At 74.8% G+C, this 112,773-nt stretch carries 111 protein-coding genes, 4 tRNA genes and 1 pseudogene (2 of these 116 only partly in view); 31 read left to right on the top strand and 85 right to left on the bottom strand.

Translation table 11 applies throughout. The features are described from left to right. Positions 1-764, top strand: partial view of a bifunctional diguanylate cyclase/phosphodiesterase gene (locus tag H7K62_RS09905; protein ID WP_186717760.1) — the 3' portion only. The gene continues 1,054 nt to the left of window position 1, outside the view; only the last 764 of its 1,818 coding nucleotides appear in the window; its start codon lies beyond the left edge, outside the window; its stop codon occupies positions 762-764. A gap of 29 nt (positions 765-793) precedes the next feature. On the opposite strand, the gene H7K62_RS09900 is transcribed toward H7K62_RS09905, so the two are convergent. From H7K62_RS09900 to H7K62_RS09890, 3 genes are read right to left on the bottom strand one after another with little or no spacing between them, the layout of a single operon-like run. Beyond that, a complete protein-coding gene (locus H7K62_RS09900; protein WP_186717759.1) occupies positions 794-1,306 on the bottom strand; it encodes a DinB family protein in 513 nt (170 codons plus the stop codon). A gap of 31 nt (positions 1,307-1,337) precedes the next feature. Continuing rightward, the gene (locus H7K62_RS09895) at positions 1,338-2,015 is read right to left on the bottom strand and encodes an MOSC domain-containing protein (protein WP_370591699.1); all 678 of its coding nucleotides are present in this window, start codon (positions 2,013-2,015) and stop codon (positions 1,338-1,340) included. Beyond that, entirely contained in the window at positions 2,012-2,662 is a 651-nt protein-coding gene (locus H7K62_RS09890) for a pyridoxamine 5'-phosphate oxidase family protein (RefSeq protein WP_222437337.1), read from the bottom strand. The genes H7K62_RS09895 and H7K62_RS09890 overlap by 4 nt, the downstream gene beginning before the upstream one ends. Positions 2,663-2,730: 68 nt before the next feature. Here H7K62_RS09890 and H7K62_RS09885 point away from each other — a divergent pair, with 68 nt between their 5' ends. Beyond that, entirely contained in the window at positions 2,731-3,312 is a 582-nt protein-coding gene (locus H7K62_RS09885) for a histidine phosphatase family protein (protein ID WP_186717758.1), read from the top strand. A gap of 88 nt (positions 3,313-3,400) precedes the next feature. Then, entirely contained in the window at positions 3,401-3,589 is a 189-nt protein-coding gene (locus tag H7K62_RS09880; RefSeq protein WP_186717757.1) for a hypothetical protein, read from the top strand. A gap of 19 nt (positions 3,590-3,608) precedes the next feature. Here H7K62_RS09880 and H7K62_RS09875 read toward each other — a convergent pair whose 3' ends face one another. Next, positions 3,609-3,998: a tautomerase family protein gene (locus H7K62_RS09875; protein WP_186717756.1), complete on the bottom strand. Its 390-nt coding sequence runs from the start codon at positions 3,996-3,998 to the stop codon at positions 3,609-3,611. 69 nt (positions 3,999-4,067) lie between these two features. Here H7K62_RS09875 and H7K62_RS09870 point away from each other — a divergent pair, with 69 nt between their 5' ends. The 3 genes from H7K62_RS09870 to H7K62_RS09860 all read left to right on the top strand — a co-directional run bounded on the left by H7K62_RS09870 (position 4,068) and on the right by H7K62_RS09860 (position 8,431). Then, positions 4,068-5,030, top strand: coding sequence for a D-2-hydroxyacid dehydrogenase family protein (locus H7K62_RS09870; protein WP_186717755.1), 963 nt, complete (start codon positions 4,068-4,070; stop codon positions 5,028-5,030). Positions 5,031-5,095: 65 nt separating this feature from the next. Beyond that, complete coding sequence (locus H7K62_RS09865) at positions 5,096-5,872, top strand: hypothetical protein (RefSeq protein ID WP_186717754.1); 777 nt, start codon at positions 5,096-5,098, stop codon at positions 5,870-5,872. Positions 5,873-5,923: 51 nt separating this feature from the next. Beyond that, positions 5,924-8,431 (top strand): hypothetical protein, encoded by a 2,508-nt coding sequence (locus tag H7K62_RS09860; protein ID WP_186717753.1) that lies wholly within the window; start codon positions 5,924-5,926, stop codon positions 8,429-8,431. Positions 8,432-8,456: 25 nt separating this feature from the next. Here H7K62_RS09860 and H7K62_RS09855 read toward each other — a convergent pair whose 3' ends face one another. Beyond that, the gene (locus H7K62_RS09855) at positions 8,457-9,032 is read right to left on the bottom strand and encodes a WapI family immunity protein (RefSeq protein ID WP_186717752.1); all 576 of its coding nucleotides are present in this window, start codon (positions 9,030-9,032) and stop codon (positions 8,457-8,459) included. 202 nt (positions 9,033-9,234) lie between these two features. Next, entirely contained in the window at positions 9,235-9,369 is a 135-nt protein-coding gene (locus H7K62_RS22365; RefSeq protein ID WP_255479954.1) for a hypothetical protein, read from the bottom strand. Positions 9,370-9,417: 48 nt separating this feature from the next. Between H7K62_RS22365 and H7K62_RS09850 the strand changes: the two genes are divergently transcribed. Continuing rightward, complete coding sequence (locus tag H7K62_RS09850; protein WP_186717751.1) at positions 9,418-9,816, top strand: hypothetical protein; 399 nt, start codon at positions 9,418-9,420, stop codon at positions 9,814-9,816. Between the two features lie 37 nt (positions 9,817-9,853). Here H7K62_RS09850 and metK read toward each other — a convergent pair whose 3' ends face one another. The 14 genes from metK to pyrR form a co-directional block, all read right to left on the bottom strand. Next, positions 9,854-11,062 (bottom strand): methionine adenosyltransferase, encoded by a 1,209-nt coding sequence (gene metK / locus H7K62_RS09845; RefSeq protein WP_186717750.1) that lies wholly within the window; start codon positions 11,060-11,062, stop codon positions 9,854-9,856. Continuing rightward, positions 11,062-12,384 carry a bifunctional phosphopantothenoylcysteine decarboxylase/phosphopantothenate synthase gene (locus H7K62_RS09840; RefSeq protein ID WP_186717749.1) on the bottom strand — a complete coding sequence of 441 codons (1,323 nt, stop codon included), beginning with the start codon at positions 12,382-12,384 and terminating at the stop codon, positions 11,062-11,064. The genes metK and H7K62_RS09840 overlap by 1 nt, the downstream gene beginning before the upstream one ends. Before the next feature lie 37 nt (positions 12,385-12,421). Then, positions 12,422-12,766, bottom strand: a complete 345-nt coding sequence (rpoZ, locus tag H7K62_RS09835) for a DNA-directed RNA polymerase subunit omega (RefSeq protein ID WP_370591698.1) — start codon at positions 12,764-12,766, stop codon at positions 12,422-12,424. A 53-nt stretch (positions 12,767-12,819) separates the two neighbouring features. Beyond that, complete coding sequence (gene gmk / locus H7K62_RS09830; protein ID WP_186717985.1) at positions 12,820-13,425, bottom strand: guanylate kinase; 606 nt, start codon at positions 13,423-13,425, stop codon at positions 12,820-12,822. Then, positions 13,422-13,736, bottom strand: coding sequence for an integration host factor, actinobacterial type (gene mihF / locus H7K62_RS09825; RefSeq protein WP_109776206.1), 315 nt, complete (start codon positions 13,734-13,736; stop codon positions 13,422-13,424). The genes gmk and mihF overlap by 4 nt, the downstream gene beginning before the upstream one ends. A gap of 152 nt (positions 13,737-13,888) precedes the next feature. Then, entirely contained in the window at positions 13,889-14,776 is an 888-nt protein-coding gene (pyrF, locus tag H7K62_RS09820) for an orotidine-5'-phosphate decarboxylase (protein WP_186717748.1), read from the bottom strand. Next, positions 14,776-15,822 carry a dihydroorotate dehydrogenase gene (locus H7K62_RS09815; RefSeq protein WP_186717747.1) on the bottom strand — a complete coding sequence of 349 codons (1,047 nt, stop codon included), beginning with the start codon at positions 15,820-15,822 and terminating at the stop codon, positions 14,776-14,778. Before H7K62_RS09815 ends, pyrF begins: the two co-directional genes overlap by 1 nt. A 1-nt stretch (position 15,823) precedes the next feature. Continuing rightward, positions 15,824-16,795, bottom strand: a complete 972-nt coding sequence (locus H7K62_RS23770) for a dihydroorotate dehydrogenase electron transfer subunit (RefSeq protein WP_222437336.1) — start codon at positions 16,793-16,795, stop codon at positions 15,824-15,826. Continuing rightward, positions 16,792-20,151, bottom strand: coding sequence for a carbamoyl-phosphate synthase large subunit (gene carB, locus H7K62_RS09805; RefSeq protein WP_186717746.1), 3,360 nt, complete (start codon positions 20,149-20,151; stop codon positions 16,792-16,794). Before carB ends, H7K62_RS23770 begins: the two co-directional genes overlap by 4 nt. Then, complete coding sequence (gene carA / locus H7K62_RS09800; RefSeq protein WP_186717745.1) at positions 20,151-21,359, bottom strand: glutamine-hydrolyzing carbamoyl-phosphate synthase small subunit; 1,209 nt, start codon at positions 21,357-21,359, stop codon at positions 20,151-20,153. Before carA ends, carB begins: the two co-directional genes overlap by 1 nt. Then, complete coding sequence (locus H7K62_RS09795) at positions 21,356-21,961, bottom strand: PH-like domain-containing protein (RefSeq protein WP_186717744.1); 606 nt, start codon at positions 21,959-21,961, stop codon at positions 21,356-21,358. Before H7K62_RS09795 ends, carA begins: the two co-directional genes overlap by 4 nt. Further along, positions 21,949-23,283, bottom strand: a complete 1,335-nt coding sequence (locus H7K62_RS09790) for a dihydroorotase (RefSeq protein WP_186717743.1) — start codon at positions 23,281-23,283, stop codon at positions 21,949-21,951. The genes H7K62_RS09795 and H7K62_RS09790 overlap by 13 nt, the downstream gene beginning before the upstream one ends. Continuing rightward, positions 23,283-24,239 (bottom strand): aspartate carbamoyltransferase catalytic subunit, encoded by a 957-nt coding sequence (locus H7K62_RS09785; protein ID WP_186717742.1) that lies wholly within the window; start codon positions 24,237-24,239, stop codon positions 23,283-23,285. The genes H7K62_RS09790 and H7K62_RS09785 overlap by 1 nt, the downstream gene beginning before the upstream one ends. Next, positions 24,236-24,808 carry a bifunctional pyr operon transcriptional regulator/uracil phosphoribosyltransferase PyrR gene (gene pyrR, locus H7K62_RS09780; RefSeq protein WP_186717741.1) on the bottom strand — a complete coding sequence of 191 codons (573 nt, stop codon included), beginning with the start codon at positions 24,806-24,808 and terminating at the stop codon, positions 24,236-24,238. Before pyrR ends, H7K62_RS09785 begins: the two co-directional genes overlap by 4 nt. A gap of 327 nt (positions 24,809-25,135) precedes the next feature. Between pyrR and bldD the strand changes: the two genes are divergently transcribed. Next, a complete protein-coding gene (gene bldD, locus H7K62_RS09775; RefSeq protein ID WP_186717740.1) occupies positions 25,136-25,642 on the top strand; it encodes a transcriptional regulator BldD in 507 nt (168 codons plus the stop codon). Positions 25,643-25,755: 113 nt separating this feature from the next. On the opposite strand, the gene nusB is transcribed toward bldD, so the two are convergent. The 25 genes from nusB to H7K62_RS09650 form a co-directional block, all read right to left on the bottom strand. Beyond that, positions 25,756-26,169: a transcription antitermination factor NusB gene (gene nusB / locus H7K62_RS09770; protein WP_186717739.1), complete on the bottom strand. Its 414-nt coding sequence runs from the start codon at positions 26,167-26,169 to the stop codon at positions 25,756-25,758. 38 nt (positions 26,170-26,207) lie between these two features. Further along, positions 26,208-26,768: an elongation factor P gene (gene efp / locus H7K62_RS09765; RefSeq protein ID WP_186717738.1), complete on the bottom strand. Its 561-nt coding sequence runs from the start codon at positions 26,766-26,768 to the stop codon at positions 26,208-26,210. Positions 26,769-26,815: 47 nt separating this feature from the next. Continuing rightward, on the bottom strand, positions 26,816-27,877 hold the full coding sequence (aroB, locus tag H7K62_RS09760) for a 3-dehydroquinate synthase (RefSeq protein WP_370591718.1): 1,062 nt from the start codon (positions 27,875-27,877) through the stop codon (positions 26,816-26,818). A gap of 260 nt (positions 27,878-28,137) precedes the next feature. Beyond that, positions 28,138-28,656, bottom strand: coding sequence for a shikimate kinase (locus H7K62_RS09755; RefSeq protein WP_370591717.1), 519 nt, complete (start codon positions 28,654-28,656; stop codon positions 28,138-28,140). Next, positions 28,653-29,909 (bottom strand): chorismate synthase, encoded by a 1,257-nt coding sequence (aroC, locus tag H7K62_RS09750; protein WP_186717736.1) that lies wholly within the window; start codon positions 29,907-29,909, stop codon positions 28,653-28,655. Before aroC ends, H7K62_RS09755 begins: the two co-directional genes overlap by 4 nt. A gap of 61 nt (positions 29,910-29,970) precedes the next feature. Next, a complete protein-coding gene (locus tag H7K62_RS09745; protein WP_186717735.1) occupies positions 29,971-31,191 on the bottom strand; it encodes a hypothetical protein in 1,221 nt (406 codons plus the stop codon). A 23-nt stretch (positions 31,192-31,214) separates the two neighbouring features. Beyond that, a complete protein-coding gene (pilO, locus tag H7K62_RS09740) occupies positions 31,215-32,093 on the bottom strand; it encodes a type 4a pilus biogenesis protein PilO (RefSeq protein ID WP_186717734.1) in 879 nt (292 codons plus the stop codon). Position 32,094: 1 nt separating this feature from the next. Then, complete coding sequence (locus H7K62_RS23765) at positions 32,095-32,853, bottom strand: PilN domain-containing protein (RefSeq protein ID WP_186717733.1); 759 nt, start codon at positions 32,851-32,853, stop codon at positions 32,095-32,097. Then, entirely contained in the window at positions 32,850-33,878 is a 1,029-nt protein-coding gene (gene pilM / locus H7K62_RS09730) for a type IV pilus assembly protein PilM (protein WP_186717732.1), read from the bottom strand. Before pilM ends, H7K62_RS23765 begins: the two co-directional genes overlap by 4 nt. A gap of 96 nt (positions 33,879-33,974) precedes the next feature. Next, entirely contained in the window at positions 33,975-34,799 is an 825-nt protein-coding gene (locus H7K62_RS09725; protein ID WP_370591697.1) for a prepilin peptidase, read from the bottom strand. 4 nt (positions 34,800-34,803) lie between these two features. Beyond that, positions 34,804-36,459 (bottom strand): ricin-type beta-trefoil lectin domain protein, encoded by a 1,656-nt coding sequence (locus tag H7K62_RS09720; RefSeq protein WP_186717731.1) that lies wholly within the window; start codon positions 36,457-36,459, stop codon positions 34,804-34,806. A 26-nt stretch (positions 36,460-36,485) separates the two neighbouring features. Further along, positions 36,486-37,142 carry a PulJ/GspJ family protein gene (locus H7K62_RS09715; RefSeq protein ID WP_186717730.1) on the bottom strand — a complete coding sequence of 219 codons (657 nt, stop codon included), beginning with the start codon at positions 37,140-37,142 and terminating at the stop codon, positions 36,486-36,488. Further along, the gene (locus H7K62_RS09710; protein ID WP_186717729.1) at positions 37,139-38,038 is read right to left on the bottom strand and encodes an Ig-like domain-containing protein; all 900 of its coding nucleotides are present in this window, start codon (positions 38,036-38,038) and stop codon (positions 37,139-37,141) included. Before H7K62_RS09710 ends, H7K62_RS09715 begins: the two co-directional genes overlap by 4 nt. A gap of 145 nt (positions 38,039-38,183) precedes the next feature. Next, on the bottom strand, positions 38,184-38,666 hold the full coding sequence (locus H7K62_RS21555) for a type II secretion system protein (RefSeq protein WP_222437334.1): 483 nt from the start codon (positions 38,664-38,666) through the stop codon (positions 38,184-38,186). Between the two features lie 171 nt (positions 38,667-38,837). Next, on the bottom strand, positions 38,838-40,058 hold the full coding sequence (locus tag H7K62_RS09700) for a type II secretion system F family protein (protein ID WP_186717728.1): 1,221 nt from the start codon (positions 40,056-40,058) through the stop codon (positions 38,838-38,840). After that, the gene (locus H7K62_RS09695) at positions 40,058-41,407 is read right to left on the bottom strand and encodes a type IV pilus twitching motility protein PilT (RefSeq protein WP_370591695.1); all 1,350 of its coding nucleotides are present in this window, start codon (positions 41,405-41,407) and stop codon (positions 40,058-40,060) included. Before H7K62_RS09695 ends, H7K62_RS09700 begins: the two co-directional genes overlap by 1 nt. Before the next feature lie 87 nt (positions 41,408-41,494). Then, a complete protein-coding gene (locus tag H7K62_RS09690) occupies positions 41,495-42,376 on the bottom strand; it encodes a shikimate dehydrogenase (protein WP_186717727.1) in 882 nt (293 codons plus the stop codon). 2 nt (positions 42,377-42,378) lie between these two features. After that, complete coding sequence (gene mltG, locus H7K62_RS09685; RefSeq protein WP_222437333.1) at positions 42,379-43,557, bottom strand: endolytic transglycosylase MltG; 1,179 nt, start codon at positions 43,555-43,557, stop codon at positions 42,379-42,381. 34 nt (positions 43,558-43,591) lie between these two features. Continuing rightward, positions 43,592-44,068 (bottom strand): Holliday junction resolvase RuvX, encoded by a 477-nt coding sequence (gene ruvX / locus H7K62_RS09680; protein WP_186717726.1) that lies wholly within the window; start codon positions 44,066-44,068, stop codon positions 43,592-43,594. Positions 44,069-44,102: 34 nt separating this feature from the next. After that, positions 44,103-46,826 (bottom strand): alanine--tRNA ligase, encoded by a 2,724-nt coding sequence (gene alaS / locus H7K62_RS09675; protein WP_186717725.1) that lies wholly within the window; start codon positions 46,824-46,826, stop codon positions 44,103-44,105. Between the two features lie 60 nt (positions 46,827-46,886). Beyond that, positions 46,887-47,159, bottom strand: a complete 273-nt coding sequence (locus H7K62_RS09670; RefSeq protein WP_186717724.1) for a hypothetical protein — start codon at positions 47,157-47,159, stop codon at positions 46,887-46,889. 3 nt (positions 47,160-47,162) lie between these two features. Then, positions 47,163-47,540 (bottom strand): DUF948 domain-containing protein, encoded by a 378-nt coding sequence (locus H7K62_RS09665; RefSeq protein ID WP_186717723.1) that lies wholly within the window; start codon positions 47,538-47,540, stop codon positions 47,163-47,165. A gap of 188 nt (positions 47,541-47,728) precedes the next feature. Next, positions 47,729-48,355, bottom strand: coding sequence for a 30S ribosomal protein S4 (rpsD, locus tag H7K62_RS09660; protein WP_186717974.1), 627 nt, complete (start codon positions 48,353-48,355; stop codon positions 47,729-47,731). Between the two features lie 178 nt (positions 48,356-48,533). After that, entirely contained in the window at positions 48,534-49,973 is a 1,440-nt protein-coding gene (locus H7K62_RS09655; RefSeq protein ID WP_186717722.1) for a replication-associated recombination protein A, read from the bottom strand. 1 nt (position 49,974) lies between these two features. Further along, the gene (locus H7K62_RS09650; protein WP_370591694.1) at positions 49,975-50,652 is read right to left on the bottom strand and encodes a dienelactone hydrolase family protein; all 678 of its coding nucleotides are present in this window, start codon (positions 50,650-50,652) and stop codon (positions 49,975-49,977) included. 182 nt (positions 50,653-50,834) lie between these two features. Between H7K62_RS09650 and H7K62_RS09645 the strand changes: the two genes are divergently transcribed. Both H7K62_RS09645 and H7K62_RS09640 read left to right on the top strand, forming a co-directional pair. Then, on the top strand, positions 50,835-52,289 hold the full coding sequence (locus H7K62_RS09645; protein ID WP_186717720.1) for a sigma 54-interacting transcriptional regulator: 1,455 nt from the start codon (positions 50,835-50,837) through the stop codon (positions 52,287-52,289). Between the two features lie 46 nt (positions 52,290-52,335). After that, the gene (locus tag H7K62_RS09640) at positions 52,336-54,414 is read left to right on the top strand and encodes a vWA domain-containing protein (RefSeq protein WP_186717719.1); all 2,079 of its coding nucleotides are present in this window, start codon (positions 52,336-52,338) and stop codon (positions 54,412-54,414) included. 71 nt (positions 54,415-54,485) lie between these two features. Here H7K62_RS09640 and H7K62_RS09635 read toward each other — a convergent pair whose 3' ends face one another. From H7K62_RS09635 to H7K62_RS22350, 5 genes are all read right to left on the bottom strand, one after another. After that, entirely contained in the window at positions 54,486-55,427 is a 942-nt protein-coding gene (locus tag H7K62_RS09635; RefSeq protein WP_186717718.1) for a hypothetical protein, read from the bottom strand. Positions 55,428-55,552: 125 nt separating this feature from the next. Next, entirely contained in the window at positions 55,553-57,397 is a 1,845-nt protein-coding gene (gene aspS / locus H7K62_RS09630) for an aspartate--tRNA ligase (RefSeq protein ID WP_186717972.1), read from the bottom strand. A gap of 65 nt (positions 57,398-57,462) precedes the next feature. Next, positions 57,463-58,191, bottom strand: a complete 729-nt coding sequence (locus H7K62_RS09625; RefSeq protein WP_186717717.1) for a rhomboid-like protein — start codon at positions 58,189-58,191, stop codon at positions 57,463-57,465. 7 nt (positions 58,192-58,198) lie between these two features. Continuing rightward, positions 58,199-59,206, bottom strand: coding sequence for an aldo/keto reductase (locus H7K62_RS09620; RefSeq protein WP_186717716.1), 1,008 nt, complete (start codon positions 59,204-59,206; stop codon positions 58,199-58,201). 36 nt (positions 59,207-59,242) lie between these two features. Continuing rightward, on the bottom strand, positions 59,243-59,371 hold the full coding sequence (locus tag H7K62_RS22350) for a hypothetical protein (protein ID WP_255479952.1): 129 nt from the start codon (positions 59,369-59,371) through the stop codon (positions 59,243-59,245). A gap of 75 nt (positions 59,372-59,446) precedes the next feature. Here H7K62_RS22350 and H7K62_RS09615 point away from each other — a divergent pair, with 75 nt between their 5' ends. Beyond that, positions 59,447-59,833, top strand: a complete 387-nt coding sequence (locus H7K62_RS09615; RefSeq protein WP_370591716.1) for a VOC family protein — start codon at positions 59,447-59,449, stop codon at positions 59,831-59,833. An 89-nt stretch (positions 59,834-59,922) separates the two neighbouring features. Here the strand turns inward: H7K62_RS09615 and H7K62_RS09610 are convergent, their stop codons facing one another. From H7K62_RS09610 to H7K62_RS09600, 3 genes are all read right to left on the bottom strand, one after another. Continuing rightward, positions 59,923-61,869: an ABC transporter ATP-binding protein gene (locus tag H7K62_RS09610; RefSeq protein WP_186717970.1), complete on the bottom strand. Its 1,947-nt coding sequence runs from the start codon at positions 61,867-61,869 to the stop codon at positions 59,923-59,925. A gap of 50 nt (positions 61,870-61,919) precedes the next feature. Further along, on the bottom strand, positions 61,920-63,689 hold the full coding sequence (locus H7K62_RS09605) for an ABC transporter ATP-binding protein (protein ID WP_186717714.1): 1,770 nt from the start codon (positions 63,687-63,689) through the stop codon (positions 61,920-61,922). 176 nt (positions 63,690-63,865) lie between these two features. Continuing rightward, positions 63,866-65,101, bottom strand: coding sequence for a chloride channel protein (locus H7K62_RS09600; RefSeq protein ID WP_186717713.1), 1,236 nt, complete (start codon positions 65,099-65,101; stop codon positions 63,866-63,868). A gap of 86 nt (positions 65,102-65,187) precedes the next feature. Between H7K62_RS09600 and H7K62_RS09595 the strand changes: the two genes are divergently transcribed. Continuing rightward, the gene (locus H7K62_RS09595; RefSeq protein ID WP_186717968.1) at positions 65,188-65,610 is read left to right on the top strand and encodes a YkvA family protein; all 423 of its coding nucleotides are present in this window, start codon (positions 65,188-65,190) and stop codon (positions 65,608-65,610) included. On the opposite strand, the gene H7K62_RS09590 is transcribed toward H7K62_RS09595, so the two are convergent. Next, positions 65,597-66,007, bottom strand: coding sequence for a hypothetical protein (locus tag H7K62_RS09590; RefSeq protein ID WP_186717712.1), 411 nt, complete (start codon positions 66,005-66,007; stop codon positions 65,597-65,599). The genes H7K62_RS09595 and H7K62_RS09590 overlap by 14 nt on opposite strands. Positions 66,008-66,096: 89 nt before the next feature. On the opposite strand from H7K62_RS09590, the gene H7K62_RS09585 reads away from it, so the two are divergent. Both H7K62_RS09585 and H7K62_RS09580 read left to right on the top strand, forming a co-directional pair. After that, positions 66,097-66,306 (top strand): antitoxin, encoded by a 210-nt coding sequence (locus H7K62_RS09585; protein ID WP_186717711.1) that lies wholly within the window; start codon positions 66,097-66,099, stop codon positions 66,304-66,306. After that, positions 66,303-66,956 carry an endonuclease gene (locus H7K62_RS09580; protein WP_186717710.1) on the top strand — a complete coding sequence of 218 codons (654 nt, stop codon included), beginning with the start codon at positions 66,303-66,305 and terminating at the stop codon, positions 66,954-66,956. The genes H7K62_RS09585 and H7K62_RS09580 overlap by 4 nt, the downstream gene beginning before the upstream one ends. On the opposite strand, the gene hisS is transcribed toward H7K62_RS09580, so the two are convergent. Beyond that, the gene (gene hisS, locus H7K62_RS09575; RefSeq protein WP_186717709.1) at positions 66,953-68,317 is read right to left on the bottom strand and encodes a histidine--tRNA ligase; all 1,365 of its coding nucleotides are present in this window, start codon (positions 68,315-68,317) and stop codon (positions 66,953-66,955) included. The genes H7K62_RS09580 and hisS overlap by 4 nt on opposite strands. A 32-nt stretch (positions 68,318-68,349) precedes the next feature. Beyond that, positions 68,350-69,084, bottom strand: coding sequence for an MBL fold metallo-hydrolase (locus tag H7K62_RS09570; protein WP_186717708.1), 735 nt, complete (start codon positions 69,082-69,084; stop codon positions 68,350-68,352). Between the two features lie 118 nt (positions 69,085-69,202). On the opposite strand from H7K62_RS09570, the gene H7K62_RS09565 reads away from it, so the two are divergent. The 3 genes from H7K62_RS09565 (at position 69,203) to H7K62_RS24445 (ending at position 72,612) form a co-directional block, all read left to right on the top strand. Next, positions 69,203-70,039, top strand: coding sequence for a peptidylprolyl isomerase (locus H7K62_RS09565; RefSeq protein ID WP_186717707.1), 837 nt, complete (start codon positions 69,203-69,205; stop codon positions 70,037-70,039). Then, on the top strand, positions 70,036-71,817 hold the full coding sequence (locus H7K62_RS23760; RefSeq protein WP_370591692.1) for a DUF349 domain-containing protein: 1,782 nt from the start codon (positions 70,036-70,038) through the stop codon (positions 71,815-71,817). Before H7K62_RS09565 ends, H7K62_RS23760 begins: the two co-directional genes overlap by 4 nt. 69 nt (positions 71,818-71,886) lie before the next feature. Further along, positions 71,887-72,612, top strand: coding sequence for a hypothetical protein (locus H7K62_RS24445; RefSeq protein ID WP_445499794.1), 726 nt, complete (start codon positions 71,887-71,889; stop codon positions 72,610-72,612). Here H7K62_RS24445 and H7K62_RS09555 read toward each other — a convergent pair. The 7 genes and pseudogenes from H7K62_RS09555 to ruvA form a co-directional block, all read right to left on the bottom strand. Next, positions 72,559-74,580, bottom strand: a pseudogene (locus H7K62_RS09555) (RelA/SpoT family protein); the annotation flags it as partial. The gene H7K62_RS24445 and the pseudogene H7K62_RS09555 overlap by 54 nt on opposite strands. Positions 74,581-74,966: 386 nt before the next feature. Beyond that, complete coding sequence (locus H7K62_RS09550; RefSeq protein WP_186717706.1) at positions 74,967-75,563, bottom strand: adenine phosphoribosyltransferase; 597 nt, start codon at positions 75,561-75,563, stop codon at positions 74,967-74,969. After that, positions 75,560-76,720: a protein translocase subunit SecF gene (gene secF, locus H7K62_RS09545; RefSeq protein WP_186717705.1), complete on the bottom strand. Its 1,161-nt coding sequence runs from the start codon at positions 76,718-76,720 to the stop codon at positions 75,560-75,562. The genes H7K62_RS09550 and secF overlap by 4 nt, the downstream gene beginning before the upstream one ends. Before the next feature lies 1 nt (position 76,721). Then, positions 76,722-78,755 carry a protein translocase subunit SecD gene (gene secD / locus H7K62_RS09540; RefSeq protein WP_222437331.1) on the bottom strand — a complete coding sequence of 678 codons (2,034 nt, stop codon included), beginning with the start codon at positions 78,753-78,755 and terminating at the stop codon, positions 76,722-76,724. Positions 78,756-78,821: 66 nt separating this feature from the next. Further along, positions 78,822-79,175 (bottom strand): preprotein translocase subunit YajC, encoded by a 354-nt coding sequence (gene yajC / locus H7K62_RS09535; protein WP_186717704.1) that lies wholly within the window; start codon positions 79,173-79,175, stop codon positions 78,822-78,824. Between the two features lie 11 nt (positions 79,176-79,186). Further along, positions 79,187-80,374: a Holliday junction branch migration DNA helicase RuvB gene (gene ruvB / locus H7K62_RS09530; RefSeq protein ID WP_370591714.1), complete on the bottom strand. Its 1,188-nt coding sequence runs from the start codon at positions 80,372-80,374 to the stop codon at positions 79,187-79,189. Next, the gene (gene ruvA / locus H7K62_RS09525; RefSeq protein WP_186717702.1) at positions 80,371-81,021 is read right to left on the bottom strand and encodes a Holliday junction branch migration protein RuvA; all 651 of its coding nucleotides are present in this window, start codon (positions 81,019-81,021) and stop codon (positions 80,371-80,373) included. Before ruvA ends, ruvB begins: the two co-directional genes overlap by 4 nt. Positions 81,022-81,140: 119 nt before the next feature. Here ruvA and ruvC point away from each other — a divergent pair, with 119 nt between their 5' ends. Beyond that, a complete protein-coding gene (gene ruvC / locus H7K62_RS09520; RefSeq protein WP_186717701.1) occupies positions 81,141-81,779 on the top strand; it encodes a crossover junction endodeoxyribonuclease RuvC in 639 nt (212 codons plus the stop codon). A gap of 3 nt (positions 81,780-81,782) precedes the next feature. Here ruvC and H7K62_RS09515 read toward each other — a convergent pair whose 3' ends face one another. Both H7K62_RS09515 and pdxT read right to left on the bottom strand, forming a co-directional pair. Beyond that, complete coding sequence (locus H7K62_RS09515) at positions 81,783-82,529, bottom strand: YebC/PmpR family DNA-binding transcriptional regulator (protein ID WP_186717700.1); 747 nt, start codon at positions 82,527-82,529, stop codon at positions 81,783-81,785. A gap of 71 nt (positions 82,530-82,600) precedes the next feature. Next, complete coding sequence (gene pdxT, locus H7K62_RS09510) at positions 82,601-83,260, bottom strand: pyridoxal 5'-phosphate synthase glutaminase subunit PdxT (protein WP_370591691.1); 660 nt, start codon at positions 83,258-83,260, stop codon at positions 82,601-82,603. A 33-nt stretch (positions 83,261-83,293) separates the two neighbouring features. On the opposite strand from pdxT, the gene kynU reads away from it, so the two are divergent. Both kynU and H7K62_RS09500 read left to right on the top strand, forming a co-directional pair. After that, complete coding sequence (gene kynU, locus H7K62_RS23755; RefSeq protein ID WP_222437330.1) at positions 83,294-84,577, top strand: kynureninase; 1,284 nt, start codon at positions 83,294-83,296, stop codon at positions 84,575-84,577. Beyond that, entirely contained in the window at positions 84,574-85,284 is a 711-nt protein-coding gene (locus tag H7K62_RS09500) for an aminoacyl-tRNA hydrolase (RefSeq protein ID WP_186717699.1), read from the top strand. The genes kynU and H7K62_RS09500 overlap by 4 nt, the downstream gene beginning before the upstream one ends. 21 nt (positions 85,285-85,305) lie before the next feature. On the opposite strand, the gene H7K62_RS09495 is transcribed toward H7K62_RS09500, so the two are convergent. Both H7K62_RS09495 and H7K62_RS09490 read right to left on the bottom strand, forming a co-directional pair. Then, positions 85,306-85,785, bottom strand: a complete 480-nt coding sequence (locus H7K62_RS09495) for a cupin domain-containing protein (RefSeq protein ID WP_186717698.1) — start codon at positions 85,783-85,785, stop codon at positions 85,306-85,308. Positions 85,786-85,795: 10 nt separating this feature from the next. Next, entirely contained in the window at positions 85,796-86,113 is a 318-nt protein-coding gene (locus H7K62_RS09490) for a putative quinol monooxygenase (protein ID WP_186717697.1), read from the bottom strand. Between the two features lie 190 nt (positions 86,114-86,303). Between H7K62_RS09490 and H7K62_RS21550 the strand changes: the two genes are divergently transcribed. Further along, positions 86,304-86,987, top strand: coding sequence for a helix-turn-helix domain-containing protein (locus tag H7K62_RS21550; protein WP_255479951.1), 684 nt, complete (start codon positions 86,304-86,306; stop codon positions 86,985-86,987). Next, entirely contained in the window at positions 86,987-87,355 is a 369-nt protein-coding gene (locus H7K62_RS09480) for a hypothetical protein (protein ID WP_186717696.1), read from the top strand. Before H7K62_RS21550 ends, H7K62_RS09480 begins: the two co-directional genes overlap by 1 nt. A gap of 508 nt (positions 87,356-87,863) precedes the next feature. Here H7K62_RS09480 and pdxS read toward each other — a convergent pair. The 11 genes from pdxS to H7K62_RS23750 all read right to left on the bottom strand — a co-directional run bounded on the left by pdxS (position 87,864) and on the right by H7K62_RS23750 (position 97,030). Then, positions 87,864-88,775 (bottom strand): pyridoxal 5'-phosphate synthase lyase subunit PdxS, encoded by a 912-nt coding sequence (gene pdxS / locus H7K62_RS09475; protein ID WP_186717695.1) that lies wholly within the window; start codon positions 88,773-88,775, stop codon positions 87,864-87,866. 103 nt (positions 88,776-88,878) lie between these two features. Next, a complete protein-coding gene (locus tag H7K62_RS09470; protein ID WP_186717694.1) occupies positions 88,879-89,478 on the bottom strand; it encodes an NUDIX hydrolase in 600 nt (199 codons plus the stop codon). Between the two features lie 12 nt (positions 89,479-89,490). Then, positions 89,491-90,093 (bottom strand): hypothetical protein, encoded by a 603-nt coding sequence (locus H7K62_RS09465; protein WP_222437329.1) that lies wholly within the window; start codon positions 90,091-90,093, stop codon positions 89,491-89,493. Next, on the bottom strand, positions 90,090-91,340 hold the full coding sequence (locus H7K62_RS09460; protein ID WP_186717693.1) for a glycosyltransferase family 4 protein: 1,251 nt from the start codon (positions 91,338-91,340) through the stop codon (positions 90,090-90,092). Before H7K62_RS09460 ends, H7K62_RS09465 begins: the two co-directional genes overlap by 4 nt. Next, on the bottom strand, positions 91,337-92,320 hold the full coding sequence (locus H7K62_RS09455) for a phosphatidylinositol mannoside acyltransferase (RefSeq protein WP_186717692.1): 984 nt from the start codon (positions 92,318-92,320) through the stop codon (positions 91,337-91,339). Before H7K62_RS09455 ends, H7K62_RS09460 begins: the two co-directional genes overlap by 4 nt. After that, entirely contained in the window at positions 92,307-92,951 is a 645-nt protein-coding gene (pgsA, locus tag H7K62_RS09450; protein ID WP_186717691.1) for a phosphatidylinositol phosphate synthase, read from the bottom strand. The genes H7K62_RS09455 and pgsA overlap by 14 nt, the downstream gene beginning before the upstream one ends. Before the next feature lie 42 nt (positions 92,952-92,993). Then, complete coding sequence (locus H7K62_RS09445; protein ID WP_370591690.1) at positions 92,994-93,611, bottom strand: HIT family protein; 618 nt, start codon at positions 93,609-93,611, stop codon at positions 92,994-92,996. Then, on the bottom strand, positions 93,608-95,602 hold the full coding sequence (thrS, locus tag H7K62_RS09440) for a threonine--tRNA ligase (protein WP_186717690.1): 1,995 nt from the start codon (positions 95,600-95,602) through the stop codon (positions 93,608-93,610). Before thrS ends, H7K62_RS09445 begins: the two co-directional genes overlap by 4 nt. Before the next feature lie 58 nt (positions 95,603-95,660). After that, on the bottom strand, positions 95,661-96,320 hold the full coding sequence (locus H7K62_RS09435) for an MOSC N-terminal beta barrel domain-containing protein (protein ID WP_186717689.1): 660 nt from the start codon (positions 96,318-96,320) through the stop codon (positions 95,661-95,663). 62 nt (positions 96,321-96,382) lie between these two features. After that, positions 96,383-96,454 (bottom strand) — tRNA-Val (locus tag H7K62_RS09430). Positions 96,455-96,496: 42 nt separating this feature from the next. Further along, entirely contained in the window at positions 96,497-97,030 is a 534-nt protein-coding gene (locus H7K62_RS23750; RefSeq protein WP_222437328.1) for a PGPGW domain-containing protein, read from the bottom strand. A gap of 135 nt (positions 97,031-97,165) precedes the next feature. On the opposite strand from H7K62_RS23750, the gene H7K62_RS09420 reads away from it, so the two are divergent. Further along, positions 97,166-97,588, top strand: a complete 423-nt coding sequence (locus H7K62_RS09420) for an SsgA family sporulation/cell division regulator (protein WP_186717688.1) — start codon at positions 97,166-97,168, stop codon at positions 97,586-97,588. A 545-nt stretch (positions 97,589-98,133) separates the two neighbouring features. Here the strand turns inward: H7K62_RS09420 and H7K62_RS09415 are convergent. The 3 genes from H7K62_RS09415 to H7K62_RS09405 form a co-directional block, all read right to left on the bottom strand. Beyond that, a tRNA-Val gene (locus tag H7K62_RS09415) sits at positions 98,134-98,208 on the bottom strand. 21 nt (positions 98,209-98,229) lie between these two features. Then, positions 98,230-98,300, bottom strand: a tRNA-Cys gene (locus H7K62_RS09410). 42 nt (positions 98,301-98,342) lie between these two features. Further along, a tRNA-Gly gene (locus tag H7K62_RS09405) sits at positions 98,343-98,415 on the bottom strand. A 229-nt stretch (positions 98,416-98,644) separates the two neighbouring features. On the opposite strand from H7K62_RS09405, the gene glgX (H7K62_RS09400) reads away from it, so the two are divergent. The 4 genes from glgX (H7K62_RS09400) to treZ all read left to right on the top strand — a co-directional run bounded on the left by glgX (H7K62_RS09400) (position 98,645) and on the right by treZ (position 106,083). After that, positions 98,645-100,813 carry a glycogen debranching protein GlgX gene (gene glgX, locus H7K62_RS09400; RefSeq protein ID WP_186717687.1) on the top strand — a complete coding sequence of 723 codons (2,169 nt, stop codon included), beginning with the start codon at positions 98,645-98,647 and terminating at the stop codon, positions 100,811-100,813. Further along, positions 100,810-103,431: a malto-oligosyltrehalose synthase gene (treY, locus tag H7K62_RS09395; RefSeq protein WP_186717686.1), complete on the top strand. Its 2,622-nt coding sequence runs from the start codon at positions 100,810-100,812 to the stop codon at positions 103,429-103,431. Before glgX (H7K62_RS09400) ends, treY begins: the two co-directional genes overlap by 4 nt. A gap of 2 nt (positions 103,432-103,433) precedes the next feature. Beyond that, positions 103,434-104,075 carry a peptide deformylase gene (locus tag H7K62_RS09390; RefSeq protein ID WP_255480023.1) on the top strand — a complete coding sequence of 214 codons (642 nt, stop codon included), beginning with the start codon at positions 103,434-103,436 and terminating at the stop codon, positions 104,073-104,075. A gap of 115 nt (positions 104,076-104,190) precedes the next feature. Beyond that, positions 104,191-106,083 carry a malto-oligosyltrehalose trehalohydrolase gene (gene treZ / locus H7K62_RS09385; protein ID WP_186717685.1) on the top strand — a complete coding sequence of 631 codons (1,893 nt, stop codon included), beginning with the start codon at positions 104,191-104,193 and terminating at the stop codon, positions 106,081-106,083. A gap of 69 nt (positions 106,084-106,152) precedes the next feature. Here the strand turns inward: treZ and zapE are convergent, their stop codons facing one another. Then, a complete protein-coding gene (gene zapE / locus H7K62_RS09380; RefSeq protein WP_370591689.1) occupies positions 106,153-107,247 on the bottom strand; it encodes a cell division protein ZapE in 1,095 nt (364 codons plus the stop codon). 137 nt (positions 107,248-107,384) lie between these two features. Here zapE and H7K62_RS09375 point away from each other — a divergent pair, with 137 nt between their 5' ends. Next, positions 107,385-108,296, top strand: a complete 912-nt coding sequence (locus tag H7K62_RS09375) for a sulfurtransferase (RefSeq protein WP_186717684.1) — start codon at positions 107,385-107,387, stop codon at positions 108,294-108,296. After that, complete coding sequence (locus H7K62_RS09370) at positions 108,293-108,757, top strand: SufE family protein (protein ID WP_186717683.1); 465 nt, start codon at positions 108,293-108,295, stop codon at positions 108,755-108,757. Before H7K62_RS09375 ends, H7K62_RS09370 begins: the two co-directional genes overlap by 4 nt. Positions 108,758-108,786: 29 nt before the next feature. Here H7K62_RS09370 and H7K62_RS09365 read toward each other — a convergent pair whose 3' ends face one another. Then, the gene (locus H7K62_RS09365) at positions 108,787-109,941 is read right to left on the bottom strand and encodes a phosphatase PAP2 family protein (RefSeq protein WP_186717682.1); all 1,155 of its coding nucleotides are present in this window, start codon (positions 109,939-109,941) and stop codon (positions 108,787-108,789) included. A 111-nt stretch (positions 109,942-110,052) separates the two neighbouring features. Here H7K62_RS09365 and H7K62_RS09360 point away from each other — a divergent pair, with 111 nt between their 5' ends. Next, on the top strand, positions 110,053-110,322 hold the full coding sequence (locus H7K62_RS09360; RefSeq protein WP_186717681.1) for a hypothetical protein: 270 nt from the start codon (positions 110,053-110,055) through the stop codon (positions 110,320-110,322). A 24-nt stretch (positions 110,323-110,346) separates the two neighbouring features. On the opposite strand, the gene H7K62_RS09355 is transcribed toward H7K62_RS09360, so the two are convergent. Further along, positions 110,347-111,609, bottom strand: a complete 1,263-nt coding sequence (locus H7K62_RS09355; RefSeq protein WP_370591688.1) for an alpha/beta hydrolase family protein — start codon at positions 111,607-111,609, stop codon at positions 110,347-110,349. Continuing rightward, positions 111,606-112,031, bottom strand: a complete 426-nt coding sequence (locus H7K62_RS09350) for a DoxX family protein (RefSeq protein ID WP_186717680.1) — start codon at positions 112,029-112,031, stop codon at positions 111,606-111,608. Before H7K62_RS09350 ends, H7K62_RS09355 begins: the two co-directional genes overlap by 4 nt. A 297-nt stretch (positions 112,032-112,328) precedes the next feature. Between H7K62_RS09350 and glgX (H7K62_RS09345) the strand changes: the two genes are divergently transcribed. Then, positions 112,329-112,773, top strand: partial view of a glycogen debranching protein GlgX gene (gene glgX / locus H7K62_RS09345; protein WP_186717954.1) — the beginning only. 1,625 nt of this gene lie beyond the right edge of the window; the window shows 445 of its 2,070 coding nt (coding positions 1-445); its start codon is at positions 112,329-112,331; its stop codon lies off the right edge, out of view.

The following is a 112,773-nucleotide window of genomic DNA, read 5'->3' as shown; positions in this document are numbered from 1 at the left end:
TCCAGCCCGTGGTGGACCCCGCCGACGGGCAGCTCATGGGTGTCGAGGCGCTGGCCCGGTGGCACCACCCCCGACGCGGCGCCGTCCCGCCGGACGTGTTCGTGCACCTGGCCGAGACCCACGGGCTGGTGGTGGAGATGGGCCGCGCTCTCCTGCGGCGCGCCATCGCGGAGGCCACCTCCCTGCGGGACGCCGTGGGACGGGACCTGCTGCTCACCGTCAACGCCTCCGGACTCGAGCTGGTCCACCCCGACTTCGTGCCCCAGGTGGTGGAGGTGCTCGCCGCCACCCACTGGTCACCGCGCCACCTCGTGGTCGAGGTGACCGAGAGCCTCGTGGAAGCGGACTCCCCCGAGGCGCGCGAGGCCCTGGAGGACCTGCGCTGGTGCGGCATCGGCGTGGCCATCGACGACTTCGGCACCGGCTACTCCTCCCTGAGCCGCATGGACGAGCTGCCCGCCGACTACCTCAAGCTCGACTCGGGGTTCATCGCCGAGATCTCCGAGAGCCCACGGCGCCGGGCCCTGCTGCGCGGTCTGGTGGCCATGAGCCGGGAGATCGGGCTCGTGGTGATCGCCGAAGGCATCGAGACCTCGGACCAGGCGCTGCTGGTCAGCGAGGTGGGCTGCCCTCTCGCCCAGGGCTTCCACTTCCACCGCCCGGCACCGGCCGCCGACCTGGTGCGCCGCTTCCAGGCGCCCACCCTCGCCCCCGCCGCCGCCCCCGACACCGCCCGGGCCGACGCCGGGACGGGCACCGCCTGACGCAGGAGGACGCCTCGCGGCGCCGGCGCTCACTCGCCGGTGGAGCCGTCGACCGCCTCGCGCAGCAGGTCGGCGTGGCCCGCGTGCCGGGCGTACTCCTCCACCAGGTGCACCAGCACGTAGCGCACCGACACCCGCTCACCGCGGCGCTCGAGCGCGCTGAGCCGCCCGAGGTCGTCCAGCGGCAGGTCGGTGCGAGACCGCTGCACGGCGGAGCGCCAGAGACCGCGCAGCGCGGCGGGGTCGTCGGTGGCGGCCGAGTGCCAGTCCCAGTCGGGGTCGTCGTCCCACGGGGCCTCGTCCCACGGTGGGGCCGGCGGGCTGCCGAGCAGCACGTGGCCGACCCACTGGTCCTCCACGTAGGCCAGGTGCTTGAGCATCCCTCCCAGCGTCATCGACGACGGCGGGTGCACCGCCGCGAGCTGCTCGGCGCTGAGGCCGTCGGTCTTCAGCGCGACGGTGTCGCGCAGGAAGTCGAGGAAGCCGACCAGGGTGGTCGCCTCGTCGGCGGCCACGGGCGGGTCGGTGCGGGGGTCGTCCACGCACGGGACCGTACCGAGCGCTCCCCAGGCGTCAGCCGTCCAGGCGCTGCAGCAGCCTGGCCCGTTCCGCGGCGGGCAGCTCGGTCACGTCGCGCAGCAGGGGCAGCAGCTCGGGGCTCGTCGTCGTCGCGGCGAACGCGGTCCGCACGTCCACGCCGTGGGCGGGCCGGGAGAGCACGCGCACCGCGTCCCCGGCGCAGACGTGCCCGTCGCGCAGCACGCGCAGGTAGGCGCCCGGCGTGCGCGCCTCGGTGAAGCGCGGCACCCACCGCTGCTGCCCCAGCCACACCGCGAACGTCACGCACGGGATGCGCGGGGCGCTGACCTGCAGCAGCGCCGTCCCCACCTCCCACACCTCGCCGACCACCGCGCCGTTGACGTCCACACCCACCGTGGTGAGGTTCTCCCCGAACGTCCCGCCGGGCAGGTCCCGCCCCAGCTCGCGGCCCCAGGCGTCGAGGTCCTCGCGGGCGTAGGCGTAGACGGCCTGGTCGTCACCGCCGTGGTGGGCGGTGTCGCTGATGTGGTCCCCGGCCAGGCCGCTGGCGCCGGTGCGCCCGGCCAGCTTCGGGCCGGGCGCGCGCACGGCCACCGGCCCCTCCACGGGGCGCTTGTCGATGCCGGTGGTCCCGCCCTTGGCGGCGATGGGCCGCTCCTGCCCGACGTTGACCGAGAGCACCCGGCCGCCGTCGTCGTCCTGGCCGCTCACCGGTAGAGCCCCTCGGCGTAGCTGGGGCCGTAGTGGGCCTGGAGGTCCTCCAGCGGGGTGTCCTTGCGCTCGAGGGCCCGGGCGATGTGGGCCCGGCTCGGCACGCCGCCGGCGACGGACGACGTGCCGCCGTCCCAGGTGGCGGTGTCCCACAGCGACGACCGCAGGAACGCCTTGGAGCAGTGGTGGAACACCTCCTCCACCTCGATGACCACCGCCAGCAGCGGCCGGTGCCCCTTGACCACCATCGCGTCGAAGAACGGCGCGTCGCGCACCAGGGTGGCGCGGCCGTTGACCCGCAGGGTGTCGCTGCGCCCGGGCAGCAGCGAGATGAGCCCGGCGTGGGGGTTGGCCAGCACGTTGAGGAACCCGTCCACGCGGCGGTTGCCAGGCCGCTCGGGGACGACGACGGTCCGGTCGTCCAGGACGTGCACGAAGCCGGGCGGGTCCCCCTTGGGCGAGACGTCGCAGCGCCCGTCGGCGCCCGCGGTGGCCAGCAGGCAGAAGGGGGACGCGGAGAGCCAGGCCCTGTCGAGGTCGTGGAGGTGGTCGCGCTGCTTGGCGACGGCGGCGGGCGCGGGCTCGCCGACCAGCTCCCGCAGCTCCGCCTCGCCGGTGATGACCTCGCCCCAGTCCCTCAGTCCCACCCGCGCAGTCTCGTCCGCCGCGGGGCACGGGGTCCAGCAGGTTCCCGGCGCCGTGGTGGGCTGGGCGCGTGACCGTCTACGTGGTGAGCCACCCCGAGGTGCAGGTGGACCCGAGCGTCCCGGTGCCGCGGTGGGGCCTGTCGGCCGCCGGCCGTGAGCGCCTGGTGCACCTGCTGGCGCTGCCGTGGGCCGGCGCGCTGACGCGCGTGGTGAGCTCCGCGGAGACGAAGGCCGTGCAGACGGCCCGGGCGCTCGCCGAGCCGCTGGGCCTGGACGTCGTCACCGACGAGGCGCTCGGGGAGAACGACAGGTCGGCCACCGGGTACGTGCCGCCGCAGGAGTTCGAGCAGCTGGCCGACGCGTTCTTCGCGCACCCGACCGCCAGCGTGCGCGGGTGGGAGACCGCAGAGCACGCCCAGTCACGCTTCGTCACCGCGGTGCGGCGGCAGCTGGACGGCGTGGACGGGGACGTCGCCGTCGTCGCCCACGGGGGTGTGGGGACCCTGATGCTCTGCCACCTGCTCGGCGTGCCCGTCTCGCGGGAGCTCGACCAGCCCGGGCAGGGCAGCTGGTACGCGTTCGAGCAGGTCAGCGGCGCAGTCCACCACGGCTGGCACCGCATCGAGCCAGCGGGGCCGCCCCAGCGGTAGATGACAGGAGGCCGACAGGTGGCTGCCAGTCGTCTGGAGAGCGTCCGGAACGCCAGCAGAACCGGCTGCGGAGCGTGATGCTAGACCCGTGGACAGACACGACGCCTTCTCCCTGGACCTGCACGCCGTCGAGCCCGGCCTCATTCCGCAGCCGCGCAGCCACAAGGACGGCCTGATCTGGCCGGCCTGCGAGTGCGCGGGCTGCTTCGACGAGGGCGGCTCGTCCTGGGCCACCATCACCCAGACCACCCGGGTCACGGCCACCGCTCAGCGCTGACCCCGGTGCCGGCGTCCCGTCAGAGGGCGCCGGTGAGGAACTGGGCCTGGCCGCCGCCGAACGACCAGTCGGCGGCCCCGTTCTCGGTGATGGTGACGACGAGGTCATCCGCCCGCACGCCGCACCGCTCCTCCAGCCGCTGCGCGAGCAGCTGGTAGAGCTCCACCTTCTTCTCCTCGGTGCGCTCGCGGCTGGTCACCCGCACCACGACGAGGCCGGCGGTGCGGGAGATGCCCAGGCCGGTGTCGAGCGCCACCAGCTCGAACGGCTCGTGCTGGGTGAGCACCTGGTACCTGTCGGTCTCGGGGACCTCGAAGGCGTCGACGACGGCGGACTGCACCACGTCGAGCAGCTCTCTGAGCTGCTGCTCGGAACGACCACGGACGACGTCGACGGCGAGCAGGGGCATGGTGGTGCGACCTCCGGTGGAGCGGGCGGTGGGCGCGCCGGGTGGGGCCGCCCCACGTAGCGTCGCACCGTGAGGATCACCGTGCTCGACGACTACCAGCGGGCGGCGCGCGCACGCGCCGACTGGACGGCGCTGCCGGACGGCGTCGAGGTGGAGTTCGTGCACCAGCACCTCACCGGTGCGGCGCTGCGCGGGGCGCTGGCCGGGTCGGAGGTGGTGGTGGCGATGCGGGAGCGCACCGCGTTCGACGCCGAGCTGCTCGCCGGCCTGCCCGACCTGCGCCTGCTCGTGACGACGGCGATGGCGAACGCCGCCATCGACCTGGACGCCGCCCGCGCCCGCGGCGTCGTCGTCTGCGGCACCCGCATGGTGGTGCCGGGGACCGCGGAGATGACGTGGGCGCTGCTGCTGGCGCTGGTCAAGCAGGTTCCCCGGCTCGACGCGGGCGTGCGCGCCGGGGCGTGGCAGCAGAGGCTGGAGCGGCCGTCGGGGATCGGGGGCGACCTGGCCGGGAAGGTGCTGGGCGTCATCGGGCTGGGCAAGCTCGGGCAGCGGGTGGCGCGGGTGGCTCAGGCCTTCGACATGGAGGTGCTCGCGTGGTCGCAGCACCTCGACCACGACCTCGCCCGGCAGCTGGGCGTGGAGCCGACCACCAAGGACGACCTGCTGGCGCGCGCCGACGCCGTGACGCTGCACCTGGTGCTGTCGCGGCGCTCCCGCGGCGTGGTCGGTGAGCGGGAGCTGGCGCTGATGAAGCCCGGGGCGCTGCTGGTGAACACCTCGCGCGGGCCCCTGGTCGACGAGGCCGCGCTGCTGGCAGCGCTGCGGTCCGGGCACCTCGGCGGCGCCGGGCTGGACGTCTACGACGTCGAGCCGCTGCCGGAGGACCACCCGCTGCGCACCGCACCGCGCACCGTGCTGACGCCGCACGTCGGGTACGTCACGGAGGACACGTACGCGGCGTTCTACGAGGACGCGGTGGAGGACGTCGCGGCGTGGCTGGCCGGGTCACCGGTGCGCGTGCTCACCTGACGCGAACAGGACCCGTCCGCCCGCAGGAGGATCCGCTGCGGTACCGGACGGTCCACGATGGACCGGTGAGCCCGACGACCGATGGTCCACGACCACGTCAGACCCGCTGGTGGTCGCCGCTGCTGGTCGTGCACGCGGCCCTCGTCGTCGTCGTGGTGGTCAGGGCCCTCCTGGTGGCGGCCGGCATCCCGGCTCCCGACCTGCCCAGCCCGGTGTGGAGCGGGCTGGACGCAGTGCTGCTGCTGCTCGGGGCCCCGTGGTGGGCGCTGGTCGTGCCCGTGGCGCTGGCGCTCCCGCTCCCCGAGGTGGCTGCGCAGGGACTGGCGACCGGAGCCCCCGTGCTGGTCAACCTGCTCCTGCACGCCGTGCTGCTGCGGGCCGTGCGCCGTCACGAGAGCCGGGTCGAGCGGATGCGGCCAGGCGCCGGGTCCCCCGCCACTGCGGTGCGTCCAGCCAGCCGGTCGACCCAGACCGGGCTGGCCGCACTGGCGGGAGGGCTCGTGTGGGCGGTGTGGCTGGGATGGGACCGGACCGCCTCCTACGACGTCGTGACCGGCGCCGTGCAGTCGCCCTACGTGACGCTCCAGGTCGTGGGGTGCGCCCTTTCCGTCGGGGTGCTGACCGGCGTGCTCGCGACTCGCTGGTCGCCGGTCGCGGTCGCCGCGGGGGTGTCAGCCGGGTTCCTCGTCTGCTGGACGGTGCTGGCCGCCGCTGTCGACGACTCGGGGCTCTACCTCGTCGGTGCCCTGCTGCTGGCGGTCGGGCTCGCCGCGGGGACGTCCCTGTCCGCCGCCGTCGGCCGCCTTGTCTGGAAGGTCAGGCAGCACCGGCCGGTGTCGTGACGAACGTGCAGGTCAGCACGGGTTGTCGGTGGTGGGTGATCAGGTGTGGGCATGGGTCAGGGGCCGGTCTCGCTGCTGGAGGAGCGCATCGCTGCGCACCTGTGGTGGCGCGCGGTGGCCCACCCCGACGGCTACGAGCTCGCCCCTGACACCCAGGTGCTGCACCTGGAAGAGGAGGACGGGGGCGACGACGAGCCAGCCCCGCCCGAGGCCGCAGCAGAGCCGGAGGCTGGCGCCTCGCAGGCCGGGGAGCATTCGCGGGTGCTGCTGCCAGAGGCGTGCCTGGTCGGGGTGCGCGACGAGGTGGCGCTGCTGTGGGCGGCGCGCGCTCCCGGGGTCGGGCTGGTGGCGGCGGTGGAGGAGCTCTGGGCCGACCTGACGGTCGACCTCGAGGCGGCGTGCCGCTCCACCGACAGCACCGACACCACCGACAGCACCGACACCACCGTCTGCGTCGGGGTCTCGGACGCTGAGCTGGTCGAGGCTGTCGCGGCGTGCGAACGCCAGATCGCGGCACTGGCCGCGCGCCGTGACCAGATAGCGGGGGTGTTCGCCTCCCGACGCCAGGCCGAGGCCGAGGCCGACGTCGCTGATGCTCGCGCTGCCACCGCCGCCGATGGCACGGGCCGCCCGTGGGCCACCCGGGTGCGCTCGACTGCTGCCTCGGAGCTGTGCGCCCGGCTCGGCATCGGGTCGACGGCGTCTGAGGTGTTGGTCGAGCGGGGTCTGGCAGCGGTGGGGGCTCACCGGGACGTGGCTTCGGCGATGGCTGCCGGGGCCCTACCCGCAGGGGCCGGGAGCTGGCTGTTGGAGCAGCTGTCAGCGGTGCGCACCACCTCCTACCTGAGCGCGCTGGAGCGTGAGAGCGCTACCCGCGAGCGGGCGCTGGAGGCGCAGCGTGCCACCGAGGACGCCGCCCGCGCCCAGGCCGGGCTGGTGCCGCCGACGCGGGAGGAGGTGCGGGCTCGGGCCGCTGCCGATCGGGCGCAGGTCGACGCCGAGGCGGAGGCAGCGGCGGCCGCCCACGCCGAGCAGGTCGCTGCGGCGGTGCGCCGGGAGCTGCTGGGCAAGGCCACCGGCACCGCGGCCTGGACCACTGACGGCACCGGTAGCGGCAGCTCGGTCTCGGACGGCTCCTGTTCGGACGGCTCCTGTTCGGACGGCTCCTGTTCGGACGGCTCTCCCTCTGAGGGGTCTGGATCTGAGGGGTCTGGATCTGAGGGGTCTGGATCTGAGGGGTCCGGATCTGAGGGGTCCGCGCAGACGGGTCCGACGTCGCGTCCCACCGCCGGGGCGGGGCTGGGCCCGAACCGGCGGGCGTGGACCAAGCGCCTGACCACCGCGGTGTCCCGCGCTGACGGCCCCGCCGCCCAGCGGCGCGCGGTCAAGGCCCGCGCGGCGTGCTCCACCTCCCGCTGGTCCGAACCGGACGGGCAGGCGGCGCTGCAGCTGCGCGGACCCGCCGAGGACATCGCGGTGATCACCGCGGCGATGGACGCCCGCGCCCGACGCCGCCAGCAGGAGGCCCGCGCCGCTGAACGTGCCGCCGCCCGCGAGCAGGGCCGTCCCTTCGACCGGGGCGCGGTGGGCTCCCTGGACGCTCACCGCATCGCGGCGCTGGTGGAGTGGGCGAGCGCAGCACTCGAGGTCGCCGGCACCTCCGGGGTGTGCGGGACGTGGTACCCGATCGCCCGCACCGCCGCCTCCAGGCCGGTGGTGCACCTGGTGCTGCCGTGGACGGTGGCCGCCGGGGTCTCCACGATCGGGGCGCAGCTGGCCGGGTACGGGCCCATCGGTGCGGTGGCGGCGTTGCGGATCGCCGCGGACGGGTTGTGGCGGCGGGTGCTGGCTGACCCGGTGTGCGGGGCGGCGGTGGCAGTGGAGGAGGGCGCGTGGCGCCCCTCGACGGCGTTGGCGCGGTTGGTGGGGCTGCGGTGGTGGTCTTCGACGATGCCGTCCTCGACCCGTCCGGTGGGGTTGGACCACGGTCCCGCCGGTGGTGGGGGCGGTGGTGGTGGTGCTGGGGGTGGGCAGATCGACCACGTCCAGGCCTATGACAGTGGCGGGGCGACGGAGGCGACGAACCTGCAGCTGCTGGCGCAGGTGGAGCACCTGCTCAAGCAGGCCGGGGAGCACGCCCGTCCCGGGCACGGCTGGAGCGTGGCGGTGGCGCGGACCGCTGCGCAGCCAGGGCCGGGGGACGCGGTGGTGTGGACCGCGCCGACCGGGCACACCTACCGCGTCAGCCCCCAGGTGCTGCTGGACCCCGACGACGGCCCCGACGACGGTCCTGGTGACGGGCCCAGCGATGGTCCTGAGGGTGGGGGTGAGCTGCCGGGGTGGGTGCACCGGTTGCTGGCTGATGTCCTGCCCGCGTGGGTGGGCTGGCCACCGGATGGTCGCCCAGATCCTCCCGGTGGGCCGGCGGGGGTGGCGTGGTCGACGGACTGGACCCGTGCGGCCTTCACCGACGCACCACCGCAGCCGCGCCCAGGTGCTGACGGTGACCCCGGCGACGGGGAGGAGCCGTGCCTGTTCGACGACCTCCCCGCCGCCTGATGCTGGCCGCCCCTGCTCCCCAGGGTCAGCGCTGGGGGTACCGCGCCAGCTCCCGGCGGAGCTCGGCAGCAGCACGGGCGAGCTCGCTGGGCGAGAGGTGCAGCTCCACGCACCGCCAGTCGTGAGCGCGTTCGGGGAACGGAGGTGGTGCCCACTCCGCTCCGAGCCCCACGAGCAGCCGCACCGCGGGGCCCTCGCCCTCGGCCACCCCGAGCGACAGGCACGGTTCGACGAAGACCTTCCAGCCGTGCTCGTCCAGCTCGTCCCACCAGAACGGGACGTCCTCGTCGGGCTCGTCGGGCTCGTCGGGCTCGTCGGGCTCGTCGGGCGCGCCGTCGTCCGCGAAGGTCCACGGGGGGACGAACGGCACCTCACCCCGCGCTGCGCCGTCCAGCCAGTCGGCCGCCTCGGCGACCTCCCACGTGGTCAGCCCGGGGTCGCGGAACGACCACGTCCGGCCGGCGCTGGTCCGGACCCGCCCAGCGATGACGAGCCAGTTGGCGTCCCAGTCATCGCCACCCGGGTCGGCGTCGCGCTCGGGGAACTGGTACCCCGCGACGCTCAGCTGGACCGACGTCCCGTCCCTTCCGACGAGCAGCACAGCACCAGCCTCCCAGCACGCCGTCTGCGTGGTGCGCGGACCACGTGAGCGACTCGTGCACGACCTTCACCGCCCGGTCCCGCGCCGATCGCCTGCCAGCAGGTCCTCGGCCCGGTCGCAGCGATGCTGTGACCGCCGGGCAGGGCGTCGTGCTCGGTGTGCGGCTCGTCCTGCTGTCGGTGGGGCTGCACCGGTCCACCCCTCACCTCCACGCCACGTCCACGCCCTTGCCGTCGCCGTCGCCGTCGCCGTCGCCGTCGCGGCGCAGCAGCGCTGAACGGGTGGGCGGCGCGCTCCCCCGGTGCTCCCCTCCCGCGCTCGTGCCGATGTCGATCACAGGACCGCACCCCGCGGCCCCCGAGGACGACGACGAGGAGCCCCTTCGATGCACCGCACCCTGCGCTGGGCCGCCGCGACGGCTGCCACCGGAGTGGTCCTCGTGGTCGCCGCGCACAGCGCCGGTGCCGCTGCCGGGACGTCGTCGCCCGAGCCGTCGTGCGAGCTGGTGCGCCAGCAGGCGCGCGCTCTCGCTGACCGCTACGAGCTGGCCTCCTCGCAGGCGTCCACCTACGCCCAGTCCGTCATGCGGTCGTCGGAGCTGACCGGACAGCGCGCGACACCGGAGCAGACCGCGGAGATCGTCCGCCTGCGACAGGTCGCGGAGGAACGCATCTTCCTGCTCGACGCACACGCCCTCGGCTCCCCGAGGTGCTTCGCCGCCGACGACGTCGAGATGGCACGCCGGTCCGTCCAGCAGCTGGCCCTCGAACTCGCCGGGGTGTGACGCCGGGCATGCAGAGCCCGACCGGCGGCACCGCGCGTCAGGCGCCGGCCGCGGCCTTGAGCGCCGCGGCGCGGTCGGTGGTCTCCCACGTGAAGCCCGGCAGCTCACGACCGAAGTGCCCGTAGGCGGCGGTCTTCGCGTAGACGGGGCGCAGCAGGTCGAGGTCGCGCACGATCGCGGCGGGGCGCAGGTCGAAGACCTCCTTGATGGCCGCGGTCAGCCGGCCCAGGTCCACGGTCTCGGTGCCGAAGCACTCCACGTACAGGCCCACCGGGTGCGACGCGCCGATGGCGTACGCCACCTGCACCTCGCAGCGCCGCGCCAGACCCGCCGCGACCACGTTCTTGGCCACCCAGCGCATGGCGTACGCCGCGGACCGGTCGACCTTGGACGGGTCCTTCCCAGAGAACGCACCACCGCCGTGGCGGGCCATGCCGCCGTAGGTGTCCACGATGATCTTGCGGCCGGTGAGGCCGGCGTCACCCATGGGCCCGCCGATCTCGAAGCGGCCCGTGGGGTTGACCAGCAGGCGGTGCCCGGAGGTGTCGAGGTCGACCCCCTCCAGCACCGGCGCCACCACCTCGGAGCGGATCTGCTCGGCCAGCTCGGCGAGGTCCACCTGCGGGGCGTGCTGCGTGGACAGGACCACGGTGTCGAGGGAGACCGCGCGGTCGCCGTCGTACCCGATGGTCACCTGGGTCTTGCCGTCGGGACGCAGGTGCGGCAGCACCCCGTCCTTGCGCACGGCGGTGAGCTGCTCGGACAGGCGGTGCGCCAGGTAGATCGGCAGCGGCATGAGCTCGGGGGTGTCGTCGCAGGCGTACCCGAACATCAGGCCCTGGTCGCCGGCGCCCTGCGCGTCGAGCGGGTCGTCCGAGACGAGCGTCCCGGAGCGCTGCTCCCAGGAGGAGTCGACGCCCTGCGCGATGTCCGTGGACTGCGCCCCGATGGAGACCGAGACGCCGCAGGAGCGGCCGTCGAAGCCCTTCTCAGAGGAGTCGTACCCGATGCCCAGGATCGTCTCGCGCACGATCTGCGGGATCTCGACGTACCCCTTGGTGCGCACCTCACCGGCGATGTGCACCTGCCCGGTGGTGACCATGGTCTCCACCGCGACGCGGCTGGTCGGGTCCTGGTCGAGCATCGCGTCGAGGATCCGGTCGCTGATCTGGTCGCAGATCTTGTCCGGGTGCCCCTCGGTCACCGACTCGGAGGTGAACAGGCGCAGGTCCGCAGCAGCGGCCATCAGGAGTCTCCCGGGTTCTCGACGTGCACGAGCTGCGCGACAGCGTCCCAGACGGCGTCGGCGATGCGCTCCTTGGGCGCGGGCCCCACGGCCCGCTCGGTGCCGTCGGCACCGATGATGACGACGGTGTTGTCGGCGGTGCCGAACGCGCGTCCCCCGCCGACCTCGTTGACCACGAGCAGGTCGGCGCCCTTGCGCCGGGCCTTCGCGCGGCCGTGCTCGAGCACCGACCCCGCGGCGTCTCCGGTCTCGGCGGCGAAGCCGACCAGCACGGTGGCGGCCGCGACCCGCCCCTCGCGGCGCGCGGCCACCAGTCCGGCCAGCACGTCGGGGTTGCGGACCAGCTCGACGACCGGGACGGACTCGCCGTCGTCGTCCTTCTTGATCTTCGACTCGGACGGCGCAGCGGGACGGAAGTCGGCCACCGCCGCCGCCATGACCACCGCGTCGGCGCCGGCTCGGGCAGCGGTGAGCACCGCGTCGCGCAGCTGCAGCGCCGTGCTCACCGGCACCACGTGCGCCCCCGCGGGGTCGGGCACCTCGGTGTGCGCTCGCACGTACGTCACGCGCGCGCCCCGGGCCAGCGCCCGCGCGGCGAGCGCCGCGCCCTGCCGCCCCGAGGAGGCGTTGCCGAGGAAGCGCACCGGGTCGAGCGGCTCGCGCGTCCCCCCCGCCGAGACCACCACGTGCCGTCCGGCGAGGTCGGCGCCGGCGCGCTCGGCGCCGTCGTCGTCCTGGTCGGCCGCGGAGGAGGACGACGACGACGCGGGGCCCGCGCCGGCAGCCGGGCCCTGCAGCAGCGCCATCGCGGCCGCGTGGATGCGCTCGGGCTCGGGCAGGCGGCCCGGCCCGGTGTCGGCGCCCGTGAGGCGCCCGCTGTCAGGGTCGAGCACGTGGATGCCGCGCTCGCGCAGCAGCGCGGTGTTCGCCACCACCGCCGGGTGCTGCCACATCTCGGTGTGCATGGCCGGGGCCAGCAGCACCGGGCAGCGCGCGGTGAGCAGGACGTTGGTGAGCAGGTCGTCGGCGAGGCCGTGCGCGGCGCGGCCGAGCAGGTCCGCGGTGGCCGGGGCCACCACCACGAGGTCGGCCTCGCGACCCAGCCGCACGTGCGGCACCTCGTGGACGTCGTCCCAGACGCCGGTGGCCACCGGCTGGCCCGACAGCGCCGCCCACGTCGGCTCCCCGACGAACCGCAGGGCGGCCTCGGTGGGGACCACGCGCACGGACGCGCCGCCCTCGGTGAACAGGCGCAGCAGCAGCGCCGCCTTGTAGGCGGCGATGCCACCGCCGACACCGAGGACGACGCGCGGCGCGGTCATCGCGAGGAGCTGGAGGGACGTGGGCCGGGAGGTCGGCTCAGAAGCCGCGCGCGTCGTCCGCGGGGGCCGCGAACGGGTCGGACGGCGCGACGGCGGCGGCCTCGGCGGCCGCCTCCTCCGGGCTGACGGGGCGGATGGTGAGCAGGCCGGCGTCGATCTCGCGCAGCGCCACGCTCAGCGGCTTCTCCTGCACGTGGGTCTCCACGAGCGGGCCGACGTACTCCAGCAGGCCCTCGCCGAGCTGGGAGTAGTAGGCGTTGATCTGGCGCGCGCGCTTGGCGGCGTAGATGACCAGCCCGTACTTGGAGCCGTCAGCGGCCTCGAGGAGGTCGTCGATGGGCGGGTTGGTGATGCCCTCGGGGGCAGCGGCGGTGCCGGACACGGGTGTCCTTCCAGATCGGTGGAGGCTGGTCGAGCGCGGTGCGGGTCAGACGGTCACCGACGGGTGAGCGGACCCAGACCCATCCATGATACGAGCTCGTCAGCAGCTCGGCTGACGTCGTCGTTGACGATGGTGGTGTCGAACTCCCCCTCGGCGGCGAGTTCCACCCGTGCGGTCGAGAGCCGGCGCTCCCGCTCCTCGGGTCCCTCGGTGCCGCGCCCGACGAGCCGGCGCTCGAGCTCCTCCCAGCTGGGAGGGGCCAGGAACACGAAGTGCGCGTCGGGCATGACGGCCTTCACCTGGCGGGCGCCCTGCAGGTCGATCTCCAGCAGCACCGGGGTGCCGGCGGCGAGGGCCTGCTCCACCGGCCCGCGGGGGGTGCCGTAGCGGTGGCGGCCGTGGACCACGGCCCACTCCAGCATCTGCCCCCGGTCCACGAGCGCGTCGAAGTCCGCCTCGGAGGTGAACAGGTAGTGCACGCCGTCGACCTCACCCGGGCGGGGTGCGCGGGTGGTCGCCGAGACCGACAGCCACACCTGCGGGTAGCGCGCGCGGACGTCGGCGGCCACGGTGCCCTTGCCGACAGCCGTCGGCCCGGCCAGGACGACCAGCCGCTGGGGCGTCGTCCGGGCCGGGCCGGTGGTCTGCTGCGAGCTCAGCGGCCGAAGCGGTCGATGAGGGCGCTGATCTGGTTGGCGCCCAGACCGCGCACACGACGGGTCTCGGAGATGCCGATCTCCTCCATGACCTTCTGGGCGCGGACCTTGCCGACGCCCGGAAGGGCCTCCAGGAGGGCGGAGACCTTCATCTTGCCCACGACGTCGTTCTCCTGGCCCTCGCGGATCACGTCGCCGAGGTCACCCTGGGAGTGCTTGAGGCGGTTCTTCACCTCCGCACGCTCACGGCGGGCGGCGGCGGCCTTCTCCAGGGCTGCAGCACGCTGCTCGGGGGTCAGGTTCGGGAGCGGCACGGACAGTCACCTCTGAACGTCGTCGGGAAAAGGGGCCTGGTCAGTCATGCACGTGGCGTTCACGTCGCGATCGGCGGTCTCACCCCGGGGGCTCGGCGCCGACCCTGGTGCGAAACCTAGCCACGTCACCTGGTCAGAGCAACGCCGGGGGGTCACTCTTCGTGACGCAGAGCGGCCCGGCAGGCGTCGGCAGACCGTACAGCGGCCTCCTGGAGGGCCAGCACCGAGGGTCCCGCCCCGAGCACCTCCCGGCTGGAGGAGGCCAGGACGGCGCGGCGCGCGGACCCGAACACCCGGGCCAGGTCGGCCGGCCCCGCGCCCTGCGCCCCGATGCCGGGGGCGAGCAGCGGACCGTGCACGGCCGCGAGGTCCACGTCCAGGCGGGAGGCGGCGTCACCGGTGGTGGCGCCGACCACCAGGCCCACGGACCCGAGCGCCGCACCGGCGCTGCGAGCTGCGGCGTTGCGCTGCGCGGCGGCGCGCGCGACGGCGGCCGCCACGGCCGTCCCACCGGCGTCGCGGGCGTGCTGCACGGAGGCGCCCTCGGGGTTGGAGGTCAGCGCCAGCACGAAGACGCCGCGGCCGGTGGCCTCGGCCACGGCGAGGAGCGGGTCGAGCGAGCCGAAGCCGAGGAACGGCGACGCCGTCACGGCGTCTCCGGCCAGCGGGGAGCCCTCCCCGGCGAACGCGTCGGCGTAGGCCGCCATGGTCGAGCCGATGTCGCCGCGCTTGGCGTCCACCACGCACAGCACGCCGGCGGCGCGCGCGTCGGCCACCACCTGCTCCAGGACGGCGACGCCGCGGCTGCCGTGCCGCTCGAAGAACGCCGCCTGCGGCTTGATCGCGGCGCACGAGCCCGCCACGGCCTCCACGACGGCCCGGGAGAAGCTCTCCAGGCCCAGGACGTCGTCGGACAGCCCCCAGGCGCCCAGGAGGGCCGGAGAGGGGTCGATGCCCACGCACAGGGGCCCGTGCGCGTCCATCGCGGCCGCCAGCCGCTGCCCGAACGGCGCGGTCGGCGCGGGGGTCTGCTGGCTCATCAGGTGCTCCTCGTGGTGCCGCGGCCGGGCTCGTGGGCGATGCCGACCACGTCGGCCAGGCGCTCGACCCCGCGGCGGGCCAGCTCGCCCTCCAGCTCGCGGGCCACGCGGGCCGGCGCCGAGGGGTCGGCGAACGTCGCCGTCCCCACCTGCACGGCGCAGGCCCCGGCGGCGATGAGCTGCAGCGCGTCGGCGCCGCTGGCGACACCGCCGGCGCCCACCACGGGCACGTCGGGCAGCACCCCGGCGCGCTGGGCGGCGGTGAGCTGCCAGACGCAGCGGACGGCGATGGGCCGGATGGCCGGGCCGGACGTGCCGCCGGTGACGCCCGCGAGCTGCGGACGCAGCGTCACCGGGTCGACCACCATGCCGAGGGTGGTGTTGATGGCCGTCAGGCCCGTCGCACCACCCTCCGTGCAGGCCAGGGCCACCGCCACCAGGTCGGTGACGTCGGGGCTGAGCTTGGCGAGCACCGGCAGGTCCGGGCGCGGTGAGGCGCTAACAGCCCCGCTGACGGCCTCCAGCACGGCGCGTGAGGCGCCGGGGTCGCACGCGAACACCAGGCCGCGGTTGGCGACGTTGGGGCAGGAGATGTTGACCTCGACCGCCCCCACCGGGCTCTCGGGGCCCAGGGCGGCCAGGCGCCCGGCCAGCTCGCCGAACTCGTCGGCGTCACCCCCGGCGATCGAGACGACCACGCGCGCACCGGCCCGGGCTAGCACCGGCAGGTCGTGCTCGAGGAAGGCGTCGATGCCCGGGCCCTGCAGGCCGATGCTGTTGAGCATCCCCGAGGGCGTCTCGGCCATGCGCGGTGTGGCGCGGCCGGAACGGGCGTCCCGCAGCACCGACTTGGTGACGACGGCGCCGAGGGCCGACAGGTCCAGGTAGGGCGCCAGCTCCGCCCCGGCGGCGGCGCACCCGGAGGCCGTCATCGTCGGCGCCGGCAGGTGGAAGGAGCCGATGGACGTGGAGAGGTCCACGCTCGTCGTCGTGGTCGTCCCAGTGGTCGCCTGAGCGGTCGTCTCAGCGGTCGTCTCAGCGGTCATCTCAGTGACCTCCCGGGCGCGGGGCGCCGACGGCGTCGTCAGGGACCAGCGCTCCGCCGCGCAGGTGCGGTGCGGCGCCGATGGCGTCCCAGCGCAGGGCGTCACCGTCGAAGACCGGCCCGGCGGTGCAGGCCCGCAGCATGCGCGTGGCGCCGTCCGCCTCCCGCACGGGCAGCACGCACGTCATGCAGACGCCCACGCCGCAGGCCATGGACTCCTCCACGGCCAGCCACGTCCGCGCCCGCTCCCCCAGCACCTCGCGGGTGGTGGTCTGCACCGAGCGGAGCATGGGCATCGGGCCGCACGCGTAGACGGCCGGCTCCCCGAGCTCGCTCAGCTCCAGGAGCACCTCGGGCAGGGCGTCGGTGACGCGACCCGGGGCTCCGAGCGATCCGTCGTCGGTGGTGACGACCACCGCGTCCGCAGGACCGTCGGGGCCGTCCAGCGCGGTGGCCTCGTCGACGGCGCTCGTGCCGAGCAGCCGGTCAGCGCTGGCGGCACCGACGATCCCCACCACGCGCGACCCTCCGGCGGTGAGCACCCGCGCCAGCCAGGGCAGCGGCGCCGCCCCGTAGCCACCGCCGATGACCACCGCGGGGGTTCCCGGGGCGGAGACCGGGAACGGACGCCCCAGCGGCGCCGTCGTGGACACCACGTCACCGGGCCGCTTCGCAGCCAGCAGGCGGGTGCCCGGACCCGCCGCGGCGACCACCACCTCCAGCGTCCCCGCCTCCGGGTCGGCGGCGTGCAGCGACAGCGAGCGGCGCAGGAGCATGCCCGAGTCGCCCACCCCGCAGGCCACGAACTGCCCCGGCTGCGCGCGCCGGGCCGCCTCGGGGGCGCGCAGCACGAGGTGCGTGTACGCCCCCACGGGCCGCGCGGAGACGACCTCGGCCTGCTCCTGCACGCCCACCGTGCCGCTCACCGTGCCGCTCACCGTGCCGCTCACCGTGCCGCTCGCCGTGCCGCTCACCGGGTGGTCTTGAGGTACTCGGCGTGCTCCTGCAGCGAGCGCACCCGCACCGGCTCCCCCGCCGCGCGGGCGGCGTGGGCCGTGTCGATGGCGGCGGCCGCCGCCGCCAGCTGCTGGACCGTCGTGAAGACGGGCACGTCCATCGCGGCGGTCGCCGCGCGGATCTCGTACCCGTCGGCCCGCGCGCCCGCGGCGCTCGGCGTCTCGCCGGCGCTGGGCGTGTTGATCACGAGGTCGACCTCGCCCGCGAGGATGCGCTCCACGACGGTCGGCTCGCCGTCCGGCCCGGTGCCGAGCGAGTGCTTGCGCACCACCGTGCTCGCCACGCCGTTGCGGCGCAGCATCATCGCGGTGCCCTCGGTGGCCACCACGGTGAACCCCAGGTCCACCAGGCGCTTCACGGGGAAGATCACCGCGCGCTTGTCGGGGTCGGCCACGGAGACGAACACCGTGCCGGACAGCGGCAGCCCGCCGTAGGCGGCGGCCTGGCTCTTGGCGAACGCCGAGGGGAAGTCGACGTCGATGCCCATGACCTCACCGGTCGAGCGCATCTCCGGGCCGAGCAGGCTGTCGACGACGAGCCCGTCCGGGGTGAGGAAGCGCTTGAACGGCAGCACCGCCTCCTTGACCGAGATCGGGGAGTCGGCGGGCAGGTCGCCGCCGTCCCCGGCCGCGGGCAGCAGCCCCTCGGCGCGCAGCTCGGCGATGGTGGCCCCCACGGCGATGCGCGCCGCGGCCTTGGCCAGCGCGACGCCGGTGGCCTTGGCCACGAACGGCACCGTGCGGCTGGCGCGCGGGTTGGCCTCGAGCACGTAGAGGACGTCGGAGGCGAGCGCGAACTGCACGTTGAGCAGACCGCGCACCCCGACGCCGCGGGCGATGCCCTCGGTGGCCTGGCGCACCCGCGTCAGCACCGAGGAGCCCAGGGTCACCGGCGGGAGCACGCAGGCGGAGTCACCGGAGTGCACCCCGGCCTCCTCGATGTGCTCCATGACGCCGCCCAGGTAGACGTCGGTGCCGTCGAAGAGCGCGTCGACGTCGATCTCCACGGCGTCGTCGAGGAACCTGTCCACCAGCACGGGGTGGTCGGGGCTGGCGACGGTGGCGCGGCGGACGTACTCCTCCAGGGAGCCCTCGTCGTAGACGATCTGCATGCCGCGCCCGCCGAGCACGTAGCTGGGCCGCACGAGCACCGGGAAGCCGATCTCCTCGGCGACGGCGCGGGCCTGCTCCACCGAGGTGGCGGTGCCGAACTGCGGGGCCCGCAGCCCGGCCTGGGAGAGCACCCGGCCGAACTCGCCGCGGTCCTCCGCGAGGTCGATGGCGGCCGGGGTGGTCCCCAGCACCGGGATGCCCTCGGCCTCCAGCTGCGCCGCCAGGCCCAGCGGGGTCTGGCCGCCCAGGGTGGCGATGACGCCGACCAGCTCGCCGGAGGCCGCCTCGGCGTGGAGCACCTCGAGGACGTCCTCCAGGGTGAGCGGCTCGAAGTAGAGCCGGTCGGAGGTGTCGTAGTCGGTGGAGACCGTCTCGGGGTTGCAGTTGACGAGCACGGCCTCGAAGCCGGCGTCGCGCAGCGCCATGACGGCGTGCACGCAGGAGTAGTCGAACTCCACGCCCTGGCCGATGCGGTTGGGGCCCGAGCCGAGCACGACCACCTTGCGCCGCTCGCTGGCGGCCACCTCGGACTCGGCCCCACCGTCAGCGCCCGTGCTCTCGTAGGCCGAGTAGTGGTACGGCGTCTGCGCGGCGAACTCCGCGGCGCAGGTGTCGACGGTCTTGAAGACGGGCCGCACCCCGAGGCGGTGGCGCAGGGCGCGCACCTCGGCCTCGCCGACGGCGCCGAGCCCGCGCAGCTGCGCGAGCTGGGCGTCGGAGAAGCCGTGCTTCTTGGCCGAGCGCAGCAGCGCCTCGTCGAGCTCGGGGGCGGCGGCGACCTTCGCGGCCACCTCCTCGATGAGCAGCATCTGGTCGAGGAACCAGGGGTCGACCTTCGTGGCCTCGTGGACGCGCTCCACGCTCGCGCCGCCGCGCAGCGCCTGCTGCGCGGTGACGATCCGGCCGTCGGTGGGGGTCCTGGCCTTCTCGAGGAGCGCGTCGACCTCCTCGGCCGTCGGCGCGGGACCGTCCCAGGAGAACGTCGCACCGCGCTGCTCCACCGACCGCAGCGCCTTCTGCAGCGCCTCGGGGAACGACCTGCCGATGGCCATCGCCTCGCCGACGCTCTTCATCGTCGTCGTGAGGGAGGCGTCGGCGGCGGGGAACTTCTCGAAGGCGAAGCGGGGCACCTTCACCACGACGTAGTCGAGCGTCGGCTCGAAGCTGGCCGGGGTCTTGCGGGTGATGTCGTTGGCGACCTCGTCGAGGCTGTAGCCCACGGCGAGCTTCGCGGCGATCTTGGCGATGGGGAAGCCCGTCGCCTTGGACGCCAGCGCCGAGGAGCGCGAGACGCGCGGGTTCATCTCGATGACGATCATGCGGCCGTCGGCCGGGTTGATGGCGAACTGGATGTTGCAGCCGCCGGTGTCCACCCCGACCTCGCGGATGACGGCGATGCCGACGTCGCGCATGCGCTGGTACTCGCGGTCGGTGAGCGTCATGGCCGGCGCCACGGTGATCGAGTCACCCGTGTGCACGCCCATGGGGTCGAAGTTCTCGATCGAGCAGACGACCACCACGTTGTCGGCGTGGTCGCGCATGAGCTCGAGCTCGTACTCCTTCCACCCGAGGATCGACTCCTCCAGGAGCACCTCGGTGGTGGGGCTGGCGTGCAGGCCGGCGCCGGCGATGCGGCGCAGGTCGGCCTCGTCGTGGGCGAAGCCGGAGCCGAGGCCGCCCATGGTGAAGGACGGCCGGACGACGAGGGGGTAGCCCAGCTCGGCGGCCACCTCGAGGCACTCCTCCATGGAGTGCGCGGTGCGGCTGCGGGCGCTCTCGGCGCCGCAGCGCTCCACCACGCCCTTGAACGCCTGGCGGTCCTCGCCCAGCTGGATGGCGGGGACGTCGGCGCCGATGAGCTCGCAGTCGTACTTCGCCAGCACGCCGCTCTCGTGCAGGGCGATGGCCGCGTTGAGCGCGGTCTGCCCGCCCAGGGTCGCCAGCACCGCGTCGGGGCGCTCCTTGGCGATGATCGCCTCGATGACCTCGGAGGTGATCGGCTCGACGTAGGTGGCGTCGGCCACCTCCGGGTCGGTCATGATCGTCGCCGGGTTGGAGTTCACGAGGATGACCCGCAGGCCCTCGGAGCGCAGCACGCGGCACGCCTGGGTGCCGGAGTAGTCGAACTCCGCCGCCTGCCCGATGACGATCGGGCCGGAGCCGATGACCAGGACGGAGTGCAGGTCTTCACGGCGCGGCATCAGCGCGTCCCCTCCTCGTGCGAGTCGTGCGAGCTGGTGGTGGTGCTGGTCGGCTTGGGCGCGTTGAGCAGCGGCGGCAGCGGGGCGCCGGGGTCGGCCACCAGGTCGACGAACCTGTCGAAGAGGTAGTTGGCGTCGTGCGGGCCCGCGGCGGCCTCGGGGTGGTACTGCACCGAGAACGCCGGGGTGCCGGTGACCCGCAGGCCCTCCACCACGCCGTCGTTGAGGCCGACGTGGCTGACCTCCACCTGCCCGAACGGCGTGGTGGTGGCCCCCTCCAGCGGCGCGTCCACGGCGAAGCCGTGGTTGTGGGCGGTGACCTCGACGCGGCCGGTGGACCTGTCGAGCACCGGCTGGTTCACGCCGCGGTGGCCGTAGCGCAGCTTGTAGGTGCCCAGGCCGAGCGCGCGGCCCAGCAGCTGGTTGCCGTAGCAGATCCCGAAGAAGGGGATCTTGCGCTCGAGCACCTGCTGCAGCAGCTCCACCTCGTGGGTGGCGGCGCTGGGGTCGCCGGGGCCGTTGGAGAAGAAGACGCCGTCGGGGCTGACGGCGAGGACGTCGTCGATGGTCGCCATCGCGGGGAGCACGTGCACCTCGGCGCCGCGCTGGGCGAGCTCGCGCGGGGTGTTGGCCTTGATGCCCAGGTCGAGCGCGGCCACCGTGAGGCGCCGGGCGCCGACGGCGGGGACCACGTAGGCGTCGGTGGTGCTGACCTGGCCGGCGAGGTCGGCGCCGGACATCTGGGCGCCGGTGCGGACGCGCTCGAGCAGGGCCTCGCGAGAGGCACCTGCCAGGGACGCGCCGGAGAACACCCCGACGCGCATGGCGCCGCGCTCGCGCAGGTGGCGGGTCAGCGCGCGGGTGTCCACGCCGGAGATGCCCACGACACCCTGGTCCGCGAGCTCCTGGGCGAGCTCGCGCCGCGAGCGCCAGCTGGAGGCGCGGCGGGCGGGGTCGCGGACCACGAAGCCGGCCACCCAGATGCGGGCCGACTCGTCGTCCTCGTCGTTCCAGCCGGTGTTGCCGATGTGCGGTGCGGTCATGACCACCACCTGGCGGTGGTAGCTGGGGTCGGTGATCGTCTCCTGGTAGCCGGTCATGGCGGTGCAGAAGACGGCCTCCCCGGTGGTCTCGCCGAGGGCTCCGTAGGCCTGGCCGGTGAAGGCGCGGCCGTCCTCGAGCAGCAGCAGGGCTGGGGTCTCGCTCATGCGGCGTCCTTCCCGTGGGTCGAGCCAGTTCCGCGGGGGGCCAGGAGGCCCTCCACCAGGGCGACGAGGCGGGGTGCGTCCTGCTGCGGCTTGGTCCGCACGGCGCTGTCCACCTCCGCTCCGCCTGCTCCACCGAGCCGCCAGGTCACCACGACGAGGTCCTCCTTGCCGAACATCACCTTGCCCGCCTGGCCCCGGGCGCGGGTCACGCGCACGAGGTCAGCGGCGGGGATCGAGAACGAGGCCGCGCCGGGTCGGCGCAGCAGCAGGGCGGGCCGTCCAGCGGCGACGGCCTCCAGCTCCACGAGGCTGCGGCTGCCCAGGCCGTGCGCGATGACGCGCTCGAGGGGCCGGCCGGACAGCACGGTGGAGACGTAGGTGCCGGTCACGGTGCGGCCGGAGGCGCCGGTCGGCGCCCCGGAGGTGCCGCCGACCCAGGCCTCACCGGCGCCGGCGGGCAGCGGGGCCGGGGCGGGCAGGGCGGGGGTGCCCGCCGTGCCCGCGCTCTGCTCCGCGGCCCGGCGCCGCCACGAGCGGAGCATGAGCCACCAGACCACGGGGACCAGGGCCAGGAGCACGAGCCCGGCGATCACCTGGTCCACGGAGCCCCCTCCGGGAGGTCGCGCGGGGTGGCCAGGGCGCCGTCGAGGACGGTGGGGTGGCCGCCGTAGAAGGTGGCGACCACGCGGCCGGGCAGCTCGCGGCCGGCGAAGGGGCTGTTGCGGCCCTTGGTGGCCATGGCGGCGGGGTCCACGGTCCAGCGCGCGGCCGGGTCGAGCAGGACGACGTGGGCCGGGTCCCCGGCGGCCAGCGTCCCGCCCTGCTCGGCCACGCGGCCGATGCGGGCGGGGGTCTGCGACATGACGCGGGCGACGCCGGCCCAGTCGAGGTGGCCGGGCTCGACGAGGGCGGCCACCACCACGGACAGGGCGGTCTCCAGCCCGGTCATGCCCATGGCGGCGGCGGACCACTCGCAGTCCTTGTCCTCCACCGGGTGGGGGGCGTGGTCGGTGGCGACCACGTCGATCGTCCCGTCGGCCACGCCGGCGCGCAGGGCGCGCACGTCGTCGTCGGAGCGCAGCGGGGGGTTGACCTTGTAGACGGGGTCGTACCCGCGGACCAGCTCGTCGGTGAGGAGCAGGTGGTGGGGGGTGACCTCCGCGGTGACGTCGACGCCGCGCTCCTTGGCCCACCGCACGATCTCGACCGACCCGGCCGTGGAGACGTGGCAGACGTGCAGCCGGGAACCGACGTGGCCGGCGAGCAGCACGTCGCGGGCGATGACCGCCTCCTCGGCGACCGCGGGCCAGCCGCGCAGGCCCAGCTCCCCGGACAGCGCCGACTCGTTCATCTGGGCGCCCTCGGTGAGGCGCGGCTCCTGGGCGTGCTGGGCGACGACGCCGTCGAACGCCTTGACGTACTCCAGCGCGCGGCGCATGAGGACGGCGTCGAAGACGCACTTGCCGTCGTCGGAGAAGACCCGCACGCCGGCGGCGGAGTCGGCCATGGCGCCCAGCTCGGCGAGGCGCTCGCCGGCCAGCCCGACGGTCACGGCGCCGACGGGGCGCACGTCGCACCAGCCGGCCTGGCGGCCCAGGCGCCACACCTGCTCCACGACGCCGGCGGTGTCGGCGACGGGTGCGGTGTTGGCCATCGCGTGCACGGCGGTGTACCCGCCGAGCGCGGCGGCCCGGGTGCCGGTCTCGACGGTCTCGGCGTCCTCGCGGCCCGGCTCGCGCAGGTGGGTGTGCAGGTCGACCAGGCCCGGCAGGGCGATGAGCCCCTCGGCCCGGACGGTCCGCGCGCCGTCGGGCGCGGTCAGGGACCCGGCAGCACCGGTCTCGGCGATGGTGCCGTCACGCAGCAGCAGGTCCACGGGCTCGCCGCCCAGCGGGCGGGCACCCGTGATGAGGGTGGTCTCCATCAGTCCTCTTCTCCGGCGAGCAGCAGGTAGAGCGCGGCCATCCGCACCGCCACGCCGTTGGTCACCTGCTCGACCACGCGGCTGCGCGGTCCGTCGGCGGCCTCGGCGGTGATCTCCAGGCCGCGGTTCATGGGCCCGGGGTGCAGCAGCTGCGCGTGCGGGGGGAGACCCGCGAGGCGTTCGGCGGTGACGCCGTAGCGGCGGGAGTACTCCCGCGCCGAGGGGAAGTAGGCGGCGTTCATGCGCTCCAGCTGCACGCGCAGCGCCATCACCGCGTCGGGGGCCTCCCCCAGCGCGGCGTCGAGGTCGTAGGAGACCTCGCAGGGCCAGGTCTGCACCCCCAGCGGCAGCAGCGTGGGCGGAGCCACGAGCGTGACCCGGGCGCCGAGGGTGTGCAGGAGGCGCACGTTGGAGCGGGCCACCCGGCTGTGCAGGACGTCGCCGACGACGACGACGCGCCGCCCGGCCAGGTCGGCCCCGGTGGCAGCGCCCAGCTCACCGCCGCCCACGAGGTGGCGCCGCAGCGTGAACGCGTCCAGGAGCGCCTGCGTGGGGTGCTCGTGGGTGCCGTCGCCGGCGTTGAGCACCGCGCCGGAGGTCCACCCCTTCTCCGCGAGGCGGTGCGGGGCGCCGGAGGAGGCGTGACGGATGACCACGGCGTCGGCGCCCATCGCCTGCAGCGTCAGCGCCGTGTCCTTGAGGCTCTCGCCCTTGGAGACGCTGGAGCCCTTGGCCGAGAAGGTGATGACGTCGGCCGAGAGGCGCTTGGCGGCGGTCTCGAAGGACAGGCGGGTGCGGGTGGAGTCCTCGAAGAAGAGGTTGACCACCGTGCGGCCGCGCAGCGCGGGCAGCTTCTTGATCTCCCGCTGCTGGGTGGCCGCCATCTGCTCGGCCACGTCGAGCAGGCGCACCGCCTCGTCGCGGGACAGGTCGGCGGCGGACAGGAGGTGCTTCACGACGGCGCCCCCTCGATGCGCACCTCGTCCACGCCGTCGGTCTCCTCCAGCCGCACGAACACCCGCTCGGCCGTGGAGGTGGGCAGGTTCTTGCCCACGTGGTCGGCGCGGATCGGCAGCTCGCGGTGGCCCCGGTCCACCAGCACCGCCAGCCGCACGGCGCGGGGGCGGCCCAGGTCGGACAGGGCGTCCAGCGCGGCGCGCACGGTGCGGCCGGAGTAGAGGACGTCGTCGACGAGGACGACCGTGGTGCCGTCGATGCCGGCGGCCGGCAGCGTGGTCGGCTCGGGGGCGCGGGTGGGGTTCCGGCGCAGGTCGTCGCGGTGCATCGTCACGTCGAGCGACCCGACGCAGGCGACGGGGTCGAAGCCGGGCTCGACCTGGGCGAGGCGCTGCGCCAGGCGGCGGGCGAGGTGGGTGCCGCGGCGCGGGACGCCCATGAGCACGAGGCCCTCGGGGCCCTTGTTGCGCTCGAGCAGCTCGTGCGCCACGCGCGTCAGAGCGCGGGAGATCTCGGCGGCGTCGAGGACGGTCGCCGCGTGACCGGTGGTGGGGCGTGCGTCAGGCATGCTCGTGACTCACTGACTCCTTCCCCGCCTCACAGGACGGAGGTTGAAGGACCTCAGGTGCTCCTGTGACCGTACTGCACCCGGGGGGCACGGCCAGCACGGGCGGGGGACGGTCCGGTGGGCCGCCGACCGCACCCGGCGCAGCTCTGGGACGCTGTGCGCGGGGGACGGTGCGTCCGTCGACGGCAGTCGCCGTCAGGTCGTCGATGGTCACTCTGGGTGAACAGTTACTGCCTGTGACGTCGTTGGAGTTGACCTGGGGGTCACTCCCCGTGACGATCACTGTCAGTAGATGCGTGTGTGCTCAGGACGGAGAGAGGGGACGGCATGTCTGAGGAAGGATCGGGGTACGCCAAGGCGCTCGGCAGCCGGCTGCGCGCCATCCGCACCCAGCAGGGCCTGTCCCTGCAGGGCGTGGAGCAGCGCTCCGGCGGGCAGTGGAAGGCCGTGGTGGTCGGCTCCTACGAGCGCGGTGACCGCGCCGTGACGGTGCAGCGCCTCGCCGAGCTGGCCGACTTCTACGGCGTGCCGGTCTCGGCGCTGCTGCCGGACGGCGGCAGCGCAGGTCACAGCGAGCCCCCGCCCAAGCTGGTGCTCGACCTGGAGCGCCTGCAGTCGGTCCCCTCGGAGAAGGCCGGCCCGCTCGCGCGGTACGCCGCCACCATCCAGAGCCAGCGCGGCGACTACAACGGCAAGGTGCTGTCGATCCGCTCGGACGACCTGCGCGCCCTCGCCGTCATCTACGACCTCCCGCCGCAGCAGCTGGCCGAGGAGCTCATCAGCTGGGGCGTGCTCGACCCCGACGCCCGGCGCGCCGTCGCCCAGAGCAGCTGATCACGCAGCGTCGTCAGATCGACGGAGAAGACCCCCGCACCGGATCCGGTGCGGGGGTCTTTCGCGTCCACCGCGCTCACCAGCTGTGACCGCCGGCCGGCGGCGTGCGGGCGTCAGCTGTCGACGAGCCCCGGCTTGAGCTCCATGAGGCGGCTCAGCAACCCGTTGACGAACGCCGGAGACTCGTCGGTGCTCAGCTCCGAGGCCAGACCCACCGCCTCCGACACCGCGACGGCGTCCGGGACGTCGTCGCACCACAGCAGCTCGAAGACGCCCACGCGCAGCAGGTTGCGGTCCACCGCCGGCATCCGGTCCAGCGACCACCCGTGCGAGTACGTCTCCAGCAGCTCGTCGATCCGCTCGCGGTGCGCCTGCACGCCCTCCACGAGGTCCAGGCTGTACTGCGGCACCGGGACGTGGCCGCTGGCCAGCCGGTCGGCGGCCAGCGCCACGGGGTCGAGGGAGCGCTGCTCGGCCTCGAAGAGCAGGTCGAGGGCGCGCTTGCGGGCCTTGGTGCGTGCAGCCACGTCAGCGGCGGTCCGTCGTCGTCGTCGAGGTCAGCGGGTCAGTTCACCCGGCCGAGGTAGTCCCCGGTGCGGGTGTCGACCTTGACCTTGGTGCCGGTCTCGAGGAACAGCGGCACCTGGATCTGGTAGCCGGTCTCCACGGTGGCGGGCTTGGTGCCGCCGGTGGAGCGGTCGCCCTGCAGGCCCGGCTCGGTGTAGGTGACCTCGAGGACCACCGACGTGGGCAGCTCGACGTACAGCGGCGTGCCCTCGTGGACGGCGACGATGACCTCGGCGCTCTCGAGGAGGAAGTTGGCGGCGTCGCCCACGGTCGCCTCGGAGACCGTGATCTGGTCGAAGGTGTCCGAGTCCATGAAGACGAAGTCGGCGCCGTCGCGGTAGAGGTACTGCATGTCGCGCTTGTCGACCGTGGCGGTGTCGACCTTGGTGCCGGCGTTGAAGGTGCGGTCCACGACCTTGCCCGACAGCACGTTCTTGAGCTTGCTGCGGACGAACGCGCCGCCCTTGCCGGGCTTGACGTGCTGGAACTCGATGACGGACCACAGCTGTCCGTCGAGGTTGAGCACGAGGCCGTTCTTCAGGTCGTTCGTCGATGCCACGTGGAGCCATGTTACCGGGACCGCGGCGGTGCCCCGGTCACCGGCGATCAGGCGCTGATCGCGGAGTAGGCCGCCGCCAGGAGCGAGGGGTCCGGGCCCTCCAGCCTGCTCGGCTTCGCCACGTCGTCGAGCACGACGAAGCGCAGCAGGTCACCGCGGGTCTTCTTGTCGCGCCGCATGCCCTCGAGCAGCTGGGGCCAGCGGTCGCCCCGGTAGGTCAGCGGCAGGCCGACGGCGCCGAGCACGCTGCGGTGGCGGTCGACCACGGCGTCGTCGAGGCGGCCGGCCAGGCGCGCCAGCTCGGCGACGTAGACCATCCCGATGCTGACGGCGGCGCCGTGGCGCCACTCGTAGCGCTCCACCAGCTCGATGGCGTGGCCGAGGGTGTGCCCGTAGTTGAGGATCTCGCGCAGGCCCGACTCCTTGAGGTCCTGGCCCACGACGTCGGCCTTGACCTGCACGGCGCGCTCGACCAGCTCGCGGATGACGGGGGCGCCGGCGTCGCGGACGGCGGCCGGGTCCGCCTCGACCAGCTCGAGGATGCGGGGGTCGGCGATGAAGCCGCACTTGACCACCTCGGCCATGCCGGCCACCAGGTCGTTGACCGGGAGGGTGCGCAGCGCCGCGAGGTCGCACAGCACGCCCGCCGGGGGGTGGAAGGAGCCGACGAGGTTCTTGCCCTCCTTGGTGTTGATGCCGGTCTTGCCGCCCACGGCGGCGTCGACCATCGCCAGCAGCGTGGTGGGCACCTGGACCACCTTCACGCCGCGCAGCCACGTGGCCGCCACGAAGCCCGCGAGGTCGGTGACCGCTCCCCCGCCCACGCCGACCACGGCGTCGGTGCGGGTGAAGCCGGCCTGGCCGAGCACGCCCCAGCAGAAGGCGGCCACCTCGGCCCGCTTGGCGTCCTCGCCGTCGGGCACCTCGGCGAGGTAGGCCTCGAAGCCGGCGGCGGCGAGGTCGTCCCGGACGGCCTCTCCGGTGGCCGCGAGCGCTCGCGGGTGGACGACGAGCACGCGCTGCACGCGCTCGCCGAGCAGGCCGGGCAGCTCCCCCAGCAGGCCGGTGCCGACGAGCACGTCGTAGGGCGCCTCACCGGCCACGGTGATCCGGGTCGGCTGGGCTGCGCTGGGCTGGCCTGCGCTGGGCTGGCCTGTGCTGTCGGCGGTGCTCACGTCGACCGATCCTACGGAGCCCCCCACCCCCCCTCCGTGATCATGGGCGTTGTGCGCAGCACCCACCGTGATCATGGACTTCCGAACCCGACCGAGGTCACCTGCGGAGGCACCGGCCCAGCACCGCCCCGTCAGGACTGACCGAGGTCACCTCCGGGACTGACCGAGGTCACCTGCAGCCGCGGTCCACCGCCTCAGGTGCTGGCGAGCAGGCGCAGGACGACGTCGGCCACCGCGCGCGCCGAGCGTCCGTCGGTGGGGACCACGTGGTCGGCCACCTCGGCGTAGTGCCTCTCCCGGGCGGCCATCACCTCGCGCCAGCGGGTCTCGGCACCGCCGGCGAGCACCGGGCGGGTGCTGGTGTCGCCGAGCCGGTCGCGCACGTGCTCCCAGGTGGCCGTGAGCAGCACCACCGGCGAGCGCAGCGCCACGAGGTCGGCGCGGGTGTCGTCGTCCAGGACGGACCCACCGCCCAGCGACACGACGCCGGTGTGCTCGCGCAGGGCGTCCACCACGGCCGCGCGCTCCAGGGCGCGGAACGCCGGCTCGCCGTCCTCGGCGAACACCGCCGCCACGGGCCGCCCCGCGACGGCCTCGACATCCGCGTCCGTGTCGCGCAGGAGCACGCCGAGGTCGGCCGCGAGCAGCGCTCCGACCGCGGACTTGCCGGACCCCATGGGGCCGACGAGCACGACCCGGGGGGCCACGCTCAGGCGTCCGGCGCGCTGTCCGCCCCGTCGGCGCCGTCAGCGCCGTCGACGCGGGTGCGCAGCAGCTCGGGGATGGCGTCGAGGTAGGCGCGCACGTTGCGGGCGGTCTCGGGCACCGAGTCACCGCCGAACTTCTCCAGCAGCGCGTCGGCCAGGACCAGCGCCACCATCGCCTCCGCCACCACGCCCGAGGCGGGGACGGCGCAGACGTCGGAGCGCTGGTGGTGGGCCTGGGTGGCCTCGCCGGTGGCGACGTCCACGGTGGCCAGGGCCCGCGGGACGGTGGCGATGGGCTTCATGGCGGCGCGCACGCGCAGCACCTCGCCCGTGGTCATGCCGCCCTCGGTGCCGCCAGCGCGCCCGGTGCGGCGGCGGATCACGCCGTCGGGGCCCTTCTCGATCTCGTCGTGGGCGGCCGAGCCGCGGCGGCGGGCGGTCTCGAAGCCGTCGCCCACCTCCACGCCCTTGATGGCCTGGATGCCCATGAGGGCCTGCGCGAGGCGGCCGTCGATGCGACGGTCCCAGTGGGTGTGGCTGCCCAGCCCCGGCGGCAGCCCGTAGGCGAGCACCTCCACCACGCCGCCGAGGGTGTCGCCCTCCTTGTGGCAGGCGTCGACCTCCTCGACCATGCGGGCGCTCGTGGCCGGGTGGTGGCAGCGCAGCGGGTCGGCGTCGAGGGCGGCGACGTCGTCGGGGTGGGGCAGCCCCACCTCGAGCCACGCGTCCTCGGGCACGGCGACCGGGCCCAGGGAGACGGTGTGGGAGACCAGCCGGATGCCGGCGGCCTGCTCGAGGAAGGCGGCGGCGACGGCGCCGAGGGCCACGCGGGTGGCGGTCTCGCGGGCGCTGGCCCGCTCGAGCACCGGGCGGGCCTCGTCGAAGCCGTGCTTCTGCATGCCCACGAGGTCCGCGTGGCCCGGCCGCGGCCGGGTCAGCGCGGCGTTGCGGCCCGTGGTCTTGAGCAGCGACGGGTCCACGGGGTCCGCGGACATGACCGTGGACCACTTGGGCCACTCGGTGTTGCCGATGGTCACGGCGAACGGGCCGCCCTGGGTCACCCCGTGGCGCAGGCCGCCGAGCACGGTGACCTCGTCCTGCTCGAAGCTCATCCGCGCGCCGCGGCCGTAGCCGAGGCGGCGCCGCGCGAGGGCGGCGACGAGGACGTCGGTGGTGACGGAGACGCCCGAGGGCAGGCCCTCGAGCACCCCGACCAGGGCGGGGCCGTGGGACTCCCCCGCGGTCAGCCAGCGCAGCACGTGGCTGATCCTCCCACGGACCCCGAGGACGACGACGACCCGCCGACGCCCGCGCCCGGTGTCAGGCGCAGGCGCTGCGCACGTCGGCGTCCCGCGAGACCTGGGTGGCCACCTGGCCGGCGGTCGCGGCGGTGCCGGCGATGAGCTGGGCGCGCAGCGCCTCGGCCGTGCTGGCCGCGATGTCCAGGCGCCCAGCGAGCCGGGAGTCGCTGGTCAGCGACACCGCGGTGCGCAGCACGGCGACGGGGTTGCGCAGCGCGAGGCCGGCGTCCACGGCGCCGGAGGCCCCGGTCGAGCTGGCGGTGAGCAGCTGCTCGACCTGGTTCATCGGGTCCGTGACGGCGGTGCAGACCTGGGCCTTGGTGAGCTGCGTGGCGGTGCCGCCCGACCCGCCGGCCGTGGTGCCCGCGCCGCCGGTGGTCCCGCCGCCCGTCGTCGTCCCGCCGGTCGTGGTGCCGCCGCCCGTCGTCGTCCCGCCGGTGGTCCCGCCGGTGGTCCCGCCGGTGGCGGGGAGCGTCGCGGCAGCGGTGGGGACGGCGGAGGCGGTGCTGGACGGCGAGCCGCCCGCGGGCGCCCCGACCAGGGGCAGGAACGGGTCCCGCGCGTTGGGCGCGAAGACGCCGGCAGCCGGACCGGAGGTCCCGGCGGTGGCGGTCGGCGAGGCGGACGCCGTGGCGCTCGGGCGACCGGGCACCACGACGGTGCCCGTGGCGACGTCGTCGCCGCTGCCGCCGAGCAGGGTGAGGGCGACCAGGCCCCCGGCCAGCACCGCCGCGCCGCCGACGGCCACGGCCAGCAGCGGGTTGACGGGTCGGCGCTCACGGGCGGCACCCGGGGTGGTCCGCGCGGCGACCACGCCGTCGGCGGCGGCGCGCGGGCTGGGCACGCCCGGCACCGCCGAGGCCGCTGCGGAGGGGGCCCCGAAGAGGGTGGCGGCGCTGAGGCCGGGCGCGGTCGAGGTGCCCGCGGGGCCGCCCGGGACGGGCGCGGCCGGTGAGGTGCCGAACGGCGCCACGGGCGCGGGCGCCGCAGCCGCAGCCGCAGCCGCGAAGGGGGCGGTGGTGGCGAAGACGGCGCTCACGAGGTCGTCGTCGGCGAGGGCGTCCTCGCTCGCGTCGTCGGCGAGGAGCGCCGGGGTCCCGCCGCCGAAGGGGCTGCCCGAGGGGGCACCGCCGAACGGGCTGCCGAAGGGCGAGGGCGCCGGCTCGGGGAGGGCGCCGAAGGGGCTGGGCGCGGGCCGCGGGCCGCCCGTCAGGGGCGCGGCGTCGTGGTCGTCGTGCATCGCTGCTCCTCTCCTCGGTCCGGTCAGCCGGCGCTGGTGGGGGCGGTGGTCGCGGCGGCGGTGGCCGCTGCGGTGGCCAGCCCGGTGGGCGACCCGGTGGGACTCGCGGCCGTGGCGGCCGCCGTGGCGGCGGTGGCAGCCGTCGCCGTCGTCGCGCCGGCGGACGGCAGCACGAACACGTCGCCGGTGATGGTCAGCGTCAGGTCGGAACCCGTCGCCCCACCTCCGGGTGCGAAGCCGGTGCCGGACACGAGCAGCAGCCGCTGCTGCTGCTGCACCGCGGCCAGGAAGCCCTGCAGGGCCGCGTAGCTGCCGGTGGCCGTGACGGTCACCGGGATCCGCAGCAGCCCCTGCGCGCTGGCGGCGCCCGCCGCGCCGGTCGTCGTCGTCGTCGTCGTGGTGGTGGTGGTGGTCGCGGTGCCGGCGGTCGCGGCGGCAGTGGGGCTGTCGGTGGCCGTGCCGGTCGCGGCGGCGGCGGGAGCGGGGGCGGCCGCGGCGGCGCTGTCGGCGCCCAGCACCGTCGGCGCGGACGGGGTGAGGCCCGTCAGCTCGGCCCCGGCGCTCGCGGCGGCGGCGCGCAGCGCGCGGACGAGGTCGGGCAGGGCCGGGTCCCCGGGCAGCTGCGCCTGCAGCGACGCGAGCTGCGCCTGCAGCTCCGGCAGCGAGGCGTACTGCTGCTTGAGCTGCGCCACGCGGGCGCTGAGCGTGGTGACGCTGCTCTGGGCCTGGGTGATGGAGTCCTCGGTCTCGGCCATGGAGGACCGCTGCGGGGAGACCACCAGGAACCAGCCGGCCACGAGGACCAGCGCGAGCGCTCCGGCGCCGCCGGCGGCCCACGGGCCGGTGCGGGGCACGGCCGCCGGCGGGCGGGGAGCGCTCAGCGCGGACGTGGAGAGGGCCATGTCAGCTCGCCTTCTGGTCGAAGCGGTGCGTCAGCGCCGTGTCGGTGACGGTCGCGGTGACCGCGAACGTCACCACCGCCGGGCTCTGGCCCACGTCCAGCGAGGAGGTGGTGAGGAAGGCGCCGCTGACGCCGGGCACCGCGGCGAGGGCGTCGAGGTAGGCCGCCACGTCGTCGTAGGAGGTGGTGCGCGCCGAGATGGTCACCTGGCCCACCGGGGCCGGACCTGCGGCGGCGGCCGCGGCCGTGGTGGCGGTGGCAGCCGAGGCGCCGTCGCTGAGGGTGGTGTCCACCGAGACCAGCCACGTGGTGGCGGGCATGGCCCGGGTGAGGGAGTCGACAAAGGCGTACCAGCGCACGTCCTGGGCCATCGCGGTGGCGCGGGCCACCTCGGCCGCCTGCACGCGCTTCTCGGTCTGCGGCGCCTCGGCGTACTTCAGCTGCTGCGCCTGCAGCGCCGCGACCTGCGCGTTCGCGGCGTCCAGGCGCTCGGCCTGGGCCGCTGCCTGGGCGTGGCCGACGCCCCACACCGCACCGATGAGGACGACGACGCCGACCGCGGCCAGGCCCGTGCGGCGCTGCACCGCGCGGACGGCGCGGCGGCCGGCGACCTCGGGGGGCAGCAGGTTGACGCGCGGCGCGGCCCACGGGACGCCGCCGCCGGCCTGGGGCGTGCCGGCGGGCGCGCCGGTGGTCGTTGCGGTGGGCGCACCGGCGGGCGTGCGGTCGCTGGAGCGGCGGGCGCCGATGAGCGTGCTCACGCGGTCGCTCCGAGGGCGAGGCCGACGGCCATGGTGGCGCTGTCGGGGTGGACGGCGCCGAGGTGCCGCCCGCGGCGCAGGCGGTGCTCGAGGGTGCCGACCTCCACCGGCAGCCCCGTCATGGCGGCGAGCTGGGCGTCCAGGCCCGCCTGGCGCGCTCCCCCGCCGGTGAGCACCACGCGCTCTGCGCGGTGGCCGCTGGTGGCCGCTGCGTAGTCCACGGTGCTGCGCACCTCCTCGAGGAAGCCCTGCACCGCCTGGTGCACGGCCTGGCCGGCGGGCGTGGCCAGCGCGGCCTCGTCGAGGGCCTCCACCTGGCGCTTGAGGTCCTCGGCCTCCAGCAGCGAGACGCCGCTGCGCTCGGCGACCGCCGCGGTGATGTCGTCACCGCCGGCCATGAGGATGCGGACGAAGTGCGGGGCGCCGCCGGAGTGGACGACGACCTGGGTGATGGTGGAGCCGACGTCGACGAGCGCCTCGGTGGAGGCGGAGGCGACGCCCGAGCCGACGGCGCGGAGCACGGCGAAGGCGGTGAGGTCCACCACCTCGGGGACCAGCTTGGCGCCCTCCACGGCCTCCACGAGGGTGGCGATGGTGTCGCGCCAGGCCGCCACGAGCAGGCCGCGCACCACCGCGCTGGAGCCGGTGGTGCGCTCCTCGAGGGGGTGGAAGTCCATGATCGCGTCGTCGACGGACATCGGCAGCACGTCCTGGACCTGGAACGGCAGCGCCTTCTTGAGGTCGGCCGCCGGCATCTTGGGCACTTCGATCTCGCGGACGACCACGCGCTGGTTGGCGATGCCGACGGTCACGTGGCGGTGGCTGAAGCGGCCGCGGCGCCACAGCTCGGCGATGGCGGCCGAGACCGCGGGGGCGTCGACCACCTCACCGTCGCGGACCGCGCCGTCCGGCAGCGGTGCGTGGGCGCAGCGCTCCAGCACCGCTCCCCCGGCCCCGAAGGAGAGCTCGGCGGCCCGCACGGCTCCGGAGCCGATGTCGAGCCCGATCGACGTGCGTCGTGCCACGTCAGCCCTCCCTGGTCAGCACAGCGGCGCCGATCCTTCGGCGCTCTTCCCTGCTATCGGCCTCTGGTGGCGGCACTTGAGCGCTTCGGGCGGTCTTCAGGCGGCGACGATGCCGCTGACCTGCAGGTACCAGTGGGCGAGCGACGCCCCGGCCGCGATGCCGAGGCCCGCCCCGGTCAGCATGAAGGGCCCGAAGGGCAGGGCGCTGCGCCGTCCACCGCGGCGGGAGGCGAGCAGGGCCACGCCCACGACCCCGCCGAGCACGAAGGCCGCGAAGGCCCCGACCAGCAGGGCCGACCAGCCGGCGTAGCCGAGGTAGGCGCCCAGCACGCCCGCCAGCTTGACGTCGCCGAAGCCCATGCCTCCCGGCCGGGCCACGCAGAGCGCGAAGTAGAGCAGCCACAGCGCGGCGCCGCCGACGAGTGCGCGGACGAACGCCCCGCCGTCGTGCTCGACCAGCGCGGCCAGCCCCAGCAGCGCTCCGACCACCGGGTAGGACGGCAGCACGATGGCGTCGGGGAGGCGGCGCACGTCGAGGTCGATGAGCGCCAGGGCGACGCCGATGGCGACGAGGTAGAGCAGCGCCGGCAGCACGGCGAGCTGGTCCTGGCGCACCGCCCAGGTAGTGGTGAGGGCGAAGAGGGCGGCGGTGGCCAGCTCCACCAGCGGGTACCGGGCGCTGATGCGCGCGGCGCAGCTGCGGCAGCGGCCGCGCAGCAGCAGCCACGACAGCACCGGCACGTTGTCGCGGGCGCTGATGGGGGTGCTGCAGGAGGGGCAGGCGCTGGCGGGCCGCACCACCGACAGGCCGCGCGGCACCCGCCAGACCACCACGTTGAGGAAGGAGCCGACGGCCAGCCCGACCAGCCCCGCCGCGAGCGCGGCGAAGACGTCCACCGGGGCGCTCAGGAGCGCGCTCACGCCGTCACGACCCGGTGGAGGTCTCGAGCTGGCGGGTCACGCTGGAGTCGAGCGCCGTGGGCGGGGCGTTCCACTTCTGGTCGGGGCCGCCGGAGCAGGTGTCGGCGATGATCGTCGACCAGTACACGCCGCCACCGCCGGGCTGCTGCTGGGGGCCGATGCCGAGGCAGCGGCCGTCCGAGGTGACGAACGTGTAGCTGCTGGCGTAGCTGCCGGTGGTGTAGAAGCGCGTGTACTGCTGGGAGGCCGTGTTGTCGCAGGTGCGGAAGACCACGTACGCGGGGGTCGCCGCCGCCGAGGGCGTGGTGAGGCACAGCGTCTGGTTCGGGTCGTTGTTCACGCGGATGCGGATCCGCGTGGACATGCCGTCAGCACCGCTCGGCTCGTTGGCGGTGCCGCTCTCGGCGCCGTAGTACCAGCGGTGGTTCCAGTTGAGCTTGGTCCCGCCGCTGGGGTCCTGCTTGCACGGGTAGAGGATCATGTAGCTGTAGCCGGAGTTCTGGTTGGTGACGTCGGCGCAGCGCCCGAACTGCTTGTAGTTGACGATCTGCGACGTCTGCATCGACGCCGCACCGGCGCCCACCCGCGCCTCGGGGCTGAAGGAGCCCCAGTCCTGCGTCGACGACGAGCAGGTGCTGTCGCCGCCGGCCTGGAGCACGTCGCCACCCGCCAGGTAGGTGTGGCCGGCGTAGAGGCAGTTGCTCCCGTAGTTGGTGTTGTCCGCGTTCTGCCCTCGGAAGTGGCCCCCGCCCTCGTAGCTCCACAGCTGCATCGGGTTGCGCGAGTCCAGGGTGCAGGCCTGCAGGGTCACCGTGCGGTCAGTCGCGCTCAGGTCCGGCTGGGTGATGCACAGGGCGCTCGTGGTGGTGGTCTGCGTGCCGTTCTGCGCCGTCGTCGTCGTGGTGGTGATGGTGGACGCGAGCGCCAGATGGTAGCCGGTGTCGTAGACCCAGCGCTGGGTGGGTGTGTCGGCGGAGCAGCCGGTGCCCGGTGCGTAGGTGATCGTCGATCCGGCGGTGTCGGAGGTGGCCTGCAGGCACGCCTGGTTGGTCGCGGTGAAGAGCACGCCGCCGGGGATGTTGCGGTTGCTGACGCTGAACGCGTACTGGGCCAGCAGCGAGCGGGAGTGCACCCGGGCCCCGCTGCCGCTGTCGGTCCCGGTGACGCTCAGCAGGGCGAAGGCGGGCTGCGTCGTCATGGCGGCACCGGCGGCGGTGGGACCGGTCGCCTCCCCGGTGCACGGCGGGATGCGGTTGGCCTTCAGCCAGGTGGCGTCCTTGCCGGACGGGTCCTGGGTGAAGTACGTGACCCGCGCGGTGAAGGACAGCGCACCGGTGCTGCTGGGCACGCTGTCCGAGACCGAGCACGGCAGGGCGCTGAGCTGCCCCGCTCCGGTGGTGCCCGTGCTCGTGCGCAGCTGGGAGAGCGTGGTCTGCAGGCCGGTCTCCGCGGCGAAGACCACCTGGGTGCTCTGCTGGGTGGCCTGCGTCGGGCCGACCTGGCTGACCACGGCTCCGAGGACCAGCGTGGCGAGCGCCATGACGACGAACATCAGCAGGACGACCGTGAGCAGGGCCGCGCCGGCGTCGGGACCGTCGGGACCACCGGACACCCCCGTCGCGGCGCGGGCTCGCAGGTGTCGCACAGCGGAGCGGAACATGCGCACCCCTCGAGTCGGTCGGCGGGTCACGGTCGTGTCGCCTGCGGGCACACGGAGGTGCCCGGCGTGTTGCTGGCAGACGACATCGAGCTGTTGCGCGCCACGAACGACGTCTGCATGGACGCCCTCCCCGCGTAGGCGCCGGAACCCGACCCCGCCGACACCGCCACCGTGAGCTTCTGGTTGGCGTGGTCCGCGTCCGCCTTCTCCACGACGAACGGGGACGAGCCGGCGGTCTCGGGGGGCAGCACGTCGGTGGTGATGGTCTGGAACGCGGAGGCCGGCGCCTGGCCGTCCGCCCACGACCGGAGCTGCAGCACCTGGGCGGACGGGTCGAAGCGCCACTGGGTGCAGAGCGTGGGCTGGCCGTCGGCGCGCTGGGACGTGCGGAACTCCACGTACCAGCTCCCGCTCGAGCTCTGCACGGGCTGGTTGATGGCGTCGGCGTAGCGCACCTGCCGGTCGAGCCTCAGGAACGCCGCCCGCACGCCGTCGCCGGCGTCCGTGGTGGCGTTGACGCGCCCCGTGCTCGTCGTCATCGACAGCACGGCGGCCATGAAGATGGTCAGCACCACCGAGAAGATGCTCATGGCGACGAGCGTCTCGACCAGGGTGACGCCCTCGTCTCCGTCCGGCTCGCCGCTCGAGCGCAGCGGCGGGGACCACCGCGGGCGCCGGTTCACTGCGTCACCGTGATCTGCACGCTGGCCGTGTTGGACGTAGCCCCGTACGCATCGCGCACGGAGTACGTGAGCACCACCGTGCCGGTGCTCGCCGAGGCGGGCACGGTCAGGAGGATCCTGCCGTTCGCGTCGGCCGACGCGGTCATGCCAGCAGGCGTGGAGACGACGGTGACCGGGTTGTTCGCCGCCGGAATCATGGTGTCGTTGGCGAGCACGTTGAGCTCCACGGTGGTGCCCTTCGCGGCCGAGGCGACGTCGTCGACGGCACGACCGCCGCTGGTGTTCCACAGCGGGTCGGGACTGGTGTCGACGAGCACGCTCGCGGTGTACGAGCACGTGCCGCTCGCGCAGTCCAGGGCGGTCCCCCACGACGTCGTCGCGCTGATGCGGACCAGCTCCTCGTAGCCCGCGGGCGGCGTCGCCGAGCGGGCGCGTCCCGCCTGGTCGCAGGGGGCGCTCGCTGTGGAGCGCAGCCGGTAGCACGTGCCGATCACCACGGAGGTGGTGTAGGAGGCGCTGCCCACGGTGCTCGTCGACGACAGGGGCGCCAGCGCCGCTGCGGGCGTCGTCGCCGAGGGGTCGGAGGCCGGGAAGGTGGTCGAGGTGACCGAGGACGGAGCGCTGGCCCACTGGGTGGTGACGTCGGCCTGGGGCCGCCCCTTGACCAGGAGCGGCCACGTGGTGGTGGTGCCGTTCACCGTCGTGGACTGCATGGTGACCGGCAGCCGCCGGGAGTCCTCGACGGCGGCGTTGGCCAGGGCGACGGCGACCTGGCGGCGCTGGAGGTCGGTGGAGGTGCGCACGCCCGAGATGAAGAAGCCGAGGGTGGCGGTGGCGATGATGCCGAGCAGCCCGAGGGCGACGACCACCTCGACGAGGGTGAAGCCATCGTCCACGGCATCGTCGCCGCGGAGCGCAGTCCCAGCTGCATCGTTCATGGTTCCTCCTCGTCTGTGCGTCTCGGCTCGTTCCTCGACGGGTAACAGCTCCGGGTGACGAACGACAGGCCCGCACCCGGAGGTGCGGGCCTGTCGAGCCACATCAGCAGCCGGCAGGAAGGGCGGAGGCGAGCACAGCCGATCCGCCCAGACCACCGTTGAGGCTGGAGTAGTAGTAGAAGGTGCCGGCCGTCGAACCGGTGGCACCAGTGGCGGACGCTCGCGCATTGGAGCCCACCACGCAGTAACTGGCCTTGTCCGAGCTCTGCTTGTAGGCGATGACGTTGCCTGAGCTCAACGTGATGGTGGCGGTGCCGATCGTGATCTGGTTTGCCCCGCTCGAGGGATTGGTGCTGTTCGCGCTGGCCGGATAGATCTGCGTGTCGACCATCGACGTCTCGGCGCTCTGCGCCACCGTGCGCAGGTCGGACTTGATGCTGCTGTCCACGGCCTTCTGGCGCTGGTTGAGGAACACCGGCACAGCGATCGCCGCGAGGATGCCGATGATGATCATGACGACGAGGAGCTCGATCAGGGTGAAGCCCTGGTCCTTCTCCTCCATGGCCTTGCGGATGCGAGCCATCATGGCCAGCTCCCCCTTCTCGAGTCCTGGACGCGCGACCCCCGCACGCCCCCGTTGCAGTCCTGGTATCGACACCGGGGAGCACCCCTTGACCGGCCAAACGCCCGCTCACCCGGACGGCGCAGGGCGCCCACCACGGTCGGTGAGCGCCCTGCGGAGGTCAGTGACGGAGGGTCACTTGATGAGGTTGAACACCGAGAAGATCGGCATGTACAGCGCGATGATCATGCCGCCGATGATGCTGCCGAGGACGGCGATCATGAGCGGCTCGATGAGGCTCGTGAGGGCGTCGGTGGTCGCCTCGACCTCCTGGTCGTAGAACTGCGACACCTTCTCGAGCATCGTGTCCAGCGCTCCGGTGTCCTCACCGACCGCGAGCATCTGCGAGACCATCGGTGGGAAGATCTTGTGCCGCGTCAGCGGCGCCGCCATGGAGTCACCGCGCCGCACGCTCTCCTGGAGGTCCTCCGAGGCCCGCTCCAGCACCACGTTGCCCGCGGTCGCCCCGACGATCTCGAGGCTCTGGAGGATGGGCACCCCCGAGCGCATCATCATCCCGAGGTTGCGGGTGTACCTGCTGAGAGCGATCTTGGCGAAGAGCTGGCCGAACACCGGCAGCTTGATCTTGAGGGGGTCCACGACCCCCCGGACCTTCGGGTGGTGCTTCCAGCGCATCCACGCGACCGCCCCGGCGACGCCCACCACGAGGATGACCGGCGCTCCGACGCGCAGTCCGTCGGAGAGCACCACGAGGATCCGCGTGGGCAGCGGCAGCTGCCCTCCGAGCGAGGCGAACATGCCGGCGAAGATCGGCACGATGAAGAGCAGCATGCCCACCACCGCCAGGATGGCGATGACGAAGACGACCACCGGGTAGGCCATGGCTGACTTGATCTTGGCCTGGAGCTTGACCTCGGCCTCGAAGTTGTCAGCGACCTGCAGCAGCACCGCCTCGAGGAAGCCGCCGACCTCGCCGGCGCGCGTCATGTTGATCATCAGGGGCGGGAAGACGCGCGGGTGCTTGGCCATCGCCACGGACAGCGAGGAGCCGCCCTGCACGTCGATGGACACCGCACCGAGCACCTTGGCCAGCGCCTTGTTCTGCGTCTGGTCGGACAGGATGGTCAGCGCCCGCAGCAGCGACAGCCCCGAGCTGATCATGGTGGCGAACTGGCGGGACATCACAGCGAGGTCCTTCAGCGCCACCCGGTCGCTGCCGGGCAGGCGGATCTCGCGGTTGAGGCCGACACCGGCCGGCTTCACCGACAGCGGCGCGTGGCCCTGCGCCCGCAGCCGGCTCACCAGGGCCGCCTCGTCGGCGGCCTCGAGCTTGCCGGTGACGAGCTTGCCGGCCGCGTCGCGGACCGTGTACTCGTACAGCGTCGAGGTGGCCATCAGACGCCGCCCACCAGCCGGGCGAAGTCCTCGGGGCTGTGCGCCTTCTCCGCGGCCTCACCGCGGGTGACGCGGCCGCGGCGCACCAGGTCGGCCAGGTGCTGGTCCATGGTGTGCATGCCGTGCGCGGCACCGGCCTGCATGGCCGAGTAGATCTGGTGGGTCTTGCCCTCGCGGATGAGGTTGCGGATGGCCGGGGTGGCCATCATCACCTCGGTGGCCACGGCGCGGCCCTTGCCGTCCGCGGTCTTGCACAGCGTCTGGCAGACCACGCCCTGGATGGCGCCGGCCAGCTGGGTGCGGACCTGCTCCTGCTGCTCGGCGGGGAACACGTCCACCACGCGGTCGATGGTCTGCGCGGCGTCCTGCGTGTGGAGGGTGGCGAACACCAGGTGACCGGTCTCGGCGGCGGTGAGCGCCACCGAGATGGTCTCCAGGTCGCGCAGCTCACCGACGAGGATGATGTCGGGGTCCTGGCGCAGCACGTGCTTGAGGGCGGTGGCGAAGGAGTGGGTGTCCTCCCCCACCTCGCGCTGGTTGACCAGGCACTTCTTGTGGCGGTGGAGGAACTCGATGGGGTCCTCGACGGTCATGATGTGGTCGCTGCGCGTCGAGTTGGCCAGGTCCACCAGGGCTGCGAGCGTGGTCGACTTGCCTGACCCGGTGGGACCGGTGACGAGCACGAGGCCGCGCGGCAGCGTGGCGAAGTGCGCCACCGACGGCGGCACGCCGAGGGTGTCCAGGGGCTTGATCTCCGCGGGGATCACGCGGAACGCGGCACCGAGGGACTCCCGCTGGCGGTAGACGTTGACGCGGAAGCGCCCCCGGCCGGGGACGGAGTGCGCGAAGTCGAGCTCCAGGTCCTCCTCGAAGCGAGCGCGCTGCTTCTGCGTGAGCATCCCGAAGAGGCTGCGCTGCAGGACGGCGCCGCTGAGCACCTCGAACCCCTCCAGCGGGCGCAGTCCACCGTGGAGCCGGATGGTGGGCGGGGCCCCCGCCGTGAGGTGCAGGTCGGAGGCGCCGGTGGCCAGCATGGCCCGCAGCACCGCCGTGATGTCCAGCACGGACTCGTCGTCAGCGGCACCACCACCGACACCGGCCCGGGGCTGCTCCGGTGCGTGCTGCACCGGCACGGAGACCGCGGGGTGCCCGGGGTCGGGCGTGCGCGCGGGCGGCGGCAGGAGCGGGTCGTCCTGGAGCAGGGAGGACGGGTGCCACGTCGCCGCCGGAACCGCAGCGGGACCCGCAGCCGGGGCAGCCACCGCGGGGTGCGCGGCGGTGGTGGAGCCGTCGGCGCCGCTCCACGTGACGCCGAAGTCGTCGCCCGTCCCACCGCTCCAGCTGCTCACGCGGTCCTCCTGCTCACGCACCGAGGGCACAGCCCTCCCGTCCTGCGTCCCATCGGCGCGGCGGGCGGGGGGCTTGAGCGCTGGGCGTCAGCGGCTGACGAGGCGGGAGGCCGCGTCCTCGTCGTCGTCCGGGGTGGCGGCCATGGCCGCCTCGCCGGCGGTGCGCATGGCCTCCAGCGGGGCCTCGCGCCCGGTCATGAGCTCGACCTGGCGCTCGGCCTGGTGCACGAGCATCGAGAAGCCGCCGACGACGGGCGCGCCGAGCCGGTCCCACGCCCGGGCCAGGGCTGTGGGCCAGGGGGCGTAGACGACGTCGAGGAGGGCTCCCGCCGGTCGCGCACCGCTGTCGACCAGTGCAGCGGCGACGGCGTCGGCGGCTCCGGCCGGTGCCGTCGAGACCACCGCGCCGCAGCCCGCCAGGACCGCGGCGGCGTGCCCGGCGTCCCCCCAGGGCTGCAGGCGCACCCGCACCCCGAGGCGCTCGGCGACGTCGAGCAGCGCCCGGGCGCGCTCCACGGAGCGGACCAGCACCACCGGCTCGGCGACGCCCAGCTGCGCCAGCGCGGCGACCGCGGACGCGGCCGTCGCCCCACCGCCCAGCACCGCGGCCGACTCGGCCCGCTGCACCCCCGCCTCGGCGAGGGCGGCGACGACGCCGTGCACGTCCGTGTTCTCCCCGCGCCACGCGCCGGGGCGCCCGGGGACCGGCAGCAGCGTGTTCACGGCGCCCACGGCCAGCGCCAGCTCCGAGGCTTGCGCCAGCAGGGGCAGCACGGCCTGCTTGAGCGGCATGGTCAGCGACACCCCCGCCCAGCTCTCGTCGAGCTCGGCGACGGCGGCGGGCAGCGCGGCGGCGTCCACCTCGCGCCGGCCGTACGCCCAGTCCAGGCCGAGCTCGGCGTAGGCGGCCCGGTGCAGGGCCGGGGACAGGGAGTGGGCGATCGGTGAGCCCCAGACGGCGGCCTGCACGCTCACCCCTGCTGCGGGTTGGCGCGCAGCCACGCCTGGAACTCGGCCACGTTCTGCTGGTGCTCGGCGAAGGTGGCCGCGAACTTCGTCTCACCCGTGGAGGGGTTGACCACCACGAAGTACAGCCAGTCTCCCGGGGTGGGGTCGAGCACCGCGCGCATGGCGTCCTCGCCGGGCGAGGCGATGGGGCCCGGCGGCAGACCGGGGTGCAGGTAGGTGTTGTACGGCGAGGGGTTCGCGCGGTCGGCGTCGGTGGTGGTCAGGCCGGTCTTGCCGTTGGCGTAGTTGACCGTGGTGTCGAACTGCAGCGGCTGGCCCGCGGCGACGCGGTTCTCGATGACGCGCGCCACCTTGGCCATGTCCTCGGCGTTGGCCCCCTCCTTCTGCACCAGGCTCGCCTCGGTCATGAGGCGGTGGCGCTCGGAGGCGTCGGCGGGGAACCCGACGTCGTCCATGGCCTTGGTGGTGCGCTGCACCATCTGCTGCAGCTGCTGCAGGGCCGTGGTGCCCGGGTCGAAGGTGTACGTGGCGGGGAAGAGGTAGCCCTCGACGGCGCCCCCCGCGTCTGCGGGCAGGCCGAGCTGCGGGTCCTTGGCGGCCGCCTCGTAGGCGGAGACGGGCAGGCCGGTGGACTCCGAGAGGCGCTGGTAGATCTGCGAGGCCGTGTAGCCCTCGGGCACCTGCACCTTCCAGGAGGTGCGCGAGGAGGGGTCGAGCAGGAGCGCCAGCGCCGAGGCGCCGGACATCTCCTTGCGCAGCTGGTACGTGCCGGGCTGGATGCCCGCCGACTTCGGGTCCGCGGCGGCCGCCGAGACGAAGGCGCCGGGGGTCTTCACCACGCCGGCCTCGGCGAGCACCGACGCGATCGTGCGGCCGGAGGCCCCGTCGGGGACCTGCACCGTCACGGTCCCGCTGCCCTCGCCCTCGTAGTCCCCGCTCTCGGTCATGCTGGCCACGAGGCCCTTGACCTGACCTCCCACGAGCACCGCGGAGGCCCCGAAGAGCACCGCGCACACGGCGAGCACCACGAGGGTGACGGTGCGGCGGCGCTTGCGGCGCCGCTGGCGGTCACCCTTCTCGGCCAGGCGCTGCGACGACCGCGAGCCCCCGCCCGCGCCGTCCCCGGAGGACGAGCGGGACTCCGGGGTCCCCGGCAGGTCCTCCAGCGACAAGCCAGCCATCGACGCGCACAGCCCCTTCCTCCCGCCCCCGGCCTCAGCCCGGGGCGGGCCCGGGGTCGACGGTCGACCCCGGCGGCCGGCCCGTGGCGCGCTCAGCGTCAAGGGCCGTCTGCAGGATGAGCACCGCCGCGACCTGGTCGACCACCTCTCGGTGGCGACGGCCGGACCGCCCGGAGGCTGTCAGCGCCTGGTGGGCGCTGACCGTGCTCAACCGCTCGTCCACGAGCCGCACCGGCACCGGCGCGACCATGCCTGCCAGGTCAGCAGCGTAGTCACGCACAGCCGCCGCCGCTGGACCTTCACGTCCGGAGAGCGAGACCGGCAGCCCGATGACCACCTCGAGGGCGTCCCTCTCAGCGATCTCCGCTGCGATGCGTCGCAGGTCAGAGCGCTGCGTGCGATCCCTCTTGAGCGTCTCGACGGGCGAGGCGATCGAGCCGCTCGGGTCGCAGACCGCGAGCCCGACGCGGACCGACCCGACGTCCACGCCGAGCCGGACCCCGTCCCTCACGCGCGCTCCACCGGGTCAGGTCCCTCAGGACCGGTCAGGCGCCGACGGACGACGCCACGGCGTCGCGCACGGCGTCCAGGGCTGCGGGCAGCGCCTGGGCGTCGGTGCCGCCGCCCTGCGCGACGTCGTCCTTGCCGCCCCCGCCGCCGCCGAGGGCGGTGGCGGCCACGCGGACGAGCGCACCGGCCTTGAGCCCTGCCGCGCGGGCCGCGGGGCTGGTGGCGATGACCACGACGGGGCGGCCCTTCGCGACGCCGCCGACGGCGACCACGGACGCGGACTCACCGAGGCGGCCCCGCACGTCGAGCGCGAGGGTGCGCAGGTCGTCGGCGGAGGCCACCTCGCCGGCGCTCGTCGCCACCAGGCGCACCGCGTCGGCGGCCGAGCCGCCCACGAGCTCGGCGCCCGCGGCGAGGGCGCCCGCTGCCGCGAGGACCTCCTTGGCGCGGGCCGCGGCGATGGTGCGGTCGGCCTCCTTGAGCTGGTCGAGCAGGGTGGCGATGCGGTCGGGCAGCTCCTCGGAGCGCACCTTGAGCAGGCCCGTCAGCTGGCTGACCAGCGCGGACTCCCGCGCCAGGTGGGCGTGGGCGTCAGGGCCGACGAGGGCCTCCACACGACGGGTGCCGGAGCCGATGGACTGCTCCCCGAGCAGCGCGACGACGCCCAGCTGCCCGGTGCGCTCCACGTGGGTGCCGCCGCACAGCTCCTTGGACCACTCGCCGATGCCGACCATGCGCACGCGGTCGCCGTACTTGTCCCCGAAGAACGCCAGCGCGCCGGCGCGGCGCGCCGACTCGGGGTCGGTGACCGTGGTGGTGACGGCGAGGTCGTCGGCGAGGAAGGTGTTGACCTCCGCCTCGACGTCGGCCAGCTGCGCCGGGGTGGGCGCGGCCAGCGCGGTGTAGTCGAAGCGCAGGCGTCCGGGGGCGTTCTCCGACCCGGCCTGGCGCGTGCCGTCCGGGCCGAGCGCGTCGCGCAGGCCCTGGTGGACCAGGTGCGTGGCGGTGTGCGCGCGGGCCACGGCCAGGCGGCGGCCCGCGTCGACGACGGCCTCCACCGGGTCCCCGACCGCTATCTCGCCGGAGACCACCGTGGCGTGGTGGACGTTGAGGCCGGGGATGGGCCGCTGCACGTCGGTGACGTCCACCACCGCGCGCACGCCCGTCGGGCCGGTCACGGTGAGGCGCCCGCGGTCGGCCAGCTGGCCGCCGCTCTCGGCGTAGAAGGGGGTCCGGTCCAGGACCAGCTCGACGTCGTCGCCGGCGAGGGCGACGGGCACGCCGGCGCCGTCGCGCAGCAGGCCCACCACGCGGCCCTCCGCGGAGAGCACCTCGTACCCGACGAAGTCCACGTCGCGCCCGAGCTCGTCGGCCACCTGCCGGTAGCCGGCGGTGTCCGTGCGGCCGGCGCGCTTGGCGCGGGCGTCCTCGCGGGCGCGGGTGCGCTGCTCGGTCATGAGGCGGCGGAAGCCGTCGGCGTCCACCGAGACGCCCTGCTCGGCGGCCATCTCCAGGGTGAGGTCGATGGGGAAGCCGAAGGTGTCGTGCAGCTCGAAGGCGCGCTCTCCGGACAGCACGGCGGCGGCGCCGGTGGAGGCGGAGCTCTTCTTGGCCTGCGCCACGGCGGTGTCGAGGATGGTGGTGCCCGAGACGAGGGTGCGCCGGAACGCCTCCTCCTCGGCGTAGGCGACGGCGCTGATGCGCCCGAAGCCCTCGCGCAGCTCGGGGTAGGCCGGGGCCATGGCGTCCAGGGAGACCGGCAGCAGCTCCGGCAGCGTCGGGGCGTCCACGCCGAGCAGGCGCATCGCGCGCACCGCGCGCCGCACGAGGCGGCGCAGCACGTAGCCGCCGCCCTCGTTGCCGGGGGTGACGCCGTCGCCCATGAGCATGAGGGAGGCGCGGACGTGGTCGGCCACCACGCGCAGGCGCACGTCGGCGTCCCGGTCGGCGCCGTAGCGGACACCGGCCAGCTCGGCGGCGTGCCGCAGCACGGGGGCGACCTGGTCGATCTCGTACATGTTGTCGACGCCCTGCAGGAGCAGCGCGGTGCGCTCCAGGCCCATGCCGGTGTCGATGTTCTTCTTGGGCAGCTCGTGGAGGATGGGGAAGTCCTTCCCCTGGCCCTCCCCGCGCTGGAACTGCATGAAGACGAGGTTCCAGATCTCCAGGTACCGGTCGCCCGCGGGGTCGTTGGCGGGACCGCCGTCGGGGCCGTAGGCGGGGCCGCGGTCGACGTAGATCTCCGAGCACGGGCCGGCCGGTCCGGGCTGCCCGGTGGACCAGTAGTTGTCCTCCATGCCCAGGCGCTGGATGCGCTCGGGCGGCAGGCCGGCGACGGTCTGCCAGAGGCGGTGCGCCTCGTCGTCGTCGACGTAGACGGTGGCCCACAGGCTGTCGGGGTCGAAGCCGTAGCCCCCCTGCGACTGCGGGGTGGTGACGAGCTCCCACGCGTAGGAGATCGCCCCCTCCTTGAAGTAGTCGCCGAAGGAGAAGTTGCCGTTCATCTGGAAGAACGTGCCGTGGCGCGTGGTCTTGCCGACCTCGTCGATGTCGAGCGTGCGCACGCACTTCTGCACGCTCGTGGCGCGCGGGTAGGGCGGGGTCTGCTGGCCCGTGAGGTACGGGATGAACGGCACCATGCCGGCCACCGTGAACAGCAGGCTCGGGTCGGGGCTGATCAGCGAGGCGCTGGGCACCACGGTGTGGCCGCGCGCCTCGAAGAAGTCGAGCCAGCGCCGGCGGATCTCGGCGGTCTCCACGGGGGTCCCCTCCTGGGGGTGGTCTGGTGGTCTGGTGGTGTGGTGGTCAGCGGGCCGGCGTCAGCCGGCGTGCTGGCCGCGCCGGGGCGCGGTGGGGTTCTCGAGCAGGTCGCGGGCGGTGGCCTCGTCGATGGTGCCGGTGTCGACGCCGAGGGCGATGCGCAGCTCCTCCTCGCGCTCGGCGGCGCCGGAGCGCACGTCGGCGGCGAAGTCGCGCAGCCCGTCGGCCAGTCCCGACCACCCGCCCTCGGAGGTGCTCACCGAGCGGGCCGCCTGCACGGCGCCCACGGCGGCGGCCACCACGCCGAGGCCCACGAGCACGAGCCTGCCCACCGCTCAGGCCCCCTGGCGCGCGGCGCGGCGGCCGGCGCGGCGGCCGTTCACGGCCTGGCGCACGCCGTAGGTGAACGCGGCCACGCGCACCACGGGAGACCCGAGGGTGGCGGCGAACAGGGCCGTCAGCGCGGAGGCGTTGGTGGTGATCTGCGCCGCGTTCGTGGTGATGGTGTCGATCTTCTCCATCTGCTCGTTCGCCTGGCCGACCGTGGTGGTGACCTCGGCGATGAGCGGGACGGTGGAGTCCGACACCCCCTTGATGGCGGCGCGGGCCTCGTCGAGCACCTGGCCCAGCTTGAGGATGGGCCGCGCCAGCAGGGCGACCAGGACGACGAACGCGAGGGCCGCGATGAGCCCCGCGACATCTCCGACGGACAAGGGGACTCCTGAGCTTGGGGCGGTGACGTGCTCGGCGACCCTACCGCGCAGCCGTCACCGGGCCGTCGAGCGCGGCGGCCCACCGGCGGCACACCCCCGGGGAACGCCGCGACCCCCGCCCCGCGAGAGCGGGACGGGGGTCGTGGTGCTGGGTCAGCGGCCGTGGCCGCGCAGAGCCCGGAAGGAGGTCAGCGCGCGTAGAACTCGACGACGCGGGAGACCTCACAGGTCACGGGGACCTCCTCGCGGGTGGGGCGGCGCGCCAGGCGCACCTTGAGGTCGGCGAGCTGCACCTCGAGGTAGCCGGGCAGCGTGGGCAGCACGTCGCGGTGGGCGCCGGCGGCAGCCACCTGGAACGGCGTGGTGGCCGCGCTCTTGGCGTGCACCGAGATGATCTGGCCCGGGCTCACGCGGAAGGACGGGCGGTCGACGCGCTGGCCGTCGACCAGGATGTGGCGGTGCACGACCAGCTGGCGGGCCTGGGCGATGGTGCGGGCCAGGCCGGAGCGCAGGACGAGGGCGTCCAGGCGCATCTCGAGCAGCTCGATCAGCACGTCACCGGTGCGGCCCTGCGAACGGCGGGCCTCCTCGAACGTGTTGCGCAGCTGCGCCTCGCGGATGCCGTACTGAGCGCGGAGGAGCTGCTTCTGGCGCAGGCCGAGGGAGTACTCGGACTCCGTGCGGCGACGGGCGCGGCCGTGCTCGCCCGGCGGGTAGGGGCGGACCTCGAAGTAGCGCGCCGCCTTCGGCGTGAGCGGCACCCCGAGGGCGCGGGACAGGCGGACCTGGCGACGGTTGCGGTTGGAGTGGGACACGAGCGGGTGGCTCTCCTTCTCGGGGCGGGCACTCGCGGTCGGGGCTCCCACCTCTCGGACCGAGTGGGACGACCAGCGAACGACGGCGGCCTCCCCCGACCGGCGGCTGCCGGACCAGGGTGACCACGAGGCGCGGGCGCCAGACGGCGCAGCACCAGCGGAGAACACTACCGCAGGTCTACCGGCTCCTGAGCAGCGCGCGGATCCGCTGCAGGCGCTCGCCGATGCCGCGCTCCACCCCCCGGTCGGTGGGGCGGTAGTACTCCCGGTCGGCGAGGTCGTCGGGGGCGTACTGCTGCGGGGCGACGGCGTGCGGGGCGTCGTGGGCGTACACGTACCCCTTGCCGTGCCCGATCCTCTGGGCCCCCGCGTAGTGCGCGTCGCGCAGGTGCGGCGGCACCGGGCCGCCCCGCCCGGCGCGGACGTCGGCGACGGCCGCGTCGATCCCGAGGTAGGCGGCGTTGCTCTTGGGCGCTGTCGCCAGGTGCACCACGGCCTGCGCCAGCACGATGCGCGCCTCCGGCATGCCGATGAGCTGCACGGCCTGCGCCGCGGCCACCGCCGTCTGCAGGGCGCTGGGGTCGGCCATGCCGACGTCCTCGCTGGCCGAGATGACCAGGCGCCGCGCCACGAAGCGCGGGTCCTCCCCCGCCTCCAGCATCCGCGCCAGGTAGTGCAGCGCGGCGTCGACGTCGGAGCCGCGCAGGCTCTTGATGAGCGCGCTGGCGACGTCGTAGTGCTGGTCGCCGCCGCGGTCGTACCGGACGGCGGCGATGTCGACGGCGCGCTCCGCGGCGGCCAGGTCCACCCGGGCCGGCCCCTCGCCGTCGTCGTCGTGGTCGTCGTCGTCGGAGGACGAGGAGGACGACGACAGCGCCCGGGCGTCCAGCGCGAGGCCGGCCGCGGCCTCCAGGGCCGTCAGCGCGCGGCGGGCGTCACCGCCGGCCAGGCGCACGAGGTGGGCCAGGGCGTCGTCGTCGAGGGCCACCTGGCCGGCCAGGCCCCGCTGGTCGGAGACGGCGCGCTGGAGCAGGTCGCGCACGTCGTCGTCGGTGAGCGGCGCCAGGCGCAGCAGCAGCGACCGGCTCAGCAGCGGCGAGACCACCGAGAAGCTGGGGTTCTCCGTGGTCGCGGCGATGAGCACCACCCAGCGCTCCTCCACACCGGGCAGCAGCGCGTCCTGCTGGGCCTTGGTGAAGCGGTGGATCTCGTCGAGGAAGAGGACGGTCCGGCGGTCGTGCAGGTCGCGGGCGGTCTTGGCGGCGTCGAGCACGCGGCGGACGTCCTTGACGCCGGCGGTGACGGCGCTCAGCTCCTCGAAGCGCCACCCCGTGCCGCGCGCGACCACGTGGGCCAGCGTGGTCTTGCCGGTGCCGGGCGGGCCCCACAGCAGGACGCTCGCCGGCCCGGCGCGCCCGTCACCGCCCTCGACGAGGCGGCGCAGCGGGGCGCCGGGGGTCAGCAGGTGCTGCTGACCGGCCACCTCGTCGAGGGTGCGCGGGCGCATCCGGACGGCGAGCGGAGCGCGCACCGATCGGGAGGTCGGTGCGGCCCCGCCCGGGCCGCCGCTCGCGTCGTCGTCGTCGCCCAGGCCGCCGCTGAAGAGGTCGGCCGTCATCTCAGCGGACGTGCTCCTTCAGAAACGCGACGGCGGCGGCCCAGGCGGCCGTGGCGGAGGCCTCGTCGTAGGAGGGGCGCTCGTCGTTGACGAAGGCGTGGTCGGCCTCGTAGAAGCGCACGTCGGCCTGGACGCCGGACTGCTCGCGGATCTTCGCGGCGGTGGCCTCGACGGCCTCGCGCGTGATGCGGTCGCGGGTGGCGTAGTGGCCCTGCACGGCGGCGCGCAGGCCGGAGTAGTCCGTGGCGTCGAGGTCGGGCAGGCCGTAGAAGGGGACGGCGGCGCTGACGCGCTCGCCCTGCTGGGCGGCCAGCGTCAGCACGAAGGAGCCGCCCATGCAGAAGCCGACCACGCCGACCGTGCCCGAGGTGACCTCGGGGCGCCCGAGCAGGTGGTCGACGGCGCCGGCGAGGTCGCGGGCGGCCCTGTCGACGGGCAGCTCCTGCATGAGGCGCATCGCCTCCGCGCCGTCGTGCGTGGTGGCGCCGCCGTACAGGTCGGGCGCGAGAGCCACGAACCCCTCGGCGGCGAAGCGCCGGGTGAGGTCGGCGATGTGCGTGGTGAGGCCCCACCACTCCTGGATGACCACGAGCCCCGGGCCCGAGCCCCCGGGCGGGAGCTCGAGGTAGCCGTGGGCCGTGCCGTCACCGCTGGGGAACTCGACGTTCTGCTCGCTCACCCCCACATCCCAGCACGTGCCGCCGACACCCACCCCTCCCGTCCGTGATCATGGACTTCCGAAGCACTTTCCGGCCGTGATCATGGGCTTCCCGCGCACCGCCGCTCGGGAAGCCCATGATCACGATCGGGGGTGGGGTCCGGGGTGGCGCGCTCGGGACGATCCGGACGTAGCGTGAGGTGGTGACTGGTAGCGCGACACCGTCGACGTCCGTCCTCAGCTCCTTCCCCGACGACCTGCCGACCACGCTCGGCGCCCTGCGCGCCAGCGGCCTGCCGCAGGCCGAGCCCCGCTCGGTCAAGGCCGAGCTGCGCGAGAACCTCCTGGCCCGCATGCGCGCCGGTGAGCCCCGCTTCCCCGGCGTCGTCGGCTTCGACGACACGGTGCTGCCCGAGGTGGAGCGGGCCCTGCTCGCCGGGCACGACCTCGTGCTCCTCGGCGAGCGCGGCCAGGGCAAGACCCGCCTCATCCGCTCCCTCGTGGCGCTGCTCGACGAGTGGACGCCGGTCATCGAGGGCTCCGAGCTGGGCGAGCACCCCCTCGAGCCCATCACGCCGGCCTCGGCCCGGCGGGCGCGCGAGCTGGGTGACGACCTGCCGGTGAGCTGGCGGCACCGCTCCGAGCGGTACGCCGAGAAGCTGGCCACCCCGGACACGTCCGTCGGCGACCTCATCGGCGACGTCGACCCCGTCCGCATCGCCGAGGGCCGCACCCTGGGCGACCCCGAGACCATCCACTTCGGCCTGGTCCCCCGCACGCACCGCGGGATCTTCGCCGTCAACGAGCTGCCCGACCTCGCCGAGCGCATCCAGGTCTCACTGCTCAACGTGCTCGAGGAGCGCGACGTGCAGGTGCGCGGCTACACGCTGCGCCTGCCGCTGGACGTGCTCGTGGTGGCCAGCGCCAACCCCGAGGACTACACCAACCGCGGCCGGATCATCACGCCGCTCAAGGACCGGTTCGGGGCCGAGGTGCGCACGCACTACCCGCTCGACGTCGACCTCGAGGTGGAGCTCGTGGCGCAGGAGGCCCGGCTGGTGGCCGACGTGCCCCGCCACCTGCTCGAGGTGGTCGCCCGGTTCACGCGGGCGGTGCGCGAGTCTCCGGCCGTCGACGCCCGCTCGGGGGTCTCGGCGCGCTTCGCCGTGGCCGCCGCCGAGACGCTGTCCGGCGCTGCCCTGCGGCGCGCGGCGCTCACGGGCGACGAGCCGGTGGCCCGCGTGGGCGACGCGTACGGCGTGGTGCCGACGCTGCGCGGCAAGGTCGAGTTCGAGTCCGGCGAGGAGGGCCGCGAGGAGGAGGTGCTGGTGCACCTGCTCCGCACGGCCGTGGCGGAGGTCTTCCGGGCGCGGCTCGGCGGCGCCGACCTCTCGGGCTTCACCACGCTGGTGGCCGAGGGCGGCACGGTCTTCACCGGCGAGCTGGTGAGCAGTGCCGAGCTGCTGTCGCAGATCGGCAGGGTCGAGGGGCTCGCACGCGTGCTGGCGCGCCTCGACCTGCCGGAGGCCCCGACGCCCGGGCAGGCCGCCTCGGGGGTGGAGATGGTCCTCGAGGGCCTGCACCTCACGCGCCGGCTGGCCAAGGACGTCGAGGCCGGCAGCGACGGCCACGGCGACCGCGCCGTCTACGGCGGCTGAGAGAGCTCTCGACGACGACGGTGGCACGGGCTGCGAGGGGGACGCGATGAGCAGGGCCTACCGGTACGGCGCGTGGGACGGCGGCGCGGACCCGCTCGCCCCTCCGTACGACGTGCGCGCCGCCGTCGACGCGATCGGGCGGGACGTCATGCAGGGTCGGTCGCTGCAGGAGGCCCTGCGCGACCTGCTGCGCAACGGCCTCGAGGACGAGCGGGGGCGGCGGGAGGGGCTGGACGCCCTGCGCGAGCGGGTCCGGCGGCGGCGCGAGCAGCTGCGCTCCTCCGGCGACCTGGCCGGGTCGCTGCAGCAGGCGCGGGAGAAGCTCGAGCAGGCGCTGACCACGGAGCGCGCCGCGCTGGACCAGAAGGCCGCCGAGGCGGCCGAGCGCGAGTCAGCCGGCGAGGAGGGGGCCGGGGCCGACGCCAGCGAGGCGGCGCTCGCCCACGCCCAGCTCGACGCGCTCCCCCGCCGCACGGCCGCCGCGGTGCGGGAGCTCGCCGACTACGAGTGGACCTCCCCCGCCGCGCAGCAGACCTACGAGGAGCTCCTCGACGACCTGCGCCAGCAGGCGCTGAGGGCCCAGATCCCCGGGCTCGGCCAGATGGGGCAGCAGGGCGAGGGCGGCCAGGGCCAGTCCGGTCAGTCGATGGAGGGCGTCAAGGAGCTCCTCGGCGACCTCAACGCCCTGCTCGCCGCCCACGAGCGCGGTGAGGACACCACCGAGCAGTTCGCCGAGTTCATGGCCAAGCACGGCGACGCGTTCCCCGAGGACCCGAAGGACGTCGACGAGCTGCTCGACGCCCTCGCGCAGCGCGCTGCCGCCATGCAGCGGCTCATGCGGTCCCTGTCCAAGGAGGAGCGCAGCCAGCTGCAGCAGCTCATGGCGCAGGCCATGGCCGACGCCGGGCTGGAGGCCGAGGTCAGCGCGCTCAACCAGCACCTGCAGGACCTGCGCCCCGGCGCCTTCGTGCGCGGGCGGGGCCGGGAGAGCTTCAACGGCTCCCAGCCGCTGGGGATGGACGACGCCACCGGCGCGCTCGCCGAACTGGCGGACCTGGACGACCTCGACGACCAGCTCGCCATGGACGGTCCGGGGCAGGGTCTCGACGACGTCGACGTCGAGGCCGTCGAGCGCCAGCTCGGCACCGGTGCCGCCAACCAGCTGCGGCGCCTGGCCGAGCTGGAGCGCGAGCTCAAGAAGCAGGGCTGGCTGACCGGGCCGGCCAGCCAGCTGCAGCTGTCGCCCAAGGCGCTGCGCCGGCTCGGGCAGACCGCGCTGCGCCGGGTCTTCGCCGACCTCGAGTCGTCACGACGGGGCTCGCACGACGAGCGCTCCGCCGGTGCGGCCGGAGAGGCCACGGGCACCTGGCGCGAGTGGCAGTTCGGTGACGAGCAGCCCCTCGACGCCGTCGCCACGGTGCGCCGGGCCGTCATGCGCTCGGCGGCGACGCGCTCGCCGTCGTCGTCGGCTCAGCAGAGGGGGGTGCGGCTGCTCCCGGAGGACTTCGCGGTGGCCGAGACCGAGCGGCGCTCCAGCGCGGCCGTGGCGCTGTGCGTGGACCTGTCGTGGTCGATGTACGCCGAGGACCGCTGGGCGCCGATGAAGCAGACGGCGATGGCGCTGGCGCACCTCGTGGCCACGCAGCACCCGAACGACGCGTTCGAGATCATCGGGTTCGACAGGACCGCGCGGACGATGTCCACCGCCGAGCTGGCCGCCGTCGAGCCGGCCTGGATCCAGGGCACCAACCTCCAGCACGCCCTCGCGCTGGCGCGACGCCACGTCTCACGGCACCCGGACGCGCAGCCGATCGTCCTGGTGGTCACCGACGGGGAGCCGACCGCCCACCTCGACGACGACGGCGAGGCGTGGTTCGACTGGCCGACGTCCCCGGAGACGCTGCGCCGGACGGTCGGCGAGGTCGACGCCATGACCCGCTCGCGCGTGGCGATCAACACGTTCCTGCTGGGCGAGGACCCGGGCCTGCGGCGCTTCGCCGACGCGATGGCTCGGCGCAACGGGGGTCGGGTGTTCGCGCCCTCGCTGGACCGGCTCGGGGAGTACGTGGTCTCCGACTACCTGCGCGCCCGCAACGGCTCGTCCGGCAGCCGCCGCGCCTCCTAGCCCCCACCCCCTCCGTGATCATGGACGTCCGAAGCACTTTCCCCCCGTGATCATGGACTTGCCAAGCACTTTCACCAGGCACGGGTGCGGATCCTCGGTGCCATCCCCAGCAGTTCACCGAACGCGAGCTCCAGCTCCAGCGACCGCCCCAGCACGGCGCCCTTGCGCGCCGGCAGCACCCGCCAGCCGAACTCCCGCTCCAGCCGCTCGCGCCGGGCGTCATCGGCGTCCTGCTGCTCCCGCGAGGAGTGGAACTCCTCCCCGTCGTACTCCCCAGCCTTGCGCAGCGCCTCCCACCCCAGGTCCAGCCGCATCGCGCCAGGTCTCTGCTCTGGGACCCAGATCTGCACGTCGGGGCGCGGGAACCCAGCGTCCAGCAGCCGCAGCCGGAACCAGGACTCTCCGTAGGACTCAGCATCCGCCTCGATGTGGACGATGAGGTAGCGCGCCTGCCCCACTCCGCGGTCGCCCTTGAACTCCTCGATGCGCACCCGCAGCACCTCGGGGTCGACCAGGCCCAGCCCGGCCATGCGGTCCAGCACCGCCAGCGCCATCGGCGGGCTCAGGTAGCGGGCGCAGTCCAGCGCCGTGCGCTCCGGGGTGGTGACGAGCACCCCGCCGACCTCCATGACGTCGTGCGGGGCCAGCGGCGCCTCGAAGATCGACGCTCCGCGCCACTTCGGGGTGCGGTTGGTGGCCGGCACCAGGCCCTGGAGCGGTACCGGGGAGGTGTCCAGCGCCGGGCCGCGCGGGTCGACCCCGTGGATCATCGCCGCGGTGGCTCGGCACCGGACCACGTGCGGCGGCAGGACGAGCGCCGAGGCCTGGGCGACGGCGAGCGGGTCGCCGAGCAGCCGAGCGTCGAGGTAGGCGCCCCGGTTCACCTGGACGACGAAGCCGGCCGCCAGCGCCCCGTCGAGCCAGCGGGGGTCGAGCCCCAGTGACGGAAGGTCAGCCCGCCGGAACGGGGGCAGCAGCGACGTCGGGGCGAGGATGCGCGGCACCTGGGGCACCGGTGCAGCCTTGCGAAGATCGCGCTACCCCCGCTCCGACCGTCCACAGGAACGGGTGTTCGGGAGGTCCATGATCACGGCGGGAAAGTGCTCGGGAAGTCCATGATCACGGACGGAGGGGAGGGTCAGGACGCCGGGGGCGCCGTCTGGTCGGCCTTCGGGTCGGCCTTCGGCTCGGGCTTCTTCGGGGGGCCGTCGATGCCGGCCTCGGCGCGCTGCGCGGGGGTGATCGGCGCCGGGGCCGCCGTCAGCGGGTCGTAGCCGCCGCCCGACTTGGGGAACGCGATGACCTCGCGGATCGAGTCGGACCTGGTCAGCAGCGCGACGATGCGGTCCCACCCGAAGGCGATGCCGCCGTGCGGCGGAGCGCCGTAGCCGAACGCGTCCAGGAGGAAGCCGAACTTCTCCTGCGCGTCCTCCGGGGAGATGCCCATGACGCGGAACACGCGCTCCTGGACGTCGCGGCGGTGGATGCGGATGCTGCCGCCGCCGATCTCGTTGCCGTTGCAGACGATGTCGTAGGCGTACGCCAGTGCCTCGCCCGGCGCGTCGACGCTCTCGTCGAACCTGTAGATCCACTCGGGCTTCGGCGAGGTGAACGCGTGGTGCACCGCCGTCCACGCTCCCCCGCCGACGGCGACGTCACCGGCGGCCACCGCGGCCTCGGCGGGCTCGAACAGCGGCGCGTCGACCACCCAGACGAACGCCCAGTGCGACTCGTCGATGAGCCCGCAGCGCTTGCCGATCTCCAGGCGGGTGGCGCCCAGCAGCGAGCGCGCCCCCGATGCCGTTCCGGCGGCGAAGAAGATGCAGTCACCGGGCACCGCCCCGACCTTGGCGGCCAGGCCGGCGCGCTCGGTCTCCGAGAGGTTCTTGGCCACCGGGCCGGACAGCTCGCCGTCCTCACCCACCAGCACGTACGCGAGACCGCGGTGACCGCGCTGCTTGGCGAACTCCTGCCACGCGTCGAGCTGCTTGCGCGGCTGCGACGCCCCGCCGGGCATGACCACGGCACCGACGTACGGCGCCTGGAAGACGCGGAACGTGGTGTCGGCGAAGTAGGAGGTGACCTCCACCAGCTCCACCCCGAAGCGCAGGTCGGGCTTGTCGGAGCCGTACCGGGCCATCGCGTCGCGGTAGGTCATCCGCGGGATCGGGGTGTCGAGGGTGTGGCCGATGAGCGCCCACAGGCCGACGAGCACCTTCTCGGCGAGGGCGATGACGTCGTCCTGCTCGACGAAGGCCATCTCGACGTCGAGCTGGGTGAACTCCGGCTGGCGGTCGGCGCGGAAGTCCTCGTCGCGGTAGCAGCGGGCGATCTGGAAGTACTTCTCCACCCCGGCCACCATGAGCAGCTGCTTGAACAGCTGCGGGCTCTGCGGCAGGGCGTACCAGGAGCCCGGCGCGAGGCGCGCGGGCACGAGGAAGTCGCGGGCGCCCTCGGGGGTGGAGCGGGTGAGGGTGGGGGTCTCCACCTCGGTGAAGCCGTCGGCGAGGAGCACGTCGCGCGCCACGCGGTTGGCCTCGCTGCGCAGCTTGAGCGCCGCGGCGGGCGCCGGACGGCGCAGGTCGAGGTAGCGGTGGCGCAGGCGCACCTCCTCGCCGGGGGCGTTCACCTGCTCGCCGGCGGCCTCGATGGGGAACGGCAGCGGAGCGGCCTCGTTGAGGACGGTCAGCACCTCGGCGACCACCTCGACGTCACCGGTGGGCAGCGCGGGGTTCTCGTTGCCCACCGGGCGCAGGCGCACCGCACCGGTGACCTGGACGACGAACTCGCTGCGCAGCGCGTGCGCGCCGGAGGAGACCAGCAGCTCGTCGCGCACCACCACCTGCACCACGCCGGAGGCGTCGCGCAGGTCGAGGAAGGCCACCCCGCCGTGGTCTCGGCGGCGGCCCACCCACCCGGCGAGGGTGACCTGCTCGCCGTCGTGAGCGGCGCGCAGGGTTCCTGCGGAGTGGCTGCGGAGCACGCGGGACACCGACCTTCCTGTCGACCATCTTCGCTGCTGCCAGAGCGGCGGCGGCGGCGTCGAGCCTAGTCGGCGGCGCCGGAGCCCGAGCGGGGTGCGGTCCGAGGCGCGGTCCCCTCCGGCGGGCGGCGGCCGCCCTGCACCGCGACGACCGACAGGCCGAGGCCCGTGCCGAACGCCAGCAGGTGCCCCGCGTTGGTGAAGTCCGTGTCGACGCTGATGAGCAGCACCAGGGCCACGAGACCGCCGACCACGTAGGCCCACCGCCACCGGTGGGGCACCGCGGCCGCGAGCAGACCGGCCATTCCGGCGAGCGCGTAGCTGACGCCGACGTCGGGGGCGGTGGTGACGCTGTGCGGCACGAACCCTCGGCGCACGCCCGCGGCGAGGAACGTCGCCACGAGGAGCGTCGCGCCCACGTGCCCGAACAGGGCGGCGATGACCGTGGAGAGGCGCCCGATCCTGCGGCTGCACAGCGTCATCACCACCACCAGGGGCAGCAGGAGCAGCACCTCGGCGAAGTCGCGGACCACGAAGGCGCTCAGCAGCAGCACGGCCGCAGGGGTGTGCCGGAGGTTCTCGATGTTGGTGCTGGCGGACAGCACCGCCTGCCGGTGGACGCCCTCCGGCAGGACGGCGAGGACGACGGCCACCGCGAGCACCAGGCCCGCGTAGGCCAGCGCCAGCTCACCGCCGCGGGCCCACCGCGGCCACCGGCGCGCCTGCGCGCCCGCCGGCCGGGCGGGACGGGCGTCGCCGTCCTGCCCGGCCGGGGGCGCACCGACAGTCGTCACCGCGGGGTCACCAGCTGCCGTGCACGTGCTCGCGGATGCGCTCGTCGTAGATGCGCTCGAACGCCGCCAGCACGTCGTGGCCGAGCGGGGCCACCGCCGCGGCCGCGGCGTTCCCGCGCGCCTGGTCGGCGTTGCGGGCCCCGGGGATCGCGGCGGTCACGCCGGTCTGGTCGAGGATCCACCGCAGCGCGAGCTGGGCGGTCGTCACGCCCTCGCCGGCCTGCGCCGCGAGCGCCGCCACCTCGCGGGCGGCGGCCACGCCGACGTCGTAGGGCACGCCGGAGAACGTCTCCCCCTTGTCGAACTGCTCGCCGTTGCGGTTGAAGCTGCGGTGGTCGTCCGCACCGAACTGCGTGCTCTCGTCGTACTTGCCGGTGAGCAGGCCCGACGCCAGCGGCACGCGCGCGAGGATCCCCACGCCGGCCTCGGCCGCCGCGGGCAGCACCCGCTCGAGCGGCTTGCGGCGGAACGCGTTGAGGATGATCTGCACGCTGGCCACGCCCGGCCGGGCGATGGCGGTGAGCGCCTCGTCGACGGTCTCCACCGAGACGCCGTACGCGGCGATCGCGCCGTCGGCGACCAGCTGGTCGAGCGCGTCGAAGGCGGCGTCGTCGGAGAACACCGGCGTCGGCGGGCAGTGCAGCTGCACGAGGTCGAGCCGGTCCACGCCGAGGTTCCTGCGCGACCTGTCCGTCCACGCGCGGAAGTTCTCGGCGGTGTACGCGCCCGGCACGTGCGGGTCCGCGCGGCGGCCGCACTTGGTGGCCACGAACGGCCGGTCCGCCTCGGGCAGCTCGCGCAGGAAGGCCCCGATGAGCTGCTCGCTGCGGCCGTCGCCGTACACGTCCGCGGTGTCGAAGAGGGTGATCCCGCTCTCCAGGGCCGCGTGCAGCGCGGCGGTCGCGTCGGCGTCGCTGACGTCGCCCCAGCCGCCGCCGATCTGCCAGCACCCCAGCCCGATCACGCTGACCTGCGCCCCCGTGCGGCCGAGCGTCCTGGTCTCCAGATCCGTCATGCTCCGCACGCTACGGCCCGACCGCTGTGAGCGCTCTCAGAGACCCCTGGGGACGACGACGGCCCGACCTCTCCCGGTGTCCGTGACCGTGACCGTGACCGTGACCGTGACCGTGACCGCGACCGCGACCGCGACCGCGACCGCGACGACGACCGCGACGATCATGCAGCTCCGCGCCACATCCCCGGTCGGCACCCGCCGACAGCACGGGACCCGCGTGCCAGGCTGCGCGCTGTGGACATGAAGCTCGAGCTGGTGCCGCTGTCCGTCTCCGACGTCGACGCCGCGAAGGCCTTCTACGCCGGCCGCCTCGGCTTCACCGTCGACGTCGACGTCACGCCCGCCCCGGGGATCCGCGTGGTGCAGGTGACGCCGCCGGGATCGGGCTGCTCGATCGGCTTCGGCACCGGGCTGCCGGTCTACGAGGGCGCTCCCGGTTCGGCACGCGGCCTGCACCTCGTGGTCGCGGACATCCAGGCCGCCCGCGCGGAGCTGCTCGGCCGGGGCGTGGACGTCGGTGAGGTCACCGACGCGGGCGGTGGGGTGCTCTACGCCGGTGTGCAGGACCCCGACGGCAACTCCCTCGTGCTCCAGCAGATGCCCTGGCGCACCGGCGACGCCTTCTGAGCCCCCTCCGGTGCGAGGAAGCGCCCCTTCGCGCGACTCCACGCCCCTTCCGATGCCTCGATGGGGCGGGAACTCGCCCGATGGGGCGCTCAGCGAGCGGCGGGCGCGGCGACCTCGTCGGTGGGGGCGGCGAACTGCGCCTCGTAGAGGCGCGCGTACGCACCACCCGCAGCGAGCAGCTCCGCGTGCGTGCCCTGCTCCACCAGCCGGCCGGACTCCATGACGAGGATGAGGTCGGCGTCGCGGATGGTCGACAGGCGATGGGCGATGACGAAGGCCGTCCTGTCGCGCCGCAGCTCCGCCATGGCCCGCTGCACGAGCAGCTCGGTGCGGGTGTCCACCGAGCTGGTGGCCTCGTCGAGGATCAGCAGCTTGGGCCGCCGCAGGAACGCCCGCGCGATGGTCAGCAGCTGCCGCTCCCCCGCGGAGAGGTTGGAGGCCTCGTCGTCGATGACGGTGTCGTACCCGTCCGGCAGGGACCTCACGAAGCGGTCCGCGAGCGCGTCGCGAGCGGCCTGCTCGACCTCGGCCTCGGTGGCGTCGGGGCGGCCGTAGCGGATGTTGTCGCGGATGGAGCCGCCGAACAGCCACGTGTCCTGCAGCACCATGCCGGTGGCGGCGCGCAGCGCGGCCCGGGGCAGGTCGCGGACGTCCACGCCGTCCAGCAGGATCCGCCCGCCGTCCACCTCGTAGAACCGCATGACGAGGTTGACCAGCGTCGTCTTGCCCGCGCCGGTGGGGCCGACGATGGCGACGGTGTGGCCGGGCTCGGCGACCAGGGACAGGTCCTCGATGAGGGGCTTGGAGGGGTCGTAGCTGAAGGAGACGTGCTCGAACTCCAGCCGTCCGGGCCCGTCGGGGACCGCGGCGCCGGCCGCTGCCGACCCCGCGCCGTCGGGTGACTGCTCCTCGGCGTCGAGCAGCTCGAAGACGCGCTCGGCGCTGGCCACGCCGGACTGCAGGAGGTTGGCCATGGACCCGAGCTGCGCCAGCGGCTGGGTGAACTGGCGGGAGTACTGCACGAAGGCCTGCACGCTGCCGATCCCCAGCGACCCGCCGGCCACCATGAGCCCACCGACGACGGCGATGCCCACGTAGACGAGGTTCCCCACGAACGTCAACGCCGGCATGATCAGCCCGGAGACGAACTGGGCGCCGAAGGCGGCGTCGTGCAGCTCGCCGTTGGTGACCGCGAAGCGCTCCGCCACCTCCCGGCGCCGCCCGAACACCTTGACCAGCGCGTGGCCGGTGTAGGCCTCCTCGACCTGCGCGTTGAGCTCGCCGGTGGTCTTCCACTGGGCCACGAACAGCCCCTGCGACCGCCGAGCGATCGCCCCTGTCACGACGATCGTCAGCGGGATCGTCACCAGCGCCACCAGCGCCAGCACCGGGGAGATCCACACCATCATCACGACCACGCCGACCACCGTCAGCAGCGACGTCACCAGCTGGCTGAGGGTCTGCTGGACGGTCTGGGAGATGTTGTCGATGTCGTTGGTGACGCGGCTCAGCAGCTCGCCGCGGGGCGTGCGGTCGAGGTGCGACAGCGGCAGCGCGTTGATCTTGCGCTCGACGTCTTCGCGGAGCCGGTAGACGGTGCGCTGGGTGACGCCGGCCAGCACGTACCCCTGCAGCCACCCGAGCAGGCTGGAGCCCGCGTACAGCCCGAGCACGAGGGTCAGCAGCGCGCCGAGCGCCCCGAAGTCGACGCCCTGGCCGGGCGTGAAGTCGACGGTGCGCAGGAAGTCCGCCTGCGAGCCCTGCCCCGAACCGGCCAGCCGGGCGAGCACGGCGTCGCGGGTGGCGCCCGCGGGGAACTGCGCGCCGACAGCGCCGGCCACCACGAGGTCGGTCGCCTTCCCGAGCATCTTCGGGCCGGCCACCGCGAGGGCCACCGAGGTGGCCCCGACGACGACGACGAGCGCGATCCACGCCCGCTCGGGGCGCAGCCGGCCCAGGAGGCGCTTCGCGGCGGGCCAGAAGTCCTTCGACTTCTCCGCGGGCACCGCCATGCCCATCATCCCGCCGCCGCCCATCGGCCCGCGGCGCGGTGCGGGGATGGGCCTGCTCGCCGGCTGGGTGCCGCTCACGCCCGGACCTCCGTCGCCTCGGCCGCGGACAGCTGGCTGGTGACGATCTCCTGGTACTCCGGCGAGGTCTCCAGCAGCTGCGCGTGCGTGCCACGCGCCACCACCCTCCCGTGCTCGAGCACGAGGATCTGGTCGGCGGAGACCACCGTGGCCACCCGCTGGGCCACCACCACCCGGGTGGCGTCGCGCGCCCCCTCGGCGGTGTCCAGCGCGGCGCGCAGCCGGGCGTCGGTGGCGGTGTCGAGGGCGCTGAACGCGTCGTCGAAGACGTAGACCGCCGGGCGCTTGACCAGGGCGCGGGCGATGGCGAGCCGCTGGCGCTGGCCCCCGGACACGCTCGTGCCGCCCTGCGTGACGGGCTCGTCCAGCTGCCCGGGCATGGCCCGCACGAAGTCGGCGGCCTGGGCGATCTCCAGGGCCTGCCACAGCTCGGCGTCGGTGGCCTCGGGCCTGCCGAACCTGAGGTTGGAGGCGATGGTCCCGGCGAAGAGCAGGGCGCGCTGCGGCACCAGGCCGATCCGGTCCCACAGCACGTCCGGGTCGAGCCGGCGCACGTCCACGCCGTCGACCAGCACCTGGCCGCCGGTGGCGTCGAAGAGGCGGGGCAGCAGGTTGACCAGCGTGGTCTTGCCGCCTCCGGTGGACCCGACCACCGCCGTCGTCGTCCCCGGGGCGGCGGTGAAGCTGATGTCGTGCAGCACCGGGGCCTCGGCGCCGGGGTAGGCGAACGTGGCGCCGCGCAGCTCGACGGTGCCGCGCAGCGCGGGGTCGAGGTCGGCCTCGTGCACCGCCTCGGAGGTGGCGGGCGGCACCACGGACGGTGAGGCGTCGAGGACCTCCCCGATGCGGTCGGCGGAGACGGCGGCGCGCGGCAGGAGGAACGCCAGCATCGTCGTCATCATCACGGCCATGAGGATCTGCACGAGGTAGGAGATGAACGCCGTCAGCTGGCCGATCTGGAGGTCGCCGTCGGCGATCCGGTAGGCGCCGAGCCACACGACGGCCACCGTGGAGGCGTTCATGACCAGCATCACCGTGGGGAACATCAGCGCCATGAGCCGCCCGGCCCGCAGCGCGGTGGTGGTGAGGTCGGTGCTGGCGGCGGCGAAGCGGGCCTCCTCCACCGGCTCGCGCACGAACGCGCGCACCACGCGCACGCCCGTGAGCTGCTCGCGCAGCACCCGGTTCACCCCGTCGAGGCGGACCTGCATGAGCCGGAACTGCGGCACCATCCTCACGACGATCGCGCCGACCGCCCCCAGCAGCACCGGCACGGCCACGACGAGCACCCACGCCATCCCGACGTCCTGGTGCAGCGCGAGCGCCACGCCGCCGACGGCGGTGATGGGGCTGGTGACGAGCAGCGTCGCGCCCATGAGCACGAGCATCTGCACCTGCTGGACGTCGTTGGTGGTGCGGGTGATGAGGCTGGCGGCGCCGAAGCGCCCGACCTCGCGCTCGCTCAGCGCTGCGACGTGGCCGAAGACGGCGGCGCGGACGTCGCGCCCGAACCCCATGGCCGTGCGGGCGCCGAACCAGACGGCGACGACGGTGGCCGCCACCTGCCCGAGCGTCACCAGGAGCATCCACAGGCCCGTGACCAGCACGTAGTGCGTGTCACCGGTGACGACGCCGTTGTCGATGATGTCGGCGTTGAGGGTCGGCAGGTACAGCGACGCGAGCGTCTGCAGGGTCTGGAAGACGACGACTCCCGCCAGCAGGGACCAGTACGGACGCAGGTAGCGCCTCAGGAGCCGAAGGAGCACGGCGGCCCACCTCCACGACGACGGGGCGCGCACCGACCCCCGGACAGCCGGTTGCCCCGGCGAACGAGGCTAGGACGCGGGGCTGACAGCCGCCAGGGCGTTCCGCTGTGGGCGATCCCCTCCCCCGTGGTCGTGGTCCCCCGCACGCGGGAGGACGCGCCGCGCTGCCCGGGTGGTCACGGGGTCCGGCGCGAGCGGGAGCCCACCAGCCCGGCCGTCGCCGTCGCCGTCGTCACCGCGGCGAGCACGGGCACGAGCAGCGCCGACGCGCTGCCGGTGAACTCCAGCAGCAGCACGGTCGCGGTCAGGGGCGCGCGCTGCGTGACGGCCAGCACCGCCGCCGCACCGGCCACTGCCAGCGCCGACGCGGGGGCCCCCGGCCACAGCTGCGCCCACGCCGCGGCACCCAGCAGGCCGAGCAGCGCCCCCAGCGCGACGGCCGGCGTCAGCAGGCCGCCGCGCGCCCCCGATCCCAGGCACAGGGCGGTGGCGAGCGGCCGCGCGAGCAGCAGCACCGCGGCGGTGCCCAGCCCCAGCCGCCCGACGAAGACCAGCTCGGCCGGGGCGTGCCCGTTCCCCAGCACCTGCGGCAGCGGCACGGCGAGGAGCCCGACAGCCGTGAACGCCACCGTCGTGGCCACGGGCAGCCGCCACCCGGACGGCGCCAGCGCCCTCGCCCGGCCCGCGAGGGCCCGGAACGCCAGGCCCGTCCCCGCGGCGAGCGGCCCGACGGCGACGGCCGCCACCACCAGGGACGCGCTCGGAGAGGCCGGGCCCGCGACCGTGAAGACCTGCTGCTGCCCCAGGAACGGCCAGGCCACCACGGTGGCGATGACGGACGTGGCGACGGCGGCCAGCGCGGCAGCCGGAGCCACCGTCGCGAGCAGCACCTCCAGGGTGAACAGCGCTCCCCCGAGCGGCACGTCGTAGACGGCGGCCAGGCCGGCTCCGGCGCCGCACGCCAGGAGCAGGCGCTGGGCCCGTCCGTCGAGGCCGCAGCGGGCGGCCAGCCACCCGCCGGCGGCGGCGCCGACCTGCCGCGGCGCCCCTTCGCGCCCCAGCGACGCGCCCGCGCCCACCGCGACCACCTGCAGCAGCGCGTCGAGGGAGGTGCTGCGCAGCCGCATCCGCTGCCCGGGAGCGCCGCGGACGACGTCCTCGGCCTGGCGCACCGGAGCGGCCCGCCGCCGCAGCGCCCACCAGCCCAGGCCCACCAGCAGACCGCCCGCGGCCATGGCCACCACCCGGCGCGCGGGGTCCGCGGCCTCCACGGCCGCGCCGAAGCCGCCCGCGAGGGAGCCGTACGCCAGCTGCTGCACGAGCCGCAGCACCCCCATGAGCGCCGCCCCGGCCAAGCCGGCGACCACGCCGGTGGCCACCACGGCGGCGGCCCACCTCAGCGGAAGCGGCACGCGGCCACCCTCCCACACCCCCACCACCGTGATCATGGGCGTCGGCCACCCTCCGGCAGGCGGTGGGTACGGTCAGCGGCGTGGACCTGAGCGGTGCCTGGGGGACGGCGCTCGCGGTGGCGGGCGGGCTGGTCGTCGCGCTGGTGCTCTGCTGGCTGCTGCTCCTCGCCGTCCTCTGGCGGGTCTCGCGGGGGCGGACCTCGTGGCGCGACGCGCTGCGGCTCCTGCCCGACCTCCTCCGCCTGGTCCGCCGCCTCGCCGCCGACCGCACCCTGCCCCGTGGGGTCCGGGTGCGCCTGTGGCTGCTGGTGGCCTACCTGGCCTCCCCCGTCGACCTGGTGCCCGACGTGCTGCCGGTCATCGGCTGGGCGGACGACGTCCTCGTCGTCGTCCTGGTGCTGCGCTCGGTGGTGCGCCGCGCGGGGCCGCAGGCCCTGGAGCGGCACTGGCCGGGGACCCCCGACGGCCTCGCCGCCATCCGCTCGCTCTGCGGCCTCACCGCTGGCTGAGCAGCAGCTCCCCGGACCGCCAGCGCCGACCCACCAGGGCCGCGACCTCCTCGGGCGTCCCGGGCGGGTCGCGCAGCACGTGCCGCGGAGGCAGGTCGGCAGCTGCGGCCTCGAAGTCCGCGTGCATCCGCGCCGTGGCGGCCTGGTCGGTGAAGCCGTGCCCCGTGCGGGCCGCCACCTGCCGGGACGTGCGCGCGAGGTCAGGCAGCAGGACGACGACGTGCAGCTCGCCCGGCACCCGCAGTCCCTGGCGGGAGGCCGCGTCCGCGAAGGCCGGCAGGAACCACGGCCCCACCACGCCGTCGTAGACCACGGGGCACCCGCCCGCCGCCAGCGCACCGGCGGCCGTGGACTTCCCGGCCCCCGGCGGGCCGCTCACCACGAGGAGGTCCGCCACCCGCGCCAGCCTGCCGCACGGGAGGCGAGATCGACGAGGCGGTCGTAGCGTCGGTCTCGCACGACGGACCGAGAGATGAGGAGGAGACCGTGGTGGACTTCAAGGGCCTCGCGGACAAGGCCAAGGACCTCGCCGGCAAGCACCCCGACCAGGCGGACCAGCTGGTGGAGAAGGGCGGCGACGCGATCGACGCCCGCACCGGCGGCAAGTACGCCGACAAGGTCGACGTCGGCCAGGAGAAGGCGAACGCCTTCCTCGACGGCCAGGGCGACGCGGCTGGCGGCGAGCCCCGCCGGTGACGCAGCAGGAGGGCCCGCGGGACGAGGTCCTGCGGGCCCTCCTCGCGCGCCACGGCCGCACCTACGCCGACGAGGCGGGCATCGCCCTGCGCGACACCCCCGCCCCGCTGCTGCAGCTGCTGGTCCTGTCCAGCCTGATGAGCTCCGGCGTCTCCGCCGAGCTCGGCGTGCGGGCCGCCCGGGGCCTGCGCTCCGCGGGCCTGACGACCGCGGAGCACCTGCGCGACGCCGGCGATGACGGCCGGTGGCAGGCCCTGGCCGACGCCCGCTACCTGCGCAAGCGCCAGACCGCCCACCAGCTGGGCCAGCTCGCCGACCTCCTGCTGGAGGAGCACCACGGCGACCTGCGCCGCCTGCGCGACGACTGCGACGGTGAGCGCGCCCGCGTGCACGAGGCCGTGCAGCGGTTCTCCGGCATCGGGCCGGTGGGCGCCGACGTGTTCTGCCGCGAGGCGCAGGCCGTCTGGCCCTCGCTGCGCCCCTTCGCCGACGACCGGGTCAGCGCCACCGCGAAGGCCCTCGGCCTCCCCACCACTGCGGGCGGCCTGGCCGAGCTCGCCGGGACCGACGACCTGTCGGTGCTCGGCGCCGCCCTCGTCCGCTGCTCGATCGCCGACGACGCCGACGAGCTCCGCGCTTCCGGCCGCTAGGCCGGGTCTCCCGAGACCACCGTCGGGCGCAGGTCGCCCGCCGGCGGCAGCCAGGACGCCGGGTCGGCGGGGACCTGCTCGCCGGAGCGGATGTCCTTCACCTCGTGGCCGCCGTCCTCCTGCGCGAACCACACGAACGGCACCCCCCGGCGGTCGGCGTAGCGGATCTGCTTGCCGAACTTCGCCGCCGTCGGCGACACCTCGGTGGCCACGCCGCGCGCCCGCAGCTGCTGCGCCACCCGGTCCGCGTCCCGGCGGTGCGCCTCGTCGGACACGGCGACGACGACGGCCGTCGGCGTCGGGCGGCTCGCGCGCACGGCGCCCTTGCCGAGCAGCGGGATGATCGCCCGGGTCACGCCGAGGCTGATGCCGACGCCGGGGTAGACGTCGCGGCCGTCGTCGGCGAGGGCGTCGTAGCGCCCGCCCGAGCAGATCGAGCCGAGCGACTCCCACCCGCGCATCCGCGTCTCGTAGACGGTGCCGGTGTAGTAGTCCAGGCCGCGGGCCACGGACAGGTCGGCCACCACGGCCACGCGGTCTGCGGGGAGGTCGTCGACGGCGGTGAGCACCGCCAGCAGCTCCTCCAGGCCCTGCTCCAGCAGCTCGTGGGCGACGCCGAGACCGCGCACGCGCTCCACGAGGTCCCCGGCGCCGGCGCGGACCTGCGCGAGGGCGAGCGCGCCGTCGGCCTGGGCCTGCGTGAGACCGGCCTGCGCGAGGAGGTCCGCGACGCCGCGGACGCCCACCTTGTCGAGCTTGTCGACCGCGCGCATCGTCGCCCCGATGGAGCCCGTCAGCACGTCGCCCTCGAGTCCGAGCCCCCGGTAGAAGCCCTCCACCAGGCGCCGGTTGTTGACCTGGAGGGTCACGCCGGGCAGCGGCAGGCGCGCCAGGGCCTCGCCCATGACGCGGGCCATGTCGGCGTCGTGGTGCACCGCCAGGGTGCCGCGGTCCACCACGTCGATGTCGGCCTGCGTGAACTCGCGGTAGCGGCCCTCCTGCGGGCGCTCCCCGCGCCACACCTTCTGCACCTGGTAGCGGCGGAAGGGGAACTGCAGGTGGCCGGCGTTCTCGGTGACGTACCGCGCGAACGGCACGGTGAGGTCGAAGTGGAGCGCGAGGTCGTCCCCGCTCCCCCCGCCGTCCGCTGTGCCGTCAGCGAGCCGGCGCACGCCGTAGACCTCCTTGTCGATCTCGCCCTTGCGCAGCAGCACCGACAGCGGCTCCACCGCGCGCGTCTCGATGCTGGAGAAGCCGTGCAGCTCGAACACCTCGCGCAGCACGTCGAGCACGTGCTGCTCGACCAGGCGGGCCTGGGGCAGCAGCTCGGGGAAGCCGGACAGCGGGGTGGGGCGGGCCACGGGGGTCTCCAGTCTCAGGGGGTGTCGAGGAGTCAGCGGGGCAGGAACGGGTTGGTCGCGCGCTCGCGGCCGATGGTGGTCACGGGTCCGTGCCCGGGCAGCACGAGCCGGTCGTCGGGCATGGGCACCACCACGTCGCGCAGCGTGCGCTCCATGGCGGCCGGGTCGCCGCCGGGCAGGTCGCAGCGCCCGATGCTCCCGGCGAAGAGGACGTCGCCGGCCAGCAGCGTCGACGTCGTCGTCGCCACCACCCGCTCGGTGCCGGCGAGCGCTCCGGACAGCACGTCGGGCACCCCGTCGAGGCTCAGGACGGCGGAGCCCTCGGTGTGCCCGGGCGCGTGCTGGACCCGCAGGGACAGCCCCGCCACCTCCAGCACCTGGTCGGGCACGAGGTCGCGGACGTCGTCCGGCTCCTCCCAGCGCGCGGACGGGCCGAACTGCTGCTCGAGCATCGCCCGCAGCGGCGCCGAGAGGCTGGCCAGGGGGTCGGTGAGGCGGTAGCGGTCGTCGCCGTGCAGCAGCGCGGGGACGCCGCCGGTGCTGCTGGCGCCCGAGCGGCAGACCGGCGTCACCGACCAGACGTGGTCGGCGTGGCCGTGGGTCAGGACGACGGCGGCAGGGCGCAGCCGGTGCGCGGCCAGCTCCTCGCGCAGCCCGTCGAGCACGTCGAAGCCGGGGTCGACGACCACGCACTCGGTGCCCGGACCGGTCGCGAGCACCCAGCAGTTGGTGCCCAGGACGGTGTCCGGGATCGCGGAGGCCAGCACGCGGGGAGCCTAGCCAGCCCCGGCGACAGGGCCGCGCCGTAGACTCCCCCGGGCCCGTTCGTCCAGCGGGATCGCAGACGACCCGGCTCACGACGAGGCCGCAGGAGGTGGGGGCGGCGTGACACCCAGCAAGAGCGAGCGCGAGCGCGACTACGAGCGACGGCGCCACGAGGCGTGGCAGCGCCGCCAGGCGGCCAAGGCCGCCGAGCGACGGCGCCGCCGGAACACGGCGATCGCCGCGGCGGTCGTGGTGGTCGTGGTGGGTGCCATCGCGGTGCTCGCGTTCACGCAGCTCACCGGCAGCTCGACGCAGCAGGCCGCCGGGGACGGCGCCACCAGCGCGGCGTCGGCGTCCTCGTCCGCCTCGCTGCCCGCGAACGCCTGCCCGGCGCCGACGTCCACCCCGGCGGCCACGCCGGTCGCCAGCGGCACCGCTCCCGACGCGTCGGTCGCGCAGGCCCGCGCCTGGACCGGCACCATCACCACGTCGTGCGGCCCGATCGGCATCCAGCTGGAGGGGGCGCAGGCCCCGAAGGCCGTGGCCTCCTTCGTCTCGCTCGCCGAGAAGGGGTTCTTCAACGGCACCCCGTGCCACCGCCTGGTGACGGCGGGCATCTACGTGCTGCAGTGCGGCGACCCCACCGGCACGGGCACCGGGGGCCCCGGGTACTCCTTCGGTCCCGTCGAGAACGCGCCGTCTGACAACGTGTACCCGGCGGGCACCATCGCGATGGCCCGCCAGGGCGGCAACGGCGACAGCCAGGGCAGCCAGTTCTTCCTCGTGTACAAGGACTCGACCATCCCGTCGGACTCGGCGGGCGGCTACACGGTGTTCGGCCGCATCACCAGCGGCCTGGACGTCGTGGAGCGCGTGGCCGAGGCCGGCGTCAGTGGAGGTGCCGGTGATGGCACCCCGACCACCCCGATCAGCATCGAGCAGGTGACCGTCCAGTGAGCGACCAGACGACCCCCACCCCCGCCGTCGGCGAGGAGCCCGGAGACGCCGTGACCGAGCCCACCAGCACCTCCGGACGGACCGAGGTGGCCGAGGTCGCCGAGGCCCTGCACGAGGCCGCGGCCCAGGACAGCGCGGAGAGCGCCGAGCAGGCCGCGCAGGAGGGTGTCGAGCCGGCTGCGGTGGACGCCACCGAGCAGGCCGCAGCCACCGAGCCCGCCAGCGAGCAGGCGGCGGCCACCGAGCCCGCAGCCACCGAGCCCGCCGCTGCTGAGCCGGAGGCGGACGCCCCCGCGGAGGCCGTTCCGGCCGCTGCCGCGGAGCAGCCTGCCGAGGGTGGCGAGCAGCCCGCCGACGGCGGCGAGCAGCCTGCCGAGGGCGGTGCCCCCGCCGACGCCGCCGCGACCCCCGCGGCCCCGAAGCCCGGCGCGGGGGCCGGCCCCGGCGGGCGTCCGCGCCCGGCGCCCAAGCCGCGCCGGGCTCCGCGTCCGCACGCGCCCACCACGCGTCCCGCCGTGCGCCCGCCGTCCGACCCCACCCCGTGGGGGCGCATGGACGACCAGGGCGTGGTCTGGCTCCGCACGGCCGAGGGCGAGCGCCAGGTCGGCACGGTCGTCGACGCCACGGAGGCGGAGGCGCTCGCGCACTACGGCCGCGAGTTCGACGCGCTCGTGGCCCAGGTGGACATCGCCGAGCAGCGGCTCATGTCCGCCGAGGTCGCTCCCGGTGAGGTGGTGGGGCAGCTGCGCTCGCTGCGCGGCTCGCTCGCCGAGGTCCAGGCCGTCGGAGACGTCGAGGGCCTGGCCCAGCGCACCCGCGACCTCGAGGCCGTGGCCGCCGCCCGTCGTGAGGAGGCCGACGCCGCCCGCGCCGCCGCCCGGGAGGCCGGCCTGTCCACGCGCACGGCGATCGTGGAGGAGGCCGAGCACATCGCGGCCACCGACCCCGAGCGCATGCAGTGGCGTCCCAGCGGTGACCGCCTGCGGGAGCTGCTGGAGTCCTGGAAGGACGCCCAGCGCGCGCAGCGCCTGGACAAGAAGTCCGAGGACGACCTCTGGAAGCGGTTCAGCGCCGCCCGCACCAGCTTCGACCGGGCCCGCCGGGCGTACTTCTCGGCCCTCGAGGACCGCAACTCCGAGGCCAAGGGCACCAAGGAGCGCATCGTCACCGAGGCGGAGGAGCTGTCCACCTCCACCGCGTGGGGTCCGACCTCCACCGCCTACCGCCAGCTCATGGACCGCTGGAAGGCGGCGCCGCGGGGCTCGCGCAAGGACGACGACGCGCTGTGGGCCCGCTTCCGCGCGGCCCAGGACGCGTTCTTCGCCGCGCGGACCTCCGCCAACGAGGCCGAGGACGAGTCCTTCCGCGGCAACCTCGTGGTGAAGGAGGAGCTGCTGGTCGAGGCCGAGAAGCTGCTCCCCGTCACCGACCACCGCTCCGCCCGCCGCGCGCTGCGCGGCATCCAGGAGCGGTGGGACGCCGCCGGCAAGGTGCCGCGCGCCGACCTGCAGCGCGTGGAGAAGCGCCTGCGGGCGGTGGAGCAGGCGGTCAGCGACGCCGAGCGCGCCACGTGGAAGCGCACCAACCCCGAGGTGAAGGCCCGCGCCGACAGCGCCGTGGAGCAGCTGGAGCGCGCGGTCGCGGGTCTCGAGGCCGACCTCGCTGCGGCCCAGGCCAAGGGCGACGCGCGCGCCGAGGCGCAGGCGAAGGCCGCGCTCGAGGCGCGTCGCCTCTGGCTGGACGCGGCTCGCCGCACCGCCGAGGAGGCGTCGGGCTGACCGGCTGACGCACGGCGTGCCTGTGGACGGCGCGAGCGGGAGCTCGCGCCGTCCGGGCAGGCTGTGGGGGTGGTCTCCCCCGCCCTGTCCTGGTTGCTCGAGGCGCCCTCCGGCGGGGTCGGCGGGGTCGGCGGGCTGGATCCCCGCGACGTGGCCGCGCTGGTGGCCGAGGGGGTCCTCGTGTGCGCCGCTGACGGTGTGCTGCCGGCGGACGTCCACGCCGTCCCGGCCGAGCGCGCGGCGTTCCTGGCGCAGCGGCTGGACGACGGCGTCGTCGTCGGTGGGGCAGCAGCGCTGTGGCTGCGCGGGTGCCTGCAGCGGCTCGGCGTCGTCGACGTCATCGTCCGCCACGGCCGGTCGGGCGGCTCGCGCCGCGACCCCGCGTGGCGTCGCAGCCGCACGGTGCTGCTGCCCGAGCACCACGTCGAGGTGGTGTGCGGCGTGCCGGTCACCACGCTGGAGCGGACCGCCACGGACATCGCCGTGTGGCACCCCGCACGGGAGGCCGCTCCCCTGCTGCGGGCGGCGGTGGAGGCCGGCGCCGACCCGGCCCTCGCGCTCGACCTGCTCGCCGTCCGCCGCCGGCCCGGCCAGCGCGCGGGCCGGCGCCAGCTGCGCCGCCTGCCCGGCGCGCGCAGGTCGCCCGAGCAGGTGCTCTCAGGCCTGGCGGCTGCCGGTGACGCGGTAGGCGTCGAAGACGCCGTCCACGCGGCGCACCGCGTTGATGACGTGGCCGAGGTGGCCGGCGTCGGCCATCTCGAAGGTGAAGCGCGACAGGGCCACGCGGTCGCGTGACGTCGTGACCTGCGCCGAGAGGATGTTCACGTGGCTGTCGGACAGCACCCGCGTCACGTCGGAGAGCAGGCGGGACCTGTCGAGCGCCTCCACCTGGATCTGCACGAGGAAGACGCTGGCGGAGCTGACGTCCCACTCCACGTCGACGATGCGGTCGGGCTCGGCGCGCAGGCCGACCACGTTGCCGCAGTCCTCGCGGTGCACCGAGACGCCGGCGCCGCGGGTGACGAAGCCGACGATCGGGTCCCCGGGGACGGGCGTGCAGCAGCGGGCGAGCTTGACCCAGACGTCCTCGACGCCCTTGACCACCACGCCCGGGTCACCGGTGCGGGGGCGCCGGACCGCCGGTGAGGGCAGTGTGGCCTCGGCGAGGTCCTCGGTGGCGCCCTCCTCCCCGCCGAGGGCGGTGACGAGCTTCTCCACCACCGACTGCGCCGAGACGTGGCCCTCGCCGACCGCGGCGTACAGCGCGGAGACGTCGGCGTAGCGCATCTCGTTGGCCAGGCCCACGAGGGCCTCGTGGCTCATGAGGCGCTGGATGGGCAGGTGCTGCTTGCGCATCGCCTTGGCGATGGCGTCCTTGCCCTGCTCGACGGCCTCCTCGCGGCGCTCCTTGGAGAACCACGCGCGGATCTTGTTGCGGGCCCGCGGGCTCTTGACGAAGGTCAGCCAGTCGCGGCTCGGCCCAGCGCCCTCGACGCGGGAGGTGAAGATCTCCACCACGTCGCCGTTGTCGAGCTGGCTCTCCAGCGGCACGAGCCGGCCGTTGACGCGCGCGCCCATCGTGCGGTGGCCGACCTCGGTGTGGACCGCGTAGGCGAAGTCGACGGGCGTGGACCCCGCGGGCAGGCCGATGACCTCGCCCTTGGGCGTGAAGACGAAGACCTCCTGCGCGTTGATCTCGAAGCGCAGGCTGTCGAGGAACTCCCCCGGGTCCGCCGTCTCGGACTGCCAGTCCACCAGCTGGCGCAGCCAGGACATGTCCTCGAGGTTGCCCTTGCCGGTCGGGCCCACCCCGCGGACGGCGGCGTCCTTGTACTTCCAGTGCGCGGCCACGCCGTACTCGGCGCGGCGGTGCATGTCGTGGGTGCGGATCTGGATCTCGACGGCCTTGCCCTCGGGCCCCACGACCGTCGTGTGCAGCGACTGGTACATGTTGAACTTGGGCATGGCGATGTAGTCCTTGAACCGGCCGGGCACCGGGTTCCAGCGCGCGTGCAGCGCACCGAGGACGGCGTAGCAGTCACGCACCGTGTCGACCAGGACGCGCAGGCCGACCAGGTCGTAGATGTCCGTGAAGTCGTGGCCCCTCACGATCATCTTCTGGTACACGGAGTAGTAGTGCTTGGGGCGTCCGGAGACGGTGGCGCGGATCTTGGCGGCGCGCAGGTCGGCGCTCACCTGCTCGCGCACGGTGGCGAGGTACTCCTCGCGCGCGGGGGTGCGCTCGGCGACGAGGCGCACCACCTCCTCGTGCATGCGCGGGTAGAGCGTGGCGAAGGAGAGGTCCTCCAGCTCCCACTTGATGGTGTTCATGCCCAGCCGGTGGGCCAGCGGCGCGTAGATCTCGAGGGTCTCGCGGGCCTTCTTCTCCGCCGAGGCCGCTGGCACGAACTTCCAGGTGCGGGCGTTGTGGAGGCGGTCGGCCAGCTTGATGACCAGCACGCGGATGTCCTTGGCCATCGCCACGACCATCTTGCGCACGGTCTCGGCCTGGGCGGCGTCACCGTAGGTGACCTTGTCGAGCTTGGTGACGCCGTCGACCATGTCGGCGACCTCGTCGCCGAACTCCCGGCGCAGCTCCGCCAGGGCGTACCCGGTGTCCTCCACGGTGTCGTGCAGGAGCGCCGCGGCCAGCGTGGGCGGCGTCATGCCCAGCTCGGCGAGGATGGTGGCGACGGCCACCGGGTGGGTGATGTACGGGTCGCCGCTCTTGCGGCGCTGGCCGCGGTGGGCCTTCTCAGCCACGGCGTAGGCGCGCTCGAGCACAGCCGTGTCGGCGCGGGGGTGGTTGGCCCTGACCGCCTTGAGCAGCGGCTCCAGCGCCGCGGGCGTGGTGGGCGCGCGGGTGCCCAGGCGGGCGAGGCGGCGGCGGATGCCGTTGCCCGGGGGCGCGGCCTCCGTCTCGCTGGGAGCGGGGTCCGGCGCGGGCGCCGGAGCCGGAGCGGGCACGGGCGCACCGGGAGCGCTGACTGCACCGCCTCCGGTCACGGACGACGACGACTGCGCTGTCTGGTCCACCACACCTCCCGGGCCCGCTGGGTGCGCCGAGTCTACGGCTGGTCGGTCCACGCTCCCGGGCCCCTGACCACTCCCGTCGTCACCGCCCGCCCGGGGGTCAGCGCGTCAGGGCGTCAGGGGGTCTGCAGGACGGCGCCGACGGGGGCGCCGCCCAGCGCGCCGGCCAGGGCGGCGCGGCCGTCGAGGTCGGTCAGCTCCAGCAGGAACAGCGCCCCCGCCAGCTCGCCGCCGAGGCGCCGCACCAGCGAGCACGCCGCGGACGCGGTGCCTCCGGTGGCGAGGACGTCGTCGATGACGAGCACGCGCGCTCCGGCGGGGACGGCGTCCTCGTGGGCCTCGATGGACGCCTCGCCGTACTCCAGGGAGTAGTCCTGGCGGACGGTGCGCCACGGCAGCTTGCCGGCCTTGCGCAGCGGCACGAAGCCCGCGCCCAGCGCGAGGGCCAGCGGGGCGCCGAGCACGAAGCCGCGCGCCTCGACCCCGGCCACCAGGTCGACCCCTCCGCCGGGCATGGCCCGTGCGGCCTCGGCCAGCGCCCCGGTGGCCCTCGCCAGGGCGTCGGCGTCACCCAGCAGCGGCGTGATGTCCCAGAAGGTGATGCCCGGCGCCGGGTGGTCGGGCACGGCGCGCAGCAGGGCCAGCAGGCCGGCGGCGTCGTCGTCGGTGGTGGTCGCGCGGTGGGTGGCGCGGTGCGACGTGCCGCTGCTCATCGACGGCGCCCCCCCGGGCGGCGCGGCTGGCTTCGCTGGCCCCCGGAGGGGCTGCGCGGCGTGCGGCGCGTCGAGGGGCGCTCGAGCACGGCCGTCGCGGTCCCGGTGGAGGTGCCGTCACCGCGGTCGCCTCCGGAACCGGCGGACACGGCCGACGTGGAGCCCGTGGTGGGGACGGCGGTGCCGCCGCGGCGGGCGAGCACCTTCTCGCGCTGGCGGGCGATGTCGGGCTCGCGCTCGCGCATCTGCACGTACAGCGGCGGCGCGAGGAAGACCGACGAGTACGTGCCGGCGATGATGCCGACGAACAGGGCCAGCGAGATGTCGCGCAGGGTGCCCGCACCCAGCAGCAGCGCGCCGATGAAGAGGATCGACGCGACGGGGAGCAGGGCGACCACCGAGGTGTTGATGGAGCGGACCAGCGTCTGGTTGACCGCCAGGTTGGACGCCTCGGCGAAGGTCTTGGAGCCGCTGGAGAGCACGTGCTCGGTGTTCTCGCGGATCTTGTCGAAGACCACCACGGTGTCGTAGAGGGAGTAGCCGAGGATGGTCAGGAAGCCGATGACCGTGGCGGGCGTGACCTCGAAGCCCGACAGCGAGTAGACCCCGGCGGTGATCACCACGTCGTGGACGAGGGCCACCAGCGCCGCCACCGACATCTTCCAGGTGCGGAAGTACAGCGCCAGCACCACCGCCGCCAGCAGGACGAAGATGCCCAGGCCCGTCAGCGCGTTGCTGGTGACGTCGGCGCCCCAGCTGGGACCGACGAAGGAGTCGGTGACGTTGCCGGCCGGCACGGAGTAGCCCTTCGCCAGCGCGCTGGCGACGGCGTCGGTCTGCTGCTGGCTCAGCTGCTCGGTCTGCACGCGGATGGCGTTGTCGCCGACGGTGGAGATGAGCGGGGGCTGACCGTCGGGCACGACGGAGCGGACGGCGGCCTCCGCCGGGTCCTGGGCGGTGGTGCTCACGCCGGAGACGCGGAACTCCGACCCGCCCCGGAACTCGATGCCCGCGTTGAGGCCCTTGGTGAGCAGCAGCACCACCGACAGGCCCACCATGACCGCCGCCACGGCGTACCAGACGCGGCGGGTGCGCATGACGTCGAGTCCGCGCCTGCCGGCGTAGAGGTCGTTGCCGAACTGGGAGAAGGACGGCATGTCAGCGCTCCTCGGTGGTCGTGCCGGAGGCGCCGTCGTCCCCGTCGGCACCGCGCTGGCGCGCTGCCTCCGCGGCGCGGCGCTGGGCGATGGTGGTGCGGCCCCCCGAGCCGGTGGTCACCGGCTCGCGGCGCTCGGCGCCGTCGTCGGGGGTGTCGAAGCCGCTGCCGGAGGACGCGCCCTCGCCGTCCCTCGAGCGCGACCTCGCCGCGCGGGGGGCCTGCTCGACGGGGGTGCGCACGCGTCCGCGACCGGCGTAGGCGGGCGCGCGGCCGAGGCGCTCGCCGTCGAAGCCGGAGAGCCGGTGGCCCGAGGCGAAGAACCTCCGCCGGGCCAGCAGCACCAGCACGGGGTGCGTGAAGAGCGCCACCACCAGCAGGTCGATGACCGTGGTCAGACCGAGGATGAAGGCGAAGCCCTTCACCCCGCCGACGGCGAGGAAGTACAGCACGGCGGCCGCCATGAAGTTCACGACGTCGGAGATGATGATCGTCCGACGGGCACGGGCCCAGCCCGTCTCCACGGCCGACGTCAGGGACCGGCCCTCGCGGACCTCGTCCCGGACGCGTTCGAAGAACACGATGAACGAGTCGGCGGTGATGCCGATGGAGACGATGAAGCCGGCGACGCCGGCCAGGCTGAGGCGGTAGCCCTGGTACCAGCCCAGCAGCACCGTCAGCAGGTAGGAGATGCCTCCGGCGAGCACCAGGCTGGCGACGGTCACCAGGCCGAGGGCCCGGTACTGCGCCAGGGAGTACAGGACCACCAGCAGCAGGCCGATGGCACCCGCCAGGAGACCTCGCTCCAGCTGCTCGGTGCCCAGGACGGCGGAGATGCGGTCCACGCTCTGGGTGGTGAAGGAGATCGGCAGGGCGCCGAACTTCAGCTGGTTCGCCAGCGTGGTGGCGGAGTCCTGCGTGAAGGAGCCGCTGATCTGGGCGTTGCCGTCCGTGATGGGGCTCTGGATGGTCGGCGCCGAGACCACCGTGCCGTCGAGGACGATGGCGAAGCGGTTCTGCGGGGCCTGCAGGCCGAACAGCCGGGTGCTGGTCGTGGCGAACTCGTCGCGACCGCGGCTGTCGAAGCTGAGGTTGACCACCCACTCGTTGGTGGTGGCGCCGGTGCTGGTGGTGCGCAGCCCGGCGGTGGCGTCGCTGATGTCGGTGCCCTCGACCTCGACCGGACCGAGGATGTACTTCTCGGCGCCGGTGCTGTCGCAGGTGACGATGGGCCCGGTGACGACGTCGTCCAGCTGCGTGCCGACCTGCACCGGGTTGCTGCAGTCGAGCGCCTGGAACTTCGCGAGCAGCTCCGGGGTGACCTGGCTGAGGTCGCTGGGGCTGGTCGGGCTCGGGGCGGGCGTCGCCGCGGTGCTGGACGCCGCGGGGCTCGCCGCCGCGCTGGACGCCGCTCCGGAGGCCGCGGCGGACGGAGTGGCCCCCGACAGCAGCGCTCCCGGCAGGCGGCTGCCCTGCTGGCTCTCGGACGGCGCCGCGCCGCCGGTGGCGCTCTGGCTGGCCGCGGGGGCCTCGCCGGTCGCGGCGGGGGTGGCGCCGTCAGTCGGGGTGGCACCGGCGGTGGGCGTGGCGCCGGCGGTCGGGGTGGCCGCCGCCGCGGGGGCGGCCGAGGCCACGTAGAGGACCGGCCGGAAGCGCATCTGCGCGGACTGCGAGACCAGCGCGACGGCGCCCGACTGCGAGGCCGGGTCACCGGGGAGGCTGACCACGATGTTGTTGCCGCCGGAGCTGGTGATCTCCGCCTCGGTGAGGCCGGAGGAGTCCACGCGCTGGCGGATGATGGTGATCGCGTCGGCGATGGTCTGCGGCGTGATCTGGTTGGCGGTCTCACCGCCCCGCAGCTGCGGCGTCAGGATGATCTGCGTGCCGCCGGCCAGGTCCAGGGCCAGCTTGGGCGTCCAGCCGGCGTCGCTGAAGCGGACCGCCGACCCGAGACCGGCGACGAGGACGGCGACGACCGCGGTCAGCCAGAGCAGGGAGCGCCGGGCGCGGGACGTTGAGGATCGGGAGCGTGCCAACGGGGTCTCTTCCGGACGGAGGCCGGCCCGGGGGTCGGCGGTGAGCGGCGCGGGTGCGGCGCGGGATCAGCGGTCGTGGCGCTCCGGCGCCTCGTCAGCGGTGCCCGCGGCGCCGGGGGCGGTGCCACCGGAGACCGGCGGCAGGGCCTCCGGCTCGGTGGGCGAGGTGGTGCTGGGCTCGTCGACGACGCGGGCGACCGCGGCGCGGGCCCAGGTCAGGCGCACGCCCGGGGACGGCTCGAGGTCGACGGTGGTGTCCGTGACGTCGACGACCGTGCCGTAGAGGCCGGAGGCCGTCATGACGCGCTGGCCGACGGCCAGGGAGGCCTGCAGGTCGGAGACCGACCGCTGCTGCTTGCGTCCTCGCAGGATGAGGAAGAGCAGCAGGGCGATCGGGAGCAGCAGGATCAAGGCGTCCATCGGCAGCGACCCTACCTGCCGTCGCCGGGAGCATCCGGGGTTCGCGGAAGGTGCTCCGGGGAGCGGCCCCCGCCGGGCTCCCCCAGCTCCAGCTGCCCGGGCAGCCCGCCAGGGCGCTGCAGCGGCGGCTCCAGGCCGAGGTGGCGCCACGCGGCGTCGGTGGCCACCCGGCCCCTCGGGGTGCGGCCGATCATGCCCTCCCGCACGAGGAACGGCTCCACGACGGTCTCGACGGTCTCGGCCTCCTCCCCCACGGACACCGCGAGCGTCGAGAGCCCGACCGGGCCGCCGCCGAAGGTGCGGCACAGGGCGCGCAGCACGGCCCTGTCGATCCGGTCCAGGCCGAGCGGGTCGACCTCGTAGACCTCCAGCGCGGCGCGCGCCGACGCCTCGTCCACCACGGCCCCGCCCCCGGTGGCCCCGCTGCCGCGCACGAGCGACCAGTCGCGCACGCGGCGCAGCAGGCGGTTGGCGATGCGGGGCGTGCCCCGGGAGCGGCGCGCGACCTCGGCGGCGCCCTCGCTGGTCAGCGCCACCCCGAGCAGGGCGGCGGACCGGTGCAGCACCTGCTGCAGCTCCGCGGGCGAGTAGAAGTCGAGGTGGGCGGTGAAGCCGAACCTGTCGCGCAGCGGCGCGGGCAGGAGCCCGGCGCGCGTGGTGGCCCCGACCAGGGTGAACGGCGGCAGGTCCAGCGGGATGGCGGTGGCGCCCGGCCCCTTGCCGACCACCACGTCCACCCGGAAGTCCTCCATGGCCACGTAGAGCAGCTCCTCAGCGGGGCGCGCCACGCGGTGCACCTCGTCCACGAAGAGCACGTCGCCCTCCTCCAGGGACGTGAGCACCGCGGCCAGGTCTCCCGCGTGCTGGATGGCCGGACCGGAGGTGATGCGCAGGTTGGTGCCCAGCTCGGCCGCGATGATCATCGACAGCGTGGTCTTCCCGAGGCCCGGGGGCCCCGAGAGCAGCACGTGGTCGGGGGCGCGGCCGCGGGCGCGGGCCGACTCCAGCACGATCGACAGCTGGGCGCGCACCACCTGCTGGCCGACGAAGTCGCGCAGGCGCTTGGGGCGCAGCGCGCTCTCGGCCGCGCGCTCGGTGTCGTCCGCTCCCGGCTCGACGAGGCGGACCCCCAGCGCGCCGTCGTCCTCCTCCGGCCCTCCCGGCTGCCCCGAGAGCTCGCGCGAGCGGTCCGCCATCAGTGCCGCCCGAGGTGGCGCAGCGCGGCGCGCAGCGTGGTCGCGAGCTCGGCGGAGGACCCGCCGTCACCCTCCGCGGCGCCCTCCGCGTCGTCAGCGGTCACCGCGGCCACGGCGTCTTCCGCCTGCTTCGCGGAGAACCCGAAGCCGACCAGCGCCTCCACCACCGGGGAGGGAGCGGGCTTCGCGGCCGCCGGGGCGGCGACCGGAGCGGCGCGGCCGGCCCGCGGCGCCGGGACCTCACCGCTGGGGGCGCCGATCCGGTCCGCCAGGTCGAGCACCATGCGCTGGGCGCCCTTCTGGCCGATGCCCGGCACGCGCTTGAGGGCCACGAGGTCCTGGGAGGCGACGGCGACGCGCAGCTCCTCGGGCGAGTGGACCGCCAGCACGGCCAGCGCCAGGCGGGGACCGACGCCCGTGACGGACTGCAGCACCTCGAAGACCTCGCGCTCGTCGGCCTCGGCGAACCCGAACAGGGTCAGGGAGTCCTCGCGCACCACCAGGCTCGTGTGCAGCAGCGCCTCGGAGCCGCGGCGCAGGTCGGCGAGGGCGCGGGGGGTGGTGTGGACGAGCATGCCGACGCCCCCCACCTCCACGACGACGCCGTCGAGCCGCAGGGAGAGCACGGTGCCGCGGACCGAAGCGATCATGACCTCATCACCCGGGAAGCCTCGCACGGGGCACCGACACCCCGCGGGCCGCGGCGACGGCGTGACGCCACGTGACGGGGCGTCACCCGAACGGGCGTGCGACGTGCGAGGGTGGCCCTGTGCGCGTCATGGGGGTCGACCCGGGCCTCACCCGCTGCGGGTGGGGCGTGGTGGACGGCCTGCCGGGCCGCCGCGCGAAGCTCGTGGCCGTCGGAGTGGTCCGCACCGAGCCGGAGCTCCCGCTGGCGCAGCGCCTGCTGCAGGTGGCGGACGGGCTCACCACCGTCCTGCGGGAGTGCCTCCCGGACGCGGTGGCCGTGGAGCGGGTCTTCGCCCGCAACGACGTCTCGACGATCATGGGCACGGCGCAGGCCAGCGGCATCGCCATGATGCTCGCGGCCCAGCACGGCCTCCCGGTGGCGACCCACACTCCCAGCGAGGTCAAGGCCGCCGTCACCGGCAACGGGCGCGCGGACAAGGCGCAGGTCACCCTGATGATCACCAAGATCCTCGCCCTGGCGGAGGCCCCGCGGCCGGCGGACGCCGCCGACGGGCTGGCGCTGGCGATCTGCCACCTGTGGCGCGGCGGCCCGACGGCCCTGGCCGCGGGCCAGGACACCGCGTACCACCACGACCCGCTCGCCTCCGTCGCCGGCAGCGCCGGCGCCCCCACGGCGGCGCAGACGGCGTGGGCCCGTGCCGCCGCAGCGGCACGGGCCCAGCCCAAGGAGTGGAAGCTCCCCGCGAAGACGCGGTGAGGCTCAGGCGTCCTCGAGGACCCCGTCCGGGACGTCGAGGTTCGCGTAGACGTTCTGCACGTCGTCGAGGTCGTCGAGGGCGTCGATGAGCTTGAGCACCGAGCGCGCCTGCTCGCCGTCGAGCGGGACCTGCATCGACGGGACGAACTGCGCCTCGGCGGAGTCGTACTCGATGCCGGCCTCCTGCAGCGCGGTGCGCACGGCCACCAGGTCGGTCGCCTCCGAGAGCACCTCGAAGGAGTCACCGACGCGGTTGACCTCCTCGGCGCCCGCGTCGAGGACGGCGCCCAGGACGTCGTCCTCGTCGTGCCCGGCCGCGGGGACCTCGACGACGCCCTTGCGCGTGAAGAGGTACGCCACGCTGCCCGGGTCCGCCATGGTGCCGCCGTTGCGCGTGAAGGCCACGCGGACGTCGGAGGCCGCGCGGTTGCGGTTGTCGGTGAGGCACTCGACGAGCACGGCCACGCCGTGGGCGGCGTAGCCCTCGTACATGATCGTCTGGTAGTCGGCGCCGCCGGTCTCCTGGCCGGAGCCGCGCTTGACCGCCCTGTCGATGTTGTCGTTGGGCACCGAGTTCTTCTTCGCCTTCTGGATGGCGTCGTAGAGCGTCGGGTTGCCGGCGGGGTCGCCACCGCCCGTGCGGGCCGCGACCTCGATGTTCTTGATGAGCTTGGCGAAGGCCGAGCTGCGCTTGGCGTCCTTGACGGCCTTCTGGTGCTTGGTGGTCGCCCACTTGGAGTGGCCCGACATCGCACACCTCCTCGGGGCTCGCTGGTCAGATCAGGTCAGCAGCCCATGTTACCGAGGGCGGGCGGCACCGCTCACCGCCGAGCGGCGGCCTCGATCATCCGGACGAACAGCGCGTGGACGCGGTGGTCGCCCGTGATCTCCGGGTGGAAGGACGTGGCGAGCAGGGCGCCCGACCTCACGGCCACCACGCGGTCGGCCGCGGCCGCCGTGCGGGTGCGCGCGAGCACCTCCACGCCGTCTCCGACCTGCTCGACCCACGGCGCGCGGATGAAGGCCGCGCGGACCGGACCGCCCTCGACGCCCTCGACGTCGAGGTCCTCCTCGAACGACTCCACCTGCCGGCCGAAGGCGTTGCGGCGGACCAGCACGTCCAGCCCGCCGAAGGTCTGCTGGCCGGGGATGGCGTCCACGAGGCGGTCGGCCAGCATGATCAGCCCGGCGCACGAGCCGTAGGCCGGCATGCCGTCGGCGATCCGCTCGCGCAGCAGGTCGTGCAGCTCGAAGCGGCGGGCGAGCTTGTCGATGGTGGTCGACTCCCCGCCGGGCAGCACGAGCGCGTCCACCGCGCGCAGCTCGCTCGGCCGGCGCACCGGGACGGCCCGCGCGCCGACGGCCTCCAGCGCCCGGGCGTGCTCGCGGACGTCGCCCTGCAGGGCGAGCACCCCCACGAGCGGTCCGTCGCCGGGGGTGGTGGAGGTCGGCTCAGCCGGGGCCAGGGGAACCGTGCTCACCACCCCATCCTCCCAGCCCGGCAGGATGGGGTGGTGACCGCTGCTGCTGACACGACCGTCCTGGCGCAGCGCGCGGCGCGGCTCGAGGCCGCTGACGCCCTGGGCGACCTGCGCGAGCGCTTCGACCTCCCGGACGACGGCTCGGTCTACCTCGTCGGGAACAGCCTGGGCGCCCTGCCGCGCGCGGTGGCGCCGGCCGTCGCCGACGCCGTGCAGCGCCAGTGGGGCCGCTCGCGCGTGGGCGGGTGGAACACCGAGGGCTGGTGGGCCGCCCCGCAGCGCGTCGGCGACCGCATCGGCGCGCTGCTGGGCGCCGCGCCGGGCCAGGTGGTCGTGGGCGACTGCACCAGCGTCCAGCTGCACAAGGTGCACCTGGCGGCGGCCTCCGAGGCCAGGCGGCGCAGCACCGGCACCGGCCAGCCGGTCCGCCGCGTCGTCGTCGCCGACCCCGGCTCCTTCCCCACCGACCTGTTCGTGCTGGCCTCCGACGCCCGCCTGGCGGGGCTGGAGGTGGTGCTCGCCGCGCCGCCGGAGGTGCCGGCCGTGCTCGCGGCCCGCGGCGACGAGGTCGCCCTGGTGGCCCTCAGCCAGGTCGACTACCGCACCGGTGAGCTGTGGGACCTGCCGGGCCTGACCCGCGCCGCCCACGACGCCGGCGCGCCGGTGCTGTGGGACCTGTGCCACTCCGCCGGCGTGGTCCCCGCCGACCTCGACGCGCACGACGTCGACTACGCGGTCGGCTGCAGCTACAAGTTCCTCAACGGCGGCCCGGGCGCCCCGGCATGGGTCTACGTGCCCCACCGCCTGCAGGCGGGCTTCGCCAACCCCGTGCCCGGCTGGAACTCCGCCGCGCAGCCCTTCGCCATGACCGGCGAGTACACCCCGGCTCCCGACATCGCGGTGGCCAGGACGGGCACGCCGCAGATGATCAGCCTGCTGGCGCTGGAGGCGGCCCTGACCGCCTACGACGACGTCGACGTCGTCGCGGTGCGCGCGAGGTCGCTGTCGCTGACCGGCTTCGCCCTGGAGGCCCTCGACGCGCTGGTGCCCGAGGTGGAGGTCGTCACCCCGCGCGAGCCCGGCCGCCGCGGCAGCGCCCTCGCGCTGCGCCACCCGCAGGCGTGGGGGCTGACCCGGGCGCTGCATGCCCGCGGCGTGGAGGGGGACTTCCGCGCGCCCGACGTCGTGCGGTGGGGCGTCGCGCCGCTGTACCTCTCCCACGCCGACGTGCTGGCCGCCGTCGTCGCCCTGCGGGCCGTGCTCGACGGCGGTGAGCACGAGGCCGCCGAGCGCGCCGAGCGGCCGACGGTCACGTGAGCGAGCCCACCTGGCTGCCGCCGGAGGAGGAGCCGTGGGCGCTCTCGCTGGTCGTCAGGGTCGAGCGGGACGCGCCTCCGGCGCACACCGACGTGCTGGTCTCCGCGGCCCGCGCCGTCGTCGCCCTGCTGGTCGACGAGCGCACCACCGACCCCGAAGGCGCCTTCCACGACGCCGTGGCCCGGTGGCGCGGCCAGCGGATCCGCAAGATCGGTCGTCGCGCGCGCGGCTCGCGGTGGGAGCGCACGGCCGACCTGCCCCACGTCGAGGCGCGCTCGGGGTCCGCCCAGGTCAGGGCGTTCGCTCCGCACCCGCGCGACGACGCCCCGACGGTGCTGCGCGACCTGCAGGTCGGCGGCCTGGAGCTCACCGACCCCGACCCCCCTCTCCGTGATCATGGGCAGTCGGCCACCCGCCCGCCGAGGCAGCCGGTGCTCACCGTCCGGCTGGCGCCGGGCGTGGCCATGAGCACCGGCAAGGCCGTCGCGCAGGTCGGTCACGCGGCGCAGCTCGCGCTGGAGCGCCTCGACCGCGCCGCCGTCGCCGCGTGGCTGGCCGGCGCCGAGCCCGACGTGGCCACGGGCCTCGCCGTCGTCGTCGTCCAGGGGGCGCCGGTGCTGCCGGCGTCGCGGCGGGTGGACGTCCGCGACGCCGGCTACACCGAGGTGGCCCCCGGCACCGTCACCGTGAGCGCCGGCTTCGAGTGAGGGGCCCGGCCGCAGGGCCGGTCAGCGGGCGTGGTCCGGCGCGTGCGGGTGGTCGTGGAGGTTCACCACCACGGCCTCCTGCGTGCTGCGCACCACCACCATCTCCACCGGCTCGGTGTCGCTGGCGTTCTGCTCCCAGTGCACGACGCCCGCCGGGATGTGCACGAAGTCACCGGCCCGGGCCTCGCGCGGCTCGTCGAGCCGGTCCCCCACCCACCAGCGAGTGGTGCCCTTGAGGATGTAGATCGCGGTCTCGGCCTCGCCGTGGTGGTGCACGCCGGTCTGGCCCCCGGGGTCGAGCACGGCGAAGCCCATCCAGAAGCTGGCGCCGTTCATGGCCTCGCTCACCGCGGCCCAGCGGTGGAGCCCGCCGGCGGTCTGCGCGGTGCCGGCGTCGCGCTGGTCGGGGGTGACCACCGAGACGTCGACGTCCGCGCTCACCGACCGCCCGCCGTGCAGGCCCTGCTCAGGGGTGTAGCTGTGCCCGTGGTCGTCGCTCACGCGGCGTGCCTCAGGCGATCCGGCGCATGCGGCGCACGACCAGCGGGCCGTCGAGCAGGTCGGGGATCCTGTCGACGAACGCGACCAGGTGGGGCGCCGCCAGGTGGGCGTCGAGCTGGTCGGGGCTCTCCCAGTTCTCGTAGAAGGCGAACTCCCCCGGGTCCTCGAGGTTCTGGTGGAGGTCGTAGTTGACGCAGCCGGCCTCGCCGGTGGTCGGCTCCACCAGCGCCTCGAGGGCCTCGCGCAGCTCCTGCTCCTTGCCGGCGCGGGCGCGCATGGTGGCCACCACGGTCAGCAGGTCGCGGCGCTCGTCGGTGGGGGTGGTCATGGGGCCTCCTCGCTGAGGTGCCCGGGTCCGCCCCGGGCGCGCTCGCACGCTGGCACCCCGCCGCACCCGCGGGGAAGGTCGCGTCTCAGACCGAGACGCGAGCACGAGCGCGACCTCCGGCAGGGCGCTGGTCCGGACGGTGTCGGACGCGTTATTGACTGACCGTTCATCCATGTACGAGGATGGGCCCATGGCCCGCCCCAGGAGCTTCGAGGAGGGCGTCGTCGTGGACGCCGCCGCGCGGTGCTTCACCGACCTCGGGTACGCGGCGACCTCGGTGGACGACCTCGTCGGCGCCACCGGACTGCACCGCGGCAGCCTCTACGGCGCCTTCGGGAGCAAGCGCGGCCTCTTCCTCGCCGCCCTGGCCCGCCACGCCTCCGCCCCCCGCGAGCGCACCGACGACGACGACGAGCAGCTGCGCGCGGCTGCCGAGCGCGTGATCGCCACGCAGTTCGGCTCGACCTCGATGCTGCAGCGCGTGCTCGGGGTGGGCTTCGCGGAAGCGGAGGGCCTCATGGACGCCCTGGAGCGCCGCGGGGTGGTCGGTCCCGCCCAGCAGGCGAGCCCGCGCGCCGTCCTCGTCCCCGAGCACCAGCTCGACGACGCGCTCGAGCGGTTCCCCGGTGGCGGGAGCAGCACGGGTGCGCTCGACCTGCTGCTGGTGGCCGCACTCGAGCTGGCACCCCACGACGACGAGGTCCGAGACCTCGTCCGCGAGGCCTGCGGCGCGCTCGGCCCGGCCGCCGCCACGGTCCTCGGGCGGCGTCTGCTGGAGCGAGCCCGCCTCGAGGACGGTCTCCCCGACGCGGACGCGGCTGCACCGGTCCCCGCCGGCCCGACCCCGGCCCCACCTGCGACGAGGAGGACGTGATGGCACGCATCAGGGTCAGCGACGGACAGCTGGAGGTCCGGCTCACGGGCCTGGACGCCCTGTGGTCGCTCCGGCGGCGCCTGGTGGTGCCGCTGTCGGCGGTGCGCGGGGCGACCGCCGACCCCGGCGCCGCCGCCGAGCCCAAGGGCGTCCGCGCCCCGGGGCTGCACCTGCCGGGCGTGGCTGCCGTGGGCACCTTCCACCGCGGCGGGGACAAGACGCTCTACGCCGTGCACTCGGGGCGGCGGACCGTCGTCGTCCAGCTGGAGCCGGGGGCGGACACGGCGGGCTTCGCCCGGGCGGTGGTGGAGGTCCCGGACCCCCGCGCCGCCGTCGACGACGTCAACCGGGCGCTGAGCCAGCGCTGAGGCGCCGGCTCGGTGCCGACCTGCAGCCGCGGGCCCGTCACCGGTGGCCCGGGGCCGTGACGCGGTCTCGACGGTGGCCCCGGGCCGATCCGGAAGTGACCGAGGTCGGTTCCGGCGGACCCTCCCAGGGCGGACGCATCCGCAGGTGACCGCGGTCAGCCGCGGACGACCAGACCAGAAGTGACCCAGGTCAGTTCCGGGGGACCGCCCCTGGACGGATGCATCCGCAGGTGACCGCGGTCAGGTGCAGCGGGTAGTTCCTGGGCGGACGCGTCCGCACGTGACCGCGGTCGGCCGCGGACGACCAGACCAGAGGTGACCCAGGTCAGTTCCGGGGACCGCCCCTGGGCGGACGCATCCGCAGGTGACCGCGGTCAGCTGCGGACGGGGGGACGGCGAGCCGGCGCGCACCGCCGAGCAGCCACCGCAGGACGACGACGGCCGGCGGCCCCCGGAGGGGACGCCGGCCGTCGTCGGTCGCTCGCCGCTGGTGCGGCGAGCTGTCAGCTCACCAGCCGCGCTGCGCCAGGCGGTGCGGCTCCGGGATCGCCTCGACGTTGAGGCCGACCATGGCCTCGCCCAGGCCGCGGGAGACCTTGGCGATGACGTCGGGGTCGTCGTGGAAGGTGGTGGCCTGCACGATCGCCTCGGCGCGCTGCTGCGGGTTGCCGGACTTGAAGATGCCGGAGCCCACGAACACGCCGTCGGCGCCGAGCTGCATCATCATCGCCGCGTCCGCCGGGGTGGCGATGCCGCCCGCGGTGAAGAGCACGACGGGCAGGCGCCCGGCCTCGGCGACCTCGACGACGAGGTCGTAGGGGGCCTGCAGCTCCTTGGCGGCGACGTACAGCTCGTCCTTGCTCAGCGAGGTGAGCCGGGCGATCTCCGCGCGGATGGTGCGCATGTGGGTGGTGGCGTTGGAGACGTCACCGGTGCCGGCCTCGCCCTTGGAGCGGATCATCGCCGCGCCCTCGGTGATGCGCCGCAGGGCCTCGCCGAGGTTGGTGGCGCCGCAGACGAAGGGCACCGTGAACTGCCACTTGTCGATGTGGTGCGCGTAGTCGGCCGGGGTGAGGACCTCGGACTCGTCGACGTAGTCGACGCCCAGGCTCTGCAGCACCTGCGCCTCGACGAAGTGGCCGATGCGGGCCTTCGCCATGACGGGGATGGAGACCTCGGCCTGGATGGCGTCGATGAGGTCGGGGTCGCTCATGCGGGCCACGCCGCCCTGCGCGCGGATGTCGGCGGGGACGCGCTCCAGGGCCATGACGGCCACCGCGCCGGCGTCCTCGGCGATGCGCGCCTGCTCAGCGGTGACGACGTCCATGATGACGCCGCCCTTGAGCATCTCGGCCATGCCGCGCTTCACGCGCGAGGTGCCGACCTGGGGCGTCGAGGCGGAGGTGGAGGACTCGGACATGCCGCCCATGGTACGGCGGCGCCGCGGGCCTCACGCACCGCCTGACCAGCACTGACCAGCACTGACCAGCACGGGTCCGCTGAGCAGGGGCTCCGCGCGGGCGTCAGTCGCCGATGTGGCGCAGCACACCGTCCCAGCCGCCCAGCAGCTCCCGCACGAGGTCCACGAGGGCCTGCGGGTAGACGGTGGCGCCGGCCGCCTGCGCCGCCGCGAGCTCGGGCAGGGACCACCAGCGCAGCTCGTCGAGCACGTCGCCCTCGAGCTCGGTCCACCCGGCCGTGGAGACCCCGCGCGCCCGGGCGCCGGGCACCACGGCGAGGAAGAAGACCTCGTCCTGCCGGCACGTGCGGGCCAGGAAGTCGAAGACGGCGCTGCGCTCCCCCACCGGTCCCACGAGCTGCTCGGCCGGCAGGTCCAGCCCGGTCTCCTCGCGCAGCTCGCGCGCCGCCGCGGCGCGCGGGTCCTCCCGGGGACCGATGCCGCCACCCACCGTGAACCACCACGACCGCTCGGGCTGGTCCGCGTCGTGGCCGCGCACCAGCAGCAGCCGCGGGCCGCCGTCGCCGTCGCCATCGCCGTCTGAGGGGTCCACGAGGAGCACGCGCGCCCCGCGCCGGAACCACAGCCCGTCCGCGCCGAGCACCCACTCGTCGACCGCCTCGGCCCCGCTCCCGGCCCCGTCCCCAGACGCGCTCCCCACCACGTCGCCAGCCTGTCAGCCCGCCCGCCGCACCCCCGGCGCCGGGGGTCGGCCGGCGCTGCGGGGGGCCAGCCCGGGCGGCTCGTCGTCGACGTCGAACGTGCGCGGCAGGGGTGCCCGGCCGGCCAGGTGCGCCCACCGCTCCACCCGGCGCCCGCGGGTGCGGCGAGCGGCCACCACGGCGTCGTTGGCGAACCGCCGGGCCAGCACCACCCGCTCGCAGGCGGTGGCCAGGTCGGCGAGGAGCTCCTCCACCAGCGCCTCGCGCCGGTCGTGCAGCACCTGCACGGCGCCGGGCGTCAGCACGGCGCGCAGCGCTCGGGTGAGGTCGGACTCCACCACCTCGCGCTCCAGCTCCTCCAGCGGTGCCGTCGCCTCGGCCGCCGCAGAGGCGAGCAGCAGCGCGCTGGCCGGGTCGAGGGCTCCGCTGGCCGCCAGCGCCTCCGTGGCGGCGGCGCGGCGCAGCAGGGCGGCGTCCAGGGCGGCGCGGGTGGTCTCCACGCGCACGTGCATGCGGTCCAGGCGTGCGGCGCGCGCCGTCAGCCACCAGGCCAGACCCCCGAGGACGACGACGACGGCCAGCACCACGGCCGGCACGAAGAACGCGTGGTCGTTCACGCGAGCAGCTCCCCCGCCGGGGTCGCGGCGGAGCCGGTGTCGCGCCACTGGGACAGCAGGCGCCCGGCGGCGGGGTCGCCACCGGGTCCGCCGAGCGCGGCGTCACCGCCGTGCACGCCGCTGAGCACGGTCTCGTAGACGGTGAGCACGCGGTGGGCCACCACCGACCAGTCGTAGCGGCGGACGGCGCGCGCGGCGTCCGCGGCGAGGCGGCGGCGGCGCGCGTCGTCGTCGAGCAGCGCCGAGGCGGCGGCCGCCAGCGCCGCCGGGTCCCCGACGGGCACCAGGACGCCCAGGGCGCCGCCGTCCAGCACGCGGGAGAAGGCGGGCAGGTCGCTGGCCAGCACGGGCGTGCCGGCGCTCATGGCCTCCACCAGCACGATGCCGAAGCTCTCCCCCGCCGTCTGCGGGGCCACGTACGCGTCCGCCGAGGCGAGCAGGGAGGCCTTGTCGGCCTCGCTGACCGAGCCCAGCAGCTCGAGGCAGTCGGCGTGGTCCCCGGCCAGCGCGCGGGCCGCGCGGGGGTCTCCGCGCCCGGCGACGAGCACGCGCAGCCCGGGGTGCGCGGCGCGCAGGGCGGGGAGCGCCTCGGCGAGCACCCCGAAGCCCTTGCGGGGCTCCTCGAACCGCCCGAGGAACAGCAGCACCGGCGCCCCCGGCCGCCCCCGCCACTCCTCGCGGACGGCGGCGCCGGCGTAGCGGTCCACGTGCACGCCGTTGGGGACGACCACGGCGTCCCCGCCGAGGTGCTCCACCACGCGGCGGCGGGCGTCCTCGCTGACGGCGATCCTGGCCGAGAGCTTCTCCAGACCGGGCCGCACCAGCGGCAGGGCGGCCTGCAGCGCCCGCGAGCGCAGCGAGGCGGTGTGGAAGGTGGCGACCAGCGGCGCCTCGGCGGCGAGCATGGCGATGAGGGCGATGCTCGGGGTGACCGGCTCGTGCAGGTGGACCACGTCGAAGGCGCCCTCGGCGAGCCAGCGGCGCACGCGCAGCCCCACGACGGGGCCGAAGCTCACCCGGGCGACGGACCCGTTGTAGGAGACCGGGACGGCGCCGCCGGAGGAGACCAGCCACGTCGGCAGGGCGTCGGGCTCGCCGCCGGCCGGGTCGGGCGCGGGCGCTGAGACCGGGGCCAGCACGGACACGGCGTGGCCCTCGGCGAGGAGGACCTCGGCGAGGTCGGCGACGTGCGCCTGCACCCCTCCGGGCACGTCGAAGGAGTACGGGCAGACCAGGCCGACCCTCACGGCGCCACCTGCCCGGTGAACGCCTGCTGGAGCATGTGCCAGTCGGCGGGGTGCTCCCGCACTGCGGCACCGAGCACGTCCACGCACGCCTGCGTCATGGCGGCCGTCTGGGCCTTGCGGTCAGGCCGCTGCCCAGCCCCCGCGACCAGCCCCTCGGGGGCGGTCACGCGGGGGTGGACGACGGCGACCGCGGTCCAGGAGCGCCACGGGCTGCGCCCGGACGGGGCGGGCTCGTAGTGCACCGAGACCGGGAACAGCGGCGCGCCGGTCGTCAGGGCGAGCGCGGCGGGACCGCCCGCCGCCCGGGACGGGTGCCCCAGCAGCGTGACGGGCACCCCGCCACCGGACAGGTCGCGGTCGGCCAGCAGCGGCACGAACGCGCCGCCGCGCAGCGCGCGCACGAGCGAGGCGAAGCTGGTGCCGCCCCCGCCGCCGGGGGCCACCGCCAGCACGGTCAGGCCCAGCCGCTCGCGGAAGGAGAGGAAGGCCTCGAAGACCTCCTCCGGCTCGAGGCGCTCGGCCACGGTGACCACCGGGGGGTCCCACGCGGCGGCCGCCCAGGCGCCGACCTGGTCCCACGAGCCGCTGTGCCCCAGGAAGCCGACGGCGCCGCGGCCGCCCTCCAGCGCCGCCACGAGCTCGGCCAGGCCCTCGCCCTCCACCCGCGTGCGGGTGCGCAGCTGCTGCGGCGTCCACACGTGCAGCCGGAAGGCGTCGGCCCAGTAGCGGGCGTAGGAGCGCATCCCGTCGCGGACCAGGCGGTGCAGCGCGGCACCGGTCGCGCCGGTGGCCGCGCCGAGGTTGGCCTCCAGCCGGCGCACGCCCGCACCCCGGCGGCGGACGGCGAGGTCGGCGCCCAGCGACGCCGCCGCGCGCACCAGGACCTCCGGCAGGCGGGGGACGACGGCGAACGCGGCGCGGTAGCCGAGCGCGGCTGCTCGCTGCGCGGTGCTGCGAGCGGCCCGCTCAGGTGCGGGCACGGGCGGGCTCGTCCCCCGGCAGCAGCTGGCGGCGCACCAGCGACAGGCGCTGCCCGATGGTGACGCAGCTGGCCGCCGCGAGCAGCGCCAGCACCACCACGAGCACGGTCTGCGGGAGGCCCAGCCCCACGAAGGCCGTCACCACCAGCGTGGCCACGAGCCGCTCGCTGCGCTCGGCGATGCCGACGTCAGCCCGCGCACCCGCCGCCTCCGCGCGGGCGCGGGCGTAGGAGACGACGAAGCCCAGGGCCAGGTTGGCCAGCGCCAGCACCGCCAGGCCCCGCGCCCACGGGGTGTCGGCGCCGGCGCCGGTGGCGTACAGGACCAGGCCCCCGAAGACGGCGGCGTCGCCGAACCTGTCCAGGGTGGAGTCGAGGAAGCCGCCCCAGGCGCTCGTGCGCCCCGACATCCGCGCCATCGTGCCGTCGACGGCGTCGGAGAAGACGAAGCACGTGATCGCGATCGTGCCCCAGAACAGCTGTCCCTGCGGGTAGGCCACCAGCGCGGACACCACCACGCCGAGGGTGCCGGCCACCGTGACCGCGTCGGGGCTGACGCCTCGGCGCAGCAGGAAGGCGGCCAGCGGCGTCAGGACGCGCGCCAGCCAGGCCCGGGCGTAGCGGTTGAGCATCTCGTCACGCAGGCTAGCGGGCTCAGCCGCGCCAGGCCTGGTTCACGTCCCGGCCGATGGGCCGGACGTGCTGCCGGGCTCACCGGAGGAGGCCCACGCCGCGGCGAGCTTGTCCCGGGTGTCGGCGAGCAGCTCCGGCAGCGCCTTGGTGCGCCCGACCACCGGCAGGAAGTTGGCGTCCCCGGTCCAGCGGGGCACCACGTGCTGGTGCAGGTGCGCGGCGATGCCGGCCCCGCCCGCCTGGCCCTGGTTGACGCCCAGGTTGAACCCGGAGGGGTTGCTGGCGCGCGTCAGCACCCGCAGCGCGCTCTGCGTGAGCGCGGCCACCTCCGCGGTCTCCTCCAGCGTGAGGTCCACGTAGCCGGCCACGTGCCGGTAGGGGCAGACCATGAGGTGCCCCGGGTTGTACGGGTAGAGGTTGAGCACCACGAAGCACAGCTCGCCGCGGGCGACCACGAGGGCGTCGTCGTCGTCCAGCGACGGCGCCCGGCAGAACGGGCAGCCCTCCCCGGCGGCTGCGCTCGGCGGCTTGTTCTCCCCGCCGATGTAGGCCATGCGGTGGGGCGTCCAGAGGCGCTCGAAGCCGTCGGCCTCGCGTGCGAACCCGCTCGGGTCCTCCGCGCCGGCCGGGTCGAACGGTGCGGCGGACGGCTCGCTCACACCTGGACCCGGGTGCGGACCGCCTCGACGATCCGCTCGACGGCCTCCGCCACCGGGACGGCGTTGTCCTGCCGGCCGTCGCGGTAGCGGAAGGAGACCGCGCCAGCCTCGACGTCGTCGCCGCCCGCGATGAGCACGAACGGCACCTTCGCCTTGGAGTGGGTGCGGATCTTCTTCTGCATGCGGTCGTCGGAGTCATCCACCTCGGCGCGGATCCCCTGCGCCTTGAGCTGGCGGACCACGTCGTGCAGGTGCGGCGCGAAGTCCTCCGCGACCGGCACCCCGACCACCTGCACGGGCGCGAGCCACGGGGGGAAGGCGCCGGCGTAGTGCTCGACCAGCACGCCGAAGAACCGCTCCAGGGAGCCGAACTTGGCGGAGTGGATCATCACCGGCTGCTGGTGGGAGCCGTCGGCGGCGGTGAACTCCAGCCCGAAGCGGGCCGGCTGGTTGAAGTCGTACTGGATGGTCGACATCTGCCAGGTGCGGCCGATGGCGTCGCGCGCCTGCACGGAGATCTTGGGGCCGTAGAAGGCGGCGCCGCCCGGGTCGGGGACCAGCTCCAGGCCGGTGCGCTCGGCGCAGCCGCGCAGCACCTCGGTGGCCTGCTCCCACTCGGAGTCGGAGCCGATGAACTTGTCACCGGTGCCGCGGGTGGACAGCTCCAGGTAGTAGTCGTCCAGCCCGAAGTCCTTGAGCAGCCCCAGCACGAAGCCGAGGAGCTTCTCGACCTCCGCCGGCGCCTGCTCGGGGGTGCAGTAGCTGTGGGAGTCGTCCTGGGTGAGGCCGCGCACGCGGGTCAGGCCGTGCACGACGCCGGACTTCTCGTAGCGGTACACCGACCCGAACTCGAAGAAGCGCAGCGGCAGCTCGCGGTAGGAGCGCCCGCGCGACCTGAAGATCAGGTTGTGCATCGGGCAGTTCATGGCCTTGAGGTAGTACTGCGCGTTCTCGAGCTCCATCGGCGGGAACATCGTGTCGGCGTAGTACGGCAGGTGGCCCGAGGTCTCGAAGAGGTGCTGCTTGGAGATGTGGGGCGTGCCGACGTAGTCGAAGCCCTCCTCCACGTGCCGCCGGCGGACGTAGTCCTCCATCTCCCGCTTGACGACGCCGCCGCGCGGGTGGAACACCGCCAGGCCGGAGCCGATCTCGTCGGGGAAGGAGAACAGGTCGAGCTCGGCACCGAGGCGGCGGTGGTCGCGCCGCTCGGCCTCGGCCAGGCGCTCCAGGTGGGCGCGCAGCTCGTCCTTGGACGGCCACGCGGTGCCGTACACGCGCTGCAGCTGCTGGTTCGCCTGGTCACCGCGCCAGTAGGCGGCGGCGGTGCGGGTCAGCTGCCAGCCGTTGGCCAGGAGGCGGGTGCTCGGCACGTGGGGACCGCGGCACAGGTCCTTCCAGGCGACCTCGCCGCTGCGCCTGACGTTGTCGTAGATGGTGAGCTCGCCAGCGCCCACCTCGACCGAGGCGCCCTCGGCCACCTCGTCACCGTCCTCGGGGCTGCCGGTACCGCCCTTGAGGCCGATGAGCTCCAGCTTGTACGGCTCGGCGGCGAGCTCCGCGCGGGCCTCCTCGTCGGTCACCACGCGGCGGCGGAAGGTCTGGCCCTCCTTGACGATGCGCTGCATCTCCTTCTCGAGGGCCTTGAGGTCCTCGGGGGTGAAGGGGACGTCGACGTCGAAGTCGTAGTAGAAGCCGTCGCGCACCGGCGGCCCGATGCCGAGCTTCGCCTGCGGGTGCAGCGACTGCACGGCCTGGGCGAGCACGTGGGCGCAGGAGTGGCGGAGCACGTCGAGCCCGTCCGGGCTGCTGACCTCGACCGCCTCCACCACGTCGCCGTCGGCCAGCTCGGTGGTCAGGTCCTTCAGGTCGCCACCGATGCGCGCCACGACCACGTCGCGGCGCCCCTCGTACAGCTCGGCGGCCGTGGTGCCCGTCGCGACCTCGCGCTCGGCACCGTCGACCACCACGCGCAGGACACCAGGCTCAGACACGGCGGTGACTCTACGGCGCGGGCCCCCGCGCCCGCTGGGCCCCCGGTGCGCCGTGCGGTCAGCGGTCCAGGAGGACGACGACGGCGCCCAGGCCCAGCGGGCCCGGCTCGAGCACGTCGGCGTAGACCCCCAGGCAGCGCGTCGGGGTGCGGGTGACGAGCAGCAGCGGGCCGGGCCGGCCGCCCGGCTCCCCCAGCCGCAGCCGGCGCCCCGCCCAGCCGCGCTCGTCCCCGGGGTGGGCGACGGCGGGGTCGAGGTCGAGGACGACGTTGGCCCGCTCCCCCGGGTCGCAGCCCGCGGGCGCGTCCGGGGCGTCGGCGGCGCCGTCGGCCACGAGGTGCACGGCGGCGCCGGCGCGGTGGGGTCCCGCGTGCCCGGCGCCTGCCGCGCGGGAGTCCTGCAGCCGCGCGCCACGACCGGCCAGGCGCTCCGGCCAGCCCGCCGCGAGGGGCGGGGCCGCGGTGCCGGCGGAGGTCGGCCGGACGCGCAGCGCGTCGTCGTCGTCGACCGACGCGGTGAGCGCCGCGAGCTCCGGCAGGTCACGAGCCCGCAGGGGCGAACCGCTGGCGTCCACCAGCTGCCAGCGCCGGTCGTGGGCGAGGCCGGCCGCGTCCACCGCCACGCGCTCGGGGAGGTCACCGTCAGCGGAGCGCAGCGGGAACCGGCGCAGTAGCGAGACCCGCCCGACGACGACGCCGCGCTCGACCGACGAGCTCATGGGCAGACCCCCTGGAAAGCACCGACGGGCCGCCCCTGTCAGGGACGGCCCGTCGGACCCGGTGGGCGATACTGGGATCGAACCAGTGACCTCCTCGGTGTGAACGAGGCGCTCTACCGCTGAGCCAATCGCCCGGGTGCGGAGAACACACTACAGGTCCTCCGGGGGCTCCCTCGTCAGGGGTCGACGCCGGGCACCCTGTCGAGCAGGGCCACGGCTCCCGCGGGCAGCACCGACGGCGGCCCCAGCACCACGAGGAACAGCCACGCACCGCCCACGGCGCCGGCGAGGGCCACCCCGGACCCGGTGAGCCGCAGCCACAGCGGTTGCCGGCCCGCCCAGCGCGTGAACCGGTGGACGAGCAGGCGGGCGCGCTTGAGGAGGCGGTGCGCCCAGGCGAACTCGCTCGCGAGCACGGCCAGGCCGGCGAGGACCAGCGGGATGCCGCCCGGTCCGGGCAGCCAGCCGGTCGCGGCGCCCAGGAGGATGAGGAAGACGCCCACGCAGGCGACCACCACGCGGTAGACGCGGTGCTTGCGGGGGTCCGCGCGGACCCTGGCGCGCCACTCCCACCGGTCACGGCGCTCCTGGCGGGTCGACCCCGGACCGCCCCGTGAGGCCCTGGTGCGCTTCCGACCTGCGGCGGGACGCACCGGAGCGGCGGTCTCGGCGTCGTCGGGTGCCGGAGGGACCGGCGGCGCGGGCTGCACCCGCCTAGGGTACGTCTCGTACGACACGCCGCCCGGGGGTGTTTGATCCGCCCCGGGCGGGGGAACATCGATGGTGTCCGACCCGCTGGGGTCGGCACCGCCGGCTCCGGCCGCCGCTCACCGGGGAGGACCACCGTGCCCAAGGGCTCCGCTCACGTCGACGCCGAGGTCGAGCTGCGCCTCGTCGTCCCCGAGTCGGGCAAGGTGCCGGTCTCCGTGGAGTTCGGCTACGGCGTGCACGACCCGTTCGCCGTGACCGCCTCGTTCCGGGGTGACGGCGGGTCCATCGAGTGGGTCTTCGCCCGCGACCTGCTGCGCGAGGGCCTGCGCCGCCCCACCGGCGAGGGCGACGTCCAGGTGTGGCCCGGTGAGGTGGACGGCACCGAGGTCGTGCTGGTCTCCCTCAGCTCCCCGGACGGCCACGCCGTGCTGGAGGCCGATGCGGCCGACCTGCGCGACTTCCTCGACCGCACCCACGCCCTCGTGCCCGCAGGGGCCGAGAGCCGCCACGTCCACGTCGACGACGAGCTCGCCGAGCTCCTGGGCCGCGCTGTCTAGCCCGAGACCCAGCTCCCGCTCGGACGAGGAGGGCGCCACCCCGATGACGGGGTGGCGCCCTCCTCACATCTGCGTCCTGTGGACGGGGCGTGCGCGGGGCACCCCGCGCAGGGTCGACGGGCGCGGGGGCGTCGAGCGCGACGGCGCGGCGAGCCTCAGCGCCCGGCCGTGGCCTGCGGTGACGTGCCCCTGCCGACGCGTCCGCGACTGACCCAGGTCACCCGCGGGCCTCGCCCCAGCGCCGACGCATCCGCGACTGTCCGAGGTCACTCGCGGGAAGGCCCGCCTCCCGCGCCGATGCATCCGCAACCGACCCAGGTCACCCGCGGGCAGGCCCGTCTCCCGCGCCGACTCATCCGCAACTGACCCAGGTCACCCGCGGGCCTCGCCCCAGCGCCGACTCATCCGCAACTGACCCAGGTCACTCGCGGGCGGGCCCAACTCCTGCGCAGCAGCATCCGCAACAGACCCAGGTCACCCGCGGGCGGGGCCGGCGGGCCCAAGACGCACGAAGACCCCGGTCCGTGAGGAGCCGGGGTCTGATCTGGTGGGCGATACTGGGTTCGAACCAGTGACCTCTTCCGTGTCAAGGAAGCGCGCTACCACTGCGCCAATCGCCCGTGCGGGTCAGGACCCGCGTGAGGTGGAGACGGGATTCGAACCCGTGTACACGGCTTTGCAGGCCGTTGCCTCGCCTCTCGGCCACTCCACCGAGGGGCATCCGAGTCCGAGCTACCTCGAGCGGTGCCCTCCGAGCGGACGACGGGATTCGAACCCGCGACCCTCACCTTGGCAAGGTGATGCTCTACCAACTGAGCCACGTCCGCGTATCGACCTCACGGCCGAACGAGAAGAACATTACTTCACGCCGGGGGGCTGCGTCGAACCGCCCCCCTCCGCAGCGCGCCGTGACGTCCCCGGCCGGTCACCGGGACGTCACCGGGCAGCCACGATCGCGACCTCCCGCGAGGCGCGCCGGCCGACGCTCGGCCAGGATGAGCCGAGCCCGCCGCCCCGTGCGGTGACGCGCACCACGGATGCCCGCGAGAGGACGCCATGCAGGTCTGGCCAGGACGCCCCTACCCGCTGGGGGCCACCTTCGACGGCGCGGGGACCAACTTCGCGCTCTTCTCGGAGGTCGCCTCGCGCGTGGAGCTCTGCCTCGTGGACGAGCGGGGGCGCGAGACCCGCCTCGACCTGCCCGAGGTCGACGGCTTCGTGTGGCACGCCTACCTGCCGCGGGTGCAGCCCGGGCAGCGGTACGGCTACCGCGTTCACGGCCCTTACGACCCGGCGGCCGGGCACCGGTGCAACCCCAGCAAGCTGCTGCTCGACCCCTACGCGAAGGCCATCGACGGCCAGGTGGACGGGCACGAGTCGCTGTTCAGCTACTCCTTCAAGGACCCCTCGCGCCGGAACACGGCCGACAGCGCCCGCCACACGATGCTCTCCGTCGTCGTCAACCCCTACTTCGACTGGGGCACCGACCGGCCGCCGCGGCGCGACTACCACGAGACGGTCATCTACGAGGCCCACGTCAAGGGCCTGACGATGACCCACCCCGGCCTGCCGGAGGAGATCCGCGGCACCTACGCCGGCATCGGCCACCCCGCGATGGTCGAGCACCTGACCGACCTCGGCGTCACCGCCATCGAGCTCATGCCCGTCCACCAGTTCGTGCAGGACACCCACCTGCAGGAGAAGGGCATGACCAACTACTGGGGCTACAACACGATCGGGTTCTTCGCCCCGCACAACGCCTACTCCTCCACCGGCACCCGCGGCCAGCAGGTGATGGAGTTCAAGTCGATGGTGCGCACGCTGCACCAGGCGGGCATCGAGGTGATCCTCGACGTCGTCTACAACCACACGGCCGAGGGCAACCACATGGGCCCGACGCTGGCGTTCCGCGGCATCGACAACGCGGCCTACTACCGCCTGGTCGACTCCGACAAGGCGCACTACTACGACACCACCGGCACGGGGAACTCGCTGCTCATGCGCTCCCCCCACGTGCTGCAGCTGATCATGGACTCGCTGCGGTACTGGGTGAACGACATGCACGTCGACGGCTTCCGCTTCGACCTGGCGAGCACCCTGGCCCGCCAGTTCCACGAGGTGGACCGGCTCTCGGCGTTCTTCGACCTCATCCAGCAGGACCCGGTGGTCTCCCAGGTCAAGCTCATCGCCGAGCCCTGGGACGTCGGCGACGGCGGCTACCAGGTGGGCGGGTTCCCCCCGCTGTGGACGGAGTGGAACGGCAAGTACCGCGACACCGTCCGCGACTTCTGGCGCGGCGAGCCGAGCGCGCTGGCCGAGTTCGCCAGCCGCATCTCCGGCTCCTCCGACCTGTACGAGCACAACGGTCGCAAGCCGATCGCGTCCATCAACTTCGTCACCGCGCACGACGGCTTCACCATGCGCGACCTCGTCTCCTACAACGACAAGCACAACGAGGCGAACGGCGAGGGCGGTCGGGACGGCGAGAGCCACAACCGGTCGTGGAACTGCGGTGTGGAGGGCGAGACCAAGGACAAGGAGGTCAACACCCTCCGAGGCCGGCAGCACCGCAACATGCTGGCCACCCTGCTGCTGTCCCAGGGCGTGCCGATGATCCTGCACGGCGACGAGCTGGGGCGGACGCAGAAGGGCAACAACAACACGTACTGCCAGGACAACCGCACCTCGTGGGTGGACTGGAACCTCTCCGACGAGCAGCGCGACCTGCTGCGCTTCACCCAGCAGGTCATCTCGGTGCGGATGAGCCACCCGGTGTTCCGCCGCCGGCGGTTCTTCGCCGGGGACGCCCAGCACGGCGGCGAGAGCGCCCTGGGCGACATCGCGTGGTTCACCCCCGCCGGCGTCCACATGACGCACAGCGACTGGTCCACGGGGTACGCCCGGTCCCTCGGCGTCTTCCTCAACGGCTGGGCGATCCCCGAGCCGGACCCCCGCGGCGAGCAGATCGTGGACGACAGCTTCTACATCATGTTCAACGCCTCCCACGAGGACGTCGTGTTCACGCTGCCGCCGGCGGAGTACGGCCACGAGTGGCGGGTGGTGGTGGACACCGCCTCACCGCCCGAGACCCCGCCGCCCGTGGTGCCGGTGGCCAGGGCGCTGGCCGCCGCGGAGGCCGCCGGGCCGTTCACGGCCGGCTCCGAGGTCACCGTGGCGGGCCGCAGCCTGCTCGTGGTGACCCGTCCCTCGGTGGAGGCGCTGTGAGCGAGCCCCAGCAGACCGGCCAGCAGACCGGCCAGCAGGGCGGTCAGGGCGGCTCCGCCGCGCAGCACCGTCCCGCGCCGGGCAAGCCCGTCCCCGTCTCCACGTACCGGCTGCAGATCCGCCCGGAGTTCGGGTACGACGACGCCACCGCCGTCGTCGACCACCTCGACGCCCTGGGCGTCTCCCACGCGTACCTGTCGCCGCTGCTCGAGCCCACGCCGGGCTCGGCGCACGGCTACGACGTCGTGGACCACAGCCGCGTCAACCCCGAGGCGGGCGGCCGCGAGGCCCTCGACGTGCTCGTGAAGCGCCTGCGCAGCAAGGGCCTGGCCGCGGTGGCCGACGTCGTCCCCAACCACATGGCGGTGCCGACGCCGGCGCGGCTCAACCGCGCCCTGTGGTCCGTGCTGCGCGACGGTCCGGACTCGCCGTACGCGCGGTGGTTCGACGTGGACTGGTGGACGTCGGGCCACGCGATCCTCATGCCCGTCCTCGGCTCGCGCATCGGCCAGGTGCTGGGCTCCGGCGAGCTGGAGCTCGACACCAGCGGCCCCGAGCCGCTGCTGCGCTACTACGACCACGTCTTCCCGGTGCGCCCCGGCACCGAGACGCTGCCGCTGGCCGAGCTGGTGGACCGGCAGTGGTACCGCCTGGCCCACTGGCGCGTGGCCGACGAAGAGCTCAACTACCGCCGCTTCTTCGACGTCGACACCCTCGCCGCCATCCGCGTCGAGGACCCCGAGGTCTTCGACGCCAGCCACGAGCTGCTGCTCGAGCTGCTCGCCTCCGGTGAGCTCGAGGGCCTGCGCATCGACCACCCGGACGGCCTCGCCGACCCGCGCGGGTACGTGCGGCGCCTCGCCGAGCGCTCCGGCGGGGCGTGGGTGGTGGTCGAGAAGATCCTCGAGGGTGCCGAGGCGCTCCCCGACGACTGGCCCGTGGCCGGCACCACCGGCTACGACGCGCTGCTGCGCGTGGGAGGGCTGTTCGTGGACCCGGCCGGCGCCGGTCCGCTGTCGGCGCTGCTGGCGGAGGTCACGGGCGAGGCGACCGGCTTCCCCGCCGTCGTCGCCGCCGCAAAGCGCGAGGTGGTCGAGGCGGGCCTGTACGCCGAGGTCCACCGCCTCGTCCAGCTGCTGGTGCAGATCGTCGCGGCGGACGTGCGCCTGCGCGACCACACCGAGCGCGCCCTGCGCGAGTGCGTGGTGGAGCTGCTGGTGGCCTTCCCGCGGTACCGCGCGTACGTGGTGCCGGGTGAGCCCGCCCCGGCCGAGGCGCAGCGGGTGCTCGAGGAGGCCGCGGAGCAGGCGCGCGAGCACCTGCCCGAGGAGCGGTGGGACACCCTCGCCGTCGTCGTCGACCTGCTGCTGGGCCGTGAGGTCGGCAGCGCCGGGAGGCTGGCCGACGCCGACCGCGCCGAGCTCGTGGTGCGCTTCCAGCAGACCTGCGGGCCCGTCATGGCGAAGGGCGTGGAGGACACGGCGTTCTACCGCTGGTTCCGCCTGGCCGGGCTCAACGAGGTGGGCGGCGACCCCGACCGCGTGGGTGTGGCGCCGGAGGAGTTCCACGCCTACTGCGCCCAGCAGGTGCGCGACTGGCCGGTGGCGATGACCACGCTGACCACGCACGACACCAAGCGCGACGAGGACGTGCGGGCGCGCCTGGCCGTGCTCTCGGAGCTGCCGCTGGAGTTCGCCGAGGCGCTGCGGCACTGGCGGCGCCTGGCCGCCGAGCACCGGCGCCAGGAGCTGGACGGGCAGACCGAGCACCTCATCTGGCAGACGCTGCTGGGCACGTGGGGCTCGGGCCTGCGCGACGGGAAGCCGGGCGGGCCGATCAGCGGGGAGCGCCTCCTGGGCTACCTCGAGAAGGCGATCCGCGAGGCCAAGCTCCACACGACGTGGACGAACCCCGACGAGGCCTACGAGGAGGCCGTGCGGTCGTTCGCCGTGGGCGTCCTGGGCGACACCGCGGTGCTGGACGCCGTGCAGGCGTTCTCGCAGCGCATCGCCGGGCCGGTGCGGGTCGGCGTGCTCGGGCAGAAGCTCGTGCAGCTGACGATGCCGGGCGTGCCCGACGTCTACCAGGGCACCGAGGTGGTCTCGCTGTCGCTGGTGGACCCCGACAACCGCCGCCCCGTCGACTACGCCGACCGCCGCACCCGGCTGACGCGGCTCGACTCCGGCGCGCGGCCCAGCGACCTGTCCGACGAGAAGCTGCTCGTCACCTCGCGGGCGCTGCGGCTGCGCCGCGAGCACCCGGAGTGGTTCGTCGGCGACGGCGCCACCTACACCGCGGTGGCCACCTCCACCGGCAACGCCGTCGCCTTCGGGCGCGGCTCCGGGGCGCTCGACGGCGGGTCGCCGCAGGTGGTGGTCGTGGCCACGCGCCTGGCCGCCTCCCTGGAGCGCCTCGGCGGCTGGGGGCAGCACACCGTGGTGCTCCCGGAGGCCGGGGACGGCTGGCGCGACCTGCTCACCGGCGCCCTGCACGACGGCGGCGCCGTGCCCCTGGCACGGCTGCTCTCGGCCATGCCCGTCGCGCTGCTCGTCCGCGAGGGCACCAGCGAGGTGGCTGCCGCCGCCGCCGGCGCCGTGGTGGAGGATGCTGCGCCGTGAGCATGGCCCAGCAGTCGAGCCCCACCAGTGCGGTGGACGCCATCCGCCGCCCGATGAGCAGCAAGGACCTGCGCAAGGCGGTGGGCAAGCTGCTGCGCGGAGCGCAGCCGCTGCCCATCGTGCAGGCCGGCCACCCGGTGCTGCGCGAGGTGGCCCAGCCCTACGACGGCGAGCTCTCCCCCGAGCTCATGGCCGACCTCGTCGAGGCGATGAAGGTGTCCATGCACGCCGCGCCCGGCGTGGGGCTGGCCGCGCCGCAGGTCGGGCTGGGCCTGGCCCTCGCCGTCGTCGAGGACTCCGGGGACGACGACGACGACCCGCGCGAGCGCACCGACCTGCCGTTCCGCGTGATCGTCAACCCGTCGTACTCGCCGGTGGACGCCTCCGGCGAGGCGCTGGACGTCGAGGCCGCCGAGCGGGTGGTCTTCGAGGAGGGCTGCCTGTCGGTGGTCGGCTACGAGGCCGAGGTGGCGCGCTTCCGCTCGGTGCGCGTGGTCGGGCAGGACGAGACCGGGCGCGCCTTCGACGACGTCTTCCACGGCTGGTCGGCGCGGATCATGCAGCACGAGATCGACCACCTCGGCGGCGGCCTCTACATCGACAAGGCGGACCTGGCCTCGCTGTCCTGGACGGGCCGCGTCTGACCCTGCTCCGCTTCGGCTCAGGGTGGCCCTGGTCCGACAGGACCGGACCAGGGCCACCCTGAGCCGTTCCAGGAGTGGACCGGATCCACCCGGGGTGTTCCGGATACTCATGATCATGGGGGCGGGAGCCGGCGTGGGCCGGGTGGCGGAGGCCCATGATCACCGGTTGGGTGGTCGCGTGCACCGCTTCGCCGTCTGGGCGCCCTCTGCTGACCGCGTCGAGATCGACGTCCACCTCTCCTCCGGTGTCAAGACGCTGCCGATGCAGCGCACCGACGACCCGGCCCCCGGCTGGTGGGCCCTCGACGTCGACGAGGCCGGTGACGGCACCGACTACGCCTACCGCGTGGACGGCGGCGACCCCCGCCCCGACCCGCGCAGCGCGCACCAGCCGCACGACGTGCACGGCCCCAGCCGCGTCTTCGACCCCGGCGCCCACGCCTGGGGCGACGGCGCGTGGACGGGCCGCGACGCCCGCGGCGCCGTGGTCTACGAGATGCACGTCGGCACCTTCACGCCCGAGGGCACCCTCGAGGCGGCCATCGCGAAGCTGGGCCACCTGACCGCCCTCGGCGTCGACGTCGTCGAGCTGCTGCCGGTGGCCGCCTTCCCGGGGCGGCGGGGCTGGGGCTACGACGGCGTGGACCTCTACGCGGTGCACGACGCCTACGGCGGGCCTGCGGCGCTGCAGCGCTTCGTCGACGCCGCCCACCAGGCGGGCCTGGGCGTGGCGCTCGACTGCGTCTACAACCACCTGGGACCGGCGGGGAACTACCTCGGGGAGTTCGGGCCGTACTTCACCGAGGAGCACCACACGCCGTGGGGCGCGGCGGTCAACCTCGACCAGCCGGGCGCCGACGGGGTGCGGCGCTTCGTCGTCGACAACGCCCTGCGGTGGTTCCGCGACTTCCACGTGGACGCGCTGCGCCTGGACGCCGTCCACGCCCTCGTCGACACCTCCGACGAGCACGTGCTGGCCCAGCTGGCCCGCGAGACAGCCGCCCTGTCGCAGCAGCTCGGGCGGCCGCTGACGCTCATCGCGGAGAGCGACCTCAACGACACCGGGATGGTCACGCCGCTCGGCCAGTCGACCGGCACCGGCCTGGGCGCCCGGGGGATGCAGGCGCAGTGGGCCGACGACGTCCACCACGCCCTGCGCTCGGTGATGACTGGTGAGCGCGGCGGCTACTACAAGGACTTCGCCAGCCTCGAGGTGCTCGGCGGCGTGCTGGAGCGGGTGTTCCACCACGCGGGCACGTACAGCCCGTTCCGCGGCAAGACCTGGGGCGCGCCGGTGGACACCGCGCGCTTCGGCGGTCACGCGTTCGTCGCGTACACCACCACGCACGACCAGACCGGCAACCGGGCCACCGGCGACCGGCTCTCGGCGTCCCTGGACGACGCCGCGCTCGCCACGGCCCAGGCCGTGGTCCTCACCAGCGCCTTCACGCCCATGATCTTCATGGGCGAGGAGTGGGGTGCCACCACGCCGTGGATGTTCTTCACCGACCACGACGCCGAGCTCGGCGCCCTGGTGAGCAAGGGACGTGCGGAGGAGTTCGCCTCCCACGGCTGGGACACCGAGGAGGTGCCCGACCCGCAGGAGGAGTCGACCTTCACGGGCTCGAAGCTCGACTGGGACGAGCCGACCTCGGCGCGCGGGGCGAGGCACCTCGCCTGGACGCGCGACCTCCTCGCACTGCGCCGCTCCGAGCCCGACCTCGCCGGTGACGACCTGCGCGCCGTCCGCACCGCCACCAGCGGTGACGCCGAGCTGCGCGAGGGCGGCAGCCCCTGGCTGGTGGCCCGGCGCGGCTCCCTGGCGCTGGTGGCGAACCTCGCCGCCCACGAGCAGGTGGTCCCGCTGGCCGGCGCTCTGGACGACGACGACGCGCGCGCCGAGGTGGTCCTCGCCTGGGACGCCGAGGAAACCGACGTCACCGCGGGTCCGTCCGGCACCGCGGTGCGGCTGCCCGCCCGGGCCAGCGCCGTCGTCCGCCTCCGCTGAAAGTGCACGGGAAGTCCATGATCACGGCCGGGGCTGACCGTGATCATGGGCTTCCCGTGCGGTTCCGGGTCAGGACGCAGAGCCCTCCCGGGCCAGGGCGGTGAGGCGGGAGACGGCGCGGGCGTACTTCTTGCGGTAGCCGCCGTTCATGAGCTCGTCCGGGAAGAGCTGGTCGAGCGGGGCGCCGGAGGCGACCAGCGGCAGGTCGCGGTCGTACATGCGGTCGCCCAGCACCACCAGCCGCAGCGCGACGCTCTGGTCGGACACCGGCCGCACCCCGGTCCAGCAGACGGCGCTGACCCCGTCCAGCAGGGCGCCGTAGCGGCTGGGGTGCACGGTGGCCAGGTGCGCCAGCAGGGCGTCGAAGGAGTCCAGCACCACACCCTCCCCGCGCGCCAGCCGCTGAGAGGCGCGCTCGCGCACCTCGGCGTCCGTGGCGGGCTCCGGCGGAGCGGGCAGGCCGCGGTGGCGGTAGTCCTCGCCGTCGACCCGGTGGACGTCGAAGCGGGAGGCGACCGCCTGGATCTCCCGCAGGAAGTCCTCCGCGGCGAACCGGCCCTCCCCCAGCGCGTCGGGGAGCGTGTTGGACGTGGCCGCCAGCGCCGTGCCCGCGTCGGACAGCTCGCGCAGCAGGCGGCTCATGAGGACGGTGTCGCCCGGGTCGTCCAGCTCGAACTCGTCGATGCAGACCAGGCGCTTGGCCGACAGCGCCTCCACGGCCTGGCGGAACCCCAGGGCGCCGGCGAGGTTGGTGTACTCCACGAACGTGCCGTACGCGGCAGGAGCCGACGGGCTGTTGACGGCGTGGAAGAGCGAGGTCAGCAGGTGGGTCTTGCCCACGCCGAAGCCGCCGTCGAGGTAGATGCCCTCCTTGGGCGCCTCACCTCCGCCCCGGCTGAACAGCCGCGCCAGGCCGCCGCGGCCGCCTTTCGAGCCCTTCCCGCCGCTCCAGCGCTCCGCCCGGTCCCGCAGCGCCTCCACGGCCTCGGCCTGCGTGGGCTGGGAGGGGTCGGGGCGGTAGCTGTCGAAGCTCGCGGCCGCGAAGTGCGGCGGCGGCACGAGGTCGTCCAGGAGCCGCTGCGGGCTGGGGCGCGGGTCTCGCTGGACGAGGGAGGGCACGGCGTCGGTGGTCTCCACCGCGTCGAGCGCGGTCGCGTCAGGCACCGGCCGAGCCTAGGCGGAGCGGAGGCGCCCCGCCGCCCGCGGCCACCGGTCGGGGCCGCGGTGAGCCGCAGGTCACAGCCGTCCTGCAAGGGCGTCCTGGGTGGTTGGGGCACGAGGTCGTGACCTAATCTCGCAGCATGGCTGCTGAGACGACGACGCCGCGGATCGCCCCGGACCCCTCGCCCCGCTTCGCGGAGTACGCCCACCCCGAGCGCCTCGTGAGCACCGCGTGGCTGGCCGAGCACCTCGGCGAGCCGGGCCTCGTGGTGGTGGAGAGCGACGAGGACGTGCTGCTCTACGAGACCGGCCACATCCCCGGCGCGGTCAAGCTCGACTGGCACACCGACCTCAACGACCCCGTCACCCGCGACTACGTGGACGGCGAGACCTTCGCGCGGCTCCTGGGCGAGCGCGGCATCACCCGGGACACCACCGTGGTGGTCTACGGCGACAAGAACAACTGGTGGGCCGCGTACGCCCTGTGGGTGTTCAGCCTGTTCGGCCACGAGGACGTGCGCCTGCTCGACGGCGGCCGGGCGAAGTGGGAGGCCGAGGGCCGCGAGTACACCCGCGACGCCCCGGAGGTCACCCCGGTCGAGTACCCGGCGGTGGAGCGGGACGACTCCCGCATCCGCGCCTACAAGGACGACGTGCTGGCGTTCCTGGGCACCGAGCGCCCGCAGCTGGTGGACGTCCGCTCCCCCGAGGAGTACTCGGGCGCCCGCACCCACATGCCGGCCTACCCGGACGAGGGCGCGCTGCGCGGCGGCCACATCCCGGGCGCCCAGTCCGTGCCGTGGGCGCGCGCCGTGGCCGAGGACGGCGGCTTCAAGCCCCGCGCCGAGCTGGAGGCCGTCTACGCGCAGGAGAAGGGGCTGGACGCCGGCCGCGCGACCATCGCGTACTGCCGCATCGGGGAGCGCTCCAGCCACACCTGGTTCGTGCTGCACCACCTGCTCGGCTTCGACGACGTCAAGAACTACGACGGCTCCTGGACCGAGTGGGGCAACGCGGTGCGCGTGCCCATCGCCACCGGCGAGAAGCCGTGACCGCTGAGGACCTGCCGGACAAGCTGGCCGACGTCGTCGACGACTTCGCCGCCGTCACCGAGCGGGAGCGGCTGCAGCTGCTGCTGGAGTTCAGCGAGGGCCTGCCCGAGCTGCCCGCGCGCTACGCCGAGCACCCCGAGCTGCTCGAGCCGGTGCCGGAGTGCCAGTCGCCGGTGTTCGTCATCACCGAGCTCGACGACGGCGACGGCGCCACGCCGCCGCTGCAGCGCGCGGTGCGGGTCTTCGCGACCGCGCCGCGGGAGGCTCCCACCACGCGCGGCTTCGCCGGGATCCTCGTGGAGGGCCTGGACGGGCTGCCGGCGGCGGAGCTGCTCGCCGTCCCCGACGACGTCAGCGACCGCCTGGGCCTGGCCCGGGCCGTGAGCCCCCTGCGGCTGCGCGGCATGGCCGGCATGCTCGGGCGGATCAAGCGGCAGGTGCGCGAGAGCGCGTCCGCCTGACCGGCCCGCCTCACGGGGCGCGGGTGCGGTCAGGAGACCGCCGCGCTGCGCCGACGCGCCTCGACGAGGTCCGCGCTGCCCGCGACGTCGTCCTCGTCCTCAGGGCGCCTGCTGGGGTCCTTGAGGTTGCCGGTGGCCCACGCGCCGGCCCACACGGCGATGCCGCCGATGGCGACGCCGGCGAGGTCGTCGACGATGTAGTGCCAGCCGAAGTAGATGGTGGCGAGCACCGTCAGCACGAAGTAGGTCCACATGAGGCGGCGCGCCAGGGCGGGCATGCGGATGAGCTGCACGATGAGGGCGGCGGTGAAGACCACCGAGACGTGCAGCGACGCGAACGCGGCGATGCCGGAGACGGTGCCCGACACGTCCGGGTCCGCCCGGACGATCGAGCGGTTGCGCACCAGCGCGGCCTGCAGGCCGGTGACGTCGGTGCGGGTGAGGTCGGTGAAGTCCCACGGGAGCGCGTAGAACGGGCCCGACGCCGGGATGAGGTAGTAGCTGGCGGCGCCCAGGGCCCAGTTCAGGCACAGCGCGGTGACGTACCAGAGCCCGTGCGAGAGGTGCTTCCAGAAGATCAGCGCCACGGCCACCGAGACCGGCACGAAGATCAGGTAGCCCATGTACACGAACGACAGCACGTGCGCGGAGAAGCCCGTGCCGAGCACGGCGTGGAGCACCTCGGCGGGGTTGTTGCCGAACGCCAGCAGCCGGTCGCTGGCCACGAGGGCGAGGTCCTGGGAGCCCTCGTGGATGAACGGCAGGTAGTTCTTGAGGTTCCGGTAGCCCACGTAGGTGGTGTAGAAGCTCGCCACCGCGACGAGCACCGGCACCAGGCGCCGCCACGGCCACCGCGCCGCGGCGACGTCGCGCACGGACCGGGCCAGGCCGCGCGCGGAGCGCAGGTCGGTGTGGGCGCGCAGGCGCCAGGCGGCGCGCGGCAGCACGTCGACCAGCAGGCAGGCGGCCACGATGGCGGGCATGCGCACCCAGCCGGGGCCGAGGAAGCCGTCCGGGTCGCGCAGGGGGATGCCGAGGGCGACCGACCCGACGACCGCCAGACCGCCGGTCAGGGCGGCGGTGCCGACGGCCAGCAGGAGGACCCGGTGGCGGTGGCGGCGGTTCGGGACCTCGACGGTGGCGACGGCCGGCGCGGACTCGCCGGGCGTGGTACCGAGAGCCATGCGGGCCATCATGGCCCAGCCTGCGGTCTCCGCGCGTCCACGGACCGGTCACCTGCGCGTCACCTGCTGGACGTGCAGCGAACCGTCGGCGCGGCCTGTTTGACTGCCGGGGTGTCGACGACCCCTCCGCCGCCGTCCGAGCAGCCCTCCGAGCAGCCCTCCGAGCAGCCGTCCGACCAGCCGTCCGAGCTGGCGCCGCAGCGCCGGCCCGACCCGAAGCGCAACCTCGCGGGGGTGGGCTTCGTGCTGCTGGGGGGCTACTTCGCGCAGTCGGTGTGGAGCCTGGAGTCCTCGCTGTGGCTGAAGGTGGTGCTGGCGGTGGTCGGCGTGGCCGTGGCCGTCTACGGCGTGGTGCAGCTGGTGCAGAACCGCCGGCGCTGAGCCGCGCCCTGCACGTGAGAGCCGTCAGAGGTGCTCGAGGAGGAACCTCGCGACCTCGCGCTCCCAGCGGTCGGGGTCGGAGTTCCACTCCCGGCAGTGGCCGGCCCCGGGGAACTCCAGCAGCGTGACGAGGTCGGGCCGGGCGCTGGCCAGCAGGCGGCTCGGCCCGACCGGGACCACCGCGTCGGCCTCCCCGTGCAGCAGCAGGAGCGGTACCCGCAGCTCCTCGGCCCGCGCGACCCAGTCGAGCCGGTCCAGGTCGAGCGGGCCCTCCACGCCGAGCGTCGCGCGGGCCAGCGGCGAGCCCATGAGCGCGGCGCCAGCGCGGCCCAGGGGCGGGGGCACGCGGTGCACGCGCGCCTGGTGCGCCAGCACCGAGCGCCAGTCGAGGACCGGGCCGTCCAGCACCAGGGCGCGCACCCGGTCCGCCGTCCACGAGCGCGACAGCGCCGAGAGGACGATCGCCCCGCCCATCGACCAGCCCACGAGGACGACGTCGCGCGCGCCGGCGTCGAGGGCGTGCAGGACGGCGGCCTCGACGTCCTCCCACTCGGTGTCGCCGAGCCCGTAGCGGCCCGACAGGCTCGCCGGGGCGCCCGGGTCGTTGCGGTAGCTGGGCACGAGCGCCGGCACGCCCAGGCGGTGCAGCACCGGCAGCGCGCGCAGGCACTCCTCGCGCGTGCCGCCGCGGCCGTGGACGAGCACCGCCCAGACCCTGCCCTGCAGCTCGCCGTCGGCCGGGTGCACCAGCCACGCGGGCAGCTCGCCGACCGGCGAGTCGACCACGACGTCGTCGAAGGGGAGCCCGAGCGCGCGGCCCGGGTCCCCGGTGTGGAACCAGCCGCTCCAGCGGCCCGGACCGGGCCGCAGCTCGCCGGCGTCGGTGCCGAGCAGCGCGCGCACCACGGTCCCGCGGCGGGCCGCCCCCCGGCCGGGGACCCGCTCGCCAGCACGGTCTCCGTCCTCGAGGACCTCTCCCAGCTGGGAGTGCGTGGCGCCGCCGTCGGTCCACAGGCCGTAGCGCCCCGGTGCCCGCGTCAGGTCGCTGGCGGTGAGCACCACGCGGTCCGGCTCGACGGCCAGCACCCGGACGTCGTCCGCGCGGACCTTCTCGGGCGTCACGACGCGGCGGGCGAAGTGCGTGGCCAGCGCGGACGCGGCGGCCGAGGCCGCCAGGCCGACCGCCCCGCCCACCACGGCGCTGCGGACCACGGCCCGGGTCAGCGAGGCGGCGCGCAGCGCCGCGGCGGTCACGTCGCCGCCGGTGGGGGTCCCCGGGGTGCTCACGCGGCCCTCCTGCCGGCCGGTGCCGCCGCGGCGGCCACGCGCAGGCCCCACACGACCAGCGGCACCTGCAGGGGCAGCCGCGCGAGGGCCACCGCCCGGTACCAGCCCGGCGCGCGGTCGCTGCGGAGCGCCTGCACCGCCATCGTCACGTTGGCGGGGTACACGGCCACGAACAGCGCCGCGCTGGCCAGCCCCGCCCAGCGCCGGGTAGCGCGGGGCAGCAGCCCGGCCGCGCAGGCGAGCTCAGCGACCCCGGAGCCCGCGACCCACGGACCGGGACGGCCCAGCGCCCGGGGCACGATCCGCTCGAACGGGCCCGGGGCCACGACGTGCGCGACGCCCGCCGTGCCCAGCAGCACCGCGAGCGCCGCGCGAGCGGCGGGACCGGTGCCGAGCGGCGTGGCTCGCCCGCGTCGACTCATGCCGCCGATCCTGCCAGCGCTGCGCCGGACGTGCGCGGGCCGCCCGCGCCTCCCGCCCTCGGGGGCGCGGGTGTCACCCTCGGGTCGCGCGGCGCGGTGCCCGCCACCACGATCAGGGCCGTGACCCCTCCCACTTCCCGCTCCTCCAGCGCGCCCTCGAAGGCCCCCGAGGAGAAGCCCGAGAAGACGTCCTCCCCGAAGTCCGAGAAGTCGGCCGCGAAGAAGTCGTCCTCGAAGGGACCGGCGCGCCGCACCCGGTCCACCAGCCGCCCGCTCGCCTCCCGGGTCGAGCCCGGCCTGCCCTACCCCCTCGGCGTAACGCTGCGCGGCGGCGGCATCAACGTCGCTCTGCCGTCGGAGACCGCCGAGCGCGTGGAGCTCTGCCTGTTCGACGGCTCCGGGAAGGAGGAGCGCGTCGAGCTGCCGGAGAAGTCCGGCCACGTCTTCCACGGTTTCCTGCCCGGGATCGGCGCCGGCCAGCGGTACGGCTTCCGGGTGCACGGCGCCTGGGACCCGGCGCGCGGCCTGCGGCACAACCCCCACAAGCTGCTGCTCGACCCGTGGGCGAAGGCCGTCGAGGGCGCCTTCGGCGCCGGCGAGGAGGTCTTCGGGCACCACTGGGACGACGGCGCGAAGCTCAACGAGGCGGACTCGGCCGGTTCGGTGCCGCGCTCCGTCGTCGTCGACGAGTCCTTCGACTGGGGGGACGACACGCCCCCGCGGACGCCGCTGCACAGCACGG

Origin of the sequence: Quadrisphaera sp. RL12-1S (genome assembly GCF_014270065.1) — a bacterium.
Taxonomy (GTDB): domain Bacteria; phylum Actinomycetota; class Actinomycetes; order Actinomycetales; family Quadrisphaeraceae; genus Quadrisphaera.
Note: the sequence above shows the minus strand (reverse complement) of the source record. Positions and strands in the feature narration are given on the sequence as shown.

Excerpts from the sequence above, each read along its gene's own strand:
- carA (WP_186717745.1), bottom strand. The coding sequence starts at position 21,359 with ATGAGCGAGACCCCAGCCCTGCTGCTGCTCGAGGACGGCCGCGCCTTC.
- glgX (WP_186717687.1), top strand. The coding sequence starts at position 98,645 with ATGCAGGTCTGGCCAGGACGCCCCTACCCGCTGGGGGCCACCTTCGAC.
- H7K62_RS09610 (WP_186717970.1), bottom strand. The coding sequence starts at position 61,869 with ATGGGCGGCGGCGGGATGATGGGCATGGCGGTGCCCGCGGAGAAGTCG.
- H7K62_RS09490 (WP_186717697.1), bottom strand. The coding sequence starts at position 86,113 with ATGACCACCCCCACCGACGAGCGCCGCGACCTGCTGACCGTGGTGGCC.
- treZ (WP_186717685.1), top strand. The coding sequence starts at position 104,191 with ATGGGGGCGGGAGCCGGCGTGGGCCGGGTGGCGGAGGCCCATGATCAC.
- H7K62_RS09350 (WP_186717680.1), bottom strand. The coding sequence starts at position 112,031 with ATGAGTCGACGCGGGCGAGCCACGCCGCTCGGCACCGGTCCCGCCGCT.
- H7K62_RS09745 (WP_186717735.1), bottom strand. The coding sequence starts at position 31,191 with ATGCACGACGACCACGACGCCGCGCCCCTGACGGGCGGCCCGCGGCCC.
- H7K62_RS09620 (WP_186717716.1), bottom strand. The coding sequence starts at position 59,206 with ATGACGGATCTGGAGACCAGGACGCTCGGCCGCACGGGGGCGCAGGTC.
- H7K62_RS22350 (WP_255479952.1), bottom strand. The coding sequence starts at position 59,371 with ATGATCGTCGCGGTCGTCGTCGCGGTCGCGGTCGCGGTCGCGGTCGCG.
- H7K62_RS09860 (WP_186717753.1), top strand. The coding sequence starts at position 5,924 with ATGGGTCAGGGGCCGGTCTCGCTGCTGGAGGAGCGCATCGCTGCGCAC.
- pgsA (WP_186717691.1), bottom strand. The coding sequence starts at position 92,951 with ATGCTCAACCGCTACGCCCGGGCCTGGCTGGCGCGCGTCCTGACGCCG.
- H7K62_RS09815 (WP_186717747.1), bottom strand. The coding sequence starts at position 15,822 with ATGACCGCTGAGACGACCGCTGAGACGACCGCTCAGGCGACCACTGGG.
- H7K62_RS09720 (WP_186717731.1), bottom strand. The coding sequence starts at position 36,459 with ATGTTCCGCTCCGCTGTGCGACACCTGCGAGCCCGCGCCGCGACGGGG.
- H7K62_RS09480 (WP_186717696.1), top strand. The coding sequence starts at position 86,987 with ATGGCACGCATCAGGGTCAGCGACGGACAGCTGGAGGTCCGGCTCACG.
- H7K62_RS09435 (WP_186717689.1), bottom strand. The coding sequence starts at position 96,320 with ATGAGCTCGTCGGTCGAGCGCGGCGTCGTCGTCGGGCGGGTCTCGCTA.
- H7K62_RS09615 (WP_370591716.1), top strand. The coding sequence starts at position 59,447 with ATGAAGCTCGAGCTGGTGCCGCTGTCCGTCTCCGACGTCGACGCCGCG.
- yajC (WP_186717704.1), bottom strand. The coding sequence starts at position 79,175 with ATGGACGCCTTGATCCTGCTGCTCCCGATCGCCCTGCTGCTCTTCCTC.
- H7K62_RS21555 (WP_222437334.1), bottom strand. The coding sequence starts at position 38,666 with ATGATGGCTCGCATCCGCAAGGCCATGGAGGAGAAGGACCAGGGCTTC.
- ruvA (WP_186717702.1), bottom strand. The coding sequence starts at position 81,021 with ATGATCGCTTCGGTCCGCGGCACCGTGCTCTCCCTGCGGCTCGACGGC.
- H7K62_RS09700 (WP_186717728.1), bottom strand. The coding sequence starts at position 40,058 with ATGGCCACCTCGACGCTGTACGAGTACACGGTCCGCGACGCGGCCGGC.
- H7K62_RS09850 (WP_186717751.1), top strand. The coding sequence starts at position 9,418 with ATGCACCGCACCCTGCGCTGGGCCGCCGCGACGGCTGCCACCGGAGTG.
- pdxS (WP_186717695.1), bottom strand. The coding sequence starts at position 88,775 with ATGTCCGAGTCCTCCACCTCCGCCTCGACGCCCCAGGTCGGCACCTCG.
- H7K62_RS09515 (WP_186717700.1), bottom strand. The coding sequence starts at position 82,529 with ATGTCGGGCCACTCCAAGTGGGCGACCACCAAGCACCAGAAGGCCGTC.
- secF (WP_186717705.1), bottom strand. The coding sequence starts at position 76,720 with ATGCCGTCCTTCTCCCAGTTCGGCAACGACCTCTACGCCGGCAGGCGC.
- H7K62_RS09840 (WP_186717749.1), bottom strand. The coding sequence starts at position 12,384 with ATGACCGCGCCGCGCGTCGTCCTCGGTGTCGGCGGTGGCATCGCCGCC.
- pyrF (WP_186717748.1), bottom strand. The coding sequence starts at position 14,776 with ATGAGCCAGCAGACCCCCGCGCCGACCGCGCCGTTCGGGCAGCGGCTG.
- H7K62_RS09550 (WP_186717706.1), bottom strand. The coding sequence starts at position 75,563 with ATGAGCAGCGGCACGTCGCACCGCGCCACCCACCGCGCGACCACCACC.
- pyrR (WP_186717741.1), bottom strand. The coding sequence starts at position 24,808 with ATGCCTGACGCACGCCCCACCACCGGTCACGCGGCGACCGTCCTCGAC.
- mltG (WP_222437333.1), bottom strand. The coding sequence starts at position 43,557 with ATGGCTGGCTTGTCGCTGGAGGACCTGCCGGGGACCCCGGAGTCCCGC.
- H7K62_RS09875 (WP_186717756.1), bottom strand. The coding sequence starts at position 3,998 with ATGCCCCTGCTCGCCGTCGACGTCGTCCGTGGTCGTTCCGAGCAGCAG.
- carB (WP_186717746.1), bottom strand. The coding sequence starts at position 20,151 with ATGCCGCGCCGTGAAGACCTGCACTCCGTCCTGGTCATCGGCTCCGGC.
- H7K62_RS09790 (WP_186717743.1), bottom strand. The coding sequence starts at position 23,283 with ATGGAGACCACCCTCATCACGGGTGCCCGCCCGCTGGGCGGCGAGCCC.
- H7K62_RS09365 (WP_186717682.1), bottom strand. The coding sequence starts at position 109,941 with ATGGCTCTCGGTACCACGCCCGGCGAGTCCGCGCCGGCCGTCGCCACC.
- H7K62_RS09375 (WP_186717684.1), top strand. The coding sequence starts at position 107,385 with ATGGCTGCTGAGACGACGACGCCGCGGATCGCCCCGGACCCCTCGCCC.
- bldD (WP_186717740.1), top strand. The coding sequence starts at position 25,136 with ATGTCTGAGGAAGGATCGGGGTACGCCAAGGCGCTCGGCAGCCGGCTG.
- pilO (WP_186717734.1), bottom strand. The coding sequence starts at position 32,093 with ATGGCCCTCTCCACGTCCGCGCTGAGCGCTCCCCGCCCGCCGGCGGCC.
- H7K62_RS09655 (WP_186717722.1), bottom strand. The coding sequence starts at position 49,973 with ATGACGGCCGACCTCTTCAGCGGCGGCCTGGGCGACGACGACGACGCG.
- H7K62_RS09640 (WP_186717719.1), top strand. The coding sequence starts at position 52,336 with ATGAGCAGGGCCTACCGGTACGGCGCGTGGGACGGCGGCGCGGACCCG.
- metK (WP_186717750.1), bottom strand. The coding sequence starts at position 11,062 with ATGGCCGCTGCTGCGGACCTGCGCCTGTTCACCTCCGAGTCGGTGACC.
- H7K62_RS21550 (WP_255479951.1), top strand. The coding sequence starts at position 86,304 with ATGGCCCGCCCCAGGAGCTTCGAGGAGGGCGTCGTCGTGGACGCCGCC.
- H7K62_RS09390 (WP_255480023.1), top strand. The coding sequence starts at position 103,434 with ATGGCCCAGCAGTCGAGCCCCACCAGTGCGGTGGACGCCATCCGCCGC.